The organism is Marinithermus hydrothermalis DSM 14884 (assembly GCF_000195335.1).
Taxonomy (GTDB): domain Bacteria; phylum Deinococcota; class Deinococci; order Deinococcales; family Marinithermaceae; genus Marinithermus; species Marinithermus hydrothermalis.
In genome coordinates, this window is sequence record NC_015387.1 from 1 (window position 1) to 108,851 (window position 108,851).

The following is a 108,851-nucleotide window of genomic DNA, read 5'->3' on the forward strand; positions in this document are numbered from 1 at the left end:
AGCCCCCCACACTTCCGCGAGGAAGGGGTGGGGAAGGCGGTAGAATGGAGGGTTGTAGGGGGGTGGGTACCTTGACGCAGGAAAGTATATGGCAGAATGTGCTGAGCTATATCCGCAACAACATCACCGAGGTCGAGTATCACACTTGGTTTGAGCGCATACGCCCGCTGGGCATCCAAGGAGGCGTCCTGGAGCTTGGCGTGCCCACCTCCTTCGCGGGAGAGTGGATCAAGAAGCATTACGCCGACCTGATCCAGGAGGCCCTGCTCCACCTGGGGGCCACCTCTCCCCGGTTCGAGCTCAAAGTGGTTCCAGGAACCCCCGTCCAGGAAGACATCTTCAGCGTATCCACGCAATCCCAGGCCCGAGAGAACCGGCACAAGCTCAACCCCAAGTACACCTTCGAGAACTTTGTGGTCGGGGCCAACAACAACATGGCGCACGCCGCCGCCCTCGCGGTCGCCGAATCCCCCGGCCGGGCGTACAACCCGCTCTTCATCTACGGCGGGGTCGGGCTGGGCAAGACCCACCTGATGCACGCCGTGGGCCATTACGTGGCCCAACGTTTTCCCCACCTCAAGATCGAGTACGTCTCCACCGAAACCTTCACCAACGAACTGATCAACGCGATCCGCGAGGACAAGATGAGCGAGTTCCGCGAGCGCTACCGCTCGGTGGACCTCCTGCTCGTGGACGATATCCAGTTCATCGCGGGGAAGGAGCGCACCCAGGAGGAGTTCTTCCACACCTTCAACGCCCTCTACGAAGCCCACAAACAGATCATCCTGTCCTCGGACCGCCCCCCCAAGGACATCCTCACGCTGGAATCCCGCCTGCGGAGCCGCTTCGAATGGGGCCTCATCACCGACATCCAGCCCCCCGAGCTCGAGACCCGTATCGCCATCCTGAAGATGAACGCGGAGTACCGGGGGATCAGCATTCCGGAGGAGGTGCTCGAGTACATCGCTCGACAGATCACCTCCAACATCCGCGAGCTGGAGGGGGCCTTGATGCGCCTGATCGCCTACGCCTCCTTGAACGGGGTTGAGATCACCAAGCAGGTGGCGGCCCGGGCGCTCTCGGACGTGTTCACCCCGAAGGAAGCTGAGTACAAGGCGGAGGACATCCTGCGGGTGGTGGCCGCACACTACGGTGTGCGCCCCGAGGAGCTGCGTGGGCGCGGGCGCAGTAAGGAGGTCGTCCTACCGCGTCAGGTGGCGATGTACCTGATCCGTGAGCTGACCGGGGCCTCACTTCCGGAAATCGGCCAGTTCTTCCAAGGTCGGGACCATACGACGGTCCTCTACGCCATCCAAAAGGTGCAGGAACTGCGCGAACAGGATCCGGCCATGCGCCAACTGTTGCGCGAGCTTCAGGAGCAGCTGGGGTGACTGTGGATAACCCTGTGGATAAGTCTGTGGATAACCCTGTGGATAAGTCTGTGGATAAGTGGACGAGGTATCCCCCTGTGGATAACCCCCTCAGTTATCCACAGGTTATCCACACGCATCCCCCCAGTTATCCACACGCTCATCCACAGGCAGTTTCCCGCTCCAGACGGCGTTTCTTGGGGTTTTCCACAGTATCCACAGGCCCTACTACGGTTACTACTGAATCTTTTAAAACTAGAAAGCAGTAGTCTTATCTCTTAGGAGGCAGCATGCGCGTACGCATCCCCAAACGAACCCTGGCCGAAGCGATCGGGATTCTTGAACGCATCATCCCAAACCGCAGCAGCAACCCCGTGATCACGCAGCTCTTCCTCCAAGGCCACTCGAGCGGCCTCACCCTCCGCGGAACCAACGGTGAGGTCGACTTGGAGCTCACTGTTACCGCAGAAACGGAAGGCGCGGACGCGTTTCTGGTCCCCGCCCACTTGTTCGGCCAGATCGTACGCGGCCTCCCCGGTGAGCTGGTCGAGCTCAGCGCGGACAATCAGGAGCTCGAGGTGGAAAGCGGCAGCTTCCGCACGCGGCTCGCGACCGCCACTCCGGAGGGCTATCCGGAACTGACCTTCGACGCTCCCATGGAGGCTCGGTTGGCGGCCCCTGAACTCGCGCGGGCGCTCGCGCACGTGCGGTACGCTGCCTCCACCGAGGAGTACCGCGCCATCTTCCGTGGGGTGCAGCTGGAGTTTCACCCCGGGGCGCTTCGCGCCGTGGCGTCGGACGGGTTTCGCCTCGCGCGCTATGACCTGGCCACCCGCACCGAGTTCGTAAAGAAGCTCGTGGTGCCGGCTCGGAGCGCGGACGAGATCATCCGGGTGCTTAAGGACACGGAGGGCGAGGTAGCGGTGGGCGTGACGGAAGGAAAGCTCGTCCTGGCTTCCGAAGCCTTCCGGATGAGCGTGGCGTTGATGGAGGGGGAGTTCCCAGACTACGAGCGGGTCATCCCGCAGCAGTTCGTGGGTGAGGCGGTACTGTCCGCGGAAGCGTTGCGCGAGAGCATCAAGCGCGTCAAAGTCCTTGCGGACAAGAACAACCATCGGATCGACCTCTTCTTTCAAGGGGACGCCCTCGAGGTCGTGGCGGAGGGGGATTACGGCCGGGGGAGTGAGCGGCTTTCGGTGCAGCGAGAGGGGGAGCCGCAGCTCGTTCTGGCGTACAACGCCGAGTACCTGGGGGACGCCCTGAGCCCCGTGGAGGGGCAGGTGCGGATCCGGCTCTCCGGGCCGACCAGCCCCACTGTGATCGAGGCGGTAGAGGACCCGGGGTACTTGGCGGTCGTGGTGCCCCTCCGAGTGTAAACTGAGGGATGGTGTAGAAGCGCTTCCGGCGCTTGGGGAGGATGCATGACGACGATCGTTGAAGTCAAGGCGCGAGAGGTACTCGACTCGCGAGGCAACCCGACGGTGGAGGCCGAGGTCGTGCTGGAAGGTGGCGCGCGCGGGCGGGCGATGGTGCCCTCCGGTGCTTCTACCGGGGCGCACGAGGCCATCGAGCTCCGGGACGGCGGCCCCCGCTACCTAGGAAAAGGCGTGGTGAAAGCCGTCGCCAACGTGAACGAGCGCATCGCCCCCGAGATCGTTGGGCTGGACGCGCTCGACCAGGAGGGAGTGGACTGCGCGATGCTCGAGCTAGACGGCACCCCCAACAAGGCTAACCTCGGCGCGAACGCGATCCTCGCGGTATCGCTGGCCACCGCGCGCGCCGCAGCGGACGCGGTGGGGCTTCCGCTGTACCGTTACCTGGGGGGCGCGCAAGGGACGGTGCTTCCCGTTCCCCTCATGAACGTGATCAACGGCGGCAAGCACGCCGACAACCGCGTGGACTTCCAGGAGTTCATGCTGGCCCCGGCGGGCGCCCCTACCTTCCGCGAAGCGCTCCGCTACGGAGTCGAGGTCTTCCACCACCTCAAAAGCGTGCTCAAAGCCAAAGGGTACAACACCAACGTCGGGGATGAAGGCGGATTCGCCCCCGACCTCAAGAGCAACGAGGAGGCCGTCGAGGTGCTCCTCGAGGCGATCGAAAAAGCCGGCTTCACCCCCGGCAAGGAGGTCTCCCTCGCCCTGGATCCCGCCACGACCGAACTGTACCGGGACGGCCGCTACCACCTCGAGGGGGAGGGGCGGGTCCTAACCTCCGAGGAGATGGTCGAGTTCTGGGCGGCGTGGGTGGAACGCTACCCCATCGTCTCGATCGAGGACGGTCTTGCGGAGGACGACTGGGCGGGGTGGAAACACCTCACCGAACGGGTAGGGGACCGCGTCCAGCTCGTGGGGGACGACTTGTTCGTTACCAACCCCGCGCGGCTCAAGGAAGGGATTGAGCAGGGCGTGGCCAACGCCATCCTGATCAAGGTGAACCAGATCGGAACGCTTTCCGAAACCCTCGAGGCGGTCCGCCTGGCCCAGCGCCACCGCTACCGTGCGGTGATCTCGCACCGCTCCGGCGAGACCGAAGACGCGTTCATCGCCGACCTCGCTGTGGCCGTCAACGCCGGCCAGATCAAGACCGGGTCCGCCTCGCGCTCGGACCGCTTGGCCAAGTACAACCAGCTCCTCCGCATCGAGGAGGCGCTGGGGGCCGCCGCGCGGTTTGTGGGGTACGATGCATTCTAAACGCACCAAGATCGTCGCCACCATCGGCCCGGCCTCGCGCAAGCCCGAGGTACTCGAGGCGATCCTCGAGGCCGGTGTGGACGTGGTGCGGCTGAACTTCAGCCACGGCACTCCCGAGGACCACCGCCGCACGGTCGAGGCGGTACGCGAGCTTTCTGAACGCCTCGGGAAGACCGTGGCGGTGCTGCAGGACCTGCAGGGGCCCAAGATCCGCGTGGGGCGCTTCAAGGACGGGGCGGTCGAACTCGAGGTCGGCCAGGCCTTCATCCTGACCACCGAGGAGGTCGAGGGGGACGAGAAGCGGGTCTCCGTCTCGTACAAGGGCCTTCCCGGGGACGTGGAGGAAGGCCAGGTCCTGCTCCTCGACGACGGTAACCTCCGCTTGCGCGTCACCCGCGTCGAGGCCGACGCGATCCACACGGTCGTCGAGGTCGGGGGGCGCCTGTCCAACAACAAAGGGATCAACATCCCCGGCCGGGACCTCTCCATCCCCGCCCTCACCGACAAGGACATCGAGGACCTCGCGCTCGGCGTGGAGCTCGGGGTTGACTGGGTAGCCATGAGTTTCGTGCGGAGCCGCGACGACCTGCTCCTCGCCCGGCACTACCTGACCCGGTACGGCTCGAGCGCCAAGCTCATGGCCAAGATCGAAAAACCCAGCGCGGTGGAGCGCTTCTCCGAGATCCTGGAGGAGGCCGACGGGATCATGGTGGCCCGCGGGGATCTGGGCGTGGAGATGCCGCCCGAGGAGGTGCCCATCGTGCAGAAGCGCCTGATCGAGCGGGCGCGCGCCGCGGGCAAGCCGGTGATCACCGCCACGCAGATGCTCGAGTCCATGATTCAGAACCCGCGCCCGACACGCGCAGAGGCCTCCGACGTAGCCAACGCGATCTTCGACGGGACGGACGCGGTGATGCTCTCGGCGGAGACCGCGGCGGGCAGCCACCCGGTCGCCGCGGTGGAGATGATGCGCCGGGTGGCCCGCGTGGTCGAAGGGGCGCCTGAGTTCATCGATCGGCTGGTCGGGATGCGCCCTGAACCGAACCACACCACGCAGGATGCGGTGGCCCTCGCGGCCTGCGAGGTGGCCGAGTCCCTGCCCGCCCGGTGCATCGTCGTCTTTACCGCGACCGGGTCGTCCGCATGGCGGGTGGTACGGAACCGGCCGCGGGTGCCGGTTCTGGGCTTGACACCGAACCCGCGGGTGCGGAACCAGATGGCCCTTGCTTTCGGGCTCACCCCGATGCTCGCGCCGGACGCGCACAACACCGACGAGATGGTGCGCATCGCGGTGGATCACGCTAAGGCCGCGGGGCTCGCGGACCCCGGGGACCGCATCGTGATCACCGCGGGCGTGCCCTTTGGCGGGCGGGGCACCACAAACATGGTCTGGGTGGAGCGGGTGCGCTGAACCGGGCGTTACTCGCCCAGCTTGCGTTTAAGGTACCGTTCGAGGCCCTCGAGCTGCTGCCGAAGGCGGGTCTGCTCCTCCAGAAGGGCCTCGAGCTTCGCTTCTAGGTAGTTCGTGGTGGGGGCGATGGGAAAGGCCTTGTGCAGCAAGGCCGTGGTGCCGCACCGCGGGCAGGAGAGGGTGGCTGGGGAGATGGACGGGCTGTACAGGATGCGCGTGCGGTCGGTGGGGCACAACAAGTACTTTTCCCCGGCGGTCTCGCCTTTGCGGATGCGTTCAGCGAGCGCCTGGGCCTCCTCGAGGGTGAACCCGGCGTAAAAATCCCCCCGGATTTCCTTCAGGCCGACCGGCACGGTCTCGCGGGTGGCGGTGAGATCGGACTTTAATCCCCCCCGCGGCGGCACCCAGGCGAGGCCGTTCCACTTCAGGTGCCGCAGGTGCCGCTTGCCGTTCTTGTCCTCGATCTCCACGATCAGCGTGACCTCGGGGTCCCGAGGGTAGTAAAAAAAACGCACCGCCCGAACCCCTTCCAGGCCGGGTTGCGGGGGCAGCGTGTACGCGAGCGGCCCTTCCCCCCGTTCAGGGTACCCTACGAGGCGCTCGAGGTCCTGGCGCGTGAGCCCCGGGTGCTCCACATCCCCCTCAAGGATGGCCCGCACCTTCTCGAAGGCTCGCTCCAGGCCTGTATCCCCCATGCCCTTAGTCTACCCTAAGCCTGCCGGCCGGGAGGGCCCGGCCGGCGGGAGTGCGGGGAAGGGTTACGGCTGCGTTTCGGCGGGTTCTTCCGAGCTCGGCGCGGGGGCGGTCTCGCCCTCGCCGTTGGACTCGTTCGCCTCCTCCGCAGGCGGGGCGAGCTCGGCCAGCACCTCGGTCAGGCGGTTTTCGATCTGGGCGTTCTCGCGGAGTTCGTCCAGCCACTCGTTGGCGATCCGGTTGCGTTTCTGCGCCAAGGCCAGGGCGCGTGCTTCGTCCTGGACCTCCTCGAAGGGGCGCAGTACCTCGGGCTTTTGGTCGTTCACCAGAGCGACCTGGAAGGTGCCGTCCTCGAGCTCGATCAGCTCCGACACCTTCCCTTCGGGGCTTTCCGCGAAGGTGGCCTCGCTGAAGAAGATCAGCTGGTCGAGGACCGGGGGGAGCTGCCGGGGGTTGACCGTGCCGTAGTCCACCACCTCCCCGCCGAGCTCCTGGGCGAGGTCCTCCAGGGCTTCCCCTTCGATGAGGCGCGCGCGGAAGGTCTCTGCGCTTTCCTTGTCCTGGAAGGTCACCGCCTTGACCTGGGCCGAGGCCGGGATGACGAAGCGCTGCGGGTTCTCGTTGTAGAAGGTGCGCACCTCCTCCTCGCTGACCGTGACGTCCAGCGTCTTCCAAAGGCGTACGTCCCGCGCGCGTTCCTCCTGGGTGCCCACGAAGGGCTGCCCGCTTTTTTCAGCTTCCTGGAGGAGAAGGGTGCGGGCGATGAGCTGGTCCAGCGAGGCGGGGAAGAAGAACTGCACCGCGAGCTGCCCGAGCCCCTGCTGGATCAGCTGGGGTACCTGCTGGTCGCTGAAGACGAGCTCGGCCACCTTGCGGAGCGGGATCTCCTCCCCGTTCACCGTGGCGACCACGGGGTTTACGTACTGGAAGAGGTTCAGGTCCGCGAACTTCACCGTAGCGCGGGCGCGCACCGCCTCGAGGTAGTCCTCCACCGCCTGGCGCTGTTTGGCGGCCAGCGCGTCGGCCCGCACCGCGTCGGCCACCTCCTCGAAGCTCGCGTCCCCGCCCGGCAGGAAGGCCTCCACCTGCACGAGGTGGTACCGCCCGCCCGCCTCGATCACGTCGGTCAGGCCGCCCTCCTTGAGGGCGAAGGCTGCGTCGGCCACCGGTTTGGGGAAGACGATCCGCGTGACCGGCTGCGGCTCGTCTGAGCCCGCTTCCGCCCCGACCGCGCCGCCCTGCTCCGCCGCGACCTTGGAGTACTCGCGGGCGAGCGCGGCGAACTCCTCGCCGGCCAGGGTCCGTTCGCGTAGCTCGCGGGCCAACGCCTCGTCGTCCACCACGATCTGCCGCGCCTTGATGCGGTCCTCCGTGCGGTAGGTGTCCTTGTGCAGCGTGAAGTAGAAGCGGGCCTCCTCCTCGCTCAGCTCGACCTGCTCGCGGATCTGTTCGAGCCGCTTGTTGATGCGTAGTTGCGTGCGGATCTCGTCGCGCAGGGTCGCGTCGGTGTACCCGATCTGCTGGAGGAAGTCGCTGTAGTCCTGGCGGGTCTCCAGGCCGAAGCGCTCCCGAATCTGGTCCACCTGTTGGCGGACCTTGCTGTTCGAAACGCGGACCCGCGCGGCGTCCTGCGCGAGGGCCTTGAGCAGGATGACCTGCTCGAGGAAGTAGGTATCGATCAGGGGTTTCAGCGCGCCTTCAGGGTTGAGCGCGAACAACGGCGTGGTTTGCTGCAGCCGGGCGAGCTCGAGCTCGCGCACGGGTTCGCCGTTCACCCAGAGCACGGTGCGCCCTTCTTGCTGGGGGTTGCCTTGCGGGGTGAAGAGGAAGATCGTGCCCAGCGCGAAGGCGACGGCAAGGATCCCGAAGATCACGGTAATCGCACGTTTGCTGACTCTCACTTGACGGCCTCCTTCAAGTAATGCTACATTAACGGGTGCTGAGTGCGCCCGTAGCTCAGCTGGATAGAGCGTTGGCCTCCGGAGCCAAAGGTCAGAGGTTCGAGTCCTCTCGGGCGCACCACATTCTTTTTATACGCGCTTAAGCTAAGCACCCGATGAATGGTTCGCACGAGGGGATTCTAGCACATGCTTCCGCTCTTTTTGGCCTGGTTGCACGCCACGAACGACATGTTCTCCGCTTTTCTCGCCCCGATGCTGCCGCGTTTGATGGAGGCCCTCGGGGTGGGGTTGGGCGTGGCCGCCACCCTCGTCTCCGCGTACGCGGTCTCCTCGAGCCTCCTCCAGCCCCTCGCGGGCCTGGTGGCGGACCGGACGGACCGGCGCTGGCTTGCCGCGCTCGGCCCGGTGCTCGTCGCGTTGGGACTGGGTGCGCTCGGGTGGTGGCCCGGGTACGGGGCGCTCATCGTCATGCTCGCCCTCGCGGGGCTGGGCTCGGCCTTGTTCCACGCCGCCGGCGCCGCGCTCGTCGCCCAGTACACCCCGCCCGAACGGCGGGGGTTTTGGATGAGCGCGTTCAGCTCGAGCGGGGTTGTGGGGATGGCGCTCGGGCCGCTGGTCTCGGTGGGGGCGGCCCAGGCGTTCGGGCTCAAGGGGTTGCTCTACCTGGTGCCCCTCGCGCTCGTGCCGGCCCTGGCCTTCCTGCGCGCCGCTCCTCCCGTGCGGCTTGAGGCGCGCCCGCCGGGGTTGGGGGCGCTCGCGCGGGTCTTTCGGGGGGATGTGGCGCGGCTTTGGGGGATGGGGGTGCTGCGCTCCCTGGTCTTCATGAGCTACGCCACCACCCTCCCCGTCTGGTTCGTGGCCCAGGGGTTGGGGGAGGCCCGTGCGGCGGTGGCGCTTTCGGTCTACAGCCTGGCCGCTGCGGTGGGCGGGGTGCTTGGGGGGAGCGCCTCGGACCGCTGGGGGCGCAAGCGGGTCCTGGTCGGCACCCTCGTCGCGAGCCTGCCGCTGTACTACCTCGTGCTCCTCCTGCCGCTCGGGACGCTTGAGCACCTCGTGGCCCTCGCCCTGGCCGGCGCGGTGATGAACGCCAACCTCCCGGTCGCGGTTGTGATGGCTCAGGAGCGCGAACCCGAGCAGATCGCGACGGTCTCCGGGCTGTTGATGGGGTTCACCTGGGGGTTCGCCGGTTTGGCGTACAGCTTGGTTGGCCCGCTGATCGAGGGGTTCGGGGTGCTCCCGGTCCTCGCAGGGCTGGGAGGGTTGTTGGTGCCCGCGGTGTATCTGGCCGGGCGCACGGCGGACCCCCGCGTAGAATGGGCGTAAGGAGGTCCGCATGATTCGCCGCATCCTACTCGCGACCGACGGCTCCGCGCCCGCCATGGCGGCCGAAGCCTTGGCGGAGTACCTTGCCTACACCCTGGAAGCGGAGCTGGTGGCGCTCTACGTCAAGGACGCGCGCCTGATCCGCTTCCCTGAACTCCTCGACCTCGGCGCGTTTTCCGTGCCCCTCACGGTACGCCACGAGGAGCTCGAGGAAGCCCTCGAGGCTCGAGCGCGGGCGGTGCTGGACCGGCTCGAAGCTTCCGCGAAGGCCGCGGGAGTGGCCTTTGTTCCGGCGTTGCGCACCGGGGTGCCGTACCGGGTGATCGCGGAGGAGTCCCGCGCGGCGGACCTCGTGGTCATGGGGCGGGCCGGGGAGGCGCACGGGCACGAGGTGACCGGGGTGGGCAGTACGGTGGAGCGGGTGGCCCGTGTGGCGGCGGTGCCGGTGCTCGTTACGGGGCTGGATTACGCCAAGCCCGAGCGCCTGCTCCTGGGGTATGACGGCTCCCCTTCGGCGACGCGAGCACTGCACGCGGTCGCGGACCTGGCGGAAGGCTTGGGGCTGCCGGTCTGGGTGGTGAGCGTTTCGGAAGAGCTGGAGCAGGCCGAGGCGCTGGTGCAGGAGGCCGCGGGATACCTCTCGGCGCGCGCCGTGCGGGGCCACACCCGAGCGGTCGGGGGGGATCCCGCCGAGCAACTGATCGAGCTGCAACAGCGTTCGGACCTCTTGGCGATCGGGGCCTTCGGGCGGGGGCGGGTGCGCGAGCTGCTTCTCGGTTCGACCACGGAGCTGGTGCTGCGCCGGGCGGTGGGACCGGTGCTGCTCGTGCGGTAGGGCGCTACTCGAACAGGGCGTTGAGGACGTAACTCACCAGGGAGAGGATCAACGCGCCCCAGAACGCGCCGGCAAACCCCACGACCTCGAGGGCGGTGGCTTGGGCCACGAGGAGGAGGATGAGGGCGTTCACCACCAGGGTGAAGAGCCCCAGGGTCAGCAGGTTGATCGGCAGGGTGAGGAGGAGCAACACGGGGCGCACCAGGGCGTTGGCCAGGCCGAAGATCAACCCGGCCACCAGGTAGTCGAGGAGGCCGCTGCCCGCCGCGAAGTTCACGCCGCTGTAGAGCTGGCTCGTGACCCAGAGGGCGATCGTGTTGAGGAGGAGCCGGGCGAGAAAGGCGCGCATCAGGCCTCCTCCGGGATGAGGATCCAGAAGACCAGGTACAGGAAGACGCCGGTCCCGTACAGGAGTGCGAGCAGGACGAACGCGACCCGGATCAAGAGGGGGTCCACCCTGAACCGGTATGCGAGCCCCCCCGCGATCCCCAGGAGGACGCGGTCCGTTTTGCTGCGGGTGAGGCCGGGGAGGGGCAGAGCAAAGGGGTGCTCCTCCTCCGGGGAGGCCTCGGGCGCGAGGGCCCAGAGCAGCAGGTAGCCAAGCGCCAGGGCGAAGCTCAGGTATGGGAGGATCAGAAGCAGCAAAAACCCCACGCGCAGCCAGGCTGGGTGCACCCCCAGGTAGTTGCCCAGGCCTCCCAGCACCCCGGCGAGGATCCGGTGCCGCCGCGACCGCCGATAACGTTTCATATGCTTAGTCTACCCTGGGGGAAGTTTGAGGCATGGAGGGAGCGGTGGGTGCGGCGGTCTTGACGGGGAAAGGGGACTGCGCATAGCATGAAAGTATGCACTTACATCCTCCTCGGCGTACGGCGGACACCCGGCTCCTGAGCGCCGCCCTCGAGCTCGTCGCCGAGCGCGGGTACCGCGGGGCCACCACCCGCCGGATCGCCGAGCGCGCCGGGGTCGCGGAGGTCACGCTCTTCCGTCGCTTCAAGACCAAAGCCCGACTGGTGGCCGAGGCGGTGCGCTGGGCGACCGCGGACCTGGGCAGCCTCGCGCAGGAGCCGACCGGGGACCTCCGGACCGACCTGGTGCGGCTCGCACGGGTGTACAACGATCTGATCCAGACCCGCCGGGGCCTCGTGCTGCGGATTTTACCCGAACTGGGGCGCGAGCCCGCGCTGCAAAAAGTCTTCCGCGAGGTCATGGAAACACGCCTTGGAGGGGTGTTCGCCCTCTTTCAGCACTACCAGGCTGCGGGCCGCCTCGAGGCCGAACCGGTCGCCGCCCAGGCCCTCGCCTTCCTCGGGCCCCTGTTCGCGCGAAACCTGCTCGGGGAGGCCCTCGGCCTCGAAGTGCCCTTCCAACCGGAGGCGTACGTCGAACGCTACCTTGTGGGGAGGGAACGACGTGATTAAGGCGGAAGGACTCACCCGGCGGTTCGGGGCGCGCCTCGCGGTGGAGAAGGTGAGCTTCGAGGTGCGCCCCGGGGAGGTGTTCGGCCTCGTGGGGCCGAACGGGGCGGGAAAGACCACCCTGGTGCGCCTGCTGACCGGGGTGCTCGCCCCGCACGCGGGCCGGGCCGAGGTCGCGGGGGAGGACGTGACGCGCCGGCCCGAGGCGGTCAAGGCCCGCATCGGGTACGCCACCCAGGACGCCTCGGTCTACCCGGACCTCACGGTGCGCGAGAACCTTGAGTTCCGCGCGGCCCTGTACCTCCCCCCCCAGGAGGTGCCTGCTCGGGTGGCCGAGGTCCTCGAGCGGTTCGGCCTCGAACCCTGGCAGCACCGGCTCGCGGGGGAGCTCTCGGGCGGGTGGCGCCAGCGCCTCTCCCTGGCGCAGGCCTTCGTGCATCGGCCGCGGGTGGCCTTTCTCGACGAACCCACCACCGGCCTCGACCCCCTCGCGCGCCGCGCGGTATGGGACCTGATCTACGCCGAGGCCGCACGCGGTGTGACCGTCCTCGTGACCACGCACTACATGGACGAGGCCGAGCGCTGCCACCGCCTCGGCCTGATCTACCGCGGCCGCCTCGTCGCCCTCGAGACGCCCCAGGCCCTGAAGGCTGCGGCCCAGGCGCGCTACCGCTTCTTCCAAGCTCCGGCCGGCACCGACCTCGAGGCCTTGAAGGCCCGACCGGGCATCTTGGACGCCTGGCCGAGCGGCGCGGGGGTACGGGGGGTGGCCCGAAGCGACGCCGCCCTGGAAGACCTCGAGGTCGTGCCCCCCACCCTGGAGGACGTGTTCAGCGTTCTGGTGATGGAGGAGGAAGCCCGTGCATAGGATGCTCGCCGTCGCGCGTAAAGAGGCCCGCCAGCTTCTGCGGGACCGGGTCCTCCTCCGGGTCATCGTGGGGATGCCCCTCGCGATGCTGCTCCTGTTCGGGTACGCCCTGAACTTCACGCTTAAAGAGGTGCCCCTCGCGGTGTGGGACCAGGCCCAGGACCGCATCAGCCAGAGCCTGCGCCGCGCCCTCGAGGCCGAGGACCGCTTTACGGTCGTTCTCGAGGTCTCTAGCCGCGAAGCCCTGGTGCGCGCGATCAACGCGGAGAAAGCACGGGTGGGCCTCGTGATCCCGGAGGGGGCCTTGGAAGCGGTGCGGGCGGGGGAGGTGCTCGAGCTCGAGGTCTTCGTGGACGGGGCCGACCCCAACTTCGCCTTCCAGGCCGTCGCGAACCTCCAGGAAGCCATCCAATCCTTTAACCAGCGCGTCCTGGCCGCGCGGGCCCTCGCGGGGGAAGCGGTGCGCCCCCCGGTGCGCCTCGAGCGGCACACGCTCTACAACCCGGACAACGAGACCCCGGTCTTCATGGTGCCGGGGATCATCGGGTTGATCCTGACGCAGGTCACGGTCCTCCTCACGGCGCTGGCCGTGGTGCGGGAGAAGGAAACCCGCATGATGGAGGCGTTGATCGCCACCCCCGTGCGCCCGCTGGAGGTCGTGCTGGGCAAGGTCCTGCCCTACCTGGTCCTGGCCTTCGTGGACGCGCTGCTGATCCTCGCGGTGGGGCACTACCTCTTCGGCGTGCCGATCCGCGGCAGCCTCGCCTTGCTGCTCGGGTTCACCCTGTTGTTCGTCCTGGGCTCGTTGGGGGTGGGGGTCGTGATCTCCACGATCGCCCGTACCCAGGTGCAGGCCGTGTTCGGCACCGTGGCCTACTTCTTCCCCTCGATCTTCCTCTCCGGGTTCGTCTTCCCCATCGAGGGGATGCCCCCCGTCTTCCAGGCCCTGACCTACGGGATTCCCCTGCGGTACTTCCTCGACGTGCTGCGCGGCGTGATGCTACGCGGGGTGGGCCTTGAGGCGCTCGGGCTTGAGGCCGGCGCCCTCCTCGCGTTTGGGGTGGGGATGGTGCTTCTGGCCGCGCGGCGGTTCTCGAAGCACCTCACGTAGGAGGCGGTATGCGGCTGGTGGTGCTGGGGTTCTTGCTAGGGTTGGCGTGGGCGCAGCCGGTAGAGGTGGGTCTCGAGGCCACCCCGAACGCCGTTGCTTTCACGGTCGCGGCGCAGGCGCGCCTCGCGGACTGGACCGTTTCCGGCTGGACGCGCCTGCCCTTTACGGAAGGCGCGAGCGTGGGGGTCGGCGCGGCGTACGCCCTCGAGTTCGGCCCCGCAGGGCGCGGCGAGGTGGCGGGACGGGGGTTCGTGGACCTCGCGGACGGCGGGTACTGGGTGGAGGGGCGGGCCGCTGGCGCATTGGGCGGCGTGGCCCTCGAGGGCACCTTCGGGTACAGCACGCGGCTCGCGCGGCGATTCTGGCCGGAGGCTCCGGAGACGCAAGGCGGGTACGCGGCCCTCGAGGCGCGCTACCGCCTGGTGCGCACGCGGACCCTCGAGGCGCGGCTGGGGTACGGGGAGGGACGGGTCTGGGGCGAGGCCCTCCTCGAGGCGCGCGCCCGGAGCGAGACGCAGGCCTGGGGGGTGGGCGTGCGGGAGGGACCGTACGCCGCGGCGCGCTGGAAAGGCCGCGTGGAGGAGGGGCTGGTGGAGGTGGCGGCCCGTGTAGGGAGCGTGAATGAGCTGGGGGTGAGCTTCTTCACGCGGGAGGTTAAGGTGACGCTCACGCTCGCCCTACCCCCGACGGCTACCGTTAGGGTAACGCGGGGCGGGTACTGGGTGTGGGCCCGGGCCGAGCCGGGCGCGTACGCCCTGTGGGGCGGGTACCGTTGGGAGTTGGGAGGACGCTGATGGGACGCATAGGGTTAGTGCTTGCGCTATGCCTAGGCCTGGGGCTCGCGCTCGCGCAGAGCGCGGAAGAGGTGCTGGACCGAGTACAGGCGACCCTCGAGGCCGGTCCGTGGACAGCGCGCGTCGCGGGTCGGATCCTTACGCCGGACGGGAGCCTGCAAGAGGCGGAGATGGTCCTGAAGGTGGTTCCGGAGGCGGAGGTCGCGCGGGTGGACTTCATCCAGCCTGACGCGCTCGCGGACAACTACGTGGTGATCACGCCGGAGGAGGTGTACAACTACCTGTTCCTCACCAACCAGGTCGTGGTCTACCCGCGAGAGCGCGCACGGGTGGAGGGGCTGGGTTTTGATTTCTCCCGGGCGAACCTGGACGAGCTCTTGGGGCGGGGGGACGTCGTGTGGCGGCTCGAGGGGGTGGAGCCGACCCCCGAGGGGGAGGCCTGGAAGTTGGTGGGCACGGCGGACGCGCTGGAGCTCGGGTTCGCCGAGGTAGGGTTTTGGGCGCTGAAGGCGGAGGCCCGGCCGTACCGGATGGTGCTGCGGAACGCGGAGGGCGAGGTGGTGGCCGAACTGGACTGGGTCGAGTGGCGCCGGGCGGACCTGACCGTGGAGGCCCTCAAGTCCTTCCCCCTGGACGCGGAGGTGATCCGGAAATAGGGAGGCGCACCCGGAAGACCGCCCCACCCTCGGGGCGGTTCATGGCCTCCACCCGGCCCCCGTGCGCCTCGACGAGCGCCTTTACGATCGCCAGGCCAATCCCCGAGCCTCCAAAGGCCCGGCTGCGTGCGGGGTCCGGCCGGTAGAACCGTTCGAACACGTGCGGCCGGTGCGCTTCGGGGATGCCGGGACCGGTGTCGGCCACCTCGAGCACCGCCGCCCCCTCGGCGTGCACCCCCACCGCGATGCACCCTCCGGCGGGCGTGTGGCGCAGGGCGTTGTCCAGGAGGTTCAAGAGCACCTGCCGCAGCCGGCCCGGGTCCGCGTGCACCGTGACGGGCGCGGCCGTCACCACAAGCCGCACCCCTTTGGCCGCGGCGCGCGGAGCAAAACCCTCCGCGACGCGCCGGACGAGGTCCCGAAGGGGAACGTCCTCCCGGGCGAGCTCGAGCCCCCCGGCCTCCGCGAGGGATAACAGGCGCAGGTCTCCCACGAGCCGGGCGAGGAGGTCCACCTCCTCCACCAACCGCTCGAGGGTCTCGGGGTCGGGGGAGAGCAGGCCGTCGGCCAGGGCTTCCAGTTCGCTTTTCAACACGGTAAGCGGGGTGCGTAGCTCATGGGCGATGTCCGCCACCAGCCGCCGCGTCTGCGCCTCCTCGGCGGCGAGCCGGTCCGCGAGGGCGTTGAAGGCCCGGGCGAGCTCGGCGAGCTCGCCAGGTCCGTCCGCCCGCACCCGCACCGCGCGCGCGCCCGCCGCGTACCTCCGGGTGGCGCGCGTGAGGGCCTCGATGGGGCGCGCGAACCGCCACGCCAGGTACCCCCCGGTGCCGAGGGCCACCGCGAGGGCGATCAGCGTGGCCTGCCAGGTAGCGGCCCGGAGCTCGAGGAGCAGCCGCTGCTGCGCGCGCAGCAGCGGCGGGGGCGGGGAGGGGGGCGCGCCGAGCGCCAGGCGCGGCACCTCCCGCTCGAGGAAGCGGTTGACGCGCGCCTGGAAGGAGCGGTGCAGGATGAAGCTGGAAAGACCCGCGGCGAACACCGCCACCAGCACGAAGGCCAGGACCAACCGCGCGGCGATCCTCATGGGCGCAACCGGTACCCCACCCCGCGTACCGTTTCGATCTGCGCGCCGCACGGCCCCAAGCGGCGGCGCAGGTTCTTCACGTGCGCGTCCACGGTGCGCGCGTCCGCGTCCCCGTCCCCGAGCTGGGCTAACAACTCCGCGCGGGGCACGGCCCGCCCGGCCTCCCGGGCGAGCGCGGCCAAAAGGCGCAGCTGGGCGGGGGAGAGAGGGAGAGGCTGACCGGCGCACCGCGCTTCGAAGGCTTCCAGGTCCACCTCGAGCCGCCCCACGGTGTAGCGCTCGGGTGCGCGTACGCGCCCCTTGGCGCGGCGTAGGACCGCCTTGACGCGCGCCACGACCTCGCGCGGGCTGAAGGGCTTCGTCACGTAATCATCCGCGCCCAGTTCGAGGCCCACCAGCCGGTCCGTTTCCTCAGCGCGGGCGGTCACCATGATGATGGGTACGTCGGAGGTCTTGCGGAGGGTGCGGGTGATTTCGAGGCCGTCCGGACCGGGGACCATGAGGTCGAGCAGGATCAGGTCCGGGCGGGTGGCACGCCAAAGCTCGAGCGCGCGCCGCCCGTCCGTGGCGCGCTCGGTGCGGAACCCTTCGCGGCGCAGGTACCGCTCCAGAACCTCCGCGAGGCGCGGTTCGTCCTCCACGATCAGGATCAGCGCCGGCTCCATCCTCCCCGCTATTCTACGCGCCGGGCTTCACCGCTCGGGCCGGCGGTGCGGGAACCGCGGCCGCGGGTGGGGGAAGCGCGGCTTGTCCCTCCCCTCAAGCCCCGGACGCAGCCCTAGGGGCCGCTTGAGCTGCGCCGCCACGCGCGCCTCGAGGTTGGCCTTCAAGCGTTCCGCTTGAGCCTCGGAGAGCACCCCGGCCACGCGTAACTCCTCGATTAGCGCGGTCTGGACGGCCACGAGCCGCGCGGTGAAGGCCTCGAGGTCCACCCCGGCCTCCTGGAGCAGCTCGGCCAGGCTGGGGGTGTCGAGGCGGATCTCCATGGCCTGGAGGCGGCGCTCTAGTAGCTCGGCTCGGACGGGTGCGATCCGGCCTTCCGCACGGGCCACCTCGAGGGCTTCGCGGGCGAGGGCGATCCGCCGGCGCTCGAGCTCGAGGGGGTCGAGGCCCAGCTCCCGCGCGATCTCCCGGGGGGTCTGGCCTTGACGGAGCCGCGCCCGGAGCGCTTCCGGCTCGAGGCCCAGCACCTCCGCGAGCCGCTCGAGCCGGGCGGCGTGCGGCCGTTCAGCCTTGGGAGGGGCGGCCAGCCCCACGCCGAGGGCGCTTACCGTTAGGGCTAAAAGCATCCAGGTGCGTTTACGCATCCCAACCTCCTTTCGCTTTTAGGGTAGGGGGCGTTGCATGAAATTATGGGGAAGGAACGGTGAACCTTCGGTGAAGGTTAGGCCTCGGGGCGTGTCGAGGTGGCGAGGGGTTCCGGGCGACCGGTGAGGTACCCTTGGACGAGGTCGCACCCCGCGGCGCGCAACCACTCGAGCTGGGCAGGGGTTTCCACGCCTTCGGCTAGGGCCCGCGCGCCCAGGTGATGCGCGAGAGTGATGAGCGCTCGGGAGAGGCTCGCGTCCTTGGGGTGGTGGGGCAGGCCCTGGATGAACTCCCGATCGATCTTGAGGAGGTCCACGGCCAGGCCCTGCAGGCCCTCGAGGGCGGCGCGCCCCTTGCCGAAATCGTCCAGGGCGAGCCGCACCCCGAGGCTTTGGAGGGCCTGGAGGGCGTCCCCCGCCTCGTGGAGCGCTTGGTCCTCGGTGACCTCCAGCAGCAGGCGCTGGGGGGGGAGGGCGTGCGTTTCGAGGAGGCCCTCGAGGTACCTCGGGAACTCCGGGTCGCAGAGCGAGGGGGTCGAGAGGTTGACCGCGACCCACTGGGAGGCGGGCCAGGCGCTGGACTGGCGCACGGCTTGTTGGAGGACCCAGCGGTCGAGCTCGCGGCCCAAGCCCGCCTGCTTTGCCAGGGGGAGGAAGTGCGCGGGACGGAGCTCGCCGTGCTGGGGGTGCCACCAGCGAAGGAGAGCTTCCCGCCCGACCAGGCGCTGGTCCTCCACTGCCCGCACAGGCTGGTAGTGCAGGACGAGTCCCCCCTCCTGGAGGGCTCGGCGCAGCTCGACCTCGAGTTCGGCGGGGGTTTGGGGGGGGTGGGCCGGATCGGGGGCGTAGAACTGAAACCCGCGGTGCTCGTTCTTCGCGCGGTACATGGCGGCGTCGGCGCGGCGCATCAAGGTTTCGAAGGTGCTGCCGTCCTGAGGGTAGAGGGCGATGCCGATGCTGACCTCGACGCTTACGGTATGCCCCCGAACGCTAAACGGCTGACGCAGCGCCTTGACAAGCCGTTCAGCGGACCGGCTGGCCTCTTCCTGGCCGGCCTCGGTGAGGAGGAGGACGAACTCGTCCCCGCCGAGGCGGGCGAGGGTGTCGCTTTCCCGCACGAAGCGGCGCAGCCGGGCGGCGACCTGGGCGAGCAGCTCGTCCCCGGCCTCGTGTCCTAGGGAGTCGTTCACCTGCTTGAAGCGGTCCAGGTCCAGGTACAGCAAGGCCAGGGACTCGCCGTACCGCCGGGCGTGGGTGATGGCCTGCTGCGCGCGCTCCTGGAGGAAGCGGCGGTTCGCGAGCTGGGTCAGGGGGTCGTAGTAGGCCAGCTGCTCGACCTGCGCCTCGTAACGCTTCCGCTGGGTTACGTCCCGCGCGTTGATCACGATGCCGCGCACGCTAGAGTCGTGCAGCAGGTTCTTGCCGCGAACCTCGAGCCAGCGGTACGTGCCGTCCCCGTGCCGTGCGCGGAACTCGTGGATGAGCAGCTTACCGGGGTGTTGGAGGACCCGCTCGAGGGCCTGGTCCGCTTCACCGCGGTCCGCTTCGTGGATCAGCTCGATGAAGGGCCGGCCGGTGAGTTTCCGCGGGGGGTGGCCCAGGAGCTCCTGGACCGAGGGGCTCACGTACCGCACCTGCCCGCGGGCGTCCAGCACGTAGGTGATGTCCGAGCTGTGCTGCACGAGAGCACGAAACCGCTGCTTGCTGCGGCGTAGGGCTTCTTCCAGGCGTTTTTGCCGGGTGACGTCGCGAAAGAACCAGACCCGCCCTCCCGCCGGGGTACCCCCGCCTTTGAGGGGGGCGCTGTGCACCTCGAGGATCCGCCCGTCGCGAAGCGTGAGCGTTGCCTGCACCACCGCCTGGGGGTGCTCGTGTAGGCGCAGCAGGCCGTGAAGCGTTCGGTCCGGGGCGACGGTTTTTTGCGCGAGGGTGCGCGGGAGGGTGGGGGGGGCAGCGTGGAGCACCGGTTCGTCGAGCTTCCACATCTCGAGGAAGCGCCGGTTGTAAAACAGCACCTCCCACGAGGGGGCCGCCGCAAGGATGCCCTCAGCGGTGGCCTCGTGAATGTGCGCCAGCAACGAACGCTGAAGGCGCAGCTCACGCTCGCGTTGATGGCGCTCGAGGGCCGCGCCGATACTGGCGGCAAGGGCGTGGAGCACGGAGCGTTCGCTTTCAGGCCAGGCGCGTTCCGTCTCGTGGTCCTCGAAGCCGATGAACCCCCAGAACCGCTCTTGCACGAAGATCGGCACCACGAGGAGGGAACGCACACCCTGGGCCTCGAGCGCAGCGCGTTCCGCCTCGGGAAGGGTGCGCACCGCGCTGCTGATGGCCTGGCCGGAGGCGAGGTGAGCGTACCAGCGCGCGAAGGGAGGATCGGCGTAACGGAGGGGGTTCCCGAGGGGATCGCTCGGCTGCGAGGCCGGCGCGCGCGCCCACTCGAGGCGCGGCACCGCTTCCAGTCCCGTCTCGGCACGGGAGCGGTTCTCGTAGAGGTAGACGCGGTGGACCTCCAGGGCGGTTCCGAGCGTGGCGAGCACCTTGTTGAGCGCCCAGTCCAGATCCCTTCCAGAGAGGAGGAGGTGCGCTGCGCCAGCCGCCTCCCGCAGGAGGCGGTCGTACTGACGGAGGACGGTCTCGACGCGCTTGTGGAAGGTGGTGTTGCGCCCGGTGACGCGCACGCCGCACACCGCGCGGTGGCGGTCCGTCAAGGGGCGCAGCGTGAGCTCGAGCCAGAGGGGGGTACCGTACCGGTCTTGGCAGAGGAGGTCGGACAGTTGCACCGTCTTGCCTTGAAGGGCGTGCTGGAAGGCTTCCCGGAGGAGGGCGGGGTTTTGGGGGGCGAGCAGCGCCTCGAGGGTGAGGTTTCGGGCGTTGGAGCGGCCGAGGAGGTGTTCGGCGGCGGCGTTGAGGTAGTCGACCCGTCCGTCGCGGTCGGTGTGGAGCACCAGGTCCTCAACCGCGTTGAGCGCGGCGTGTTCCCGGGCGGTTTCGCTGCGCTGCGCGTGCTCCAGGAGAAAGGTGCTCGCCGTGAGGGCGAGGGCGGCTGCGGTGCCCAGCAGAGCGAGGGGGCGGGGGGGCAGGCCGGAGTACAGGCCGCCCGCCTGGTACAAGGTTAAAAGGGCGATCGCGAGGGCCAGGAGGTACCAGCCGCCGCGCGCCTGGTGCTGCAGGGCGTACCGCAGGGCCAGCACCGCGGCCGCCAGTTGAAGCAGTGCGGGTAAGGCAAGAATCGGTTCCATAGTGTGGGCACGCAGCCGCGAAGGAACGGAGTGGGTTTATGAACGGGACCGCGTTTACTATACATCATATATCCGTGGAGCCTTGCGGGAGGTGCGTGTGCCCCTCGCAGGGTTCTGGTATAACCTGTAGGGGTTATGCTGATTCGCCTTTCGGCCGTAGATCTGCCCACACCGCCGGACCGCCTGTTCGGGCGGGAAGGCCCCTTGGTCCTCGAGGTGGGGTTCGGGGACGGGCGTTTTCTCGCGATGCTTGCCCGAGCGCATCCCGAGTGGAACCTGCTCGGGGTTGAGGTCTCCGCGGCCTCCGTGGCCCGCGCGCGCAAGCGGCTCCTCAAGGAGAGGGTCGCGCACGCCCGGCTGTACCTGGGGCACGCGCGGTTCGTGGTGCGGAACCTGATTCCGCCCAAGAGCCTCCACCGGGTGTACGTGAACTTCCCTGACCCCTGGCCCAAAAAACGCCACCAGCACAAGCGGCTCCTGCAAGCACCGTTTTTCCGGTTGCTCTCCACCCGCCTCGCGGACGGGGGGGCGCTGTTGTTTACCACCGACCACGAGGAATACTTCACGTTCGCCCTGGAGGAAGCAAAGCGCACGGGCCTCTACCGCGTGGAGGTAGGCCCCCCGCCCCCCGAGGCCCTAAAGACCAAGTACGCCCTGAAATGGCAGGAGCAGCAGAAACCGATCTTCCACGCCGCCTTCCACAAGGCGGGGGAGGACGCCGGAGCCTACCCCCCGATCGAGAGGTATACGGAGATGCCGCACGCGCTTTTAGAAGGAACCCTACCGGAGATCGAGCGCTTTGCGAAACAGGTGCACGCTTTCGAAGGCGGGCACGTGATCGTGCTCGAGGCCTACCGCGACCTGGAAGGTCCGGGCTTGATCTTCTTGGCCCGGGTGGAGGAGGCCGACCTGGTGCAGGAGGTTCTCGTCGAGGCCCGGCCGAGCGCCAAAGGGGTGTTCGTGGGGCTTAAGGGGTTCGGCGCACCGCTCGTCACCCGGGGGGTGAAGGAAGCCGTCCGCTGGGTGACGGCCTGGCTCGAGGCCCGGGGCTTGAGGGCGCGCCAGCGTTCGTACTGATCGCGTGAAAACCATACGGGCGGGGCCAAGCCCCGCCCGCGATGTGTAGGCTGGGGTTAGCTGCGCGGGTCCAGCGCGTCGCGCACCGCGTCGCCCAGGAGGTTCCACCCCAGGACGAAGAGCACGATTACCAGGCCCGGCCAGAAGGAGACGTACCAGTACGCGAAGGGCTGGCCGGGCGGGCCTTGGATCCACCCGCGGGCGAAGTTGATCATCTGGCCCCAGTCGGCGTACCCGACGTCCGCGCCGAGGCCGAGGAAGCTGAGGGCGGCCGCGGTGAGGACTACCGCGCCGATGTCCAGGCTGGCCACGATGATCAAGGGCCCGATCGAGTTGGGAAGGACGTGCTTGAAGAAGATGCGCATGGGGCCGGCGCCGAGCGCGTGGGCGGCGTCCACGAAGTCGAGGGCTTTGGTCTTGAGGATGTCGCCGCGCAGGATGCGGGCGTAGGTGGGCCAGCCCACGAGGGCGATCGCGATCATGATGTTGGTGAGGCTGCGGCCCATGACGGAGACGATGACCATCGCGAGGACCAGGTTGGGGAAGGCGAAGATCACGTCGGTGAAGCGCATGAGCAGGGTGTCCACGCGCCCGCCGAAGAAGCCTGCGAGCCCTCCGACGAGGATGCCGATCCCCAGGCTGATCGCGGTGACCAGCACCCCGATGTAGAACGCGGTGCGCGTCCCCCAGACCACGCCGTAAAGGATGTCGTACCCGCCGCCGGACACGCCGAGGGGGTACTTGGCGGAGGGGGGCTTGGGCACCGGGGAGTAGCCCGCCCGGGGGATGGTGTAGCACGACTCGGGCGGCGCGACGATCGCCTTCCAGAAGTGGCCGGACAGGGGGTTCCGGAGCTCGGTGACCGCCTCCTGTCGGCTCAAGCCTAGGTCGCGTAAGCAGGCGCGCCCCATCCGGTCCGCGGTGATCACGGGCGCGAAGATGGCGATGAGGACGTAGACGACCAGGATGCTCGCCCCCACGAGGGCCAAGGGGTTGCGCCGGAACCGCTTGAAGACCTTGGACTGGTACCAGCGTTCACGCTTTCCTTTAGTGGTTTGTGCTTGCTGCATGGAAACCCCCCGCGCTTAGTCGTAGCGGATCCGCGGGTCCACCACGGCGTACAGGATGTCCACCAGGATGTTCGCCAACACCACGATGACCGCCGTGAGCATCGCGAAGCCCAGCACGGCCGGGACGTCGAGCTGCACGGCGGCCTGGGCGGCCCACTGGCCGATCCCCGGGTAGTTGAAGATCGTCTCGGTGACGACCACCCCGTTGAGGAGGAAGGCGAACATCAGGCCGGCAAGGGTGATGACCGGGATGAGCGCGTTGCGCCGCGCGTGCTTGAGGTTCACCACCCGCTCCGAAAGCCCTTTGGCGCGCGCGGTGCGCACGTAGTCCTTGCCGAGCTCGTCCAGGAGGCTCGAGCGCATTACCCGCATGATCTGCGCGCCGGAGACCACGGTCAGGGTGAGGACCGGCATGACGAGGTGCATCAGGGCGTCCCAGAAGATGTCGAGCCGGCCGTTCAGGAGGGCATCGAGGGTCATGAGGCCGGTGTACTGGGTGAACCCGCCGGCGGCGAGTTCGATGAGGTACTCGTTGGAGAGACGCCCGATGCCGAACAGGCCCAGGCCGCCGTAGACCCAGGCGAGGAGCCAGATGCCGAACACGAAGGTGGGCAAGGACCAGCCCATGATGGCTAGGATGCGCACGAGCTGGTCAATCAGCTTGTCCCGGTTCACCGCGGCGAGCGTGCCGAGCCAGATGCCGAACCCCACGATGGGGAAGAAGGCGTACAGGGCCAGCTCGGCACTCACCGGGAGGCGTTTTTTGATGGTGGTGAGTACCGGCTCCTTGGAGGAGGTGGAGAAGCCCAGGTTGCCCTGGAGCACCTGCTTGAGCCAGGTCGTGTACTGGACGACGAAGTTTTCGTCTAGGTTGTACTGCTCGATTATCTGATCGATGTTTTGTAGCTGCTGTTCTGAACGCACAAACGCAGCGGCCCGCTGGGCAGGCGTGAGGAGCTGCAACAACCCCACGATGATCAAGGAGACCGCGAAGAGAACGAAGGGCAGTTGCAGCAACCGGCGAACCAGAAATCCTAGCACGGCCAGAACCTCCAAAACACAGGTTTCGGGGAGGTGCGCTCTTGGCGCACCCCCCCAGCATACATCAAGGGCTACTTCTTAACGATGTGCTTCCACAGGAAGCGGCCGCTGTACATCGGGTTGTAGTAGACGCCCTCGATGTTGTCCCGCGTCACGATGAACGGCGAGGGGACGGGGATGGTCACGTACGGCACGAGCTCGTAGCCCAGCTGCCCGATCCGGCTGTAGAGCTCGGCGCGTTTCTCGGGATCGATGGTGGTGCGGGCTTCTTCGACGAGCGCGTCCATCTCGGGGTTGGAGAAGCTGTTGCGGCTCGCGAAGAACCCGTTGGTGTGGAAGAAGGTGTAGATGAAGTTATCCGGGTCGGCGTAGTCCGCACCCCAGCCCAGGATCGCGATGGGCAGCTGCTTGTCGCGGCTCTTCGAGAGGAAGTCCGGCCACTGCAGGCCCACCACGTTCACCTTGAACTTGGGGTTCAGGGCCTCGATGTTGGCCTTGATCATCTCAGCCACGGTCTGGCGGATGGTGTTGCCGGTGTTGTAGGCGATGGTGAGCTCGAAGCCCTTCTCCCAGACCTGGCCGCCCCAGGCCTTGCGGAGGTGCTCCTCGGCCTTATCCAGATCGAGGTTGTAGATCGGGAGCTCCTCGTCGTACCCCAGGAAGGACGGCGGCAGGGGCATGGTGAGCTTCACGGCCTTGCCGAGGAAGAGCTCGTCCACCAGGGCGTCCTGGTCGATGGCGTAGGCGAATCCCTTACGCACGTCTGGGTCGGTGAAGAAGTCCGGGGGGATCCCCTTGCCGTCCAGCTTGCCGGAGCCGATCAAGGGGTTGTCCTGCCCCGAGATGTTGAAGTTGAACTGCACCGCGGTCGCCGCAGCCGGAGCCCAGGCGGGGTCCTCCCAGACCTTCACGCCGGGAATGCCGCGGATCTGGGTCTCGAGGACCGCCCGGTCGTTCACGGTGATGCGGTCCGCGTCCCCCTGGCGCAGGGCCTCGATGCGGGCGGACTCCTCGTCCACGACGCTGACGAGCACGTTCTTGATCTGGGGTTTCTCACCCCAGTAGTCCTCGAAGCGCTCGGCGACGACGTCCTTGCCGTCCCACTTCACGAGCCGGTACGCGCCGGTGCCGCTTGCGGCGGTGTGGAGGTCGAACTGACGGAGGTCCACGCCGATCCAGTCGCGCCAGTCGGCTTTCGTCCCGCTCCAAGCCCCGTGCTCGATGGCCCACTTGCTGTCCACGATGCTGGCCGCGGTGTACATCATCTTCGCGAAGAAGGCCGGGTCGGGCGCGACCAGGTTGAACTGGACGGTGTAGTCATCCAAGCACTCGACGGCGTTGTCGATCTTCTCCCAGAAGGCGTCGTACTCCGCGTCCGAGGCGTCCTCGCCCAGCACGTCCTTGGCGTTGCCCGAGACGCCCAGGAGGGACTCCGCGTAGAACCAGCCCGCCGAGTCCGCCGGGTTCGTCACGAGCAGGCGCTCGATCGAGTACTCCACGTCGCGGCAGGTGAACTCGTTGCCGCTGTGGAACTTGACCCCTTTGCGGAGTGTGTAGGTGTAGGTCTTCCCGTCCTCGGAGACCTCGTAAGAGGTCGCGAGGAGCGGCTCGTACTCGGTGAGGCTGCCCTTCTTGTAGGTGTACAGCGTCTCGTAGATGTTCTCCAGGATGTAGCCCGAGGCCGTGTCATAGGCCTGCGCGGGGTCTAGGGTGTCCACGTTCCCGAAGGTGAGGTGGACGAAGGTGTCCGAGTCGCTCGCGGCGAACGCCCCACCCAAGGCCAGCCCTGCGACGGCCAGGGGGGTGAGGAACCGCTTTACGCTGGCTTGTTTCAAGACACTCCCTCCTTTCAACGAAATGCTCCTACATTCTATAGGGCCGGACCCGCCTCGACTACCGAGGCAGTGTTCGTGCTTTTGGCCCAAGTAGAAAAATACGCTATGAAGGGGATTTTGTCACGTGGGTCCCCACACACACCGCTATGCACCGGATTGCATGGATTATGCGCCCCTGCCGGTACGCGCGCAAACGCGGATCACGAGCGCACGCGCCGCACCTCGAGGGCCCGCTTTCGGATCCAGTCGCGGCGCAGCGTCACCCCGATCCCCGGCCCTTCCGGCACGGGCATCCACCCTTCCCGCGCCTCCAGCGCCTCCTCCACGATGTCCTCCGCCCAGTACCGGCTTGCGGAGCTGGTGTCCCCGGGGTGGGTGAAGTTCGCGAGGGTCGCGAGGTGGATGTTGTGCGCCCGGCCCACGCCCGCCTCGAGCATCCCCCCGCACCAGACCGGGGCGCTCCAGGCCGCGGCCACGTCGTGCACCTTGCGGGCCTCCAGGTGCCCCCCCACGCGTCCTACCTTCAGGTTGATCACGCGCCCCGCCCCGAGCTCGAGGGCCTTGCGCGCTTCAGTGGCGGAGGTGATGGATTCGTCCAGGCAGAGGGGCGTGGTGAGGGCTTGCTGGAGCTTCGCGTGGTCCACCAGGTCGTCGTAGGCCAGGGGCTGCTCGATGTAGTCCAGGGCGTACCGGTCCAGCTCGCGGAAGACCGGGAGGTCCGCGAGGGTGTAGGCGGAGTTCGCGTCCACCGTGAGGCGCGCGGTGGGGAAGCGCTCGCGGACCGCGGCCACCACCTGCACGTCCCAGCCGGGCTTGATCTTGAGTTTGATCCGCTGGTACCCCTCCGCCAGGTGGCGTTCTACCAGGTCCAGGGTGGCCTCGAGGGAGGGCTGGATGCCGAGGGAGACCCCTACCGGCACCTCGCGGCGAACCCCGCCGAGGAGCTGGTAGAGGGGGAACCCCAGGCTCTTGGCCCACAGGTCCCAGAAAGCCATCTCCACCACGGCCTTGGCCATGCGGTTCCCGCGGAAGGGGGCAAGGGCTTGGACGAGCTGGTCCGGGTTTTCCCAGTCCTTGCCCAGCACCGCGGGGAGCAACGCCGTCTCCAGAAGGTGCAGCGCGCCCGCGAGGGTCTCCTCGCGGTAAGCGGGCAGGACCTCCATCACGCCCTCGCTGTACCCTTCCAGTCCTTCCCCTGAGAGTATGAGGAGGAGGAGGGTGCGTTCGGTCTGGGTGCCGAACGAGGTCTCGAAGCGGAACTTGAGGGGCAGGCGGACAAGGTAGAGCTCAGCGTGCTCGAGTTTCACGGGACACCTCCTTGGGGGCGCGTCGGCCCGGACCGGGTGGGCGCGTGGCGGTAGGCCCGGCGCGGGCCGCGCGGGGTTTCGAACTATTCTAGCCCCGCGGGGCTTTAGGGGGCTTTAGAATGACGGCATGGAGCTAAAGGATAAGGTGGCGCTGGTCACCGGGGCGGGCTCGGGCATTGGGCGGGCGATTGCGGAGGTGTTTGCGCGCGAGGGCGCATATGTGATCGTGCACGACCTCAAGCCCGAGGCCCGGGCGGTGGCCGAAGCCGTGGGGGGCGCGTTCGTGCGGGCGGACCTCGGGGAAATGGATGCGGTGCGGCGCCTTGCGGAGGAGGCGCTCGAGGTGCGGGGCCGGGTGGACGTCCTGGTGAACAACGCCGGCTTCCAGCACGTCGCGCCGGTGGAGGATTTTCCCGAGGAGGTCTGGGTACGGATGCTCCAGGTGATGCTGACCGCGCCGTTTCAGCTCACGAAGTACCTGCTACCCGGGATGAAGGCGCGGGGCTGGGGGCGGATCCTCAACATCGCCAGCGTACACGGCCTGGTCGCGAGCCCCTACAAGGCCGCGTACATTGCGGCCAAGCACGGGCTGGTGGGGTTCACGAAGACCGTGGCGCACGAGGTGGGGCGGTACGGCATCACGGTGAACGCGATCTGCCCCGCGTACGTGCGCACGCCGCTGGTGGAGGGGCAGATCGCCGAGCAGGCCCGGATCCACGGGATCGCGCCGGAGGAGGTGGTGGAGCGGGTCATGCTGGAGTTCGCGGCGATCAAGCGCCTGATCGAACCGGAGGAGGTCGCGGAGCTCGCGGTCTTTTTGGCCTCGGAGCGGGGGCGTTCGGTCACGGGGAGCGCCTTGACGTTGGACGTGGGCTGGACCGCGCGTTAAACGCGCGCCCCCGGCGGGATGCCCCGCCGGGGGTGGGGTGCGCGGAGGTTACTGGCTGACCTGGATCGGGACCCGTTTGGCCCGCGCTTCGGCTACCTTCGGCAGGGTGAGCTTCAGGATGCCGTTCTTGAACTCGGCCTTCGCCTCGTCGGCGTTGATCTCAACCGGCAGGGTGAAGGCCCGAGCGAAGGAGCCGTGCGCGAGCTCTTGCAGGTAGTACCGGCGGACGCTCGCGTCCGAGGCTGGGCCGGCCTCCCCGCGGATCATGAGCTTGTTGCCCTCGATGCTGACCTCGATGTCGTCCGGGTTGATGCCGGGCACCGCCATCTCCAGGATCAACGCCTCGTCGGTCTCGTAGAGGTCGGCCGGCGCGGCGTAGCCGGCCAGGGTGCCCGCCCGCATGGGTTCACCGAAGGCCTCGTCGAAGAGGCGGTTGACCTCGTCGATCAGGTTGAACGGGTCCCAGGTGCGGAAGGGCGTGAGTTCGGTCGGACGGCTCAGGTTCCGTTTGACCAGTGCCATCCGCATCACCTCCTCAGTTAGCACATATATCATATGAGTCTATCTTTGTCAAGTATCTTGCCTTATGGCGCCGCGATGGCGAATATAACGCGCTCCACGCCCGCCCCACCCCGCTTCCTGTACAATGCGGGGCATGATCACCCGCGAGCCGCCCGAGAACGCACGGTTCATCGACACGCGGCCCGAACCCGACTACCTGGCCGGCCACCTACCGGCGGCCCACCGCCTCGACCTGAGCGCCCCCCGCTTCCGGCTGCGCACCCCCGAAGAGCTCGCCTCCTTCGAGCAAGGCCTCGCCGAGCTCAACGGCGCGCTAGGCCTCGAGCCGGGCACGCCGGTCGTCTGTTACGACGAGGGGCTTACCGCCCGCCTGGCCCGCACCGCCTTCTTCCTAGCGCTGGCCGGGAACGAGGTCTACCTCTGGACCGAAGGCTGGCGCGACCAGGCCCGCGAGCTCGGAAAACTCGAGCCCACCCCCACCCGCCCCTGGGCCCGCTTCCGCCGTGAACTCCTCCTCACCGCGGACGAGGCCCTCGCCCACCCCAAACTCTTCGACGTGCGTTCCGCTGAGGAGTACCGGGGGTTCGTCCACCCCCCCTGCTGCCCCCGCGGCGGCCGCATCCCCGGCGCGCGGCACGCCCCCCTCGAGCACTTCTTCGAGCCCGAAGGGCTCCTCGAGCACCTCGAGGTACGGCCAGGGGAGGAGGTCGGCGTGTACTGCCACTCCGGGGCTCGCAGCGCCGTCGCCTTTTGGGTGCTGCGCGGCCTCGGGGTACAGGCCCGCAACTACCTCGGCAGCATGCACGAGTGGAGTCGGGAGGAGGACCTCCCGCTGGACGTGGGTTAGGAGGCGCGCATGCGCATCGAACGCGTGACCGTAGGCCCCCTCCAGGAGAACACCTACCTCCTCGCGGACCCCGAGGGGCGCGGGGTGATCATCGACCCCGGCGCCGAGCCCGAACGCATCCTCGAGGCCGTTCGGGCCGGACGCTTCCAGCCCGAGGCCATCCTCCTCACCCACGCGCACTTCGACCACGTGGGCGCGGTCGCTCCCCTCGTTGAGGCGTTGGACCTCCCCGTCTACCTGCACGAGGCCGACCTCCCCCTCTACCAGAACGCCCCGGCCATCGCGGCGCAATGGGGAATCGCCCTGCCCCCGCCCCCGCCCCCCACGGGCTTTCTCCAGGAGGGGCAGGTCCTCGAGCACGGCCCCCGCCTCGAGGTCCTCTACCTCCCCGGGCACAGCCCGGGCCACGTGGCCTTCTACCAGCCGGAGGCCGGCCTAGTGTTCTCGGGCGATGTGCTGTTCCGCGGCTCGATCGGCCGCTACGACCTGCCCGGGGCGAGCTACGAGGCCCTGATGCGCTCGCTCGCCGAGCTCCTCACCCTCCCGCCCCCCACCCGCGTGTACCCCGGGCACGGCCCCGAGACCACCCTCCTCCACGAGGCCCAAACGAACCCGTTCCTGCTCGAGCAGGGGCGCTAACCGTTCTCGTACCAGCGGCTGTTCAGGTAGTACTCGCTGAAGATCACCTTGAGGAAGGCCGCGAAGGGCACGGCCAGCACAGCGCCCCACAACCCGAAGAGGGTCGCCCCGGCGAGGATCGCCAGGATCACCGTGACCGGGTGGAGCTGCGTGGCGCGCGAGAGGATCAAGGGAGAGAAGAGGTGCGCCTCGAGCTGGTTCGCGAGGATGAAGACCACGAGGGTCCCCACGACCGCGACCCCGCCCTGGGGGAGGGCCAAAAGCAGCGCCGGGATGATGGAGACGATCACCCCGAGGTACGGGACCAGGTTGAACACCCCCGCGATGAACCCCAGCGCGGCGGCGAGCGGCACGCCCAGGAAGAACAGGCCCAACCCCACCACCGTACCCACGAGGGCCGCGATCAACAGCTGCCCCCGCACATACCCCCCCACCGCGTGGTCCAGCTTGGCGGCCAGGTCCTGGATGAGGGGCTGGTACGGCCTGGGAAACACCTGAATCAAGCTCTGCCCGATGCGGGGAAAATCCAAAAGCATGTACGCGGTAAGCACAAAAACGATAAAGAGCTGGAACAAGCCGCCCACGATCCCCGCCAACCCCTGGATGAGGCTGCCCCCTGTGCCCAAGAGGGTGCGCAGCCACTCCAACAGGGTGTTCGCGAACCCCTCCAACAGAGCTTGCAGGCTGGCCGAGGCGCCTTGAAGCACGCGCTCGAGCTCGGGCGGCACCTCGAACCGCGTGATGCGGTCCGGCAGCCCCTCGACCCACTGCACCAAAGGCGCGACCAGGGCCGGCAGGTCCCGCGCGAAGCGGGAGAGCTGCCCCACCACCTCCGCCACGAGCACCGAGGCGAACCCCAGGAAAAGGAAGAGCAGCGCGTACGCCACGACCACGCCCAGCACACGGCGCACGCGGAAGCGCTCGAGCCAGCACACCAGGGGGTTGGCGAGGTACGCGAGGACGTAGGCCACCACGAACGCCGTCCAGACGCTCTGAGCGCGCGCGAGGAGCTGGTAGAGGGCCCACACCCCAAGCAAGGCCGCGAGCACGCGCACGTACGGGTTGGCCCAGACCTGCTGGAAAGCGTCCCGCATGGGTTTAGGGTACCGCAAACAAGCGGGCGGCCTCCTCCAGGATCGCTTCGGGCTCGAGACCTTCGCCCAGATAGCTTCCGGTGTCCACCCCGCCCGTCCACACCTCGAAGAGCAGGCGTGCGCCGCTCGTGCGCCCCTCCACGGCCAGAGAGGTGCCGCTGTTGCCCACGTACCCGATCCACTGGCCCTTGTGCACCACCGTTCCCTCCCGGAGGTTCGGGGCGAGGCCCGCGAGGTGGCCGTACACGGTGATCCGCCCGTCCGGGTGCCGGATCCAGACCTCCCGGCCCCGCAGGGCGTCCATCTGCTCGGGGCTCGCGCCCTCCGCGACCGCTTGGAGCAGTTCGGCGAACGCCTCGGGGGAAAGCTCGGTGTAGGCTTGTTCGGCCTTGATCACGGTGCCGCCGGCCGCGGCCACCACGCCCGTCCCGTACGGAACGGGAACACACGCGTCCCCCTCGGTGAAGATGAACCCGTAGCTCACGCCGTTGCGGTACGGTCGCAGCGCGCCGGGCAGGTGGTCGGGGTTCTTGGGGAGGCACGCGCCGGGCAGGGGCAGGGTGTACCCTCCGGGGCCGCGCGCGCGGTCCGTCTCGAGGGCGACCAGTTCCCCGCGGAGCGCGTGCAACGTGCGGCGGTCCTGCTGCCAGGCCAGCGTGACCACCAGGGCGTAGAGCGCGGTCAGTAACAGTACGTACCAGCCGGGCTTGAGCCGCATCAACTCATTCTAAGCAAATCCACCTTTCGGGTACTCCGCCGGAGGCCTTGCCCGTCGCCGCCCGGCTCACCCAAGGTTCGGGGAGGGGGACGGTCGCACGTTCCGCTGCACACCCAAAAAGAGAACGCGCCCCGAAGGGCGCGCGGGTGGAAGGCCGAGGGCCTTCACTTCAGGAGCTGCAGGAGGCGGGCCTTGAGCTTCTTGTCGGAGAGGCCGCGGGTGTCCATGCCTTTGGCCCGCTCGGCGAGCTCGTACACCTTGTGGATGTGCGAGGCGCTCACGCGGAAGGTGAGGGTGCGGTCCCCGATCTTGACCCGGACCTTTTGCAGGTTGGGGAGCTGCCGGCGCTTGGAGATGCCGGTGATCTTCTTACCCACCCCGCCTTCGCGCTTGGCCTTACCGCGCCGGGTGATCTTGTTGGCCACGACCGGCCGCTTTCCGCTGATTTCACATACCTTCGACATCACGCCCTCCATGCAAGGCCAGGCGGCCCCAATAGGCCAGCCCCTGGCCGAAGCCAGCGTCCGCCAGTTTAACATATCCAAAGCAAGGAATGCTAGACTCGCTGCATGCCGGTAGTGCTGGTGCCCCTGTTGATCGTCCTCGACCAAACCCTGAAGCTATGGGCCCTGGAGCACCTCGACGCGATCCCTGACCCCTTCCTGCCGGGGCTGTACCTCACCCTGGTGCGCAACACGGGGATGGCTTTTGGCCTCCTGCCCGGCCAGGCCGGGGTGCTGGCCTGGGTGAGCCTCGCGGTCGGTGGGGGGCTCCTCGTGTACCTGGCCCGCGCCCGGCCGGGGGGGCTGCGCGAAACGGCCCTTTCCCTGCTCGCGGCCGGCGCGCTCGGCAACGCGATCGACCGGATCGGCCGGGGCTGGGTGGTGGATTACCTGGACATCGGCCCCGGCCTCTGGCCGGTCTTTAACCTAGCGGACGTCTGCGTGGTGCTGGGCGTCCTCCTCCTGCTCTTGCCTAGCCGCCGGCGGCCGCGGGCCTTCTAAGCACCCACCGCGGCGCGAGCGCTTTGGGGGCTTAGCCTAGGGCCTCGAGGCGCTCCAGGGCGGCCTGGATGTTCTCGGTGCTGGTCGCGTACGAGAAGCGCACGTGGCGAGGCGCGGCAAAATCGGTTCCTGGCACCACCGCGACCCGGGCCGCCTCCAGCAGGCGCTCGGCGGCCTTGACCTCGTCCAGGTCGATGCGGGACACGTCCGCCATCACGTAGAACGCCCCCTGGGGCTTGGGGGTGGGGAAGCCCAGGCGGTTCAGCCCCTCCACGATCAGCTCGCGCCGCGCGCGGAAGGTCTCGCGCGCCCTTTGGATGAAGGCTTGGGTTGCGGGGTTCGTGAGGGCCTCGAGGGTCGCCCACTGGGCGATGGAGGTGGCGTGCGTCGTGATTTGCCCCTGAACCTTGATCGCGGCCTGGATCACGGCCTTGGGGCCCGCGGCGTACCCCACGCGCCACCCGGTCATGGCGAAGGCCTTGGCCGCGCCGTTCACGGTGATGGTGTGCTCGGGCGCGAGCTGGCCGGGGGAGAAGTGCGTGCCCTCGTAGATCAGGTGCTCGTAGATCTCGTCCGAGATCAGGTAGAACCCGCGCTCCATGGCGAGGCGGGCCAGAGCCTCCAGCACCTCGCGCGGGTAGACCGCTCCGGTGGGGTTGTTGGGGGAGTTCACCACCAGGGCCTTGGTGCGCGGCGTGACCTTGGCCCGCACCGCGTCCGGGTCGGGGATGAACCCCGCCTCGGGCGCGGTAGGCACCACGACCGGCACCCCGCCCGCGAGCTCGATCTGGGCGGGGTAGGTCACCCAGTACGGCGCGATCAGGATCACCTCGTCCCCGGGGTCGATGAGGGCCTGGAAGATGTTGTAGAGCGCGGCCTTCCCCCCGACCGTGACCATGGTCTCCTCAGGGCTCACCTCGAGGCCGTTCTCGCGCCGGAACTTCTCCGCGAGCGCCTCGCGCAGCTCAGGGATACCCGCAGGGGGTGTGTACTTCGTTTTGCCTTCGGCTAAGGCCCTACGCGCGGCTTCCTTGATGTGCTCGGGGGTGTCGAAGTCCGGCTCGCCCGCGGTCATCGCGATGACATCCACCCCCCGGCGGCGCAGCTCGAGGGCTTTGGCGTTCACCGCTACCGTAGCCGACGGTTTGAGGCGCGTGACGCGTTCGGACAGACCCTTCATGAGGGGATTATACCCTGCAGAATTATGCACCCGTGCCGACAGGAGCGAGGAGGGCCGGCACCGCGAAGCGCTCGGGAAGAGGAAGCCGGCACAGCTGGTTTCGGTTCAGGTGCTTGGTCAGGTCGCGGTACAGCGTGGCCACGTACCGCTGCATCTCCGGGCTGTTCAGGTGCGCCGCGACCGCCTCGAGGTCCACGGGGTGCTTGGGCACCAGGTGGAGCTCCTCGCGCCACGGGTACCCCCGCGCGTCCACCGCCGCCACGATCGTGGCGCCGCGGGTCTTGGTGTGTCCCACGACGACGCGCGGCACGCGGTAGAAGGGCTTGAGCTCCCCCACCCGCTCCCGCTCCACCCACAACCCCGAGTGGTTCGTCTCGTAATCGATCCAGCTCCGCTTGAGGTTCCGCCCGGTCAGGACGGGCAGCCGACCGGGACCGGGATCGGGGTGCACGAACGGCCGGTCCCGAAACTCCGGGCTGCGCGCCGCGAAGCGCACCTCAAACACCGCGGCGAGCGGCACGGGGTTCGCTGCCTCGAAGGCCCGGGTCTCCGGGGTCTCGAACCGGATCCACTCCCCCCGGTAGTCCCGGCGCTCGAGCCAGAGCCGGCCCCCATCCCACAGGCGCAGCTCTCCCGGGCGGGCCTTGGTGAAGTGCAGCACCACCGCGGTCACGCGCACGCCGGGAAACGCGCGGCCCAGGTAGTGCACCTCGAGGGTGCCGTGCGCGGCGAGGAATTCCCGCAGGCGCTTGAACTCCTCGAGGATCATCCAGCTCGCGGGCACCACGTAGACGAGCTCCCCTTCGGGCTTGAGGAGGTTGACGGCGTGCTCGATGAACGCACCGTACACGTTGTACCGCCCGTACCAGGTCTGGAACTTCGCGCGGTAGGCGCGTTTCGCCTCGCGAAGCGCGTGCATCGCGTAATGGCCGGGTACCCCGATGATCCCGTAGGGGGGGTTTCCCAGGATGAGGTCGAAGCGCTCCGCTGGCTCCCAGAGCAGGAAATCCGCGTGCACGAGGCGCGCTCCTGGTACCGCAAACCCCCGGGCGCCTTCCGGGTCGAGCTCCACCCCCACGAGCTCCGCCACCGGACCGTACCGCTCCGCAAACGCCCTAAGGAACGGGGCGCTCGCGCAGGCTGGCTCGAGGACTCGCCAGTCGGGGGTGACGGGGCGGCGCACCAGGGAAAGCATGAACCGGACGAGCTCGTCCGGTGTGTAGACCGCGCCGAGGGAGCGTCTGCCCCGCATGGCCTCTAGTGTAGCGCAGCCTTCGGAGGGTGGGTGGGGGGGGCTATGGGGTGGCGTCCAGGTCCTCCTCCGTGCGCGCCTCGCGCGAGGTGCGCGCCACCTCGATCGTGCCAAGAAGAACGAACCCTGGAAGGCGCAGCACGGGCGCGTCGGGGTCGGTCGGGGGCGGGGCGCCCACTGGCTGCACCTGCCCCAGTATGACTGGAGCCGTCACCTCCACGCGCCAGCCTGCCGGGATCATGAGGCGCACGGAGCCGCACACCACCGACACGTTCAGCACCGCTCGCTGCTCGGCGAGCCGCGCCTCGCGCAGATCGAGCACCGCCTTGCCACACACCGCCTGTACGTTTCCCCCTTTGAAGGCCGAGGCATGGCTTTTCAGCGCGGTCTTGGCGAAGGTCGCCGCGTGGTAGAGGTAGGGCTCGGCGCTGGACTCGACCGCCACCGGCTGGGCTGCGGTGTTGCCTTGGCCGACGCCTTGCGCGGGGGGCTCGGGGGAGAGTGGGACCGGCTCGCGGCGTTGGAGGAGGTAGATCCCGAGGAGGATCAGGGCGATGGGGAAGAAGAAGCTGAAGTCGAGCCACCCCAGATTATCCAGCAACAGCGCCGCGCCGAGGATGATCAACGCCCAACCCCACCCGTACGTGCTGGATCTGCGCATGCTTCCTCCTTACCCTCATACAAGTATATGCCCGGTCGCTCCAAACGCGCACCGTCCGGGCCGCGGCCCGAACGGTGCGGGGGCGCTTGGGGCTATTCTTCCTCGTCCGTATCCGCCGCGACCGCCTCGCGCCGGCCGGCCTTCCACTCGAGCCCCGCCCAGATGAAATCCTCGATGTCCCCGTCCAGGACGTTCTGCGGGTCGTGCCGCATCAGGCCGGTGCGGTGGTCCTTGACGTACTGCTTGTCCAGGACGTAACTGCGGATCTGGCTGCCCCACTCGATCGGCTTCACCTCGCCGCGCAGCTTCGCGAGCTCCTCCTGCTTCTTCTTCCACTCGAGCTGGAACAACCGGGACTTGAGGACCTTTAGGGCGATCTCCTTGTTCTTGTGCTGGCTGCGCGTGTTCTGGCAGGTCACGATGATCCCGGTGGGCAGGTGCACGATCCGCACCGCGCTGTCCGTGGTGTTCACGCCCTGGCCGCCGTGCCCTTGGCTGCGGAACACGTCGATGCGCAGGTCCTCGGGCTTGATCTCGACCTCCACGGTGTCGTCCACCTCGGGCATGACCTCCACCCCGGCGAACGAGGTGTGCCGCCGGCCCGAAGCGTCAAAGGGCGAGGGGCGGACCAGGCGGTGCACGCCGTTCTCCACCGAGAGGAGGCCGTACGCGTTCTCCCCGCGCACGATGATCTGCGCGTAATCGATCCCGGCCTCCGCGCCGGGCGTGACATCCACCACCTCCACGCTAAAGCCCAGCCGGTCCGCGAGCCGCCGGTACATACGCAAGAGCATCTCCGCCCAGTCGCAGGCCTCCGTCCCTCCCGCACCCGGCTGGATCGTGAGGATCGCGTTCTTCTCCGCGTGGGGGAAGGTCAGGAGCGTCTCGTGGTAGAGCGCCTCGAGCTTCTTCTGGGCCTCCTCGGCCTCCCCCGCGAGCGCCTCGCGCTCCTCCGGATCGAGCTCGTTCCACAGCTCCACGAGGCCCTCGAGGTCGGCCTCGAGGGTGCGGTAGGTCTCGACCGTGCGGCGGATCCGGGCGGCCTCCTGGCTGATGCGTCGGGCGCGCTCGGCGTCGTTCCAGAGGTTCGGGTCGTTCAGTTCGGCCTCGAGCTCGGCCAGGCGGCGTTCCTTGGCGGGGATGTCAAAGATACCCCCTTAGGGCGTCGAGTCGCGCTTCGAGCGCCTTCACGTCCATAACGTTCCCGATTCTACCATCAGGCCGCGGCCGGGTCAGCCCCGCGCCTTGCGGCCCAGGGGGTAGCCGGCCAACAGGCCCAGCGCGAGGAGCGCGATCCCTAGGGGGAAGGGGCGCACCGCGAGGCCCAGTAGGGCCCCGGCCAGGACCAGCCCCCAAAACACCCGCCCCCGCCCGCTCCGCGCGGCGAGGTAGCCGAGGAGGAAGGGGAGGAGCCAGAGGACGAGGCGGAGCAGGGCGAGGGCGGCGGGCGTCATGCCTTCATTATGCGGGGGTTAGGCCTCGGCTTCCTCCCACCGCCAGTCCTTGAACCGCTCGCGCAGCGCGGCTTTCAGGAATTTTCCGGTCGAGGTGCGCGGGATCTCGTCCACGAAGACGAAGGCGTCCGGCAGCCACCACTTGGCGAACTGGGGGGCGAGGAACTCCCTGAGGGCCTCGGGGGTGGCGTGCTGGCCTTCCTTGAGGACCACCACCGCCAGGGGGCGCTCGCCCCACTTGGGGTGCGGCACCGCGATCACCGCGGCTTCCGCCACGGCGGAGTGGGCCATGAGGGCGTTCTCGAGGTCCACCGAGCTGATCCACTCCCCGCCCGACTTGACCAGGTCCTTGGTGCGGTCCGTGATCTTCACGTACCCTTCGGGGTCGATCGTGGCCACGTCCCCGGTGCGGAACCAGCCGTCCTCGCTCCAGCTGTCGGCGGCGTCGGGGCGGTTGTAGTAGCCCGCCGCGACCCACGGCCCGCGCACCTGCAGCTCCCCCATGGTGCGGCCGTCCCAGGGGGCCTCGCCCGCGTCGTTCACCACGCGCACCTCGACGAGCGGCGCGGGCAGGCCCTGCTTGGCCCGGTAGGCGTACTGCGCGTCCTCCGGGAGGTCTTTGAGGTAGGACTTCAGTTGGCTGACGGTGCCCAAGGGGCTCAGCTCGGTCATGCCCCAGGCGTGGATGACCCGGAGGTTGAACCGGTCGAACGTCCGGATCATGCCCTCCGGCGCGGCCGACCCCCCCACGATCATGCGCATCCCCGGGGTGAGGTTCCAGCGGCCGGGGTGTTTCTCGAGGGCTTGGAGGATGCCCAGCCAGATCGTGGGCACGCCCGCGGTGACCGTGACCTGCTCCTTCTCGTACAGCTCGAGCAGGCTCTCCGGGTCCAGGTGCGGTCCGGGAAAGACCTGCTTCGCGCCGACCAGGGTCGCGGTGAAGGGCAGCCCCCAGGCGTTCACGTGAAACATCGGCACCACGGGGAGCAGGGTGTCCTGCTGGCTCAGGCCGAGCGCGTCAGGCAAGGCGGAGGCCAGGGAGTGCAGCACGATCGCGCGGTGCGAGTACAGCACGCCCTTGGGCCGGCCGGTGGTGCCGGAGGTGTAGCAGAGGCCGAGGGCTTCCTCCTCGTCGAGCTCGGGGTAGGTGAACGGCCCCTGCCCGCTCTCGAGGAAGGCCTCGTAGTCCAGGGTGCCCTCGGGGACGGGTTGGCCCGTGAGGGGCACCACGATGACGCGCTCCACGCGGATCTGGTCCTTCACCGCGTTCAAAAGGGGGAGGAGGATGTCGTCCACGATGAGGAACCGGTCCTCGGCGTGGTTGATGATGTAGGCCAGGTCCTTGGGGTGGAGCCGCAGGTTCAGCGTGTGCAGCACGCCCCCGGCCACGGGGACGCCGAAGTAGGCCTCGAGGTGGGCGTAGTGGTTCCACATCAGGGTGCCCACGCGGTCGCCTTTTTGGAGGCCAGCCTGTTGCAGGGCCTTCGCAAGGGCCCGGGCGCGGCGGTAGAAGTCCTGGTAGGTGTAGCGGTGGAGGGACTTGTCCGGTAGGCGCGAGACGATCTCGACCTTGCCGAAAAGCTGCCCCGCCCGCTCCAGAATGTGCGTCAGGGTAAGGGGAAACCGCATCATGTTCCCGTTCATGGCGTACCTCCCGAGCTTGGGTTGGTCCCATCTTACCGGGTGGAGCGAACGCTCGGTCAAGCCTTGACCTTGAGCGAGCGCTTGGTTGATACTGGGAGCATGCACCCCACACCAAGGGGGCGCCGGGCCGGGATCCTGGCCGCCGCCGCTCGGTTGTTTCGCACGCAGGGGTTCGAGCGCACCACGGTGCGCCAGATCGCCGACGCGGTTGGTCTCCAGTCCGGCAGCCTCTTCCACCACTTCAAAAGCAAGGAAGCGATCCTCCTCGCGGTCATGGAGGACGGGGTGCGCCAGGCCATCGCGGCCGCCGACCGGGCCCTCGCGGCCGCCGACACGCCCCCGGAACGCCTCCGGGCCCTGGTGCGGGCGCACCTCGAGACCCTCCTCGGCCCGGCGAAGGACGCGCTCGCGGTCCTCCTCTACGAGTGGCGCGCCTTGAGCCCCGAGGCCCGGGAGCGCCTGATCGCGCTGCGCGACGCGTACGAGGCCCGCTGGCAACAGGTTCTGGACGAACTCGCGCGCGAAGGCCGCGCCCCTCAGGACACCCGGTTGTACCGCCGCTACCTCCTGGGGGCGCTGAACTGGGCGCACGAGTGGTACCGCCCCAAGGGCGAGCTCAGCGTGGCCGTGCTCGCCGAGCGCTTTGCGGCCTTCGCCTTGGGCGAGGCGCCGAAAGGAGGCCGTGATGGAGTTTAGCCTCACCCCCGAACAACGCGCGATCCAGACCCTCGCCCAGCGCTTCGCCCGCGAGGTGATCGCCCCCCAGGCGGCGGCCCACGACCAAAACGGCCGGTTTCCCGCGGCCATCGTGGAGGAAGGGCGGCGGCTTGGGCTCGTGAACCTCCGCGTGCCCGAGGCCCACGGCGGCGGCGGCCTCGGTGTCCTCGAGGTCGTCCTGGTGGCGGAAGCGCTCGCGTGGGGGTGCGTGGGGATTGCCGCCGCGATGCTCCTCAACAACCTCGCGGCGGACGCCCTGCGCCTCGCGGGCACCCCGGCCCAGCAGCGCCGCTACTACGCCCGGCTCGCCGAGGGGTTCGCGGCCTACGCCCTGACCGAGCCCCATGCGGGCTCCGACGCCGCCGCGATCCGCACACGGGCCCGCCCCACCCCGGACGGGTACGTCCTCACCGGCCGCAAAACCTGGATCTCCAACGCCCCGGTCGCGGACTTCTTCGTGGTCTTCGCCAAGACCGACCCCGAGGCCGGCCACGCCGGGATCAGCGCCTTCCTCGTGGACCGCGAGCAACCCGGCGTGCGGGTCGGCCCTCCCCTCGCGAAGCTAGGGCAGCGGGCCGCCCCGGCCGCGGAGGTCGTCTTCGACGAGGTCTCCCTCTCCCGGGAGGCCCTCTTGGGCCGGGAGGGCGAGGGGTTCAAGCTCGCGATGCGCGTCTTCGACCATAGCCGCCCCATGGTCGCGGCCTTCGCGGTCGGCCTCGCCCAGCGCGCCCTGGACGAAGCCCTGCGCTACGCTACGCAGCGCACCGCGTTCGGCCAGCCCATCGCGCGCTTCCAGGGGGTGGGGTTCAAGCTCGCGGAGATGGGGATGCACACCCAGGCCGCGCGGCTCCTCACCTACCACGCCGCCTGGAAGGCCGACCAAGGCCAGCCCAACACCCTCGAGGCCGCGTACGCCAAGGCCTTCGCCGCGGACCACGCGATGCAAGCCGCCCTCGAAGCGGTCCAGATCCACGGCGGGTACGGGTACAGCCCCGAGTACCCCGTCGAGAAACTCATGCGCGACGCGAAACTCCTGCAGATCTACGAGGGCACCTCGGAGATCCAGCGCGTCATCATGACGCGCGAACTCGTGGGGAGGTTGTGATGGGCGAACCCGTGATCCTGGAGGCGGTACGCACCCCGATCGGCAAGCGGAACGGCGCCCTGCGCGAGGTGCGGCCGGACGCGCTTTATGCCCACGCCCTGAACGCCCTCGTGCGCCGCGCGGGCCTCGAGCCGCACCGGGTGGAGGACGTGATCACCGGGTGCGTGACCCAAGCCGGCGAGCAAGGCGCGAACGTGGGGCGGCTTGCGGTCCTGCTGTCCGACCTGCCCGAGACCGTTCCCGCCGTCACCCTCAACCGCATGTGCGGCTCGAGCCAGCAGGCCATCCACTTCGCCGCGCAGGCCGTCGCGGCGGGGGACGCCCGCTACGTGATCGCGGGCGGGGTGGAGAGCATGACGCGTGCCCCCATGTTCAGCGACATCGGCGGGGGGTTCGAGCGGTTGAACCCGGACCTGTTCGCCCGGTACGAGCTCGTGCACCAGGGCGAGTCCGCCGAACGCATCGCCCTGCGCTACGGCCTCACGCGCGAAGCGCTCGACGCCTACGGGTACGAAAGCCACCGGCGCGCCGCGGCGGCCACCCGGGCCGGCCACTACGCCCCCCAGCTCGTTCCCGTGGAGGGACTGGACGCCGAGGGGCGGCCCTTTCTCCTCGAGCACGACGAAGGCATCCGCTTCGCGCCGGACCTCGAGAAGATGCGCGCCCTCCCCCCGGCCTTCCGTCCGGACGGGAGGGTGACCGCGGGGAACTCGAGCCAGATCTCGGACGGCGCGGCGGCCGTCCTCATCGGGGACCGCGCGGTCGCCGAGGCCGACGGGTTCCGGCCCCGCGCGCGGTTTCGGAGCCGGGTGGTCGTGGCGGGGGACCCCACCCTGCAGCTCCTCGAGGTGATCCCCGCCACGCGCCGGGCCCTCGAGCGCGCGGGGTTGACCCTTGCGGACATCGACGTGATCGAGATCAACGAGGCCTTCGCCAGCGTAGTGCTGGCCTGGGCGGAAGCGGTGGGGGCGGACCTGGAGCGCGTCAACCCCGCCGGCGGCGCGATCGCGCACGGGCACCCCCTGGGCGCCACGGGCGCGGTCCTTATGACCAAGCTCGTGCACGCCCTCGAGCAACGGGATGGGCGGTTCGGGCTTCAGGTGATGTGCATCGGGCACGGGATGGCCACGGCCACCGTGATCGAACGCCTTTAGGGAGGACGGGATGGAGCTGCAAGGGAGGAGCGTACTCGTGACCGGCGGGGCCTCCGGGCTCGGGGCGGCCACCGCCCGGCGGATGGCGGCGTTGGGAGCGTTTGTGGTGATCGCGGACCTGGACCTCGAGGGCGAGGCCCTGGCCGCGGCGCTTGGAGGGAACGCGGCCTTCGTGCCAACCGACGTGACCGACCCCGAGGCGGTCGCGGCCGCGCTGCACCAAGCCCAAGCGCGCGCCCCCCTCGCCGTGCTCGTGAACTGCGCCGGCATCGCCCTCGCCGAGAAGATCCTGGGCCGGGAGGGGCCCCACGACCTCGAGGCCTTCGCCCGCGTGGTGCAGGTCAACCTCGTCGGGACCTTTAACGCGCTGCGCCTCGCGGCCTGGGCCATGAAGGACAACCCTCCGAACGCGGACGGGGAGCGCGGCGTCATCATAAATACCGCGTCCGTCGCGGCCTTCGAAGGCCAGGTCGGCCAGGCCGCCTACAGCGCCGCTAAGGGCGGCGTGGCCGCCTTGACCCTCCCCGCGGCCCGCGAGCTCGCGCGGCACGGGATCCGCGTCGTGACGATCGCGCCCGGCATCTTCGACACCCCCATGCTCCACGGTCTTCCCGAGCCCGCCCGGGCCGCCCTCGCTCAGCAGGTGCCCTTCCCCGCGCGGCTCGGTCGGCCGGAGGAGTACGCGGCGCTTGTGGCGCACATCGTGGAGAACCCCATGCTCAACGGCGCGGTGATCCGACTGGACGGTGCGCTCCGCCTGCCCCCGAGGTGAGCATGACCGCCCCCCTCCTCCTGGACCTCACCCGGCTCCTGCCCGGCCCCCTCGCGGCCAAGATCCTCGGCGCGATGGGGTGGCGTGTCCACCGCCTCCTCCCCCCCCAGGGGGACCCCCTAGCGCGCCTCGCGCCCAAGACCCACGCCTGGCTGAACGCCGAAAAGACCGAGGAGATCTGCGACCTCAAGCACCCCGCGGGCCGCGCGCGCCTCGCCGAGCTCGTGCGCGAAGCTACCGCCCTCATCGAGAACAACCGCCCCGGCGTGATGGAACGCCTCGGCGTCGGACCGGACGCGCTGTTGTCCATAAACCCCCGCCTCGTGTACGTGCGCCTCGCCGGCCATCCCGACCCCGCCCTTCGAGACGCGCCCGGCCACGACCTCACCTACCTCGCGGCCGCCGGCCTCCTCGAGCGCCTCGAGGCGGCCTGGCCCCACGCCCAGCTCGCGGACGTGACCGGCGCCCTCTGGGCGGCCCTCGCCGTCCTCGAGGGCGTACGCCGCGGGGGCGGGTTCTACCCGGTGCACCTCGAGATCGCCCCCCGGGTGTTCGCCTACCCCCCGATCCCGTACCTGGACGGGAGCGTGGTGTGCTACGGAGTGTACCCCGCCGCCCAAGGGCGGGTGGCCCTCGCCGCGCTCGAGCCGCACCTGTGGGCGCGGTTCTGCCAAGCGGCCGGGAAGGCGGCGTGGCGGGACGCGGCCTTCACCCCCGCGCGGCCGGAGAACCCGGTGTGGCTCGAGGTCATAGCCTGGTTCCGGGAGCGCCCGGCCGAGGCGTGGGAGGTGTGGGCCCAAAGGCACGCGCTGCCCCTCCGCGCGGTGCGGACGGGCGGAGTTCCTGGGGGGATCCGGCCCTGGTGAGGGCCGGGTGCGTGCCTCACGTGAAACACCCTGGGCGCGGCGTTGGGCGGGAGGCTTTTGTGGGGCCCGCCGGCCCCGGGTAAGGGCCGTGGGGGCAGTGGTCCCCAGGCATCTTGGGGGGGTGGCCGATAAGGGCTTGCCAAAGCGGGGCACTCGTTGTACCATAATGCCTGCCTGGCGGGAGCCAGGACCCCTGGTGGGGCGTCGTCTAATGGCAGGACAGCGGACTCTGGATCCGCCGGTCGTGGTTCGAGTCCACGCGCCCCAGCCAAGTGGCCCCTTCGACTAGCGGTTAGGTCACCGCCCTTTCAAGGCGGCGGCACGGGTTCGAGTCCCGTAGGGGTCACCACCAAAGGCCCGAGCCGCATCACGGCCCCATCGTCTAGTGGCCTAGGACGCCGCCCTCTCACGGCGGTAACGGGGGTTCGAATCCCCCTGGGGTCACCAGAGCGGCTCGGGCCATTCCTTTTCTTTGATCCCCACCCCCTTCCAATGTAATGAGCCATACGTCAATACCCCACGGGGGGTATATACTGTGGGCGGTTGTGCCGGAAGGCACGGGAGGCGCATATGGAGTTCAAGATCGGCGAACACGGCGGAACCAAACCCCAGGACGACGCTTACGACGTGGTCATCATCGGCGGGGGGCCGGCGGGCCTCACGGCCGGCATCTACACGGGCCGTGCGGAACTCAAGACCGTCATCATCGAAAAAGGCCTTCCCGGCGGGCAGATCGCCCAGACCGAGGAGGTCGAGAACTACCCCGGCTTCCCCGAAGGTATCTCCGGCCCCGAGCTCGCCCAGCGCATGGCCGAGCAAGCCCAAAAGTTCGGGGCGGAGATCGTCATGGACGAGGTCCAGGGCCTCGAGCGCACGGAGGACGGCTTCCTCGTGCGGGGGTTTGAGCGCACCTACCGCGCGAAGGCCGTCATCGTAGCGAGTGGCGCGAACCCCCGGAGGCTGGGTGTGCCCGGCGAGGACAAGTTCTACGGGCGCGGCGTCTCCACCTGCGCTACCTGCGATGGTTTCTTCTACAAAGGCAAGCGCGTCGTCGTCGTGGGCGGCGGGGACGCGGCGGTTGAGGAGGGCCTCTTCCTCACCAAGTTCGCCGAGAAGGTCACGATCATCCACCGGCGCGACGAGCTCCGCGCCAACAAGGTCGCTCAGGCCCGCGCCTTCAACAACCCCAAGATCGACTTCCTCTGGAGCCACGTCGTCACCGAGATCCTCGGCGAGGACCAGGTAACCGGCGTCAAGGTCAAGAACCTCAAGACCGGGGAAGAGTACGTCTACGAGACGGACGGGGTCTTCATCTTCATCGGGCACGAGCCCAACACCGCTTACCTCAAGGGGGTGCTCGAGCTTCGCCCCGACGGGTACATCAAGGTCACGGACGAGGTCTACACCTCCGTGCCGGGCGTCTTCGCCGCGGGGGACGTGGCGGACCCCATCTACCGCCAGCTCACCACGAGCGTCGGCGCGGGAACCCGCGCAGCGATGGTCGCGGAGCGCTACATCGCCGAGCAAGAAGAAACCGCTCAGACGCGCGCGTAAACCTAATGGTGCGGAGCCCCCCGCCCAGGGCGGGGGTGTTCTATTGCAAAGCCCGGGGGCGTATCGTATCCTGGATAAGCGGGAGTCTCGAGGCGGTCTGTGCCGTCAGGGACGCAAAAACTCCGCTGAAGGGGCGGTTAGCTCAGCTGGCTAGAGCACCTGCCTTACAAGCAGGGGGTCGGCGGTTCGAGTCCGTCACCGCCCACCACGTTGGGAAGCACCCCAGGTCGATCGACCTGGGGCGTTTTAATTGCATGGGGGTAGGGCCGGCACTTAAAGAAAGCAAGCCCCTAATGGGGATCTGAGGACATCCACCCGGACTAACAAGCATTGATTGCGAAAGTATCGCGAAATGGAATATAAAGTGGTGTACGGAATGCACAAACAGGGCACCGATTGTCAGGAGGGGTGCATGGACAAAAATGAGGTTAACGAAGCCTTTGAAATCCTTCTAGAGGAGATCGAAATGGTGACGAATAGTTTAACTCAAAACTTGCACTTATGCACCCTGGGGATACCTATGCGCCAGGACCACTTGAAAGGGGCCGCTGGTTTCCCGTCTGATGACGGGTGCCATGACCCAAGCGGCCCTGTCCCTACTTTGGACCCTCCTGGCCCTTTTGCCAAGCCCCCACCTCCAGGAATCCCTCAAGGCCCTGCTCTTGCTCCTCCTCCACGGCCACGGCAAGGCCAGACCCCAGCACAGCCAGGTCAAGTCCCCCTCCGCCCTCTCTCGCTTCCTCAACCGCTACCCCTGGCCCACCCGCGCTCTCATCCGCCTGGCAAGAAAAGAGGCCGAGAAAGCCCTGGACCGGGCCAGAAAGAAAAAAGGCCCCAAGCCCCGTCTCCTGGTGGTCCTGGACCTAGTCACTCTGGAGAAGCGGGGCCGTTTCCAGGCCCTGCCCCTCTCCTTTTTTCACGGCAAGTGGGGACTCCATCTGGTGGTCCTCTACCTCGTCTACGGAGACCTCCGCATCCCTTGGGCCTACCGCCTCTGGCGGGGCAAGGGGGAGAAGGCCCTCTCCCGCCTGGCCCTAAGCCTCCTGGCCTCTCTGCCCCCCTGGATGCGCCGGGCCTTCCGGATACGGGTGGCCGCGGATGCGGCCTTTGGCACCACCTGGTTCCTTTTCGGGGTGAAGCGGTTGGGTTTTGAAGCGGTGGTGGGGATGCGGCGGGACCGGAGGCTGCGGGAAGGGGGGAGGCTTGGGGACCTCAGGCGGCAGGGGAGCCGGGTCTACCTTTGGGGGCTTTCCTTCCCGGTCTGGGTGGCCTGGTACCGCTACCCCCTGCCCCAAGGGGGCTGGGAGTGGCGGTACGTGGTGGCCACCTTTCCCGCCACGCCCCGGACGGCGCTCACTTGGGGAAAGAGGCGGTTTGCCATAGAGCACTTCTTCCGCGCCGCGAAAAGCGAGTTCTCCCTGGGGCAGTTTGGGCAGCGGACGGCTTTGGGGGTGCACCGTTTTCTGGTGCTTTCCCTTCTGGCCTACCTGTTGGCCCACTGGGTGGGCATGGAGGGGGAAGGAAGCTGGCGGGAGGCCAGGGAGCGGGCGGCGCGGGTTCTCTTGCCTGAGCTCGTGGTGCAGGTCGCCCTGCGGGAGCTCTATGCCCTGGGTCTCTGGCCGCCGGGGGGAGGGGGTGAAGGTTTATGCGGGATATGCGGGAGGTGCAAGTTTTGAGTTAAATGAGTCGGGTGCCGAAGCGTTTCGCCAGAAAGACGATGAAAAGGCGAGTAAAATCCTCGAGGAAGCAACTCAGCTGGAGGAGTTTCGGGAAAAAGTCCGTCGTCTTCAGGAGGTTCAAACAGTTGGAAAATAGCCGCTAACAGGCTACACTAACGCTCAAGTGAAGCCTCTTCTCAGGAGGTTTCATGCGGGGGAAAAGGAAGCCCTCCAATAAAGAGGCGTTCTACGTGGGCGTCCAGGCCAAGCTCGTCTTCCTTTCCCAAGAGGACAAGCGGGCGGTCCTGGACCTCATGCGTAGGTTTTCTTCCGCCGTGCGCTTCGCCTACAACCGGCTTCTGGAGGGGAAGCCCCGCGAGGAACTCAAGCGGCGGGATGGGCCCCTCTGCACCCTCTTCGGCCTCAACACCCGCTACGCTGACGACGCCGTCCTGAAGGCGCAAGGCGTCCTGGACTCCGCCCGGGAGCTTGGGGTGAACCCCAAGAAGGTGGTCTTCGGCGGGAGGCGGCTTTTTCTCTCCCTCTCCAACAGGCACAGCCTCAAGCTCCTCGGGCAGAGGAAACGGAAGTGGAGGGAGAAGCGGCAAGGGCTTCTGTACTCCCGGGGGACAAGACAAAGGGCGGAAACCTCAACCTGCGGCTCGTGGTCAGGGACGGGGCCCTGTGGCTCTGGATCAACCTCGGGAACGGCCCCCACGTCAAGGCCCTGGTGAAGACCTCCCACCCCGACCTGGGGAAGCTCCTTGAGAGGATCTATGCTTCCGAGGCCTACAACGTGGAGCTGAGGCTTAGGGACGGGGGAGTCTACGCTCACATCACCTGGGAAGAAGCCTTGCCACCTTTGGCGGCCACCAAGGAGAAGGGCGTACTCGCCCTGGACGTGAACGCCGATCCCTACCACCTCGCCCTGGCCCTGGTGCGTCCCGACGGAAACCTGAGGCACCGCTTTACGATCTCCCTGGAAGGGGTGGACCGGGCTCCCAACCGTGGGGCCAAGGAGATCCTCCTCTGGAGGGTGGCCCACGAGGTAGCGGATTTCGCCTTAGCTAACGGTGTCGCCATCGCCACGGAACGCCTCAAGTACCTGCGCAAGTCCCGGAGGGGCGACGGTTCTGGGCGTTTCTTCCGCGGGAAGCAGCACCGCTTCGCGTACGCTTCCCTCCTGCGGAAGATCCACGCTTTGGCGAAGAAAAAAGGCGTGGAGGCCATCCAGGTGAACCCCGCCGACACCTCCATCATCGGGATGCTGAAGTACGCCCCTTTGCTTTCCCTCTCCAAGGACGCGGCGGCCGCCTACGTGATCGGGCGGAGGGCTCTCGGTTTTAAGGAAGAACTCCCTAAGGCCTACGAGAAGCTTCTTCAGGACGAGGTTTTCCAAGAGCAGGCCAAGGCCTTTTACGAAAAGCTACGCCGAGACCTTCAAGCGCGGAGGAAGCATGAGAAGAATCCTTACCTGAGAAATCGCCTCACGAGGGAGATCGGAAAGGCAAAGCGAGCTTTGGAGCTTCTGTCAAGCCCGCGAGGCGAGCCGGGGAGCCGCAAGAAGTCAACCGAGGGAAGGAACTTCTACGGCGTTAATCCCTGGCGAGTCTTGCGGGTAGGCCTCTTTCTTCCCCTCCTTGGGCGAGAGGTGCCGGGAGATCTCTCGCCTCTCAAGCCCGTCCTTGCCCAAGGACCGTGGGAGAGGGGGAAGATCGGCCTAGGTCCTCATCCTGGTGGAGGGCCGGAGTGCGCTAATGTGCGCTCCGCTTGACCAGGAGTGGCAAGCCCTATTCTCACGTCAGGTTGGGGTGGGGAAGAAGCCCTCCAAGCGCAAGACGCGTGACCGGCTTTCTCGTGGGTTGCGTACGCCAGAGAACGCCTTCCGCCAACCGATCCTCGAGGCCCTCGTGGAATTGGGGGGGAGCGCACCTGTCAACGATGTGCTGGAGCGCGTGCAGCAAAAGATGGCGCATGTCCTCAATGAGTATGACTACCAGCCGCTGCCCTCGGATCCGCGGTCGGCGCGTTGGCGCAATACGGCCCAGTGGTGCCGGAATGCCTTGGTCCGGGAAGGCCTGATGAAGTCCGATTCTCCCTACGGGATCTGGGAGATCTCAGAACAGGGCAGGGAAGCCCTGCGTTTGGCTAAGAATGAGGCCCCGTAAAAGGGGTTTTCTAAAACTCGCGTGTGAGAGAGCCGAGGCCCGGCGAGAACCGCCGGGCCTCCTAGGAAGCGCCTACGGGCGGTGCGGGGCTGGCGGTTCCGGGGGCTCGGGGCGCGTAGGGTGGTCCTCCTCCGAGCCCGGGGTGTCCTCCTCCTCCGGTTCGGGGTGGCCGCGCCTGGCGACCGCTTCGGTCGCCTCAGCGTTCCCCCGGCTCGAGGCCTCGACCGCCCGCGCGAGGGCCTCCTGGGCTTCGGGAGGCACCCGGTTCAGGAGGGCCTCGAGGACCTCCAGGTGGCGGCGTGTGGCCTCGTCCACGATCGCGACCACCTCCTCGCTACGGGAACCGGCGGCCTCCAGGGCCTCGGCCGCCCGCGCGAGGGCCGCCTGGTAGGTCTCCAGGTCGGGGTGTGCCGCCTCCAGCTCGGCCAGGACCTCGCTCGCGTAGTACAGCCAGAGCAGCCCCCGCTGGAGGGGGTCCTGGACGTGCTCGATACGTTCGGGGGTGGGGGCTTCGAGGTACGCGGCCGGCAGGTACTGGGCGAGGGCCGCGCGCACCTCGGCGAGCGGGTCGTGCGCGGCCAGGCCGAACGAAACGGCCAGTACGGCTAGGGTAGCTGCGAGCCACTTGGGTTTCGGCATTGCGCTCACCTCCAGCTTCGAGGGTAGGACCTCGAGGTAAACGCGGAGTTAATCGAGGGGGGAACCGCGGATCATTCGAGGTGTGGTTGCCTCGTTCGGAGCATTGATATTAAATGGAAGTGCTCTAGAATCAAATCGATAAAATGATTGCGTCCCCGCGAAGAAGAGGGCAGGATGAGGCGGCCGCTTGCTTTGGGTTTTCCCCTGCAACCAACCGCTTCTTCGCTCTCAGAGAGGGGCGGCGTGGAGAGTGGCCTTGGCGCTCCTGTTGCTGTGCACGCGCTGGGGACGGGGAGCGTTACCCCTCGCGGAACACGTAGAGCGTCCCCGACAGGTCCGCCACGTAAAGGGCGTCCCGGTAGGGGAAGGGCGCGGCCTGGATGGGGCCCATCCCCTCGGCCTGCCAAACCACCTCGCCGGTAGCGGCGCGAAAGGCGATGAGGCGGCCGTCCTCCGTGGCGGCGTACAGGTGATTCTGCGCGAGGGAGAGGCTCGCGGTCAGGCGGCCGAGCTCCGCGCGCCACACCTCGTCCCCGGTGCGGAGGTCCAGGGCGTACAGGACGCCGCTCCACCCGCCGACGTAGACCCGGCCGTGCCCGACGGCGGGGCTGCCCCAGAGCTCGCCCTCCACGTCGTACGTCCAGAGCACCTCGCGCCGGAGGGGATCGAACCCGTGCACCTCACCGGCCCAGGTGGGGAGGATGAGCACCCCGTCCGCGGCGGGCAGGTGCGCGTGAATGGGGCCGGTTTCGACCTTGTAGCGCAACTGGCCCGTGGGGGGGTCCAGGGCGTACATCCAGCCGTTCTCGCTCGCTATGAAGAGCAAGCCGCGGTACAGGGTGGGGCCGGCGGTAAGGTGCCCGCCGGCCTCAAAGGCCCAGCGCACCGCACCCTGGAGGTCCAGGGCGTACAGGTGGCCGTCGCGGCTGGGCACGTAGGTGAGGCCCGCAGCCGAAAGGGGGCTGGCGGTGATCTCGGCGCGGGTCTCGTAAGCGTGGTGTTCCGCGCGGCGCTCGGGGTCCCACACGCGGAAAGCGCCGTCCCAAGAAGCGTACGCTACGCGATCCGGGGCGAGCAGGGCAGGGGCGGTGACCTCGTCCTTGGCGGGCAGGCGGGCCTCGAGGCGCAGGGGATGGGTGCGGATCAGGAGGAGTTCGTGGGCGCTGGTGCCGAGGGCTAGGATGCCTTCGTGCGCGACGGGTTCGGCAGGCCAGGCGACCTCACCGCCAAGCTTGAGGCTGCCCGCGAGTTGGAGCCGCTCGGGGTCCGGGGGGCCGTCGGGGTAGTGCCCGCTGCGGTTCGCGCCGGCGCGGGCCGTTCCGTAGAGTTCTTCCTTGAGGGTTTGGATGATCCGGGCGAGCTGAGCGTGCGCGAGGGCGGCGTTGGCGGGGCGTTCCGTGGGGGTTTTGGCGAGCAGCCGGGTCACGAAGCGCGCGAGGGCGTCGGGAATCGCGGGGTTCTGGGCTTGTGGGGGAGGGGGGGGTTCGTAGACGTGCTGGTAAAGGATCGCTTGGTCGTTTTCGCCCTCGAAGGGAGGGCGTCCGGTGAGGGTGCGGTAGAGGACCGCGCCGAAGCTGTACAGGTCGGCCTGGGGGGTGAGGGGTGCGCCTTTGGCTTGCTCCGGGGCCATGTACTGGGGGGTGCCGAGGGTGTAGCCGGTGCGGGTGAAGTGCCGCGTGGCGTCGGTCAGGTAGGCGAGGCCGAAGTCCATGACTTTGGGGTGGCCTTCCCGGGTGGTGAGGATGTTGCGGGGGGTGAGGTCGCGGTGGATGACCCCCTGGCCGTGCAGGTACTCGAGGGCCTCGAGGACGCGGAGGGCGGCCTCGAGGAGGCGGAGGCCTTCGGGGCCGTGCTCGTAGGGGCCGAGTCGGTCGAAGCTGCCGCCTTCGACGAGCTCCATCACGAAGAAGGTGCGGCCTTCCTCTTCGCCGAGGTCGTAGATGTGGACGACGCCGGGATGGTTGAGGCGGGAGAGGGCTTGGATTTCGCGGGCGAAGCGCTGGCGTTCGGCGGGGTGTACGTGGGGGTAGAGAAGCTTGACGGCGACGTCGCGGTCTACGCGGTCGTCGTGGGCCTTCCAGACCTCGGCCATTCCCCCTTCACCGAGGGGCTCGAGGAGACGGTACCGACCGGCAAGCCGCTTCACGGCCCAATTGTACCGGATGCAGCTTGGGCCGTTCGGCGGGGATTAGGCCTCTTGCTCCTCGTGCTCTTCTTCCGCGAGGGTCTTGAGGAGCTCGGCGAGGTCCGCTTTGCCTTCCTCGATCTCCCGGGCGATCTTCTGGATGGCGAGGCGCACGACTTCGGACTTCGAAACCAGGCGCTCGGGGCTGGAGAGCTCGTAGGCGGCTTTGGTGAGTAGCGCGTCCTGGTCCTCGCTGATGACCACCTGAAGTCGTTTTTTCTCTTTCTTGGGCATACCTCCCCCGCAGTACTCTTCATTGTAGCACCTCACGGTAATGATTGACAATGATGTAGTGGTAGGGACTCATGTAAAAAAGTCGGTTGACTCAAAACTTGCACTTATGCACCCTGGGGATACCTATGCGCCAGGACCACTTGAAAGGGGCCGCTGGTTTCCCGTCTGATGACGGGTGCCATGACCCAAGCGGCCCTGTCCCTACTTTGGACCCTCCTGGCCCTTTTGCCAAGCCCCCACCTCCAGGAATCCCTCAAGGCCCTGCTCTTGCTCCTCCTCCACGGCCACGGCAAGGCCAGACCCCAGCACAGCCAGGTCAAGTCCCCCTCCGCCCTCTCTCGCTTCCTCAACCGCTACCCCTGGCCCACCCGCGCTCTCATCCGCCTGGCAAGAAAAGAGGCCGAGAAAGCCCTGGACCGGGCCAGAAAGAAAAAAGGCCCCAAGCCCCGTCTCCTGGTGGTCCTGGACCTAGTCACTCTGGAGAAGCGGGGCCGTTTCCAGGCCCTGCCCCTCTCCTTTTTCACGGCAAGTGGGGACTCCATCTGGTGGTCCTCTACCTCGTCTACGGAGACCTCCGCATCCCTTGGGCCTACCGCCTCTGGCGGGGCAAGGGGGAGAAGGCCCTCTCCCGCCTGGCCCTAAGCCTCCTGGCCTCTCTGCCCCCCTGGATGCGCCGGGCCTTCCGGATACGGGTGGCCGCGGATGCGGCCTTTGGCACCACCCGGTTCCTTTTCGGGGTGAAGCGGTTGGGTTTTGAAGCGGTGGTGGGGATGCGGCGGGACCGGAGGCTGCGGGAAGGGGGGAGGCTTGGGGGACCTCAGGCGGCAGGGGGAGCCGGGTCTACCTTTGGGGGCTTTCCTTCCCGGTCTGGGTGGCCTGGTACCGCTACCCCCTGCCCCAAGGGGGCTGGGAGTGGCGGTACGTGGTGGCCACCTTTCCCGCCACGCCCCGGACGGCGCTCACTTGGGGAAAGAGGCGGTTTGCCATAGAGCACTTCTTCCGCGCCGCGAAAAGCGAGTTCTCCCTGGGGCAGTTTGGGCAGCGGACGGCTTTGGGGGTGCACCGTTTTCTGGTGCTTTCCCTTCTGGCCTACCTGTTGGCCCACTGGGTGGGCATGGAGGGGAAGGAAGCTGGCGGGAGGCCAGGGAGCGGGCGGCGCGGGTTCTCTTGCCTGAGCTCGTGGTGCAGGTCGCCCTGCGGGAGCTCTATGCCCTGGGTCTCTGGCCGCCGGGGGAGGGGGTGAAGGTTTATGCGGGATATGCGGGAGGTGCAAGTTTTGAGTTGACCCTTTTATCCTCCCCACCAGGGGCCTCCACCAGCACTCTGGGGAAAGAGTTCCCGTAAGCCTTTCCCAGGGGCTCTTTTCCCCAATCCGCCGATGCCGCATCCGGTAAAGCCCCACCATCAACCAGGATTCCCCCACCTCCAGGCTCCGCAACACCCTCCGCCTGCGCCGCCGCCACAATCGCCCATGCCCTACCTCCGCCACGTTGTTTGTCCAAGGAGGCGGTACCTCGGCCCCCCAAGCCTCCTGCAACCCCTCCCAAGCCCCGCACCCAGCCCTCCAAGGCCTTACCCCACCGGGGCAGAAGCTCCTTCCAAAAGAACGCCTCCCTCTCCCCAGGCCCAAGCCCCCGCAGCACCCTCAGACCCTCCCGTATCTCCCCCCACGCCTTCCGGTCCACCTTGGCCCGTACCTCCCGCATCAGGTGGAAAGCGCACCGGGCCCCAAAGCAGCCTCCGCCCCCAACCAGCCCAACGCCTCCCCTACCTCCTGCGCCCCGTCCGAAACCACCCCCAGCCTTGGAGGTAACCTCCAAAGGAGCTCCCGCACCCGCTCGTAACGCCGCCGATGGCCAAGGTCTCCCCACAGCGGGCAACCCGTCCAAGCCTCAAAGTAAAGGTACCCGTACCCCTTGGGGCCCCGGCCAAAGGCCCATTCATCCACACTCCCCCAGTACACCCGCCCTCGGAGAAGACGGTTCTCCCGCTGAAGGAGCCGTTTGGCCCTGGCCCCCGCGGACCTGAGCCAGCGGAGGCGGGTGGGACGGGTGAGGGGGAAGCCCAGGTTCTTGGCGAGATCGTTTTGGACGCTTTCAGGGGCGCGATGGCTTGCGAGGATGAGGAAGTGCTCCTGGATGGAGATCGCGTACCAGCGGCTTCTAGGGCAGTCCTCCGGGTAGAGAGCTCGTTTCTGGCGCTTGCATTGGGCGCAGCGGATCCGTTTGACTCTGACTTCCTGGATGCCCCGAAAGGTGCGCAGCTTGCGTCTGCGGTAGCCCCCGCTCTCCTCACGGGTGGCTCCGCAGTGGGGACAGGGTACGATGGAGCTCGGGGAGTCCTCAGTCGGCTTCATGGCAGAACCAGACTAAGGGCTCCCCTCTTACTCAACCGAGTTTTTTACATGACCCAGTGGTAGGGTAGACTACAGTTAAGCATGATGTGTATCATGCTCAAGCGTATATAGGAGGCGGGTACAGGTGCAGCAGCCGTTGGTCATTCAGGGGGGAACGCCGCTTAACGGAGAACTCCGCGTCAACCCGGCGAAAAACGCCGCGCTTCCCATCCTCGTCGCGAGCCTCTTAACCCCGCACCCCGTCACCCTGCGCGAGGTGCCGCGCCTGAGGGACATCGAGGTGCTCCTCGACCTCCTGGCTCACCTCGGCACCCGTTACGCGTGGGAGGGACGCACGCTGCACCTACACACCCCGGAAATCGTCACGACCGACGCACCCTACGAGCTGGTCAGCAAGATGCGGGCCAGCTTCATCGTGTTGGGCGCGCTGTTGGCCCGCACGGGTGAGGGGCGGGTCTCGATGCCCGGCGGGTGCGCCTTTGGTCCCCGGCCCGTAGACCTGCACGTCAAGGCCCTGCGCACGCTCGGGGCCGAGGTCGTTGAGGAGAACGGCACCTTCACGGCCACCCGCACCCGTCCCCTCGCCGGACGGGTGATCTTCGACGTGCCCACCGTGGGCGGCACCGAACAGGTCCTTTTGGCCGCGGCGCTCGGCGACACGGACGTCACGATCGTGAACGCCGCCCAGGAGCCGGAGATCGAGGACCTGGCCCGGTTCCTCGAGATGCTCGGCGTTACGATCGAAGGGGCGGGCACTTCCGTGATCCACGTGCGCGGCGCGCGAGCCCTTCGGGGCGGCGTGTACAACGTGATCCCCGACCGCATCGAGGCCGGTACCTTCCTCCTCGCTGCCGCCGCCACGCGCGGCCGCCTCACCCTCACCCACGCCTACCCCCACCACCTCGACGCCCTCCTCGCCAAGCTTGCCGAGAGCGGGCATCGGATCGAGGCTGGGCGCGACTGGGTGCGCCTCGAGGCCACCCCCAATCCCCGCCCCTTCAACATCGAGGCGCGCGAGTACCCCGGCTTCCCCACCGACCTGCAGCCGCCCGTCACCGCGTACCTCGCGACCGTCGAGGGGGTCTCCCTCGTGACGGACCGCGTCTACCCCGACCGGTTCACGCACGTGGGCGAGCTCGCCCGCATGGGAGCGGAGCTGACCCTCAAAGACCGGGTGCTCGCCGTGCACGGGGGGCCGTTGCACGGCGCTGAGGTGAAGGCGTTCGACATCCGCGCGGGGGGTGCGCTCGTCATCGCCGCACTCGCCGCCGAAGGGGAGACCCGGATCGACGGGATGCGGCACGTGGTGCGCGGGTACGAAAACCTCGAGGCCCGCCTCCGGGCGGTCGGGGCGCGCGCGTACACCGACCGCGCGCCGCTCGAGGCGGTCGCGGACTAAGCCCGGCGTCCGAGACGCCCAGGCACAGAAAAGAACCCGATCCCCGCGGTGGGATCGGGACGTTGCTTTTTAGGGCAGCTCGAAGTACCGCCGCACCAACTCGCGCACCTCAGGCGGCAAGGGCGCGTTCTGGATGTACCCCTCCGCCCGCCGCCGCACCGCCTCCGGAGGGCGACCGCCCGCCCAGGGGCTCGGTAAGGGCTCGAGGCCTTCCGTGCCCTCCCGCCCGCCGAAGGCGAGGGGGGCTTCGGGCGCCGTGGAGGGCGGGGACGCCAGCTCAGGCCCAACCCCTTCCGGTTCGGGTAGGTCGGCGCTGCCTTGGGAGGGACCCCCGCCCTCCGCAGCGCGGCTCGAGGGGGCGTCCGCGGGCGGCGTGCCTTCCGAGGGTGTTGGGGCGGGGCGGGCCTCTCCGGCCTCCGGGGCCGGCGAGGCCTGGGCTCCTGGATCTTGAGGAGCGGGAGCGGCGGGGGGTTCCGAGGGGGGTTCGGACGCCGCGGGGGCCTCTGGAGCGCTGTCGGGGCGCTCCGCTTGGGGCGGGGCCTCCGCCGAGCTCGGGGCGGGCGCTTCGGGGGTGTTCTCGGGCCGGGCGGCCTGGGAGGCTTCGCCTTCGACCTCAGGGCGGGTGCGCGTCTCCGGCGGGGCCTCCTCCCCCCCTTCCGCCGCTTGGGGGGACGGAGCGTCTTGCGGCGCGGCCGCGGCTTCCGGGGAGGCTTCGGTAACTGCTTCCGCGGCCTCGGCGCCCTCCTCGGTCGGGGGGGTACCGCTTGCCTCGGCCTGGGCGGAGGGGCCTTCCTCGGATGGCGCGTCGGGGGGTTGGGCGGACGCGGGTTTCTCTTGGGCCTCTTGGGTCTCGGGGCGGGCTTCCTCGAGCGCCGGGGGGGCCTCCGCCTCGCTCTGCGTCTGGGGGGATGGGGTGGTCGGGAGGGGCTCGGGCTCGAGAGCGGCTGGGGGCGCGGGGGGTTCGGCCTCGGCGGTCGCGGCGGCCTCGGTCGGGGGCGCGGCGGGCGGGGCGGGCCAGGAGAGCGGCGCCACGTAGGCCGCGCCGAGGGCCAGCGCGAACGCCGCGAGCCACGGCCAGGGGAATCGGGGCGGCTGCGCGGCCCGCTCGGTTTGGCGGGCGGCCTCGAGCACCCGGGGGTACGCGGGGTGGTCCGGTGGGGTCTCGAGGGCCGTGCGGTAGGCCAGGCCGTGCCTCCGGTCGATCTCCGCGAGGGCCTGGGCTTCGAGCCGCCGCGTGGGGTAGGGGAGGGCGAGGAGGGCGAGGAGGAGCCAGCCCTTCCCGAACCACGCGGCGAGGGGCAGGCTCAAGGCGAGAAGGCCAAGCCCCAACACGAACCGCCGGCGCCACGCGAGGCGCGAGGCCCACACCCGGTGCAGCCGCATGCCTTTATGCTAGCCCGGGCGCGGGCCCCGCGAGGGAAGCTGGGTTACTGGCCGCGCTTGTAGCGCTCGTGACAGGCCTGGATCTCGGCGAGGGCGTCGGCGCGGCCCTTCCAGCCGGTGACCTTGACCCACTTGCCCTTGTGGCGCTCGAGGTCCTTGTAGGTCTCGAAGAAGTGCGCGATCTCGGTACGGGTGGCTTGGGGGACCTGCTCGAGGTCCTGGATCTCGTTGAAGCGCGGGTCCTCGGCGACCACGGCGAGCACCTTGCTGTCCGGACCCTTCTCGTCCTCCATCTCGATCAGGCCCACCACGCGCACCTCCACCAGCACCCCGGGCAGGAGGGGGTAGGTGGAGAGCACGATCCCGTCGAGGGGGTCCCCGTCCTCGGCGAGGGTTTGGGGAATGAACCCGTAGTCCCCCGGGTAGAACTGCGCGGAGGGCAGGACCCGGTCGAGCTTGACCATGCCGGTGGCCTCGTCGAACTCGTACTTGTTCGCCGAACCTTTCGGCACCTCGATCACCATGTGCACCACGTCGGGCGCCTGGTCTCCAATGGGTAGATCGTGCAGCTTCGCCATAGCCCCTTCAGTTTACCGCCCCGCTGGGGATCTAGGCCTCGCGCTCCACCAGGGCCTCGAGAAGCTCCAGCACGGTCCGGCCGGCCTCGGGGTCGGGGAGGGCGGTGAGGACAGGGGTGAGCGCCTCCAGGCCTTCCCGGGCGAGCCGGTGGGCCACCTCGCGGGCGTAGGCGACGGCGCCCGTGTGGCGGAGGCGCGCGTGGAGCCAGGCCAGTTCCGCGGGATCTTTTTCTGCAGGCGGGGTTTTGAGGAGAGCCTCGGCGCGCGCGCGTTCGGCGGGCGGGGCTGCGGCGAGGAAGCGCAGGAGGATCAGGGTGCGTTTGCCTTCCCGCAGGTCCCCCGCGATCTCCTTGCCGTACTTGTCGGGGTTGCCCTCGAGGTTCAGGACGTCGTCGATGATCTGGAAGGCCACGCCGAGTTGAAGCCCGGCGGGTTCGAAGGCGGGGTGTGGGGTGTGCCCCGCGACGAGCGCGCCGAGCTTGAGGGGGGCGACCGCCGTGTAGTACGCGGCTTTTTGGCGCACCATCTCCAGGTAGTCCTCCGGGCTGAGGTCAAACCGCTCCGCCTCGATCCAGGCGAGGTCCAGGTGCTGGCCGCGCGCGGTAGTCTCCACGAGGCGGGCGAACTCCTGAAGGACCGGGGTGGGGTAGGCGGCCTCGAGGAGGACCCGCCACATCACGGCGTGCAGCGCGTCCCCCGCGTTGAGGGCGAGGGGCACGCTATAGAGGCGGTGCAGGGTGGGGCGGCCGCGGCGCATCTCGGAGGCGTCCTCGATGTCGTCGTGGATCAAGACCCAGTTTTGGAAGAGCTCGAGGGCCGCCGCGGCGGGCAGGGCGCGTTCCGGGGGCGCGCCGTGGGCCTGGGCCGTGGCGAGGAGGAGCTGGCCGCGGAGGAGCTTGCCGCCCCGCTCGGGGTAGTCGCGGAGGAGCTGGGCGTACTGGGCGAGCTCGGGGCGGGGGGCGGCTTTGGGATCGGGCAGGCGCTCGAGGAGGTAGCGTCGGATGGCTTCACGCATCGCTTTGGATTGTATGCGATCGGGGGGCGGGGCGGTCCGGGAAGGGGTGGTATATTAAAGGGTGGCGCTTTGTGCTACGGCTGCGGGTGGCCCATGGGCGTAGCGACGACCTAGCGGGTTTGGCGAGGCGATACAAGGGTGTGGCCGTGGGCCTCCAAACGCCGGCACAAGTGCGCAGGCTTTTGTGCTGGTGTGATGCGGTTGGACTCCGTCTCGCCAAGGAGCCCGCTTGGTGAGGGAGGTTTTTGCATGAAGCGTGTACAGCTAGGTTTGATCGCGCTCGCGCTCACCCTGGGCGTGGCGTTCGCCCAGGTGCCTGAGTGCGAGCTGGACCGGCCCGTCGTGTTCGCTGGCCTGGACTGGGACAGCGCCCGGATCCACAACGCGATCGCCGCGTATATTCTGGAGCACGGCTACGGGTGCCAGACGGACAGCATCCCGGGCTCCACGATCCCTCTGGTACAGGGCCTGATCCGCGGGGACCTGGACGTGATGATGGAGGTCTGGGTGGATAATATTAAGGAGACCTGGGACAAGGCCCTGGCGACGGGCCGGGTGGTGGACCTCGGCGTGAACTTCCCGGATGCGATCCAGGGGTGGTTCGTGCCCCGCTATGTGATCGAGGGAGACCCGGAGCGCGGCATCGCGCCCATGGCGCCGGACCTGCGCTCGGTGCAGGACCTGCCCCGGTACAAGACGCTCTTCACCGACCCGGAAAGCCCGGATAAGGGGCGGTTCTATAACTGCATCCTGGGCTGGGCCTGCGAGGTGATCAACACCAAGAAGCTCGAGGCCTACGGCCTAAGCGACGACTACACCAACTTCCGCCCGGGGACCGGCGCGGCGCTTGCCGCGGCGATCGCGTCGGCGTACGAGCGGGGTAAGCCCATCCTGGCTTACTACTGGGGGCCGACCTGGGTGCTCGGCAAGTACGACCTCGTGATGCTGGAGGAACCGCCGTTCACCCAGGAGTGCTGGGACGAGCTGAACTCGGAGCGCCGGCCCCAGACGGCCTGCGCCTACCCGGTGATCAAGGTGACGGTCGGGGTGTCTAAGGACTTCGCCGACCAGGCGCCTACGCTGGTGGAGTTCCTCAAGCGCTACGAGACCTCGAACCAGCTGGTCAGCGAGCTCCTCGCCTTCATGCAGGACAACGACGCGGAGGTCGAGGAGGCCGCGATCCACTTCCTGAAGAACTACACCGACGTCTGGACGCAATGGGTTCCGGCCGAGGTAGCGGCGCGCGTGCAGGCGTCGCTGCCGTAGCGGTTCGAGCCTTCGGCATTGGGGGCTGGCTCGGGCGTGGCCAGGCCAGCCCCTTTGGGTTTCAAGGAGGTACGCATGGAGTTTCCGGAGTCGCTGCACCTACCCTTGGGTGACTGGGTGGATGCGTTCGTGAATTGGTTGGTCATCCAGTATGGGGACGCCTTCGAAGCGCTTTCCAACAGCCTGTTGTTCGTCCTGGTGCGCCTCGAGCGGTTTTTAGGGACGCTGCCCTGGTGGAGCGTAGTGCTCGTCGTGGCTCTGTTGGCGTGGCACGCGAGCCGGCGCTGGGTGCTGGCCGTGGGGCTTGCGGCCACCATGTTCCTGATCGGGGCGCTGGGGCTTTGGGACCTCGCGATTCAAACGCTCGCTTTGATGATCGTGGCCACCACGATCTCGGTCCTTATCGGGGTGCCTACCGGCATCCTGATGAGCCGCAGCGACCGGTTGCGCGCGTTTTTGCTGCCGCTTTTGGATGCGATGCAAACCATGCCGAGCTTCGTGTACCTGATCCCGGCCCTCATGCTGTTCGGGCTGGGGAAGGTCCCCGCGGTGTTCGCCACGGTGATCTACGCGGTGCCCCCGGCGATCCGCCTCACCGACCTGGGGATCCGGCTGGTGGACAAGGAGGTCCTCGAGGCTTCGGAGGCCTTCGGCGCGACCGCCCGGCAGAAGCTGTTAGGAGTGCAGCTGCCGCTCGCCTTGCCGAACATCATGGCGGGCATCAACCAAACCACGATGATGGCCCTTTCGATGGTGGTGATCGCTTCGATGATCGGGGCGCGGGGCTTGGGTGAGCAGGTCCTGCTCGGCATTCAGCGCCTGGACGTGGGGCAGGGTACCGAGGCCGGGGTCGCGATCGTGGCCTTGGCGATCGTGATGGACCGCATCACCCAGGCCTACGGGAAACGCACCGAGGTGTACCGGAAGGCGGGGGAGTGAGATGGCGAAGATCGAGGTGAGGCACCTGTACAAGATCTTCGGCCCGCGGCCCAAGGAGGTGCTCGCTCTGCTGAAAAAAGGGGTTGGGAAGGAGGAGGTCTACCGGAAGACCGGGCACACGGTGGGCCTGCACGACGTGAGCTTCTCCGTCGAGGCGGGGGAGACCTTCGTGGTGATGGGCCTATCCGGCTCGGGGAAGTCCACGCTGATCCGCTGCATCAACCGCCTGATCGAACCGACCGCAGGCGAGATCTTCATCGATGGGGTGGATGTGCTGGGGCTGCCCCAAAGTGAGCTGCTCGAGCTCAGGCGCAAGAAGGTCGCCATGGTCTTCCAGCGGTTCGCGCTCTTCCCGCACCGCACGGTGCTGCAAAACGCGGCGTACGGCCTGGAGGTGCAGGGGGTGCCGAAACGGGAGCGCGAGGAGCGCGCCGCGCACTGGCTCGAGGTGGTGGGGCTCGCGGGCTGGGAGCGCGCCTACCCGGCGCAGCTGTCCGGGGGGATGCAGCAGCGCGTGGGGCTGGCGCGGGCCTTGGCCACGGACCCGGAGATCCTGTTGATGGACGAGGCGTTTAGCGCGCTGGACCCCTTGATCCGCCGGGAGATGCAGGACGAGCTGATCCGGCTGCAAAGCCAGCTGAACAAGACGATCGTCTTTATTACGCACGACCTGGACGAGGCCTTGCGGCTTGGGGATCGCGTGGCCATCCTGAAGGACGGACGGGTGGTGCAGATCGGGGACCCGGAGGAGATCCTGACCGAGCCGGCGGACGCGTACGTGGAGGCGTTTGTACAGGACGTGAACCGCGCCCGGGTCTTGACCGCGCGTTCGGTAATGGTGCGCCCGCGCGTGGCGGTGGTGGAGCGGGACGGGCCTCGGGTAGCCCTCGAGATGATGCAGAAGGAGCAGGTCTCGAGCCTCTTCGTGATCGATAAGAACCGCCGGTACCTGGGGATCGTGACGGCGGATGACGTGGTCGCGGCGGTACGGCGGAAGGAGAAGTCCCTCAGGGGGTTGCTGCGGGATGCGCCGCCGCGGACCGATCCGGATACGGTCCTCGAGGAACTACTCCCGGTCGCAGCCCAAAGCCAGTGGCCGATCGCGGTGGTGGACGCGGAGGGGGTGTTCCTTGGGTGCGTGCCGCGCGTCGCGATCCTCGCGGCGCTGGCCGGGGAGGAGACGGACGCGCAAGCGCCCAACGCGTTGGCTTCAAAGGAATAGATTTGATATGGAAAGTTCCATGGCGGGGGTCCAAAAACCGGTTTGCGGGGAAGCGATTCCACCATGTACATTGGAAGCGTGGAAGCCTCTCCTCGCCTCGCGGTGGACGTCGTCGCTTTCAGCCTGATCAAAGGCGAGCTCTCCGTTCTGCTCGTCGAGCGTCGCCGCGCGCCTTACCTCGGGTACTGGGCCTTGCCCGGCCGGTTCGTCGGGCTTAAGGACGGCCTGGAGGCCGCCGCCCACCAGGCCCTCGAGGAAAAGGCCGGGGCTAGGGGGCTGCACCTCGAGCAGCTCCACGCCTTCGACCAGCCCGAACGCGACCCGCGAGGCCGGGTGATCACGATTGCCTTTTACGCCCTGCTGCCGCCGGGTGGCACGCCGGTCTCCCGGGGGGCGGGGTGGTTCAGCGTGAACGAGCTGCCGCCCTTGGCCTTCGACCACGGGGAGATCATCGCCTACGCCCACGCGCGGCTGAGGGACCAGCTGTTTGAAGCGCCGGTGGTGCGCTACCTGCTGCCGCGCACCTTCACCCTCTCCGAGCTGCAGGACGCCTACGAGGTCATCCTGGGGCGGCCGCTCGACCGGCGCAACTTCCGCAAGCGGGTCTTAAAGGACAAGACGCTCGAGCCGGTGGGCGAACGCCGTGGGGGGCCTGGCCGCCCCGCGGTGGTCTACCGCTTTTCCCGGGCAGGGTAGCGCGCTAGGCGCCCGCATGTGATAAGATTAGACCGCTATGAAAAAACTGCTTCTAGGGTTTCTAGCCGTGGCCGCCATGGGCCTTGCCGTCGCCCAGGCGCCCCTCAAGGTCCGGATCGGGTTTAACCCCACGCAGAACTCCGAACAGCTCCTCCCCGCGGCGCAGGCCATCGCGGACTACATCGAGGAGCAGTTCAAAGGCACGATCGAGGTCGAGGTCTTCGTGCCCACCGATTACCGCGGTCTGATCGAGGCCATGCGCGGCGGGAACCTGGAGTTCGCCTTCTTCCCGCCGGATGGGTACGTGATCGCGAGCCGGGAGGTGGGGGCCAAGGTCCTCCTGAAGTCGGTGCGCTTCGGCAACCCCTTCTACTGGGCGGCCATCGTGGTGCGCAAGGACTCGGGGATCACCTCCATCCAGGACCTCGAGGGCAAGACGATCGCCTGGGTGGACCCGAACTCGGCCTCCGGGTACGTCTTCCCCCGCGCGGCGCTGATGGCGCAAGGCATCGATCCGGACACCTTCTTCGACAAGCAGGTCTTTGCCGGGCGGCACGACGCCGCGGTGCGCGCGGTGCTGAACGGATCGGTGGACGCCGCGGCGGTCTTCGCGAACGACGACCAGAACAAGTCCGGGGCGTGGACGCAGTTCTTGAATGAGGAGGAAGCGAAGCAGCTTCACGCCATCTTCTACACCCGGCCGATCCCGGGGGATACCTTCAGCGTTGCGCCGCAGTTCGCCGAGAAGTACCCGAACCTGACCAAGGGCATCGCTGCGGCGATCCAGCGCTGCCGCGTGCCGGACTGCACCCTCTTGAAGGACCTGTACCGCATCGACTACATGGTGCCCGCGAGCGACGCGGACTACGACGTGGTGCGGGAGGCGCGCCGGCTGCTCGGCCTTGACCGGGAGTAACCCCACGCGCCCTGAGGCCCCCGGGGCTCCCGGGGGCTTTTAAGCTGAGGTCAGCATGATCGAGGTCAACCGCCTCACCAAGATCTTTCCCGACGGGACCCGCGCCCTCTCCGACGTAAGCGTCACCATCCCCGACGGGGATTTCGTTGCGATCATCGGGCTGAGCGGGGCTGGTAAGTCCACCTTCCTGCGTTGCCTGAACCGCCTTGTGGACCCCACGGAGGGCGAGGTTTGGGTCAACGGCGTGAACGTCGCTGCCCTGAAGGGGGCCGAGCTCCGGGCGTACCGGCGCACGGTCGGGTTCATCTTCCAGCAGTTCAACCTGGTCACGCGCCTGACCGTTCTGGACAACGTCCTGACCGGCCGGCTCGGGTACCACCCCACCTGGCGGGGGGTGCTCGGCCTGTACCGCGAACAGGACTACGCGATCGCCCGCACCTACATTCGCCGCGTGGGCCTGGCCGACAAGGAGAACACCCGCGTGGACCAGCTCTCCGGCGGGCAGCAGCAGCGCGTCGCGATCGCCCGGGCCATGGCTCAGGAACCCCAGCTCATCCTGGCCGACGAGCCCATGGCCAGCCTGGACCCCCGCCTCTCCGACGTCATTCTCGGCCTTTTGAAGGAGTACAACGAGGAGAAGGGCGTGACGGTCCTGGTCAATATTCACGTGCTCGAGCTTGCTCGGCGGTACGCGCGCCGCATCCTGGCCTTTAACAAGGGCCGGCTGGTCTTCGACGGGTCGGTAGAGGAGCTCACGCCCGAGCGGGCGAAGGAGATCTACGCGGGCAGTTTGGAGGCGTTGTGATGCTTTGGGTGTACGCGCTGTTCGGTGCCTTGATCGGAGGGGTGAGCGGTCTCGCGCACGGTTCGATGCGCCGCTTGATCGTCGGGGCGAGCGCGGCGGTGCTGCTCGTGTTTGCAGCCTTCCCGTTTAGCGAGGCGGTGGGGTTCCTCAGCCGGGACGCGGTGAAGCCCACCCCGCTCGGGCTGGTGCCGGTCTTTCCCGCGTTCCTGCTCCTCCCGGTGCTGGCGGGGCTTGTGCTCCTGCTCGCGCCCCGGGGCGGCCGGGTAGCGGGCTGGGGCGCGGTGGGGAGCGGCCTGGCCCTCCTCGCCGTCGGCGGAGCCTGGCACGCGCAGGGACCGCTCCTCGCTGAGCTGCGGCCCATCTACGGCCTGATGGAGGCCGTGGTGGGCGGCGCGGTGCTCGGGGTGGGGGTGCTCCTAGGCCTCCTGGTCCCAGCGTACCGCAAGGCCTTCCTCGCGGGCGGCCTGGTGTTAGGTGGGGCGGTGTTCTTCTGGTTCGCCTCCCCCCAGGGGCACACCTACTTCCCGCAGACCGCGGGGTACTACAAGCTCCTCCGGCCGGTTCCTCCCGAGACGGAGGCTGTGCTCATCGAAACGTACAATGCGGAGCTCGACCAGGTGAACGCGATCCGCGCGGAGCTGGGCCTGCCCTTGCTCGAGCCCATCACCTCGCTGACCGCGATCGCCGAGGGGCGCATCCCCAAGGAGGTGGCCGAACAGGGGTTCCGCTTGGTGCAGCCGGGCACGGCCCGTTACGGCAGCGTGCTGTTCTTCCTGATGGCGGGCTTGATGCTGAGCGCGGGCGCGATGCTCGTGTGGAACCCGCGCCTTCAAGAGCCGGAGGATTTGCAGGGGGGGTTGATCCTCGCGGGGGCGGTGGGGGCGTTGACCCCCGCGTTTAGCGCGACGGAGTTCAGCTTCAAGAAGCTCGTAGAGGGCTGGCCGTTTTTGGTGAACTTCCTCGACCTGGCCTGGCCGCCCCTGTTGGCGCGGGTGGACTCCGAGCCCAAGATCTACCCCCTGCAGGAGGTCGCGAGCCAGATGGCGATCACGCTGGAGATCGCGCTGGTGGGCACCTTCCTCGCAGCGGTCGTGGCCCTCCCCACCTCGTTTTTAGCGGCGCGCAACCTGACCCAAGGCAACCCCTTCATGCGCGTCATCTTCTTCCTGATGCGGGCCTTCTACAACATTGACCGCGGCGTGGACACCCTGATCCTCGCGCTCGTCTTCGTGGCGGCGGTGGGGCTTGGGCCCGCGGCGGGGGTGCTCGCGATGGCCATCCACTCCATCGCGGACCTGGGGAAGCTGTACTCGGAGGCGATCGAGAACGTGGACCGCGGGCCGATCGAGGCTCTGGAGTCGGTCGGGGCTTCAGGGGCGAGCGTGGTGCGCTGGGCGATCCTGCCGCAGGTGATGCCGCTGTTCGTGGCCTACACCCTGTACCGCTTCGAGATCAACTTCCGCGTCTCGATCGTGCTGGGCCTCGTGGGGGCGGGCGGCATCGGGTTTTTCATCCAGGAGAAGATGGCGAGCGGCCAGTACAACCAGCTGATCATCGCGATCATCGCGATCGTGATCGTGGTGAACGTGATCGACTTCGCCTCCTCCTGGCTGCGCAGCCGGCTCGTGTAGCGGTAGAGTGAGGACAAGATGGCCATCCGCGTAGGGATCCTGACCGTTTCCGACCGCAGCGCCCGCGGCGAGCGCGAGGACCGGACCCACCTGGCCCTGAGGGAACTCCTCGGGGCTGGGCCTTACGAGGTCGTCGCGTACGAGGTCGTTCCGGACGAACCCGCCCAGATCCGGCGGGTGCTTCGCCTCTGGGCCGACCGCGACGGTCTCGAGCTCATCCTCACCAACGGCGGGACCGGCCTCGGTCCCCGGGACCACACCCCCGAGGCGACCCGGGAGGTGATCGAGAAGGAGGTGCCGGGCCTGGCCGAACTCATGCGCCTCGTGGGGTTGCGCTCGACGCCCATGGCGGCCCTGTCCCGCGCCGTCGCGGGCGTGCGGGGGCGGAGCCTGATCGTGAACCTGCCCGGCAGCCCCAAGGGCGCGCGCGAGTCGCTCGCCGCGGTGCTGCCCGCGATCCCCCACGCGATCGAGGTCCTCACGGGCCGCCGCATCGAGGGAGGCGCCGCGCATGAATAGGTGGACCTCCCGACGCGCGCGGGCGTTGCCGGAGTCCGTGTTCTTGCGGATGGACCGCGCCAAGCGGGAGGCGCGGCAGGCGGGACGCGCGATCATCGACCTCTCGATCGGCTCCTCGGACCTTTCCCCGCCCCCGGAGGCTCTAGCGGCCCTCAAGGCGGCGGTGGACGACCCCGAGACCTACGGGTACTGCCTGCGTTCGGGGACCCGGCCCTTCCTCGAGGCCGCCACCCGCTGGTACGCCCGCCGTTTTGGGCGCGCGCTGGACCCCGAGACCCAGGCCCTGGCCTTGATCGGCAGCCAGGAGGGGCTCGCGCACCTCCTCCTCGCGGTGGCGGACCCGGGGGACGTGCTGCTCGTGCCAGAGGTTGCCTACCCCAGTTACTGGGGCGCGGCGGCCTTGGCGGGCCTCGAGGTCTGGCCCATCCCCTTGCGGGCGGACTACCTCGCGGATCTCGAGGCCGTGCCGGGGGAGGTGGCGCGGCGGGCGCGGGTCTTGCTGCTCAACTACCCCAACAACCCCACCGCGGCCCTCGCGGACCGCGCGTACTGGGAGGCGGCCCTCGAGTTCGCGGCGCGGTACGACCTGCTCTTGGTGCACGACAACCCCTACGTGGACCTGGTCTTCGAGGGGGAGGCGTTGAGCCCCCTCACGCTGGACGGGGCGCTCGAGCGGACCGTGGAGCTGTTTAGCTTCTCGAAGTCCTATCATCTCGCGGGGTTCCGCTTGGGGTTTGCCCTGGGGAACCGGGAGGCGCTCGCGGCGCTGGAGGCGGTGAAGGCCCCGATCGACTTCAACCAGTACCTGGGGATTCAGCGGATGGGGATCGCGGCGCTCGAGCTGCCCGAAGCGCGGGTGCGGCGGGACGTGGAGGTGTTTCGCGCGCGGCGGGACGCGTTGGTGGAGGCCTTAGCCGCGGCTGGGTGGACGGTGCCCCGGCCGCGAGCCGGGATGTACCTCTGGGCGCGGCTGCCGCACACCGAGGACGACCTGGGGTTTTGCGTGGAGCTCGTGCGGCAAACGGGTGTGGCCCTCGCGCCGGGGCGGGCATTCGGGCCTGGGGGGCGGGGGCACGTGCGGTTCGCGCTGGTGCAGCCGCCCGAGGTGCTTCGGGAGGCGGCGGCGCGCGTGGCCGCGGCGGTGGTGGGCGGGTAGGCCCTTCGGGACGCGGGCGCAGGGGGGTCGTGTCGCCTCCCCCTCGGCCAACGCCGGGGGGGCACGCGCTTGAGGTGACGCCCCAGGACAAGGTCCGGCGGGGCCTTGCAGTCCGCTCCTTAGGCCCGTTGGGATGCCCGAGGGCCGGGCCCGCTTCGCGTTCGAGGCCTAGCGCCTGGCTGGGCTTTCCTGCCCTTTCCCGCTGGGTCCGGGGGGGGCGCAGGCTTACGGGCGGCGTGGCTTGGCGGGAGCGGTGCAACTGAGAACGATAACGGATACTAAAATAATATAATCCGATCAGATTGCTTGACTTTTTGGGGGGCTCCCGGTAACCTCATCCTTGGATGGAGGTGCGTAGGTGATGAAGCGCTGGTTTTCGGTTCTGCTAACGGGTATCCTCGCGGCCTCGGCCTTCTCGTACGCGGCCGAGGAGCTGGTCGTGTACTCGGGGCGTTCCGAGGTTCTCGTCGAGCCCCTGGTGGAGCGCTTTGAGGCCCAGACCGGCATCCGCGTCAAGGTCCGGTACGGACGGGACGCCGAGCTGCTCGCCACGCTCGCTGAGGAGGGCGCGCGCAGCCCCGCGGACCTGTTCTGGGCCAACACCGCCGGGGCGCTTGGCGCGGCCGTGAACGAAGGGCTTTTGGCCCCCCTGCCCGAGGAGCTGCTGGCGTTGCCCGAGGCCTTCACCCCCTCGAGCGGCCGGTGGGTGCCCCTCACCGCCCGGTTCCGCGTGCTGGCCTACAACCCCGAGGTCCTCTCGGCCGAGGCGCTGCCCGAGTCCGTGATGGACCTGCCCAAGCGCACGGAGCTCGCCGGTCGGATCGGGTGGACGCCGAACTACTCGAGCTTCCAGGACTTCATCACCGCGATGCGCCACCTCTACGGTCCGGAAGCAACCCTCAAGTGGCTCGAGGGCATGAAGGCGCTTCGCCCCAAGGCCTACGCCTCGAACAGCGCCATGCTCGAGGACCTGGTCGCGGGGGAGATCGACGTGGCCCTCACGAACCACTACTACATCCTGCGCCTCAAGCACGGGGTTGAGGAGGGCGAGTTCGAGGGGCCTGAGGAAGAGGAAGAAGAGGAGAAGCGTGAGGAGGAAGGCGCGGGCGAACCGGGTCTGCCCCTGGCCACCCATTACTTCGCGTCGGGCGACGTGGGCAACCTGGCCCTGGTCACCGGAATCGGGGTGTTGAAGACCGCGAAGCACGAGGCGGCCGCCCTGGAGTTCATCCGCTTCCTCCTCTCCGAGGAGGCCCAGGCGTACGCCGCGGAGGAGGTCGGGGAGTACCCGGTGGTCGCTAGCGTGAGCCTGCCCGGCTTCATGCTGCCCCAGGACAAGGCCCTCGAGCTCTCCCCGGCGTTCGACTTCGAGCAGCTCCGCGACCTGGAGGAGACGCTGGACCTGTTGCGGGAAGCGGACCTGCTGTAACCGCGGGCCCTCCCTTTGCCCCGCCCGAGCTTGGGCGGGGTGTTTGTTATCCGCCGATGCCCAGCATCGTGCGCTCGCGCATGGTAGGGAGGGTGTTTCCGAACGCGGGCTTTTTCCCCGCAGCCATCAGGATCGCGTCCACCAGCGCCTCAACCGGCTGTTCGGCCTCGAAGGCCCAAGCGATGTCCAGCTCGAGGTCCGTGAGGAGGCAGGGACGGAGCTTGCGGTCCGCGGTGAGGCGCAGCCGCGAGCAGTTCGCGCAGAAGGGTTCGGTGACCGGGTTGATAAACCCCACCGTCCCCACGGCCCCAGGAATCCGGTAGACCCGGGCTGGGGCGGTGGGGTCGGTCGGGACGGGCTCGAGGGGCCCGAAGGCCGCCTCGATCCGCGCGCGGGTTTCTTTTCCGGGGACGAACTGGGCGCGGTAGGTCTCGAAGGGCGCGTTGGAGAGGTGCATGTACTCGATGAACCGGACGTGGAGGGGGCGCTCGAGGGAAAGGGCGGCGAGGGGCAGGATCTCGCCGTCGTTCAAGCTGCGGATGACCACGGCGTTGAGTTTAACGGGGTGCAGCTCGAGCTCGAGGGCGAGCTCGACCGCATCCCAGGTGCGTTTGAAGTCGCCACCGCGGGTGATGCGGCGGAAGACCTCGGGGGTGACGGCGTCGAGGGAGATGTTAAGGCGGCCGAGGCCCGCGGCGAGGAGCTCCTTGTGCCGCCGGCGGAAGAGGGTGCCGTTCGTGGTGACGGCGACGTCCGTGATGCCGGGGGTGTTGCGGGCGGCCTCGATCATCTGGGGAAGCTCCTTGCGTACGAGCGGCTCCCCGCCCGTGAAGCGCACGGCCTCGAGGCCGAGGAGGGCGGCAGCCTTGAGGAAGTGCCGCACGTCCTCGGTGGTGACGGTGCCGGGGGGGTCGCTCACCTCCAGGCCCTGGGGGTGGCAGTAGAGGCAGTGCAGGTTGCAGCGGGGGGTGACCGAGATCCGCAGGTCCTTGAGTAGGCGGCCGTGGGTGTCGCGTAGTTTCATGCGAGAACCCCTCGAGTGGGTATGGATGATCTTACGCTAAGCCGTTCGTCCCAATCGCAGACTACCCTACAGACACGAGAGGAATGTCCCTACGAACCAAAAGCCGGCCCCTTGGGGCCGGCCTCGGGTGTAGGGAGGAGGGATTAGCGGAACCGCGCCAGGAGGTTCCGGCTGATCACGATCTTGAGGATCTCGCTGGTGCCCTCGCCGATCCGCATCAGGCGGGCGTCGCGCCAGTAGCGCTCCACAGGGTATTCCTTGATGTACCCGTACCCCCCCAGGATCTGAATGGCCTCGTCGCAGGCCTTGACCGCGACCTCGGAAGCGAAGAGCTTGGCCTGCGCGGCCTCCATGGTGAAGGGCTTGCCCGCGTCCTTGAGCTCGGCGGCCTTGAGGTAGAGGAGGCGGGCGGCCTCGAGGGCGGTGGCCATCTCAGCGAGCTTGAAACTCACGCCTTGGAACTCGGCAATGGGCTTGCCGAACTGCTCGCGTTCCAGGGCGTACTTCGCGGCGAACTCGAGGGCGGCCCGGCCCAGCCCGACGCTGAGGGCGGCGATGCCGATACGGCCGCCGTCGAGGACCCGGAGCACGTCGTAGAAGCCTTTGCCCCGCTCGCCCACGAGGGCGTCCTTGGGAAGCTTGAGGTCCTCGAAGACGAGTTGGGCGGTGTCGGAGCTCGTGAGTCCGAGCTTCTCCTCCTTACGCCCGATCTTGAGGCCGGGGGTGCCGGCGGGGAAGACGAAGGCGGAGATCCCCAGGTGCTTCTTGCCTTCGGGGGCGGGGTCGGTGCGCGCGTTGATCACGTATACGCCGGCCACGGACCCTTGGGTGATGAACTGCTTCGTTCCGTTGAGAACCCAGCCGTCCGCGGTCTCCTCGGCCCGGGTGCGCATCCCGGCGGCGTCCGATCCGGAGCCGGGCTCGGTAAGACCCCAGGCGCCCAAGGCTTCGCCGGAGGCGAGCTTGGGCAGGTACGCCTGCTTCTGCTGTTCGTTGGCCGCGAGGAGGAGGTGACCGATGCACAGGGAGTTGTGGCTCGCGACGGTCAGGCCGAGGGAGCCGTCCACCGCGCCGATCTCCTCCACGATGCGGGCGAAGACGCGGGTGGATAGGCCGGCCCCGCCGTACTGTTCGGGTACCTGGGCGCCCATGACGCCGAGCTGGCCCAACTCGCGCACGATCTCGTGGGGGAAGGTGCCGGTACGGTCGCGTTCGGCCGCGCCGGGTTCGACCCGGTCCTTGAGGTACTCGCGTACGGCCCCAATGATCTGGCGTTCTTCGGGGTTCAGTTCGAACCAAAGCTCACGGCTGCGTTCGGTCAACATCGCGGTGCCTCCTCACCTAAATATATCACTTTTGCTGCGACGAGAGGTGAAAGCGTTATATATTGGGGTGCGCCGCGCGGGCCGGACGGGTGTGCTATAGTAAAACCATCGTGAGCGCTACAACTCCGAACCCCACGCCACGCTTTGGTTTCGCGAGGGCGCGCTCGCTGTGGAGGAAACGCTGAATGAAGGTTGAAGCTGGCAGCATTGTAGAGGGCCGCGTTACGCGGATCATGGACTTTGGTGCGTTCGTCGAGCTCCCCAACGGGGAGTCCGGCCTCGTGCACATCTCGGAGATCGCGCACGAGTTCGTCAAGAACGTGCACGACTACCTGACCGAGGGCCAGACGGTCCAGGTCTTCGTGCTGGGCCGGGATCACAAGGGGCGGCTGGACCTCTCCATAAAAGAGCTCCTCCCCAAGCCCGTGGAGCCCCCCAAGCCCCGCCGCCTGCCCCGCCAAGCACCGGAGTTTGAGAACAAGCTCAAAAGCTTCATGCGCGGAAGCGGCGGCGACTTCGGCGGCAAGCGCAAGGGCCGAGGACGCAAAAAACGCTAAGCATCCCCGCGCCGCTCGGCGCGGGGACCCCTGGTGCATAGCGCCCAAAGCCTACGGGAGGCGTTCGGCAACCCGCCACTCGGCGTCGGCGAGCTTCAGGACGTCCTTCACCCGACGCAAGTACGTCTGCCAGGCGCGTGCTACGTCCCGCTCGCGTTCTGCCAGGCTTCGCTTCGCGCGCAGGAAATCGCGCTCCGCCAGGGTGCCCCCCTCGAAGCGCGTCTGGGCTTCCGCCACGCTCAGCCGCGTGATCTCCAGGTTCTCCAGCGCGAGCTCGAGGCCCCGCCAGGCGAGCTCTGCGCCCGCGCGGGCCTGCTCGAGCGCGCGGGCGGTGGCCTCTTGCGTGCGTTCCAGCTCGATCCGGGCGAGCTCCACCCCCACCGCGGCCCGTTCCGGGGCGAGATAGGCTCCGCGCGAGAGGGGGATCTCCAGGCTGAGCGACACCGACCAGCCGGTCGCGTCCGGACGGTGCTCCGGATCCCGAAGCGTGACGCCCACTCCCAGCGAGGGGCGCCCATCCCGGATCTGAGCAGACGCCCCCAACTCCACCGCGTCTTCCAGCGCCACGCCCACTCCGAGCCTAGGGTTCGGTGCGAGGCCTAACCGCGCCTTCAAAAGCCCGGCCTCTGCCTCCTTCAACCGGTGCTTCGCCTCCACTACGCCGGGCGGCGCGGGGGCGTCCGCGGGCAGCTCGAAGCGCAACACCCGCGCCTCCGCGGGGCCGGTGAGGCCCAGGCGCTCCGCGGCCGCACGGGCATCCGCCAGCGCCTGCTCGGCCTGCGCCACCTCGAGCTCGGTGATCTTCACCTCGAGCCGCGCCGCGCGCAGGTTGAGTTCCGGCGTGCCCTCACGCCGCTCGAGCTCCGCGAGGCGCAACCGGGCCTCCTCCAGCCGAACCCGGGCGCGCTCGAGCTCGGTCTGGGTGCGCCACAGGTTCGCGTGGGCCTCGAGCGCCGCCGCGATGCCCTCGCGTAGGGCGGTCCGCCACGTGCGCTGGGCGCGTGCGAGGTCGCGCTCGGCGCGGCTTAGCCGAATGGGGTCGAGTTCCCATCCCGCTTCGAGGTCCAGCCGGTACTCGGGGGGTAGGCCGCTTTGGGCGAGGTCCTGGTTCAGGTTGGTGCTGGCTTTGAGCTTTCCGCTCAGGCCCAGCCGGGTCTCCATGAGGTCGCCTTCCAACAGGCGGATCTGTTGCTCGAGGAGGTCCAGGTTGGGGGGGCGGTACTCGAGGGCTTCTTCCGGGCCGAACGCGAACGCGGCGCTCCAGAGGAGGAGGCTGCCCATGCCTAGGGCGCGCGCGAGCGTTTGCTGACTCCAGTGGCGGCGGTGCATGTTCATGGGGTACCTCCAATATTATAGTGCTTCCACCTTAATATAAGTATTTGCCGTGACCTGCGCGTTATTCGCTCGAGGGGCGCGGCACGCGAACGCGCTTTAAGGGTGTTACCCGTACTCCAAGGAGGGGGAACACCAGCAACGAGGCGTTAACGCGAGCGGTAACAAACGCAGGTTTCGGCAGGGGGGTAGGGGAAAACCGTAGGAGAGGGCCGGACTGCTGCCGTCAGGCCTCCTCTTCCGGTTCCGGTCCGCGCGCGAGCGAACGGATCTCCTCGATGAACCGCTCGACCGAGTCGAACTCCCGATACACGGAAGCGAAACGGATGTAGGCCACCTCGTCCAGCTCGCGCAGGAACGCCATCGCCCGTAGACCGATCTCCTCCGCGGTGATCGTCGGGCCTTCCACCGTGTCCTCGAAACTGTACGCGAACCGCTTCAACCGCTCCGGGTCCACCGGTCGTTTTTCGCACGCGAGCAACAGCCCCCGCAGCAGCTTGTCCGGATTGAAGGCCTCCCGGCGGCCCGAGCGCTTGATCACCATGAGGGGCTCGAGCTGCGGGCGCTCGTAGGTGGTGAAGCGCCGCCCGCAGGCGCCGCACTCGCGCCGCCTACGGATCGCGAGTCCCTCGTCCGAAGGACGGGAATCCACCACCCGGGTGTCGTTCGCACTGCAGTACGGGCACTTCATGGCAGGTCGCTCAACAGGTCAAACAACTCCGGCGGCTGGGGCGGTTCGGACAGCTTGACCGGCACCACCTCGCCGCGCACCCCTTCGGAGACCATCGAGCCCAGCCCCAGCACCGCACGCACCAACGCTTGGTCGTGCTCGTCCCCCGCTGGGTCGCGGTTCGGGAGAACGGCGTTCACGCGCACCGTGTCGGGGAAAACCGCTGTCGCGCCGTCGATCAGCCCCCGGACCGCGCCGCGGATCGAGGCCACGTGCGGCTCCATTCGTTCTGCCGGTGGGAGGACCATCACGACGAATCCCCCGCCCGCCAGGTATTTCAGACCGTGCTGCAGCATGTACAGGCTGGACTTGACGTCCGCATTGAGGAGCTCGTACCACTCGCTCTCCTGCAGCTCGAGGAACGGGGTCTTGCTTTCGGCGGCGGTCACGTGAACGATCCCGTCCAGCATGCCGAAGAGCTCCTCCACCTTCTCGAACGTTCCCGCGACATCCAGCGCGACCGACATGTCTCCACGAATGGGAATGGCCGTGGTGCCGAGCGTTTCCACCTCGGAGGCGACCGCGGTGGCGAGCTCCACGTCCGGGTCCACCGCGATGACCGTCGCACCGTTCCGGCCGTACGCCTTGGCGATCGAGCGACCGTACCCCCGGCCCGCTCCGGTGACCATAACGATACGTCCTGATAGGCCCAACAGGTCCCGTGACATCACGATCATTGTACGGGATAAAGCCGGCGGGGCTTCGCCCCCGGCGGAGGCAGGGTATCCTGGGGGCGGTGGAAGTATACCTGGGCACCGGCGGATACGCGAACGACGACTGGATCGGGCCGTTGTACCCGCCCGGCACGAAACCCGCGGCGTACCTCTCGATCTACGCGCGGCACTTCAACGCGGTCGAGTTGAACGCGAGCTTCTACGCGATCCCCGGCGTGAAGGCCTTCGAGGGCATGCTGCGCCGCAGCGAGGGGCGCGTGCGCTTCGCGGTGAAGCTCCACCGCTCCATGACGCACGAACGCACCGCGACCGACGAAACGTACCGGCGCTTGTTTGAGTCCGTTCGCCCCCTCGCCGAAGCGGGCGTGCTGGGGCCGTTTCTCGCCCAGTTCCCGTACGCCTTCCACCGCACTCCGGAGAACCGGCGGTACCTCCTGGACCTGGTGGAACGCTTCGAGGGGTACCGGCTCGCGGTGGAGTTCCGGCACGCCTCCTGGGACCGAGAAGCGGTACGGGCCGCGTTCCGGGAACGCGGCCTCATCTGGGTGGCGAACGACTACCCGCCCTTAAAAGGCCTGCCCAAGCCCGTGCTTTACGTGACCGCGGAGGCGGCGTACCTTCGGTTTCACGGGCGCAACACCCGCACGTGGTGGGAGGGGAAGACCCAGGCCGAGCGGCATGACTACCTCTACACCCCGGACGAGCTCGCCCCCTGGGTCCGCGCCCTCACCGAACAGCAAGAAACGATACGCGAGGCTTGGCTCATCTTCAACAACACCACGAACGGCCACGCCCTCCGGAACCTCGCCATGATGAAGGCGCTCCTGGAGGCCGCGGGCCTCGAGGCCCCCATCGATCCCCCGCGGCCGTAAGTGTTCCTCCACACCGAATTCAAGGGGTGGAGGCGTGCTACGCTGGAGGTACCTGGCCAAAGGGGGATGAGCATGCAAGGGTTATTCGCTCGGTCCATTTGGTTGTTCGCATTCTTGGGCGTGCTGGGGTTTTTCCTGGGTATTGCCGACGGTGAGGTGGACCTCCTCGACCTCGCCTCGCTTATGTCCACCGCCCTTGGCAAGTACGGTCGTTTGGGTGCGTAACTCCCCCCGGCACGCGCCCCGGGCTTCGCGGTTAAAGGCTGCGGGGGGCGTGTGCCAACCGTTGAAGCGCCCCCGCCACGCGGCGGGGGCTTTCGGGTTAGGGAACCTTGGGGCGGGTCAGGATGCGGACCGTGAGGATCCGGTCCCACCGCGCGCGCGGCGTGCGGTCCGTGGGCTGGAGCCGCTCGAGGACCTCCATGCCCTCCACGACCCGGCCGAAGATCGTGTACTGCCCCGTGAGGTGAGGGGCGGGGCCGTAGGTGATGAAGAACTGGCTGCCGTTCGAGTTCGGATCCGCGGTGCGCGCCATGCCTACCACGCCCGCTCGGTCGAAGGCCAAGTCCGGCGCGATCTCCAAGCCAAAACTGTACCCCGGACCGCCCGTCCCGGTCCCGGTCGGGTCCCCCGTCTGCGCCACGAACCCCGGGATTACCCGGTGCCACACGACCCCTTCGAAGTACCGGTGGAGCGCGAGGAAGACGAACGAGTTCACCGTGTTCGGAGCGGCGTCCTCCAGGAGGTCGATCCGCACCGTGCCTTGGGTGGTCTCGAGCTCCGCGTAGTAGTCCCACCGCGTCCGGTCGATCACCGCTTCGGGCGCCGTAAAGGCGCGCACGGGCTCCGGGGACAGGTACTCCAAGGGTTGCATATCGTCTCCTTTGCAGGCCACCAGGGCCAGGGCGAGCCACACAAGCCGGGCCTTCATAGAAAACGGGCGCAGGAGACCGTCGGCTTTAGCCGACGGAGGAATGCGCCCTCACCTCCTTTTGCATGATACGCTATAGTGGTTTCGTGCAGACCCTCACGGTGCGTTGCACCCTGAAGCCCGCCCTTGAACAGGCCGAGGCCCTGGAGGCCACAGTCCAGCTCTTCATGGAGGGGTGCAATTACGCCCTGAGGGTGGCCAAGGAGCGAGGGGAGTTCCGCCGTTTCCGACTCCACCACCTGGTCTACAAGGACCTCCGGGCGATGGGGCTCAGCGCGAACCTCGCCGTGCAGGCCATCGCCCGGGTCGGCAGGAAAAAGGGCAGCCGGGCCAAGTTCTACCAGCCCACCTCCGTGGCCTACGACCAGCGCACCCTGTCCCTGCGCATGGCTGACGAGACCGTCTCCCTGACCACGGTCAAAGGCCGGCTTCGCATCCCCCTTAAGCTCGGCAACTACCAGCGCCACCTCCTGCGCAAAGCCAAGAGCGTCCAGGGGGGCGTCCTTACGAAGGGCCCCAAGGGGAAGTGGTACATCCACCTCACCCTGCGGGTGGAAACCCCCGAGCCTCCTGGCGGAGGGGGCCGGGTGGTGGGCGTGGACCTGGGGCAGAAGGCCCTCGCCACCCTCTCCGCGGGGCACCGGTTTTCGGGCGGGCGCCTGAAGAGCGTGAGGCTGCGCTACCTCCAGAAGCGGGCCGAGGTCCGGAGTAAACTGGACCGCCCTTCCGAACGCACCAGGGGCCTGAAGCGCCTTTGGGCACGGCTTTCCGGTCGGGAGGCCCGCTTCGTAAATAGCGCCCTGCACGCCCTCACCCGGCGCATCGTAGACCTGCTGGAACCCGGCGACATCCTCGCCCTGGAGCACCTCACGGGGCTCAGGGGGAGGACCTCCAAGCGAGGGAGGAAGGGGCGTCACCTGCACAACCTCTGGCCCTACGGGAGACTTCGCTTCCTCCTTGAGTACAAGGCCCGGCTTAAGGGGGTGCGAGTGGTCTACGTGGACCCCAGGCACACCAGCCGGGAATGCCCGCGCTGCGGTCACGTTTCCAAGGTAAACCGCCGAAGCCAAGCCCTTTTCCGCTGCGAGGCTTGCGGGTTCCAGCACAACGCGGACTGGGTGGCGAGCGTGAACATCGCCCGGAGGGCGTTGGCCCAAGGAGCGGGCTCCGCGGGCCCGGGCCACGGTCAGCTGGCCCTGGTGCTGGGGCATCGCCTTAAGCATCTTCACCTCCCGGCAAGCTGACGGCTTTAGCCGTCAGTAGCTGACCCTAGATCCGGGGGAGGGTCACGCCGGTCTGGCCCTGGTACTTGCCCTTGCGGTCCCGGTAGGTGACCTCTGGGCGCTCCCCCTCGAAGAACAGAATCTGCACGATGCCCTCCCCGGCGTAGACCTTGGCGGGCAGGGGGGTGGTGTTGGAGATTTCGAGGGTCACGTGCCCCTCCCAGCCGGGCTCGAGGGGGGTGACGTTCGCGACCAGCCCGACGCGGGCGTACGTGCTCTTGCCCACGGCGATGCCGATGACGTTCTCGGGCATGCGGATGTACTCGATGGAGCGGGTGAGGACGAAGGAGTTCGGCGGGATGATGACCTCGTCCCCCTCGTGCTCCACGAAGCTCTTGGGGTCGAAGCGCTTGGGGTCGAGCACGGGCCCCCAGACGTTGGTGAAGATTTTCCACTCGGGCGCGGCGCGGAGGTCGTACCCGAAGGAGGAGAGGCCGTAACTCACCACGCCTTCGCGCACCAGGCGTTCCTCGAACGGCTCGATCATGCCGTGCTCCAACGCCATCTTGCGGATCCACGAGTCGGGCTTGATGCTCATGAACCCCACTATATTCGAGGCGGGCGCTCGAGGAGGAGGGGTCACTTGGGGTAGAGGGCGAGGCCGTTCACCACCGGCCGCGCCTTCTCGGGAAAGACCAGACGGCCCTGAACGTACAGTTGCGCCGACCCCCCCGCGTCCATGCGGATCGCGCTCCACGCGCCAAGCTCGAGCAACGCCTGGGCGAACACCCGGGGCGTCGTGGGGTCCGACACCACCAGCCACAGCGTGCCGTCCCGCCTCCAGGCCACTCCGGCCTGGTAGGTGACTTTTGCGACCTGCGGCGCGCCCGGCCGGAACCCCTCGGCCTCTGGCGTGTACGCGAGCCGCCCGGCCTGCACGAGGAGTGGTCCGGCCTCGAGGGCGTACCGTACGGGCGGCTCGAGGCGGCCGTAGAGCTTGAGGGGGTCGCCGGGGCGAAGGCGCCGCCAGGGCTCGGCGTCCGGCGGGAAGGCAAGGGCCCAGTGCCCAGCCGGCAGCGGGTACGGCGCGTCGTGCAACCCCACCACCCGGTCGTTCTTCACGAGGGCGACGCGCTCCCCGGCGCGCCCCGCGGGGCCGGGCAGGGTGTACGCGGTGAGCCGGGCGGGCCAGCGGTTCACGCCGGTGGGGTGCGCCTTTCCGTCGGGCCCCACGACGAAGGCCTGGAACTTGGGGACGCCGGCGAACAACGCCCCGTCGTTCCAGAGGAGGGCGCTGCGGCCGAACGGGTAGCCGAGCGGTACCCCGTCCGCGACCCAGAGCCCGATGGGGGTGCCGGAGGGAGGGTCGAAATACCCGCCGTTGAGGAGGGCGAGCGCGTCCGGGGCGAACTCGTGGAGGGGCCGGCGCTCCCCGGGCTGGCCCACCGGGAGCAGCCGCCAGCTTCCCGGAGCGGCCTCGACAAGGCGGAGCTTGAGGGGGGCGGGGGACCAGTAGTACACCTCGCGGTAACGGATCCCCGGAGCGAGGGGTTTAGGGGGTGGGGGCGGCTCGAGGAAGTACAGGTCCAGCACGTACCGGGGCGGGGCCGCAAGGGGAAAGGCGCGCCAGCGGTAGAGGCGGTCTTTAGGCGCGGTGAAGTAAAGCGTGACGCCGTCCGGGCGGTACTCGAGGCGCAGCCCCTCGAGGTCCGGGGGGTTGGGGATGAAGTAGGGGAGGTCGAAGCGGTACTGGCCGTTCGAAGGGCCGTCTGTGCGGGGGCCTTCCCAGTACACCGCCAGGTCCAGGACGAGCCGCAACCGGTCCTCCCGCAGGGCGTAGCGCAGGTGGGCGCTGGGGGTTTGAGGGGCGACGAGACCCGCCGCGCGGATCACCCTCTCGTCCAGGCGGTGATCCGGGCCTTTTGGGGGGGGCAGGGCCGGGGGGAGGGGCGGGGCCCACCCCACCCCCGGGACGTACGTGAAGCGCTGCGTGCCGTTGCTAAAGGTAAGGGTGCCGTCGGGAGCGGCCTGGACCTCGAGGCCCAGCCACGCCGCGGGCACCTGGGCGAAGGCTACGCCCAACAGAAGCACGAACCCGGCGAGCCGCTTCATACATTACTGACGATTCCCGACACCCTCCTGAGGTTCGTGAGGGCGGCGGGAGCGCCGGAAGGCGAGGAAGAGCGCGAGACCCCCCAGGGCCCAAAGCCCGAGGGCGGCCCCCCGCCACAAGGAGAAGCGCAGCCCGGCCCGGGCGGGGGGGAGGACGCCGCTCGCGTACACCGCCGCTTGGTTCCGAGCGAGCACGTCCACCGCACGCGGCGCCGCCTCGGGGCCCTCCAGCCGCCAGGGGCCGCCGCCAGGACGCACCGCGCGGAACCCCCAGGGCTCGAACGGGTCGTACAGGCCGACCGCGACGTAGTACCCGTACGGGCCGGGGGGGAGGTCGGTGTGGATGCGGATCCATTCCCCGTCCCGTTCGGCGCGCACGGGGCGGGGCAGGACGCCCGGCGCGCGGGCTTCGGCGCCCCAGCCGGTGAGGAGGTAGGCGCGCTCCCACCCCTGGCCCTTGGGGGTGCGGAGGCCCGCGCCGGGCAGGACCTCCTCCCCTCCGGGGCCGGTATCCACGTAGATGGCGATCACGGGCAGCGAGAAGCCAAGCGGCGCCTCCGCGGGGTTCGGGTACCGATCGAGCCGCACGGAGAGCACGAGGTTCGCGTCCTGGACCGTGACCTCGAACCCCGTGAGGTCCGCGAACCCCACCTCCTGGTACACGGGCGCGGTGGGGTAGGCGTACCCCGGGCCGCGGTCGTCGCCGGCGGGGTCGAGGAGGGCTAGAGCGAGGAGCAGCCAGATCATCGCGCTAATCCTATCAAGGCGCGCACCACCTTCTCGGGGTCGTGCTGCGCGAGGGGGCCGGCCTCCAGGAAGTCGCCCGCGATGACCCGCACCCCATCGGCCTCGAAGGGACGGGGGTCGAACGCCACGGGCTCCTGGCCTTCGGCGCGGTACCGGGCGAGCACGGGATCGGGGATCGGGGCGGTGTTGACCAGCACCACGTCCGGGCGGCGGCCCAGGTGCTCGGCGACCGCCTTGTAGTGCGCGTAGGCGTCCATCCCGTCCGTCTCGCCGCACTCGGTCATGATGTTCACCAGGTACACCAGGCGGCCTTTGGCCTCCCGAACCGTGCGGCTGACTTCGGGGGTGAGGAAGCTGGGGATCACGCTGGTGTAGAGGCTGCCCGGCCCCAGCACGATCAGGCGCGCTTGGCGTAGGGCTGCCACCACCTCGGGCATGGCCGGCACCTCCGCCGGCTCGAGGCCCACCCGCCGTACCGGCCGGCCCACCTCTCTCAGCCGGGTCTCGCCGGTCTCGACGCGGCCGTCCATGAACTCCGCCACGAGCCGGGCCGGCTCGGGGGTGGAGGGGTAGACCGCGCCGCGCAGGGCAAGGGCGCGGTTGGCCTCCCGGAGGGCTTCGGCAAAGTCCCCGGTGAGCTCGTAGAGGCTCACGAGGAACAGGTTCCCGAAGGTATGCCCCGCGAGCTCACCGCCGCGGCGGAAGCGGTACTGCATCAGGGTGGGGAGCCGCTCGGCGTCGGAGAGGGCGGCCAGGCAGTCCACCAGGTCCCCTACCGCGGGCACGCCGAACGAGCGGCGGAGCCGCCCGGTCGAGCCACCGTCATCGGTCACGGCGACCACTGCGGTGAGGTGCGTGGTGTGCTGCTTCAAGCCCTTCAGCACGCGGCTGAGCCCCGTGCCCCCGCCGAGCGCGACGATGTGCGGGCCGGCCTCGAGCTTGCGGCGGACGTACACCACCTCGGGCACCTGGTCGGGGTCGGTGAGGGCGGAGAGCATGCTGCGGTTCATCGTGCGGATACCGATCACGAACACCCCAAACCCCAGGGTGAAGAGGAGGAGGCCCGAGGCCCAAAGGGGGAGGTTCAAGAGGACGGCCCAGCGGGCGAGCTCGATCATCCAGTCCAGTACGGGACCCTGCCAGGAGAGCTGCGCCACCCCCAAGAACATGAGGAGCATGCCGAGAAAGGCGACGAAGGCGTAGCGCTTGACGCGCATGCCCGGAAGCAGCCACCGGGTACTGGGCAGGGAAGGGCGTTTATTCCTTGTCCACATCGCGGTGCTCCACCTCGAGCGTGAACCGGCTGGCGAGGTCCTCCCCGAGCCGAATGGCGGTCGCGACGCTGCGGTGCCGGCCCCCGGTACAACCGATCGCGACGGTGTAGAGGCCTCGCCCGGCCTGGCGCGCGGCGTCGGCGGCCAGGCCGGTGGTGGTGAGGAGGGCGCGGTAGTACGCCTCGAACTCCGGCCGGAAGATGTACGCGGCCACCTCGGGGTCCGCGCCGGTGCGGGGCTTGAGCTTGGGGGCGTAGTGCGGGTTGGGCAAGGCCCGGACGTCCAGGACCAGGTCGGCCTCCCGCGGGGGACCCCACTTGAAGCCGAAGGAGACCAAGCGCAGCACGAAGGCTTCCGCTTCGCCCAGGTAGGTGCTGAGGAAGGCCTTAAGGTCACGCGGGGTTTTCTGGCTGGTGTCCACGACCACGTCGGCCAACGCCCGTACGGGCGCGAGGGCGCGGCGTTCCTGGGCGATCTCCGCGAGGAGGTTGCCCGTGCCCAAGGGGTGGACCCGTCGCGTGAGGTTGTAGCGCTTGAGCAGAACCTCGGAGCTCGCCTCGAGGTACACCACCTGTACCCGCACCCCGGCCTGGCGCAGCGTGGCGAGGGCGGCCTCGAGGTCGGGCAGGAAGGCTTCGGCGCGGATGTCCACCACCGCGGCGGCCCGCTTTAGCCCTTGGGCCTCGAGGGTCTCGACAAGGGCGGGCCAGAGGGGCGGGGGGAGGTTGTCCACCGCGAAGTACCCCAGGTCCTCCAGCGCGAACCGGGCGGTGGTCTTGCCGGCCCCGGACATTCCGCTGATCACCACGAACCGCATCCCTGTTAGTCTACCGTGGCGCGTTTGCGTCGAGGAGGGCCTCGATCGCGCGCCGCCACCCCACAGGACCCACCCCCCGCACCCGCTGGAGGCCCGCGAGCGGCATCGCTTCCCAGCCGCCCGTGGGTTTCTCAACCAGGATGGGGCGGTCGACCGCCTCGAGCATCGGGCGGTCGTTCGGGCCGTCCCCGAGGGCTACGGTGTACACCGGGCCGAACGCTTTGCGGAAGAGGGCGGTGAGGATGCGGACCGCGCGGCCCTTGTCGCTGGGGCCCGTCGCGTGGTAAAAGCGCCCCCCGTGCGTCCAGCGCAGTCCCGCGGCCTGGATGGCCTCGAGGATTCGCCGGACCTCGTCCGGGCTGCCCTCGAGCACGAGGGTTTCGTCGTACTCGCGGGCTTGAGCGCGCCGGGCAGCCTCGAGGCTCAGGCCGGTGCGCGCCGCGACCTCCTGGGGGGTGAGGTCCCCGAACCCCCGAACGGGCAGGCCGAGCCGAGCCTCGATCGCTTTGAGGCGGCGGCGGATCTCGGGGTAAGGGAGGCCCAGCTCCAGGACCTGGTACCCGTCCCGGGCCGCGGCGCCTTCGAGGGGGAAGGGGAAGTACCCCTCAGGGATGAAGATCGCCCCGCCGTTTTCGGCGATGAAGGGGTCGGTGACGCCGAGGGCCTGGCGGTGCACTTCGAGCTCCGCGCGGGTCTTGGCGGAGCAGAAGACGACCGGGATGCCGCGGGCTTGGAGCGCGGCGAGCGCGGGGCGGGCCGCGTCCGCGCGGTAGGTGGTGGGGTCGAGCAGCGTGCCGTCCAGGTCGGTAAAGACGACGAGGTGGGGGGTCATGGTTGGGGGACGCTGAAGCGGGCGCGGTGCGGGCGCAGGGCCTCGGCGAAGGCGTCGAGGTCCGCCGTCATGGGGGGGGCGATCAGACGCGGGGCGGGCGGGGCCGTCTGCCCTTCCTCCAGGGCCTTGTGCCGCTCGAGGTCCTCGAGGATCAGGGTGCGGGTCACCTCCTCGGCGAGGGCGGAGTGGTAGACCGTGCCGGTGCAGGCCCGCAGCATGGCCGCGATGTGCGCATTCCCTTTTTCTTCGTGTAGGTGCGGGTTGCGGGTCTCGATCTGGAAGACCTCCACCCCGTGCTCCGCCACCTCGGGCGGGTCGATGGGGTGGAGGCCGCCGAACCGCTCGAAGATCGAGACGAGCTCCTGGGGCTCGATCGCGTACCCGGAGGCGTAGGGGAGGAGCCGGGCGAGCGTCCAGGTCATGGCGTGCTCGCCGGCGCAGGCCGTCTTGATCACGTCGGTCTCGAACCCGGTGTGCATCGAGAGGAGGGAGTTCATGGCCCGGTTGGTTTTCTCGGAGACCCGGCCCCATTTGCGGAAGAAGAGCCCTTCCTCCTCGTTGGGTTTGGGTTTGTACCGCCAGAGGATCCGCACCATGGCGTAGGGGGTCTGGGCCAGGGCGAACCCCGCGGCGTAGCAGCGCACGTACTCCCAGACCGCGCCGGGGAAGTAGTTGTCCGCGTCGATGAACCCCACGTACTCCCGGCCCGCGAGGCGCGCGAAGAGCATGGCGAGGATCATGCCCTCGGCCTTGCCGCTGCGCACGAGCCCGTCCTCGTCCAAGAGGTCGGCGTACCCGGAGGCGCGCGCCGCCTCGGCCAGGAGGGGGTCTTTCTGGTGGAAGATCAGGGCGCGGCGGCGGGTGAAGTGGCAGAACTCCTCCAGGGTATCCCGCTCCATCTTGAAGCGGTCCGGCGTGCTGTTGGAGGCCACGATGATCAGGCAGTCGTGCGGCACGCCGGAGAGAACGCCTTCGAAGAGCTTGAGCTTCTCGTTGCGGGTGGGGATGACGATGGCCATGCGCTCGAGGACCTGCCGTAGGGTGTCTTCCTCGAGCTTTTTGACCGCGACGTACTCGTGCGTGTCTCGGGTGTGCCCGGAGTCGAGCTCCAAAACCTTTTGGACCTCGTGGATCTTGACGGAACCGAAGCGTTCCGTGTGCCGGGGCAACTCGATGCGCACGCCTCTAGTTTACCAAGGGGCGGCTAGACGAACTTCTTGAGGACGGTAGCGATCTCGTCCGGTTTGGCGGCGTTGCCCTCGGCGACCTCGGCGGCGCAGAGCACGAGGAACTCCTTGAGGATCACGTTCGCTGCGGACTCCATGGCTTTCTTGGTCGCGGTCATCTGGGTGAGGACCTCGTCGCAAGGCCGCCCTTCCTGGACCATTTTTTGCAGGCCGCGGACCTGGCCTTCGATGCGGCGGAGGCGCTTGAGGATGCTTTCGACGACTTCGGGGCCTAGGTCGGTCGTATTCATAGCGCCCCCATTATATACCGGTACCCCCTATCTACATAAGGCTAAACTCAGGAAGCGTGTTCAGATCTCGTCCTTGGCCAGGTCGTTAAAGCGCACGTGCGCCGCGTGGAACTGCAGCTCCACCGTGCCTGTGGGGCCGTTGCGCTGCTTCCCGATGATGATCTCCGCGATCCCCGCCTTCTCCGAGTGGGGGTTGTAGTAGTCGTCCCGGTAGATGAAGACCACCAGGTCTGCGTCCTGCTCGATCGAGCCGGACTCCCGGAGGTCCGAGAGCATGGGGCGTTTGTTGGGGCGCTGCTCGACCGCGCGGGAGAGCTGGCTGAGCGCGATGACCGGCACGTTCAACTCACGCGCGAGCCCCTTAAGCCCCCGGGAGATCGCCGCGATCTCCTGCTGGCGGTTCTCCCCGTTCCGGCCTGTCTGCCCGCCGGACATGAGCTGCAGGTAGTCGATCACGATCAGGCCTAGCTTGTGCTGGCTCATGAGCCGGCGCGCGCGGGCCCGGAGCTCCATCAGGGTCATGTCCGGCGTGTCGTCGATATAGATCGGGGCTTCCGCCAGGCGGCCCGCGACGTCCACGAGCCGCGCGAAATCCCGGTCGGAGAGCTGCCCTTGGCGCAAGCGGTTCATGTCGATGCGCGCCTCGCTGCACAGCATGCGCGTCACGAGCTGGATCGCGGGCATCTCCAGCGAGAAGATCGCGACCGGCTGCTCCCCTCGGAGCGCGACGTTCTGCGCGATGGTCAGCGCGAACGCGGTCTTTCCCATCGAGGGGCGCGCCGCGATGATGTTGAGGGAGCCCGGGGTCAACCCCCCGATCATCTCGTCCAGGTCGCGAAACCCCGTCGCAACCCCGCTCGGCAAGCCCTGGTGCTCGTAGAGCAGGTTGATGTGCTCAAAGGTCTCGTGCACGAGCTCCTTCATCGTCTGGAACTCGTGCTGCGGCCCCTGCACCGAGACCTCGAGGATCTTCTTCCCTGCCGCGTCTAGGATCTCGTCCAGGCTGCCGGCCTCGTCGTAGGCCAGGCGCATCACCTCGCCCGCCGCGGCGATCAAACGGCGCAGGGTGGCCTTCTCCGCCACGATGCGGGCGTAGTGCTCCGCGTACGCCGCGGTCGGCGTGCTCTCCGAGAGCCCCACCAGGTAAGTGACGCCGCCCACCGCCTCGAGCTCCCCCCGGCTGCGGAGCTCCTCGGTGAGCGTGACCAGGTCCACCGGTTCGTTGCGCGCGGCGAGGGCCTCGATGGCCGTCCAGATCTTGCGGTGGGCCTCCTTATAGAAGGAGTTCGCGGTGATCACGCCCTCGAGGCGGTTGAGGATCTCGTTATCGAGCAGCACCGCGCCGAGCACGCTGGTCTCGGCCTCCAGGTTGTGGGGGGGTACCCGTCCCTCCATACGCGCCGTCCCCTACGCCCGCTGTACCGCCGCGGGAGAAGAGTAACCCAGGGCCCAGGACCAGTCTATCCCCTCCAGCGTCCCAAGCCCTGGGGTCCTAGCGGTCGGGTTAGGCCTCTTCCTCCAGCGCCTCCACCACCACCTTGAGGGTCATGGGCACCTCAGGGTGCGGCTTGTACGCGATCGCGTACTCGCCCAGCTCCTTGATGGGTCGGGTGAGGTCCAGCCGCTTCGGGTCGATCTCGATCCCGTGCTGGGCCTTCAAGGCCTCGGCGATGTCGCGGCCGGTGACCGAACCGTAGATCTTGGTCTCGCCCGCCCGCACCCGGATCACGAGCGTCAGGTCCTCCAGGATCTCCTTCAGGCGTTCGGCCTCGGCCTTCCGCTCCGCGGCGCGCTTGGCCTGCGCCCGGATCTTGGCCTCGAGGGCCTTCAGGTTCGATTCCGTCGCGGGGACCGCGTACCCGCGGGGGAACAGGTAGTTGCGGGCGTACCCGGGGCGGACCCGCACCACCTGCCCCACGTCGCCCAGGTTCTCCAGGGGCTCGAGCAGGATTACCTTCATCGCCTTCATCCCGCTGCCTCCTATTTGCGCACCAGCTTCTCGGTGAACGGAACGATCGCCAGGATGCGGGCGCGCTTGATCATCTGGGCGAGGCGGCGCTGGTGTTTCGCGCACACGCCCGTACGGCGGCGCGGCAGAATCTTGCCCGTCTCGGACAAGAACCGCATCAACATCTCCCGGTTCCGGTAGTCGGTGATCTCGAGTTCACCCGTGCAGAACTGGCAAACCTTGGGTTTGCGGAACCTTCTTGGACGCGAGGCTCGTTTCGTGCTCAAAACGGCAAATCCTCCTCCGGCGGGAAATCCTCTAGGCCTTCGTCAATGTCCACCCCACCCGTCTGGGCCATCTGGGAACCGGTCCCGCCACCTCCGGGGCCACGGGTGAGGCGTTCCAGCCGCTGCGCTTCCACCCGCGTGATGAAGCGCCGTTCTCCCGTCTGCGTGGTCCAGGAGTCGTTGACCAGGCGGCCGATCACGAGCACGCCGTCGCCTTTCTTGAGGCTGGCGGCCCACTCGGCCAGGTCCCTCCAGGCTTGAACCTCGACGAAGTGCGTCTTCTCCTGCTCCCCCGCGCGCGTGGAGAACCGTTCGTTCACCGCGAGGCCCATGCGGGTGACCGCGGTGCCTTGCGGCGTGTAGCGCAGCTCGGGGTCGCGCGTGAGGTTGCCGATCAGCGTGACCTGGTTCAACCCCGCACGCAGCCGCTCCTGCCCCCGGGCGTCGGTCACGGTCAGGTCCGCGCCCTTGCCCTCGGGGTTCAGGGGTTCGATCCGGTCCACGCGCACGTCCAGCGCGCTGCGACGACCGCCCTCGGCCTCCCAGCTGCGGTAGTCGAGCCGCCCCTCCACGAACACCGGCGTGCCCGCCGCGAGCTGGTCCGCGAAAAGCTCCGCGTACCGCCCGAACATCTTGACGCGGTGGTACCAGGCGAGCTCCCGGGGCGTGCCGGCCTCGTCCACGATCTGGTCGTTGCCGGCCACGGTCACCTCGAGGACCGCAAGCCCCCCGGGGGTGTAGCGGAGCTCAGGGGTTTGGGTCACGCTTCCAATTAGATAGACGCGGTTCAAGCCTTTCGCCATGGGACCATTCTACGCCTTCTTGGTCCGCCACTCCGGACGATCACGCACGATGAGGACCCGGCGCACGTTATCGCGGACGCGCAGTTCGTTCTCCAGGGGTTTCGCCTTGGCCGGCTCGAGCTCCACGGTGTAGAAGAGGTAGTACCCCTGGGTGTCCTTCTGGATGGGGTACGCCAGCCGGCGGTTGCCCCACTCCTCCACGCCCTTCACCTCGGCGCCGAACCGCTCGAGGGCCTGCTGGATCATGTCCTTCTCGAACTGAAGCTGGTTCGGCTCGAGGTTGGGGTTGAGGATGATGTTCACGTCGTACTGCGGCATGTTCACCTCCTTTCCCTTTGGGATTGGGCCGCTACGGGCCACGGCTAGCCATTATAGCAGGGAAAGGGGGGGCAAGCCACCGTTACTCGAGCTCGGCGAGCATCCGCCGGGCCCGCTCCTGGTCGAACCGGTCCCGCGCGCTTTGGGCGGGCAGCGAAAGGGCCGCCTCCAGCTGGGCGCGTGCCTGCTCGGTGCGATTCATGCGCGAGAGGGCTTCGGCGTACTCCACCCGGTGGATGATCACCTCGGGCTCGAGGGCGATCGCCTCCTCGAAGAGGGGAATGACCCGGTCCATCCGCGCACCGTACAAGAACCCCACGCCGCGCTGCGCGAGCTCCAGGTTCCACAACGCCAGCGCGGTGCGCGCCCCGGCGTGCTGGGGGTCGAGCTCCAGGGTTTTGTTGAGGACGTTCCGCACCTCGCTCGCCAGGAAGAGGCTTTGCAGGATCCCGCGGTACTGCGCGAGCCGCCCCAGGGCCCGGCCCAGCTCGAAGTACCCCTCCGCGTAGTTCGGGTCGAGCTCGATCGCACGCCGCGCCGCCTGCTCGGCGCGGCTGAACCACATCTCGCGCTCGGCGTCGTTCTCCGCGAGGTAGATCGCCTGGAAGCTCGCGGCCTGCGCGGCGAGGGCCAGGCTCTTGGCCGTGTTCGCTTCGAGGGCCTGCGCGTAGGCCTCCTGGAACCGTCCCTCGGCGATAAGGGCTTTTGGTTGGGCCCAGACCAGGCCGCACAGGATCCCTAGGATAAAGACAACCTTCCGCATACGGACCTCCTTAAACGGTTTCGTGTCAGCCCCATCTTAATCAATCCGCTGAACGGAAACATGCTAGAGTTGGGGTATGCGGTTCCTGTGGGGCGTGCTCCTGCTCCTCGGGGGGGCGGTGGCCCAGCTCAACCCCGGACCGGCCGGGCACTACGCTCGCTGCCAAGCCTTGTACCAGGAGGGCGACCTGGAAAGCGCCGCGGCGACCTGCGAGCTGGCGTTGACCGCGGACGAGCGGTTCGTGCCCGCCTTGAAGCTGCTCGCGCGCATCCATCTGGACCGCGGCCAGCCGAAGGAAGCCGAAGCCTACCTCGAGCGCCTAACGGCACTCACCCCCACGGACCCGGAGGTGGGGGTGTTGGTGGCCCGCCACCGCCTGGCGGTAGGCCGGCCGGCCGAAGCCCTGACCCTGTTAGCGGACCGCCGGGAGGCCGAAGCCTTATGGCTCAAGGGGCAGGCCCTGGCCGCGCTGGGGCGGTACCCGGAGGCGCTCGAGGCTCTGCAGGCGGCCTGGGAGGCGGGAGAGGTGCGCGCTCGGCTGGACGCGGCCCGGGTGTACGAGCGGCTCGGGCGTCCGACCGAGGCCCTCGCGGTCCTGCCGGAGGCGGGGCCGGAGGTGGCGGTGCTGCGCGGCCGCCTCCTGTTGGCGGCGGGGGAGCTGGACGCGGCGGCCCGAGTGCTGGAGGACACCCTGCCCCAACTCAACCCCTTGGGGGCAGCGTACCTCGAGGCGTTGACCGCTTTGGCCCTTGCCTACTACGGTCAGGGGGAGTTCTACCGCGGCGGGACCGTACTGCGGCAGCTCGGGACGCGCGTGAACCTCGCGGGCCTCGTGTGGCGGAAGGCGTGGCTGTGGGGGGTGGGGGTCATCCTCCTCTTGGCCCTGCACCTCTACGCGGAGAGCCGGATCGAGCCCGTGAGCGCGGTGGAGATCGGCGGCGCGCCCAGCTGGGGCGTGGGCTCGGTCTACGCCGTCTTCCTGATGGGCTGGGGGGTCGCGGCCGCGGTTGCTCTTCTGGTGGGCTGGGGGGTGTACGGTAACCTCCTCGCGGTCTTCACCCCGGTGCAGCGGGAGGTGGTACGTCCGGCCTTCTACCTGAGCCTCGGCGCGGCGCTGCTGCTCTTCTCCGCGTGGCGGGTGCGCCGCAGCGGCCTCGAGGCGCGGGCCCTTTTAGGGCACCCGGCCGTCTGGCCGGTGGGGCTGGGGGTTGGGGTCTTCCTCGCCGCGGCGCTCGTGCTGTACGCTTGGCTGGCCCGCGCGGTTGGGGGGCTCGAGGCCTTCCCGGTGGCGCTCGTGCCGTGGGGGGCGCTGGCCTTTATAGGGTTTGCGTTGGCGGAGGTGGCGTTTCGCGGGTTCGCCTTCGCTGCGTTCCGGGAGCGGTACGGGCCGGACCTGGCCCCGTACTTTACGGTGCTGGCCCCGGCGCTCGTGCTGATGAGCCCGCTGCTCCTTTGGGTGGGGGTGGGGGCGGGGCTGTACTGGGTGCGCCACCGTTGGGACAGCGTCCTGCCGGGCGCGGTGGGGTTCGCGCTCGTGGGTGGGGCGATCGCCTTGTTGGGGCAGGCGCCGTGGGTGCGGGCCCTGTTCTAGACGATAAAGGGCGGCCGGAAGGCCGCCGGTCAAGGAAGGGGGATGGGCTGCCAGCCCAAGGTCCAGTTTGCGCGGGGGGCGGGCAGGGGGGCGTGATATTGCGCACACCCTTTAATTGGACTCGATACAGGAAACTGGGGTTCCGGAGACGGGCAAACGCCGGCGTGTAGGCTGAGGAAGCCATGGCGATGCAAGGCACACCGCGCACCGTCTTCTTCCTCTCGGACTTCGGGGTGGAGGACGCCTACGTCGGGATCGTCAAGGCCGTCATGGAGGGCATTGCGCCTGGAGTGCGGATCGTGGACCTGGCGCACGCCCTGCCCCCCCAGGACCTGCGCCGCGCCGCTTACCAGCTCTACGAGGCGGTGCCCTACCTGCCCCAAGGTGCGGTGGTGCTCGCGGTGGTGGACCCCGGGGTGGGCTCGAGCCGCCGCGGGCTGGTGGTCGTGGGGGAGCGGCTCGTGTACGTGGCCCCGGACAACGGGCTGCTCACGCTCGCGTGGTTGCGGGACCCGCCCCGGCGGGCCTACGCCTTGGAGAACCCCGCCTACCGGCTGCCGGGGGTGTCGGCCACCTTCCACGGGCGGGACGTGTTCGGCCCCGCCGCGGCTCACCTGGCGCGCGGGGTGCCGCCCGAGGCCTTCGGCGCCGAGGTTCCGGTGGCGGCGTTGCAGCGGCTGCCGGTGCGGCTGGGGCGGGGGCCTGGGGGGGAGGTCCTGACCTTCGACCGGTTCGGGAACGCGATCACCACGATCCAAGCCCCCCTGCCGCCGGGGGTGCGGGCGGTGGAGGTTGCGGGGCGGCCGGTTCCCCTCGCGCGTTACTACGCCGAGGTCGCGCCTGGGGCCCCCCTCGCGTTGGTGGGCTCGAGCGGCCTGGTGGAGGTCAGCGTACGGGAGGGCAGCGCGCGGGAGGCGCTGGGGCTAAGGGAGGGGGACCCGGTGCGGTTGGTGGGGCTTTAGTGGGGGTCCTGGACGGGCCAGCGATCCTGAAGGCGTTCCTTTAGGGCGTAGTCGGTGTAGTCCAGGCTGACCGGGGTGATGGAGACGTACCCGTTCTTGACCGCCCACAGGTCCGAGCCGGGCTCCTCCTCCCCGGTGGGCTCCCCCGCGATCCAGTAGTACGGCACGCCGTTCGGGTCGAGGCGCTCGATCACCGAGTCCTCGTACCGGTGCGTGGAGAGGTGCGTGACCTTAAACCCCTTGGGGCGGCCGGTGGGGAAGTTCACGTTCAAGAGGGTCTTGGGGGGCAGGCCGTGCTCCAGAACCCAGCGGGCGATGCGGGCCGCTTCGCGCGCCGCGTGAGAGAAGTCCAGCTCCTCCTGCCCGCTCACGTCCATGCTGAACGCGATCGAGGGGATGCCCATCGAGGTGCCCTCGAGGGCCCCCGCGACCGTGCCGGAGTGTGTGAGATCGAGGCCTAGGTTCACCCCGATGTTGATCCCGGAGGCGATCAAGTCGGGCCGGCCCAACAGGTGCACGCCCAGCACCACACAGTCCGCCGGAGTGCCGTCCACCCGGTAGGCGGGGATGGGCTCGAGGCCGGCGGAAGCCGTGTGCTTGAAGCGCAGGGGGCGGCGCACGGTGATGCCGTGTCCGACCGCGGACTGCTCCACGTCCGGCGCGACCACATAGACCTCGCCCACTTCCGCTAGGGCTTGGGCGAGGGCTTTGATGCCGGGGGAGAAGATGCCGTCGTCGTTCGTGACCAGGATGCGCATCACGCTTAGTCTACTGCGCGGCGCTGTTGGGTCCGGGTCGGTGGGGCCTTGGGGGCCTTGAGGGTCTCCTCTAGGCCGAACCCGAGCGTACCGAAGACCCGGTTCGTGCTGAGCTCGATCAGGTTGCGTTCGTCGCGGTAAAGGCGGGGGGTCTTCCACAGGTAGTAGAGGGCCTTCCAGTGGGGCAGCTCGTTGTACCGCTCGGGCCACATCTCCTTGAGGAGGGCCGCGACCCGCGGGGCGTGGATGGGGTTCATCGCGGGGAAGACGTGGTGCTCGGTGTGGTACCCGAAGTTCAGGTGCAGCCACTCGAGCCACCGGGGGTTGCGCACGGTCAGGCTGTTGAGGAGCGGGTCGTTCGTGTGCGTGAGGGGGTTGAGGAGGTGGTTGGTGGCGATGTAGCTCATGACGGTGAAGTTCGTGAGGAGGAGGGGCAGGAGGTAGACGAACGCCCAGTCTGCGGGGCCGATCCAGAGGAGAAGGCCACCCCAGACGAGGAGGGGAAGGACGGCCTGGGCGAGCACAACCCGCCGCTCGCGTCCCTTGAACTCGGGGAGGAAGCGCCGGAGCATCATGAGGGCGTGGAAGCTGAACCAGAAGCTAAAGGAGAGGAAGGTCAACAGGCTCCGAAGGCCGGGAGCGAGGCGGTAAAAGCGCTGGAGGAAGGGGCGTTCGCGCATGGCCTCGAGGGTACCCATCGCGTCCGGGTCGTCCTCGGGGTGCTGGGTGTGCCCGTGGTGTTCGACGTTGTGCCACTTGCGCCACAGCCGGGCCCCCACCCCGAGGGGGAGGAAGGCGAGCGTGCCGGCGATGGAGCGGATGAGGGGGTTTTTGGTGACCTGGCCGTGCAGGATCTCGTGGGCCAGGAAGCCAAGCGCGGTGAAGGCCTGAGCGATCACGAGGGAGAGGAGGAGCTTGAGGGGGATGAGGTCGGTCTGGGTGACGCCCCAAGCCGCCAGGATGAAGGTGCCCAGGTAAACGGGAAGCCAGAGGAGCCGGCGCGGGACCGGCTGGAAGGCGTCGCGGGGGAGGTGGGGTTTGAGCGCTCGGGTGTACTCGCGTAAATGCTGTTCTTCGGTCATTCGGGGTCTCCGTCTTCGTAAGGGTCACACTTCAGCGTACGCTGCGCATCCGAACCACAACGCAGGATGAAGTGCCTAACATTACTGTACCATAATACATAGGGACTTGCCCTATGAATAGTAGGGCAGAAGACCTCGGTCCGCGCCCCTACCCCGAAGCGGCGGAATCGGTAAGCTAAAGGCATGTTCCCTCTGGCCGATATCAACCGGCCTTCGCGGCCCCCGGTGGTGGTCAAGCTGCTGGTCGGCCTGAACGCGCTGGCCTTCGTCCTCGAGCTGCTCCTGCCCACCGAGGCGGTGATCCGCGCCTTCGGGTTCGTGCCCCGGGCCTTCTGGGCGGACCCGGTGGGGGAGGCCTACACGATCCTGACCAGCATGTTCCTCCACGGGGGGGTTGCGCACATCCTGGGCAACATGTGGTTTCTCTGGGTCTTTGGGGATAACGTCGAGGACCGCATGGGGCCCGGACGGTTTCTCCTCTTCTACCTCGCGGGGGGAGCCGTGGCCGCGGTCGCCCAGGCCCTCGTCACGCCCCTGAGCCCCGTCCCGATGATCGGCGCGTCGGGCGCGGTCTCCGCGGTGCTCGGGGCGTACTACGTCCTCTTTCCCCGCGCGCAGATCGTGACGCTGGTCTGGTTCGTCCTGCCCTTTACCTTCCTCCTACCCGCGGGGTTCTACCTGGGGTACTGGGCCTTTCTTCAGCTCATCGAGGGCCTCTTGGGTGTGCCCGGCATCGCCTTCTGGGCGCACCTCGGCGGGTTCTTGTGGGGCGTGTTCTTAGCGCGGCGTTTTGTGCCGCGCTGGCCGCGCTGGCGGCGGTGGTAGGGCAGCCCCCACCGTGGACAGGCCACGGTGGGGCCCTAAAGGAAGCGCGTTCAAGACGCCGCGCGGGAAACACTTAGAAGCGCGGGGCGCGCTTCTCGAAGAAGGCGCGGATCCCTTCCTTGAGGTCCCCAGTCTCCCGCACCCAGGCGTTCGCCAGGACGGCCAGGCGGAACCCGTCCTCGAGCCCCATCCCGGGTAGGGCCACGAGGAGCTCCTTGGTGAGGGCGAGGGAGGTGGGGGCGTTTTGGGTGACCTCCCGGCCGAGCTCGAGGGCCCGCTCCAGGGCCTTCCCCTGGGGGACGACCTCGTTCACTAGGCCCATGCGGTGCGCCTCGTGGGCGGGGACGAGCCGGCCGGTGAGGAGGAGTTCCTTGGCGTGTTTCTCGCCTACGGTGCGGGTCAGGATCACCCCGACCAGCGCGGCGACGAACCCGATCCTGACCTCGGTGTACCCGATCTTCGCGGTCTCGTCCATCACCACCAGGTCGCACGCGGTGGCCAGGCCCGCGCCGCCCGCGACCGCGGGGCCGTTCACCGCGGCGATCGTGGGTTTGGGGTAGGTGTACACGCGATGGAACAAGCGCATCAGCTCGCGGGAGTGCTCGAGGTTCCGTTCCGCGCCGAGCTCGGTCACCGCCTCGAGGAACTTCAGGTCCGCCCCGGCTGAGAAGGCCTTGCCCGCGCCGGTGAGGACGACGGCGCGCACGTTGGGGTCGCGCTCCGCCGCGTCCAGGGCCTCCATGAGGCCTTGAACCACCTCGGGGGAGAGGGGATTGCGCGCCTCGGGCCGGTTCAGGGTCAGGACCCTGAGGGTGTCGTGATCGGTTACATTGACCATAGCACCTCGTAGTTTATCCTGGGGGAGGAAGCTTATGCGTTGGGGAGGCGTGGGATTGCCGATTCTTGCGCCTTCTCCGGGGGGTTTTGTAGACTCGAGTCGGTTAACCGAGCGGACGTGGGTTAACCGCGTCGCTTGTTGTGGAGGTGGTTTGGATAAGGGGAGAGCATCGGGTAAATGAAGAGATCCGGGTGCGTCAGGTCCGGCTGATCGACGAGAACGGCGAGCAGCTGGGGATTCTGGACACCCGGGAAGCGTTGGCGATCGCGCGGGAGCGCGATCTGGACCTTGTGCTTGTGGGGCCGAACGCGAGCCCGCCGGTGGCCCGACTGCTGGACTACGGCAAGTGGCGCTACGAGCAGCAGCAGGCCCTGAAGGAAGCCCGGAAGAAGGCCAAGCGCCAGGAGATGAAGGCCATCAAGTTCCGGGTGAAGATCAACGAGCACGACTACCAGACCAAGCTGGGCCACGTGCGCCGCTTCTTGCAGCAGGGGCACAAGGTCAAGGTGACGATCATGTTCCGGGGGCGGGAGATGGCCCACCCGGAGCTTGGGAAACGGATTCTGGACCGCGTGGCCGAGGACCTGAAGGACCTGGCCACGGTGGAGATGAAGCCGGTGCTGGCCGGCCGCGATATGAACATGGTCCTGGCTCCTGTGGCCAAGCCCACCTCGTAATGCTATAGTGTGTCGGGTTCGGGGAGCCGACAAGACCCCCGCGGGGGCGCTTCCCGAAACGAAGGAGGATTGCGATGGCGAAGATGAAGACCCACAAGGGCGCCAAAGGGCGCGTCAAGGTGACCGCCCGCGGCAAGGTCGTGGCGATGAAGCCCGGCAAGCGGCACCTCAACTGGCACAAGTCCGGCAAGTCCATCCGCAACAAAGGGAAGAAGTTCACCCTCTTCGAAGGGGACGCGCGCCGGGTGCGCGAGCTGCTCCCCTACGCGTAAGGAGGTGCTGAATGCCGCGCGCTAAGACCGGTGTCGTTCGCCGCCGCCGCCACAAGAAGATCCTGAAGCAGGCGAAAGGGTACTGGGGGCTCCGCTCCAAGTCGTTCCGCAAGGCGATGGAGACCTTGCTGAACGCGGCGGAGCGTTCCTACGCGGACCGCAAGAAGAAAAAGCGGGATTTCCGCCGCCTCTGGATCGCGCGCATCAACGCCGCCGCCCGCCAGCACGGCATGACCTACTCCACCTTCATCCACGGGCTGAAAAAGGCCGGCGTGGAGATCGACCGCAAGATCCTGGCGGACCTCGCGGTGCGCGAGCCCGAAGCCTTCGCCAAGCTGGTGGAGCAGGCCAAGAGCGCCTAACCCCTGGGGCAAGCACCTAAGGTCTTCCCGGGGCGGCCCTAACGGCCGCCCCAAGCGCTCGGGAACGGATGGAGATGCTCTGGGTGATCCTCACGGCCATGGCGCCGGTCCTCGAGCTGCGCGGCGCGATCCCCCTGGGCGTGGCGCTCGGCCTCGAGCCCTGGCCCACCTTCGCGCTCGCGGTGCTGGGCAACCTCACGATCGTCCCGCCGTTGCTCTGGGGGCTGCCGTGGCTCGTGCGCCGGCTCGAGGACTGGCCGCCGTTCGCGCGGGCGTGGGGGTGGCTCGAGGCGCGCGTGCGGCTTAAGGGGGAGGCGCGCGTGCAGCGGTACGGGGCGCTGGGGCTATTGTTGTTTGTGGGGATTCCGTTGCCCGGCACCGGGGCCTGGACCGGGGCGGTGCTCGCGGTGGTGCTGGGGGTCGCTCCCCGGTACGCCTTCCCGGCGATCGCTTTGGGCGTGGTGCTCGCGGGTGTGCTGGTCACGCTGGCGACCACCGGGGTCCTGGTGGGGCTGCGGTATTGGGTGGGAGGATAAGTAAGGTGTTTGGGGTGTTTGTGCTGGCGGTAGTGGCGTACCTGATCGGCGCGTTGCCGCTCGGGTATTGGGCCGTACGGGCGTTGTCGGGGAAGGACCCCCGGTACGCCTCGGCCTACAACCTCGGCTTGGAGAACAGCCTCCGCCTTTTGGGGGCCAAGGCGGTGCTGGGGGCCTTCCTGGCGGATGTGGTGAAGGGGTACACCGCGGTCTACCTCGCGCGGCCGTTTGGGGTGGAGGTCGCCCTGCTCTACGCGGTTCTCGCGTACCTAGGGCACCTCTTCCCCCCGCCGCGCCTGGGCCCCAAGCGCCCCCTGAGGGCCCGCGGGGCGGGAATCCTGTTGGGGATCCTCTCCGGCCTATCCGTGGCCGGCCTGGCGTACGTGCACGCCTTCATCCCGGTCGTGGTGGGGCTCGTGGTGTACGCCGCCACCGGGTACGCCTCCCTCGCGGCGCTCTCGCTTCCGGTAACCCTCGCGGGGGTGACGAGCCTCCTGGCGCTGCCGCTGGGGGCCAAGGCTGCGGCGTGGACGCTCGCGGGACTGGCGGTGTGGCGCTACAAGGAGAACCTAGGGCGGATCCTGGACGGCATCGAGCCCCGGCTGGGCGAACCCCTGCCCCTCCCGACGGAGGACCAGGCGGTCTGCGCCTTCATGATCCACCCTATGACGATCGAGGACTTCTGGCAAAGCCCGCGCTTTGCCTGGCTGCGTCCCTTGGTGCGGCGCGGGTGGGTGAAGGCGGCCTGGGTGGAGCGGCTCGCGGAATGGATCCGCCCCATGAAGGTGGGCGAGCTGCGCGGGGTTAAGACCAAGGACGGGCGGGAGGTGCGCTGCTACCTGATCTCGGCTCCCTTGTTGCCGCACCAGATCGTGAACAAGCCCGAACTCGCCACGCGCCGCGCCATCCAAGCCGCACGCTTGGCGCGCGAGCTGGGCGCGACCGCCTTCGGGCTGGGCGCGTTCTGGAGCGTGGTGGGCGAGAAGGGCGTGAAGGTGCAGGAAGCCGTGCCGGAGATCCACATCACGAACGGCGGTGCGTACACCGCGGGCACGATCAAAGCCTCGATCCCCAAGATCCTCGAGCGCTACGCGCGGGAGGGTCGGGACCTTAAGGAGGTCACGGCCGCGGTGGTGGGCGCGAACGGCGTGGTGGCCTTCGGCATCGCGCGGCAGATCGCTCCCTTGGTGGGGCGCTTGATCCTGGTGGGGCGGAACGCCGAACGGCTCGCGCGCAGCGCGAACATCCTGCGCCGCATGCTCGAGCGCCAAGGCGCGCGGACCGAGGTCCTCGAAACCACCGAGATCGCGCGGGTCAAGGAGGCCGAACTGATCTTCACCGCCACCTCCGACCCGAACCCCGTGATCTACCCCGAGCACGTGCGGGAAGGCGCTTGGATCTACGACGAGGGCCGGCCCGCGGACGTGCACCCCGACGTGGCCAAGGTGCCGGGCGTGCGCGTGATCCCGGGCGGGGTGGTGCGTCCGCCCGGCGGCATGCGGGGCACCCTCAACCTGCACTTCGGGGAAGGCCAGGTGCCCGCCTGCCTCGCGGAGACCATGATCATGGCGGTGGAGGAGGCTTGGGACCGCGCGAGCCTAGGGCCCCAGACCAAGACCGAGAACATTCAGTTCTACATCGAAAAAGCCGCGGAGCTGGGGTTCGAGGTGGTGGACTAGATGCTCCTCCTCTCCGCCACCCCCCGCGAAGCGGCCTTCCTCGAGGCCTGGGCCGAGGAGGCCTTCACCTACCGGGGCCGCAAGGGCCTAAAGGGCGCGGGGTGGGTGTGGCTCGAGACCGGGATCGGCAAGGTGAACGCCGCGATGACCCTCGCGGCCTACGCCCAGGCACACCCCGTGGACCGCGTCCTCATGATCGGGATCGGCGGGGCCTACCCGGGCTCGGGCCTCGAGCCCGGGGCCCTCGCGTTGGCTTCGGAGGAGGTCCAGGCCGACCTGGGCCTCGTCGAGGGGGGGATGGCGGCCTTGGGGTTCCCCACCCTCGTGGTCGCGGGGGAGGCGTACCATAACCGCTTCCCCACGGACCCGGACTGGACGCGGGAGCTGGCCGAGGCTCTGGGCCTCACCCCGGTCTCCTTCCTGACGCGGGACCTGGTTTCGGAAACCCTCGAGGAAGCGCGGGCCTGGGCCGAGCGCTGGGGGGCGGCGGTGGAGAACATGGAGGGGGCGGGGGCCGCCCAGGCGTGCCGTTGGCTGGGCCTGCCCTTCGCGGAGCTCCGGGCCATCTCCAACCCCGCTGGGGTGCGTGACCGCCGGGCCTGGCGCCTGTCCCAGGCGCTCGGTGCGCTCGAGGCGGCGCTGGCCGCGCTGCTGCGGTAGCCGGGGTTACGGCCGGGAGGGGGCGGGGGGGATACAATCGGGCGTATGGAGCTCGGCTATAGTTTTTGTCCCAACGACACCTTCATCTTCTACGCGCTGACGCACGGCAAGGTCCCGAGTCCCGTGCCGGTGCGCGAGGTGCTCGAGGACGTCGAGACCCTGAACCGGTGGGCGTTCGCGGGGCGGCTGCCCCTTACCAAGATCAGTTACGCGGCGTTCGCGCACCTGCGCGAGACCTACGTGGCCCTCCGCTCGGGAGGGGCGCTGGGGCGCGGGGTGGGGCCGCTGCTCGTTGCGCGGGAGGCGTTTGAGGACCTTACCGGGAAGCGCATCGCGCACCCGGGCCGGTATACCACCGCGTACCTCCTGCTCCGGATGTTCGCGCAGGGGCAGCCGTTTGAGGCGGTGGAGTTCCGCTACGACCGGATCCTGCCCGCCCTCCAGCGCGGGGAGGTGGACGCGGGTCTCCTCATTCACGAGTCCCGCTTCGTCTACCCCCGTTACGGCCTCGTGCCGATTGTGGACCTGGGCGCGTGGTGGGAGGCCGAGACCGGGCTGCCCCTGCCGCTCGGGGCGATCCTCGCCCGGCGGGATCTGGGAGAGGAACGAATCCGCGCCCTGGACCAGGCGGTGCGCGCGAGCCTGGAGTACGCGCGGGCGCACCCGGACGAGCCGTGGGCCTACATCAAGCGGCACGCGCAGGAGTTGGAGGACGCGGTGATCCATAAGCACATCGCGACCTACGTCAACGCCTTCTCTCTGGACGTGGGGGCGGAGGGGGAGGCGGCCGTGCGGGAGTTGTTCCGCCGCGCGGAGGCGTTAGAGCTTGTCCCGCGCCACGAGGCCTCGCCCTTCCTGCCCCGCTCGGCGGGGAAACCGGTATAAAGTGGGGGTATGATCCCGGAGCTTGAGCAGGTCCTTCCCGAAGAGGCGCGGGGCGAGGCGGCGCAGATCTTCCGCCCCTTCTCCGTGAATCGGGGAAGCTACCTCTTTTACCCTGAGGACGAGGCGCGCGCCCTGTACTACGTACGCGAAGGGTGGGTGCGGTTGTTCCAGCTGGGCCAGCGGGAGGAGGAGATCACCCTGACCGTGCTGAGTCCGGGGGAGATCTTCGGGGAGGCCGCGCTGATTCCCGGGGAGAAGTACGGGCTGTTCGCCGAGGCGATGTCGGACGTGGAGCTGATCACGGCGCCGCGTGAGGATCTGCTGCGCCTGATGACCCGGTTTCCCGAGGCTCACCGCGCCCTCCTCATCCTCCTTGCCCGCCGGCTCAAGCGGGCGGAGGAACGCCTCCGGGACCTCCGCTTCAAGGAGGTCCTGCCCCGGTTGGCCAAAGCGTTGTTGATGGCCATGCGTCCCGGGAGCGAAGGGTACGAGGTCAGCCTGTCCCACCAGGACCTCGCGCACCTGGCGGGATCCACCCGCGAGACCGTCACCAAGGTCCTGGGGGAATTGGCGATGCAGGAGATCATCGAGCTGGGTTACCGTCGCATCCTGATCCTGAACCCCGAGGAACTGAAACGTGTCGTCGGTTAGGACTGCTTTTCTACAAGGAAAACTGCGCAACTTCCTGCCCTACGGGCCGGAGGACCTCCCCGCCCTGCTCCAGCAGCCCCGTGCAGCGCCGCGGGAAGCGCTCTCTAGGGCCTTACTCGCCTACCTTCGTCGGATCGGCGCTCCTGAGGAGAGCCTCCGCCAGGCCGAACGGCTCGCTCACCCCAACAGCCGCGTGGTCGTGACCGGGCAGCAGGCCGGCCTCCTCACCGGCCCGAGCTACACCTTCTACAAGGCGCACACCGCGCTCTGCCTCGCGCGCACCCACGACCGCGAGGACCGGCCGGTGATCGGCGTCTTCTGGGTGGCCTCCCAGGATCACGACACCGAGGAGGTGGCGAGCGCCTACCTCCTCGGGTTCGATGAACGGCTCGCCACGCTCACCCTCGAGCTGCCCCCAGGGCGCCCGGTCGGCCGGATTCCTTTTGCGCCCTTCCTGCCCCGGGTCCGATCCTTCCTGGAGGGGTTCGGGGGGGCGGGTTCGGTGCGGCGCGCGGTGCTGGAGGCCCTCGAGGGCGAGTGGACCTACGCCGAGGCCTTCGCGCGGGTCCTGCTGCGCTTCTTGGGGCCGCGCGGCCTGGTGGTTCTCGACCCCATGAGCCCTGAGATCGCCCCTTTGTTCCGTGCCGTGTACGAGCGCGAGCTCGACGACCCCTTGGCTTCCTCCCTCGCGATCAACGCCGCGGGCGAGGCCCTCAGGGCACAGGGGTTCGAGCCCGCGCTGGGCCGTGGGCGGGGCTCTACCAACCTCTTCATCGAGACCGATTCGGGCGAGCGCCGGTTATTGCGGTACGAGGACGGGGTGTTCGCGGACGGGGAGCGCACCTACACCAAGGCCGAGCTGCGCGAGCTGGTGCGCGACGCGCCCGGGCGGATCACGCCCGCGGCGGGCCTACGCCCCGTCGCGCAGGACGCGGTTCTGCCCACCGCGGGATTCGTGGTGGGGCCGGGGGAGATGGGGTACGTGGCCCAGCTGGGGGGTGTGTACCGCCTGCACGGCCTCGAGATGCCCGCGGTGATCGACCGCATGCACGGCGTGGTCCTCGAGCCGCCCACCCGCCGCCTTCTCGAGAAGTACGACCTTTCCCCGTGGGAGTTCATCGAGGACCCGGAGGGCGTGCTGCTGCGGGCGCTTGCGGAGCACAACGAGGCCGCGCGGCGCGTTGAGGCGGGCCTGAGGCGCATCGACGAGGAGTTCTCCCGCACCCTCGCGGCACTACCGCGGCTGGACCCCACGCTCGAGGGGGCGCTCCGGCGGGGACGCGAGCGGCTCGAGCACGAGCTGGAACGCATGCGTCAGAAGGTGCTCCAGGCCGAGCTGCGCAAGGGGCGCGTGTTGCGCGCGCAGTTCGACCGGTTGCTCGTGCACCTCAGGCCGCTGGGGCAGCCTCAGGAGCGGGTGTTGCCGTTCCTGAACTACATGCTCAAGCACGGCACGGGCGTGCTGGACCGGTTGTTGTGCAGCCCGGCGCGCGGGCGGGTGGTGCTGGAGGTGTAGCGGCCCGGGCTGGAACCGAACGGGCTTGCCTTCAGTGTGCCAAGGCGGTGAGAATAAGGACGCGTCGCGATGCGTGTATTAAGCCGCCTTGAAGCACGATCCACCTGGCCGCGCGCCCTGCTCCTGTGCGCGTGGCTGCTCCTCTTGAGTGGGGGGCACGCCCAGGAGCTCACGGTGCGGGTCCTGCTCGCCGAGGTGGATGCGGCCGAGGTCACGCTCGAGGGGCCGCACGCCGTGTGGACCCTGGCTGGCCGCTTGGAAAAACGCGCGGAAGGGGCGCGTTGGACGGTGCGCACCGCGCCGCAAGGGATCTACCTAGGCGAGCGGTACGTGGGGCCCCTCGTGACCTTCGTGCCCGAGGAGGGCGCGGTGCGCGTGGGGGGGCGGCGGTACCGGGGGATGCTCCGCGTGGTGTGGCACGAAGGCCGGCTGCTCCTCATCAACCGCCTCGAGCTCGAGGACTACCTCAAGGGCGTGCTGCCCGGCGAGGTGCCGGCCTCGTTCCCGTTCGAGGCGCTCAAGGCGCAGGCAATTTTGGCGCGCACCTACACCCTCTCGCGCCTGGGCTCCTCGCCGTACTACGACGTGTGCGCCTGGGAGGCCTGCCAGGTGTATAAGGGCCTGGACGCGGAGACCCCGCGGCACACCCAGGCGGTGGAGGCTACGCGCGGCCAGATCCTGGCCTATGGGGGACGGCCGATCTCCGCGGTGTACCACGCCGACTCGGGAGGAAAGACCGCGTCGGCGTACGAGGTGTGGGGGAACGCCCTGCCCTACCTGGTGGTGCGGGAGGATCCCTACGCGCGCGCCGAGCCGTGGCGGGTGCGGGTGGAGGCCCGCGCGGTTCAGGAGGCCCTCGAGGCCTTCGGGCTGGGGGTGGGGGCGGTAAAGGCGCTGGAGGTGCTCGGGTACAGCCAGAGCGGGCGGATCAAGCGCCTGCGCGTCGTGGGTACGGCGGAGGTGCGGGTGCTGGGCATTCCGGAGGTGACGCGGGTGCTGCGTGCGCTGGGCCTGCCCTCGACGAAGGCCCGGTTGGAGGGCACGGGGCCTTGGGTGTTCACGGGCAGCGGCAAGGGGCACGGGGTGGGGATGAGCCAGTGGGGGGCGCGGGGGTTCGCGGCGGCGGGCTGGGATTACCGCGAGATCCTGGCGTACTACTACCCGGGCACGGTGCTGACCACCTACGAGGTGGTGGCCCGGCGGGAACCGTGATCCTGGGGGCACGTGATCTGCCCACCTTTTACGCCCCCGATTCATGCGAGAATCAACAGCCGGGCTATGGAGCGGGTCAATATCGTCCACCTACGTATGGACCACCTGCGCGCGGCGAGCGCGGAACGCAAGGGCATGTACCACGTGGCCGTCTCCTGCTACCTGGCGTGCTTGGAGCAAGTGGAAGCGCTGGGGGACCACCGCGCCCGGCGGTACTTCGCCGGGCGGCTCGCGCACTGCTACCGGGTGATGGGGTTTGAGGAGAAGGCCCGGCGCTACGAGGCGATCGCGCTGGGGGCTTACTGATCCCGGGCGCGGTACCGGCCGTCCGGAAGCCGCTCGAGGAGCCCGCGGCGGTTGAGGCGTACGAGGCTCGCGAGCACCGAGGGTAACGTAAGGCCCGGCCAGCGGCGGCGCAGCCGCTTGAGCAGCGCCTTGGGCTCGAGCGGTTCTTGGCGTAGCGCGGCAAGAGCGGCGGCGTCGAGGTGCCTTGCGGCCGGCACGCTACCTAGCGTAGTACGCCGAGGCGGGAAAGGGTAGGGGAGGCGTACCCCCCGGTTTGGGGGGTTGCGCCCCGGGAGGGGCCTTGATAGCATGAGCGGCGAAGGTTTCTGTATAAGGTCCCCACCGTTGGGCCGGTTACGGCAGCGGTGGGGTATCATGCGTTAACCTGGGAATTAAGTATGGATCGAATCGCCATTTTTATGGACGGGAGCAACCTATACAAAGGCCTGGTATCCACGCTGGGCCCGGACTACCGGCTTGATTTCGTGCGGTTTATCGAGTCGCTGGTGGCCGGGCGTAAGCTGCTGCGTGCCTACTATTACAACGCCCCCCTCCCCTCCGAGGACCCTGCCTCCAAAGCCCACCAGAGCTTCCTCAACTACCTCAAGCGGGTACCGTACGTCGCGGTGCGGTTGGGACGGCTCGAGCGCCGCGGGGACACCTTCGTGGAGAAGGGAGTGGACATCCAGATCGCGGTGGACATGCTGCGCCTCGCGTACGCGCGCGCCTACGACGTGGCGGTCCTGGTCTCGGGCGACGGGGATTTCGCCGAGGTGGTGCGGGTCGTGCAGGACATGGGGATGCAGGTGGAGAACACCACCTTCCAGGCGCTCTCCTCGTACCGGCTTGCGCAGCAGGCCGACCGGTTCTACCCCCTGGATGACTTCTCCTGGGAGGACCTGCGCGCCAAGACCTCGGAGTAAGGGGTTACACCGTCCAGGCGGCGATCACCGCCTCCTCGATCGGTACCAGCACGTGCGGCGCGGGCACCTGGGCGGCCTCCCCGGGCTTGAGGTGCAGGTACGACCCGTCGGGCAGGTCGATGACGAGCTCCCCCTCGAGGAGGATGTACAGGCGTTTCTCGTCCACCGCGGCGCGCTGTACCAGGTGCACCGCGCGGAACGCGGGGGCCGCGGGGAGGGTGACCTCGCCCTGCGCGCGCGCGAGCCGCGCCAGGTGCAGCTTCACGTGACCTCCTCCGGAACCGACCCTTCCCCGGCTTTGCGCGCGCGGCCGTAGGCCATGCGCAGCTTGAAGATCGCCCGCTTATACAGCGCGGCCGCGGCCTCCTCCGTGAGCCCCAGGGCCTGAGCGGCGTCCTTTAAGCTCCGACCCTCCCCTTCCACCAGCCGCGCGAGCCGCGCCTCGTCCTCCGCGAGGCGCGAAAGGAACGGCTCGAGGTCCGTCCAGGTGGCTTTTGGGGCGGGGGCCGGTTTGGGCTTGGCGGCGCGGCGCGTGGCGCGGGATTTGCGGGAGGGACGGGGTTTGGAGAGGTCGGGGCCGCCGTAGCGCGGGCAGGCGGGGTTGGAGCAGACGCGCGTCTTGGCCCGGCCCTTCTCCATCAGGTTCCAGCCGCAGGTGTCGCACCGCTCCTCAACCAGAGGGTAGAAGCTGAGGAAGTCGCACGCCTTGCGGTTGCAGCGGTAGTAGGGCTTGCCCTTGCGGCTGGTCTTGACGACGACCTCGCCCTCGCGGCACTTGGGGCAGGTCAGCCCCGTGGAGGGAGCCTCGTCGCGGGTGTAGGTGCACTCCGGGTACCCGCTGCAAGCGATGAAGGTGCCGTACCGGCCGTGCTTGCGCACGAGCTCGCGCCCGCACTCGGGGCAGGGCTCGCCCAAGGGTTCGGCTTCGCGTTTCTCGAGGGGCTCCGTGTAGCGGCACTCCGGGTAGCCGGTGCACCCCAGGAACTGCCCGTACCGGCTGACCTTGAGCTCGAGGGGCCGGCCGCAGAGGGGGCAGGTTTTTCGGGGAACCTTCTCCAGTTCCTTGGTGAAGGGCTCGAAGAACTCCCGCACCACCTTGGGCCAGGGGACCTTGCCCTCCTCGACCGCGTCCAGCCGGTTCTCCATCTCCGCGGTGAACTCGTACGCCACCACCCGCGGGAAGTGGGCTTTTAGGAAGGCCACCACCTCCCGGCCCAGCGGGGTGGGGCGCAGGGCGCGCCCCTGGCGCTCGATGTAGCGGCGGCGCTCGAGGGTCTCGATGGTGGGGGCGTAGGTGGAGGGCCGGCCGATCCCGAGTTCCTCCATGGTCTTGACCAGGGAGGCGTCGTTGTAGCGCGGGGGGGGTTGGGTGAAGTGTTGCGCGGGCGTGAGGTCCGTGAGTTGGGCGGGCGCGCCTTCCGGGATCTCGGGCAGGAGCTGTTCGGCTTCGTCCTCCTCGCGCCCCCAGGCCCGGAGGTACCCGTCGAAGCGCAGCACCGAGCCGGTCGCGCGGAACCGGTACGCGCCGCCCTCGACCGTGACGACGGTCTGGTCGTACACCGCGGGGCTCATCTGGCTGGCGACGAACCGCTGCCAGATGAGCGTGTAGAGCCGGTACTCCTCCTCGGAGAGGTGGGGCTTGACCCGCTCGGGCGTGCGCTCCACCGCGGTGGGCCGGATCGCTTCGTGGGCGTCCTGCACCCCGCTTTTTTTGCTCTTGAACCGGTTCGGGGTCTGGGGGAGGTAGGCGGGACCGAAGGCCTCGGGGATGAAGCGCCGCACCGCTTCCAGCGCCTCGGGCGCGACGCGCACCGAGTCGGTGCGCATGTAGGTGATGAGCCCCACGGTGCCCTCGGGGAGGTCCACCCCCTCGTACAAGCGCTGCGCGACGCGCATCGTGCGGCTCGCGGTCCAGCCGAGCCGGCTGCTCGCGGCCTGCTGGAGGGTGGAGGTGGTGAAGGGCGGCGGGGGGGATTTGCGGCGGGTCTTGCGCGCCACCTCGGCCACGCGCCACTCGGGCACCCGCCGGATCGCCTCGAGGATTCGGGCGGTCTCGGCCTCGCTCGTGAGGAGGAATCGGCTGCGGTTTTTATCCACGACGCGCTGCCCGTCGATGCTGTAGAGCTCCGCGGTGAAGGGCGCGCCCGCGGTGAACGCCCCGGAGACCGTCCAGTACTCCTGGGGCTCGAAGGCCTCGATCTCCTCCTCGCGCTCCACGATGAGCCGCAGCGCCACGGACTGCACCCGCCCCGCGGAGAGCGCCCGCTGGCGGAACTTCTCCGAGAGCAGGGGGGAGAGGTTGTACCCCACCAGCCGGTCCAGAACCCGCCGGGCCTGCTGGGCGTCCACCAGGTTCTGGTTGATGGGCGCGGGGTGAGCGATGGCTTCCCGCACCACGCGGGGCGTGATCTCGTGGAAGTGCACCCGCACCGGCGCGCTGGGGTCGAGGTCCAACAGGCGCGCCACGTGCCAACTGATCGCCTCGCCTTCACGGTCCGGGTCGGTCGCGAGGATCACGCGCTCGGCTCCGCGGGCCGCCTTGCGCAGAGCTTCCACGACCGGGCGCTTGTCCTTCTTGATCTCGTAGGTGGGGGCGAAGTCCGCCTCGAGGTCCACCCCCAGCGTGCGTTCGGGTAGGTCTGCGACGTGCCCCTTGCTGGCCTTGACCTCGTACCCGTCGCCCAGGATCCGGGCGATGGTCTTGGCCTTGGCGGGGGACTCGACGACGACGAGCGTCTTGCCCGGCATGCGTTTCAGTATACAGACTAGCCGCGGGGCGTGCCGTTTTGCAGCTCGCGGGCCTTGTCCTCGGGCAGAAGGAAGCCCACCGAGACCACGAAGCGGATGGCCTCCTCCACCCGGATGTCGAGCGGGATCAGGTCCTGAGTGGGCACGATGAGCACGAACCCTGAGGCGGGCACGGGGCTCGTGGGCACGACCACCACCGTGTACCCCTCGGGCAGGGGGGGCAGGCGGTCCTCCACGGGCTGCACCACGAAGCACAGGGCGTACGTGCCCTTGCGGGGGTATTCGATCAGCGCGGCGCGGGAGAACTGCAGCTCGGTGTGCCCCAGCAGGCTGTGCGCGATCTGCTTCACCGCGTTGTACACGTCCCGCACGAGCGGCACCAGGTTCACCAGCTGATCCACCATCAAGATCAGCCGCCGCCCCACCAGGTTGGTGGCGAGCATGCCTACCAGCACCACCAGCGCCACCGCTGAGGCCAGGCCCACAAGGGGCAGCCACGGCAGGGCCCAGGCGGGGACCGAGAGCCCCACGAGGCGCAACAGCCCCGTGAAGAACGCCGCGGAGGAGTTGTACACCAGCACGCCCAGGTACGCCGTGACGGCCAGGGGAAGAATCACCAGCAGTCCCGTCAGGAAGTACCGCTCGAGCCTCACGCGCGCACCTCCAGGCTGTACACGCCCCCTTCGAGGCGCAGCGTGACCTCGACGACCTCGCTGCCCCGAATTACCTTGAAGGTGGCCGTGTACCGCGTGGGCGGTTGCTCCTGGGTGGTGGCCTCGAGGAGCCGCCACCCGCCCGCCTCGAGGGCGCGCAGGACGTGGCGGCGCACGGCTTCGAAGGCCGCGGGGGTTTGGAAGCGGCTTTGGCTGTTTTTGCCTTGGTAGGTCTGCGCGAGCAGCCGGCTGCCCGGGTAGGCGGGTAGGGGAAGGAAGCTGTTGAGGAGCGGGACGCCTTGCGCGTCGCGCACCACGAGGACCCCGGCGGCTACCCGGACCGGTTCGGGGGCGGGGGTGAACGGCGCGGTGAGTTCGGGAGCACACGCCGTGAGCA

General features: G+C 68.6%; 110 protein-coding genes, 5 tRNA genes and 2 pseudogenes (1 of these 117 running past the window's edge). 61 read left to right on the top strand and 56 right to left on the bottom strand.

Annotated elements, in window-relative coordinates; genetic code table 11:
- Positions 1-44: 44 nt before the first annotated feature.
- From dnaA to pyk, 4 genes are all read left to right on the top strand, one after another.
- A complete protein-coding gene (dnaA, locus tag MARKY_RS00005; RefSeq protein WP_013702821.1) occupies positions 45-1,391 on the top strand; it encodes a chromosomal replication initiator protein DnaA in 1,347 nt (448 codons plus the stop codon).
- Between the two features lie 269 nt (positions 1,392-1,660).
- Positions 1,661-2,746 (top strand): DNA polymerase III subunit beta, encoded by a 1,086-nt coding sequence (gene dnaN, locus MARKY_RS00010; protein ID WP_013702822.1) that lies wholly within the window; start codon positions 1,661-1,663, stop codon positions 2,744-2,746.
- Between the two features lie 45 nt (positions 2,747-2,791).
- On the top strand, positions 2,792-4,060 hold the full coding sequence (eno, locus tag MARKY_RS00015) for a phosphopyruvate hydratase (protein ID WP_013702823.1): 1,269 nt from the start codon (positions 2,792-2,794) through the stop codon (positions 4,058-4,060).
- Complete coding sequence (gene pyk / locus MARKY_RS00020; RefSeq protein WP_013702824.1) at positions 4,050-5,471, top strand: pyruvate kinase; 1,422 nt, start codon at positions 4,050-4,052, stop codon at positions 5,469-5,471. The genes eno and pyk overlap by 11 nt, the downstream gene beginning before the upstream one ends.
- 8 nt (positions 5,472-5,479) lie before the next feature.
- Here the strand turns inward: pyk and MARKY_RS00025 are convergent, their stop codons facing one another.
- Both MARKY_RS00025 and MARKY_RS00030 read right to left on the bottom strand, forming a co-directional pair.
- On the bottom strand, positions 5,480-6,166 hold the full coding sequence (locus MARKY_RS00025; RefSeq protein WP_013702825.1) for a hypothetical protein: 687 nt from the start codon (positions 6,164-6,166) through the stop codon (positions 5,480-5,482).
- Positions 6,167-6,229: 63 nt separating this feature from the next.
- A complete protein-coding gene (locus MARKY_RS00030; protein ID WP_013702826.1) occupies positions 6,230-8,065 on the bottom strand; it encodes a peptidylprolyl isomerase in 1,836 nt (611 codons plus the stop codon).
- A gap of 44 nt (positions 8,066-8,109) precedes the next feature.
- Here MARKY_RS00030 and MARKY_RS00035 point away from each other — a divergent pair.
- From MARKY_RS00035 to MARKY_RS00045, 3 genes are all read left to right on the top strand, one after another.
- Positions 8,110-8,186: transfer RNA gene (locus MARKY_RS00035), tRNA-Arg, on the top strand.
- Between the two features lie 65 nt (positions 8,187-8,251).
- Positions 8,252-9,388, top strand: a complete 1,137-nt coding sequence (locus tag MARKY_RS00040) for an MFS transporter (protein WP_013702827.1) — start codon at positions 8,252-8,254, stop codon at positions 9,386-9,388.
- 10 nt (positions 9,389-9,398) lie between these two features.
- The gene (locus MARKY_RS00045; RefSeq protein ID WP_013702828.1) at positions 9,399-10,223 is read left to right on the top strand and encodes a universal stress protein; all 825 of its coding nucleotides are present in this window, start codon (positions 9,399-9,401) and stop codon (positions 10,221-10,223) included.
- Positions 10,224-10,227: 4 nt separating this feature from the next.
- Here the strand turns inward: MARKY_RS00045 and MARKY_RS00050 are convergent, their stop codons facing one another.
- Positions 10,228-10,572 carry a phage holin family protein gene (locus MARKY_RS00050; protein ID WP_013702829.1) on the bottom strand — a complete coding sequence of 115 codons (345 nt, stop codon included), beginning with the start codon at positions 10,570-10,572 and terminating at the stop codon, positions 10,228-10,230.
- Entirely contained in the window at positions 10,572-10,973 is a 402-nt protein-coding gene (locus MARKY_RS00055) for a PspC domain-containing protein (RefSeq protein WP_013702830.1), read from the bottom strand. Before MARKY_RS00055 ends, MARKY_RS00050 begins: the two co-directional genes overlap by 1 nt.
- 95 nt (positions 10,974-11,068) lie before the next feature.
- On the opposite strand from MARKY_RS00055, the gene MARKY_RS00060 reads away from it, so the two are divergent.
- From MARKY_RS00060 to MARKY_RS12155, 5 genes are read left to right on the top strand one after another with little or no spacing between them, the layout of a single operon-like run.
- The gene (locus MARKY_RS00060; RefSeq protein WP_013702831.1) at positions 11,069-11,644 is read left to right on the top strand and encodes a TetR/AcrR family transcriptional regulator; all 576 of its coding nucleotides are present in this window, start codon (positions 11,069-11,071) and stop codon (positions 11,642-11,644) included.
- A complete protein-coding gene (gene ccmA, locus MARKY_RS00065; RefSeq protein ID WP_013702832.1) occupies positions 11,637-12,509 on the top strand; it encodes a heme ABC exporter ATP-binding protein CcmA in 873 nt (290 codons plus the stop codon). Before MARKY_RS00060 ends, ccmA begins: the two co-directional genes overlap by 8 nt.
- On the top strand, positions 12,502-13,620 hold the full coding sequence (locus MARKY_RS00070; RefSeq protein WP_013702833.1) for an ABC transporter permease: 1,119 nt from the start codon (positions 12,502-12,504) through the stop codon (positions 13,618-13,620). Before ccmA ends, MARKY_RS00070 begins: the two co-directional genes overlap by 8 nt.
- Positions 13,621-13,628: 8 nt before the next feature.
- The gene (locus MARKY_RS00075; protein WP_013702834.1) at positions 13,629-14,414 is read left to right on the top strand and encodes a hypothetical protein; all 786 of its coding nucleotides are present in this window, start codon (positions 13,629-13,631) and stop codon (positions 14,412-14,414) included.
- 17 nt (positions 14,415-14,431) lie between these two features.
- Positions 14,432-15,070 carry an outer membrane lipoprotein carrier protein LolA gene (locus tag MARKY_RS12155; protein ID WP_148230380.1) on the top strand — a complete coding sequence of 213 codons (639 nt, stop codon included), beginning with the start codon at positions 14,432-14,434 and terminating at the stop codon, positions 15,068-15,070.
- On the opposite strand, the gene MARKY_RS00085 is transcribed toward MARKY_RS12155, so the two are convergent.
- The 4 genes from MARKY_RS00085 to MARKY_RS11335 all read right to left on the bottom strand — a co-directional run bounded on the left by MARKY_RS00085 (position 15,030) and on the right by MARKY_RS11335 (position 20,697).
- Positions 15,030-16,151 carry a sensor histidine kinase gene (locus MARKY_RS00085; RefSeq protein ID WP_013702836.1) on the bottom strand — a complete coding sequence of 374 codons (1,122 nt, stop codon included), beginning with the start codon at positions 16,149-16,151 and terminating at the stop codon, positions 15,030-15,032. The genes MARKY_RS12155 and MARKY_RS00085 overlap by 41 nt on opposite strands.
- Positions 16,148-16,816, bottom strand: a complete 669-nt coding sequence (locus MARKY_RS00090; protein ID WP_013702837.1) for a response regulator transcription factor — start codon at positions 16,814-16,816, stop codon at positions 16,148-16,150. Before MARKY_RS00090 ends, MARKY_RS00085 begins: the two co-directional genes overlap by 4 nt.
- A 27-nt stretch (positions 16,817-16,843) precedes the next feature.
- A complete protein-coding gene (locus MARKY_RS00095) occupies positions 16,844-17,458 on the bottom strand; it encodes a hypothetical protein (protein WP_013702838.1) in 615 nt (204 codons plus the stop codon).
- 77 nt (positions 17,459-17,535) lie between these two features.
- Positions 17,536-20,697: a bifunctional diguanylate cyclase/phosphodiesterase gene (locus tag MARKY_RS11335; RefSeq protein ID WP_013702839.1), complete on the bottom strand. Its 3,162-nt coding sequence runs from the start codon at positions 20,695-20,697 to the stop codon at positions 17,536-17,538.
- Between the two features lie 135 nt (positions 20,698-20,832).
- On the opposite strand from MARKY_RS11335, the gene trmB reads away from it, so the two are divergent.
- On the top strand, positions 20,833-21,774 hold the full coding sequence (trmB, locus tag MARKY_RS00105; RefSeq protein WP_013702840.1) for a tRNA (guanosine(46)-N7)-methyltransferase TrmB: 942 nt from the start codon (positions 20,833-20,835) through the stop codon (positions 21,772-21,774).
- A gap of 56 nt (positions 21,775-21,830) precedes the next feature.
- Here the strand turns inward: trmB and MARKY_RS00110 are convergent, their stop codons facing one another.
- The 4 genes from MARKY_RS00110 to menC all read right to left on the bottom strand — a co-directional run bounded on the left by MARKY_RS00110 (position 21,831) and on the right by menC (position 27,027).
- On the bottom strand, positions 21,831-22,844 hold the full coding sequence (locus MARKY_RS00110; RefSeq protein ID WP_013702841.1) for an ABC transporter permease: 1,014 nt from the start codon (positions 22,842-22,844) through the stop codon (positions 21,831-21,833).
- A gap of 15 nt (positions 22,845-22,859) precedes the next feature.
- Entirely contained in the window at positions 22,860-23,885 is a 1,026-nt protein-coding gene (locus tag MARKY_RS00115; RefSeq protein ID WP_013702842.1) for an ABC transporter permease, read from the bottom strand.
- 71 nt (positions 23,886-23,956) lie between these two features.
- Positions 23,957-25,720: an ABC transporter substrate-binding protein gene (locus MARKY_RS00120; RefSeq protein WP_013702843.1), complete on the bottom strand. Its 1,764-nt coding sequence runs from the start codon at positions 25,718-25,720 to the stop codon at positions 23,957-23,959.
- A 200-nt stretch (positions 25,721-25,920) separates the two neighbouring features.
- Positions 25,921-27,027 carry an o-succinylbenzoate synthase gene (menC, locus tag MARKY_RS00125; RefSeq protein WP_013702844.1) on the bottom strand — a complete coding sequence of 369 codons (1,107 nt, stop codon included), beginning with the start codon at positions 27,025-27,027 and terminating at the stop codon, positions 25,921-25,923.
- Positions 27,028-27,154: 127 nt separating this feature from the next.
- Here menC and MARKY_RS00130 point away from each other — a divergent pair, with 127 nt between their 5' ends.
- Positions 27,155-27,916, top strand: coding sequence for a 3-hydroxybutyrate dehydrogenase (locus MARKY_RS00130; protein WP_013702845.1), 762 nt, complete (start codon positions 27,155-27,157; stop codon positions 27,914-27,916).
- Between the two features lie 48 nt (positions 27,917-27,964).
- On the opposite strand, the gene MARKY_RS00135 is transcribed toward MARKY_RS00130, so the two are convergent.
- Positions 27,965-28,438 carry an Hsp20/alpha crystallin family protein gene (locus MARKY_RS00135; RefSeq protein WP_013702846.1) on the bottom strand — a complete coding sequence of 158 codons (474 nt, stop codon included), beginning with the start codon at positions 28,436-28,438 and terminating at the stop codon, positions 27,965-27,967.
- Positions 28,439-28,562: 124 nt separating this feature from the next.
- On the opposite strand from MARKY_RS00135, the gene MARKY_RS00140 reads away from it, so the two are divergent.
- Complete coding sequence (locus MARKY_RS00140; protein ID WP_013702847.1) at positions 28,563-29,285, top strand: sulfurtransferase; 723 nt, start codon at positions 28,563-28,565, stop codon at positions 29,283-29,285.
- Positions 29,286-29,294: 9 nt separating this feature from the next.
- Complete coding sequence (locus MARKY_RS00145; protein ID WP_013702848.1) at positions 29,295-29,924, top strand: MBL fold metallo-hydrolase; 630 nt, start codon at positions 29,295-29,297, stop codon at positions 29,922-29,924.
- Here the strand turns inward: MARKY_RS00145 and MARKY_RS00150 are convergent.
- The 3 genes from MARKY_RS00150 to rpmB form a co-directional block, all read right to left on the bottom strand.
- Positions 29,921-31,018, bottom strand: coding sequence for an AI-2E family transporter (locus tag MARKY_RS00150; RefSeq protein ID WP_041657727.1), 1,098 nt, complete (start codon positions 31,016-31,018; stop codon positions 29,921-29,923). The genes MARKY_RS00145 and MARKY_RS00150 overlap by 4 nt on opposite strands.
- Positions 31,019-31,022: 4 nt before the next feature.
- Positions 31,023-31,736: a M23 family metallopeptidase gene (locus MARKY_RS00155; protein WP_013702850.1), complete on the bottom strand. Its 714-nt coding sequence runs from the start codon at positions 31,734-31,736 to the stop codon at positions 31,023-31,025.
- A gap of 164 nt (positions 31,737-31,900) precedes the next feature.
- A complete protein-coding gene (gene rpmB / locus MARKY_RS00160) occupies positions 31,901-32,200 on the bottom strand; it encodes a 50S ribosomal protein L28 (RefSeq protein WP_013702851.1) in 300 nt (99 codons plus the stop codon).
- A gap of 105 nt (positions 32,201-32,305) precedes the next feature.
- Between rpmB and lspA the strand changes: the two genes are divergently transcribed.
- The gene (gene lspA, locus MARKY_RS00165) at positions 32,306-32,740 is read left to right on the top strand and encodes a signal peptidase II (RefSeq protein ID WP_013702852.1); all 435 of its coding nucleotides are present in this window, start codon (positions 32,306-32,308) and stop codon (positions 32,738-32,740) included.
- Between the two features lie 31 nt (positions 32,741-32,771).
- Here lspA and MARKY_RS00170 read toward each other — a convergent pair whose 3' ends face one another.
- The 6 genes from MARKY_RS00170 to MARKY_RS00195 form a co-directional block, all read right to left on the bottom strand.
- Positions 32,772-33,920: a pyridoxal phosphate-dependent aminotransferase gene (locus MARKY_RS00170; protein ID WP_013702853.1), complete on the bottom strand. Its 1,149-nt coding sequence runs from the start codon at positions 33,918-33,920 to the stop codon at positions 32,772-32,774.
- Positions 33,921-33,942: 22 nt separating this feature from the next.
- Positions 33,943-35,172: an N-6 DNA methylase family protein gene (locus MARKY_RS00175; protein ID WP_013702854.1), complete on the bottom strand. Its 1,230-nt coding sequence runs from the start codon at positions 35,170-35,172 to the stop codon at positions 33,943-33,945.
- Positions 35,173-35,215: 43 nt separating this feature from the next.
- Positions 35,216-35,833 carry a LiaF domain-containing protein gene (locus MARKY_RS11340; RefSeq protein ID WP_013702855.1) on the bottom strand — a complete coding sequence of 206 codons (618 nt, stop codon included), beginning with the start codon at positions 35,831-35,833 and terminating at the stop codon, positions 35,216-35,218.
- A gap of 92 nt (positions 35,834-35,925) precedes the next feature.
- Positions 35,926-37,030, bottom strand: a protein-coding gene (prfB, locus tag MARKY_RS00185; protein ID WP_013702856.1) for a peptide chain release factor 2 whose coding sequence is annotated in 2 segments (ribosomal slippage) — positions 35,926-36,978 and positions 36,980-37,030 — 1,104 coding nt in all. Because the reading frame shifts where the segments join, the coding sequence is not laid out codon by codon here.
- A gap of 35 nt (positions 37,031-37,065) precedes the next feature.
- Positions 37,066-37,287 carry a hypothetical protein gene (locus MARKY_RS00190; RefSeq protein ID WP_013702857.1) on the bottom strand — a complete coding sequence of 74 codons (222 nt, stop codon included), beginning with the start codon at positions 37,285-37,287 and terminating at the stop codon, positions 37,066-37,068.
- An 18-nt stretch (positions 37,288-37,305) separates the two neighbouring features.
- The gene (locus tag MARKY_RS00195; RefSeq protein WP_013702858.1) at positions 37,306-38,931 is read right to left on the bottom strand and encodes a long-chain fatty acid--CoA ligase; all 1,626 of its coding nucleotides are present in this window, start codon (positions 38,929-38,931) and stop codon (positions 37,306-37,308) included.
- 99 nt (positions 38,932-39,030) lie between these two features.
- Between MARKY_RS00195 and MARKY_RS12160 the strand changes: the two genes are divergently transcribed.
- The 13 genes and pseudogenes from MARKY_RS12160 (at position 39,031) to MARKY_RS00260 (ending at position 48,925) form a co-directional block, all read left to right on the top strand.
- Positions 39,031-39,627, top strand: coding sequence for a TetR/AcrR family transcriptional regulator (locus tag MARKY_RS12160; RefSeq protein ID WP_013702859.1), 597 nt, complete (start codon positions 39,031-39,033; stop codon positions 39,625-39,627).
- Positions 39,617-40,753 carry an acyl-CoA dehydrogenase family protein gene (locus MARKY_RS00205; RefSeq protein ID WP_013702860.1) on the top strand — a complete coding sequence of 379 codons (1,137 nt, stop codon included), beginning with the start codon at positions 39,617-39,619 and terminating at the stop codon, positions 40,751-40,753. Before MARKY_RS12160 ends, MARKY_RS00205 begins: the two co-directional genes overlap by 11 nt.
- Entirely contained in the window at positions 40,753-41,907 is a 1,155-nt protein-coding gene (locus MARKY_RS00210) for a thiolase family protein (protein WP_013702861.1), read from the top strand. The genes MARKY_RS00205 and MARKY_RS00210 overlap by 1 nt, the downstream gene beginning before the upstream one ends.
- Positions 41,908-41,917: 10 nt before the next feature.
- Entirely contained in the window at positions 41,918-42,679 is a 762-nt protein-coding gene (locus tag MARKY_RS00215) for a 3-hydroxyacyl-CoA dehydrogenase (RefSeq protein WP_013702862.1), read from the top strand.
- Positions 42,680-42,681: 2 nt separating this feature from the next.
- The gene (locus MARKY_RS00220; protein ID WP_013702863.1) at positions 42,682-43,545 is read left to right on the top strand and encodes a CoA transferase; all 864 of its coding nucleotides are present in this window, start codon (positions 42,682-42,684) and stop codon (positions 43,543-43,545) included.
- A gap of 197 nt (positions 43,546-43,742) precedes the next feature.
- A tRNA-Gln gene (locus MARKY_RS00225) sits at positions 43,743-43,816 on the top strand.
- Positions 43,817-43,819: 3 nt separating this feature from the next.
- Positions 43,820-43,894, top strand: a tRNA-Glu gene (locus MARKY_RS00230).
- Positions 43,895-43,916: 22 nt separating this feature from the next.
- Positions 43,917-43,992 (top strand) — tRNA-Glu (locus MARKY_RS00235).
- 123 nt (positions 43,993-44,115) lie between these two features.
- Positions 44,116-45,099 carry a thioredoxin-disulfide reductase gene (gene trxB, locus MARKY_RS00240; protein ID WP_013702864.1) on the top strand — a complete coding sequence of 328 codons (984 nt, stop codon included), beginning with the start codon at positions 44,116-44,118 and terminating at the stop codon, positions 45,097-45,099.
- A gap of 131 nt (positions 45,100-45,230) precedes the next feature.
- Positions 45,231-45,307: transfer RNA gene (locus MARKY_RS00245), tRNA-Val, on the top strand.
- Between the two features lie 367 nt (positions 45,308-45,674).
- Complete coding sequence (locus MARKY_RS00250; protein ID WP_013702865.1) at positions 45,675-46,775, top strand: transposase; 1,101 nt, start codon at positions 45,675-45,677, stop codon at positions 46,773-46,775.
- 191 nt (positions 46,776-46,966) lie between these two features.
- A pseudogene (locus MARKY_RS00255) lies at positions 46,967-48,531 on the top strand (IS200/IS605 family accessory protein TnpB-related protein).
- A gap of 37 nt (positions 48,532-48,568) precedes the next feature.
- The gene (locus tag MARKY_RS00260; protein ID WP_052297133.1) at positions 48,569-48,925 is read left to right on the top strand and encodes a winged helix-turn-helix domain-containing protein; all 357 of its coding nucleotides are present in this window, start codon (positions 48,569-48,571) and stop codon (positions 48,923-48,925) included.
- A 72-nt stretch (positions 48,926-48,997) separates the two neighbouring features.
- Here the strand turns inward: MARKY_RS00260 and MARKY_RS00265 are convergent, their stop codons facing one another.
- The 3 genes from MARKY_RS00265 to MARKY_RS00275 all read right to left on the bottom strand — a co-directional run bounded on the left by MARKY_RS00265 (position 48,998) and on the right by MARKY_RS00275 (position 51,983).
- Positions 48,998-49,564, bottom strand: coding sequence for a hypothetical protein (locus MARKY_RS00265; RefSeq protein WP_013702867.1), 567 nt, complete (start codon positions 49,562-49,564; stop codon positions 48,998-49,000).
- Positions 49,565-49,862: 298 nt separating this feature from the next.
- Positions 49,863-51,710: a serine/threonine-protein kinase gene (locus MARKY_RS00270; protein WP_013702868.1), complete on the bottom strand. Its 1,848-nt coding sequence runs from the start codon at positions 51,708-51,710 to the stop codon at positions 49,863-49,865.
- A gap of 42 nt (positions 51,711-51,752) precedes the next feature.
- Positions 51,753-51,983: a hypothetical protein gene (locus MARKY_RS00275; protein WP_013702869.1), complete on the bottom strand. Its 231-nt coding sequence runs from the start codon at positions 51,981-51,983 to the stop codon at positions 51,753-51,755.
- Between the two features lie 168 nt (positions 51,984-52,151).
- Between MARKY_RS00275 and MARKY_RS00280 the strand changes: the two are divergent.
- Together MARKY_RS00280 and murA are read left to right on the top strand one after the other, a co-directional pair.
- A pseudogene (locus MARKY_RS00280) lies at positions 52,152-53,263 on the top strand (transposase).
- Between the two features lie 1,200 nt (positions 53,264-54,463).
- Positions 54,464-55,738: a UDP-N-acetylglucosamine 1-carboxyvinyltransferase gene (murA, locus tag MARKY_RS00290; protein ID WP_013702870.1), complete on the top strand. Its 1,275-nt coding sequence runs from the start codon at positions 54,464-54,466 to the stop codon at positions 55,736-55,738.
- Positions 55,739-55,807: 69 nt separating this feature from the next.
- Here murA and MARKY_RS12165 read toward each other — a convergent pair whose 3' ends face one another.
- The 3 genes from MARKY_RS12165 to MARKY_RS00305 are packed head-to-tail and all read right to left on the bottom strand — an operon-like array spanning position 55,808 to position 58,714.
- Complete coding sequence (locus tag MARKY_RS12165; RefSeq protein ID WP_013702871.1) at positions 55,808-57,121, bottom strand: hypothetical protein; 1,314 nt, start codon at positions 57,119-57,121, stop codon at positions 55,808-55,810.
- Between the two features lie 44 nt (positions 57,122-57,165).
- Complete coding sequence (locus MARKY_RS00300; protein ID WP_013702872.1) at positions 57,166-57,699, bottom strand: inorganic diphosphatase; 534 nt, start codon at positions 57,697-57,699, stop codon at positions 57,166-57,168.
- Positions 57,700-57,730: 31 nt separating this feature from the next.
- The gene (locus tag MARKY_RS00305) at positions 57,731-58,714 is read right to left on the bottom strand and encodes a polyprenyl synthetase family protein (protein WP_013702873.1); all 984 of its coding nucleotides are present in this window, start codon (positions 58,712-58,714) and stop codon (positions 57,731-57,733) included.
- Between the two features lie 249 nt (positions 58,715-58,963).
- Between MARKY_RS00305 and MARKY_RS00310 the strand changes: the two genes are divergently transcribed.
- From MARKY_RS00310 to MARKY_RS00355, 10 genes are all read left to right on the top strand, one after another.
- Positions 58,964-59,980 (top strand): ABC transporter substrate-binding protein, encoded by a 1,017-nt coding sequence (locus MARKY_RS00310; RefSeq protein ID WP_013702874.1) that lies wholly within the window; start codon positions 58,964-58,966, stop codon positions 59,978-59,980.
- Positions 59,981-60,055: 75 nt separating this feature from the next.
- Entirely contained in the window at positions 60,056-60,919 is an 864-nt protein-coding gene (locus MARKY_RS00315) for an ABC transporter permease (protein WP_013702875.1), read from the top strand.
- Between the two features lies 1 nt (position 60,920).
- A complete protein-coding gene (locus MARKY_RS00320; RefSeq protein ID WP_013702876.1) occupies positions 60,921-62,141 on the top strand; it encodes a quaternary amine ABC transporter ATP-binding protein in 1,221 nt (406 codons plus the stop codon).
- Positions 62,142-62,204: 63 nt separating this feature from the next.
- Entirely contained in the window at positions 62,205-62,837 is a 633-nt protein-coding gene (locus MARKY_RS00325; RefSeq protein ID WP_013702877.1) for an NUDIX hydrolase, read from the top strand.
- Between the two features lie 37 nt (positions 62,838-62,874).
- Positions 62,875-63,753, top strand: coding sequence for a phosphate/phosphite/phosphonate ABC transporter substrate-binding protein (locus tag MARKY_RS00330; protein WP_013702878.1), 879 nt, complete (start codon positions 62,875-62,877; stop codon positions 63,751-63,753).
- 55 nt (positions 63,754-63,808) lie between these two features.
- Entirely contained in the window at positions 63,809-64,558 is a 750-nt protein-coding gene (gene phnC / locus MARKY_RS00335) for a phosphonate ABC transporter ATP-binding protein (RefSeq protein ID WP_013702879.1), read from the top strand.
- Complete coding sequence (gene phnE, locus MARKY_RS00340) at positions 64,558-66,189, top strand: phosphonate ABC transporter, permease protein PhnE (protein WP_013702880.1); 1,632 nt, start codon at positions 64,558-64,560, stop codon at positions 66,187-66,189. Before phnC ends, phnE begins: the two co-directional genes overlap by 1 nt.
- An 18-nt stretch (positions 66,190-66,207) precedes the next feature.
- Entirely contained in the window at positions 66,208-66,708 is a 501-nt protein-coding gene (locus tag MARKY_RS00345) for a MogA/MoaB family molybdenum cofactor biosynthesis protein (RefSeq protein WP_013702881.1), read from the top strand.
- Complete coding sequence (locus MARKY_RS00350) at positions 66,701-67,864, top strand: aminotransferase class I/II-fold pyridoxal phosphate-dependent enzyme (RefSeq protein ID WP_013702882.1); 1,164 nt, start codon at positions 66,701-66,703, stop codon at positions 67,862-67,864. Before MARKY_RS00345 ends, MARKY_RS00350 begins: the two co-directional genes overlap by 8 nt.
- Before the next feature lie 361 nt (positions 67,865-68,225).
- A complete protein-coding gene (locus MARKY_RS00355; protein WP_013702883.1) occupies positions 68,226-69,293 on the top strand; it encodes an extracellular solute-binding protein in 1,068 nt (355 codons plus the stop codon).
- Between the two features lie 46 nt (positions 69,294-69,339).
- On the opposite strand, the gene moaA is transcribed toward MARKY_RS00355, so the two are convergent.
- Positions 69,340-70,317, bottom strand: a complete 978-nt coding sequence (moaA, locus tag MARKY_RS00360; protein ID WP_013702884.1) for a GTP 3',8-cyclase MoaA — start codon at positions 70,315-70,317, stop codon at positions 69,340-69,342.
- A gap of 143 nt (positions 70,318-70,460) precedes the next feature.
- Positions 70,461-71,642, bottom strand: coding sequence for an acyl-CoA dehydrogenase family protein (locus tag MARKY_RS00365; protein ID WP_013702885.1), 1,182 nt, complete (start codon positions 71,640-71,642; stop codon positions 70,461-70,463).
- 185 nt (positions 71,643-71,827) lie between these two features.
- Here MARKY_RS00365 and MARKY_RS00370 point away from each other — a divergent pair, with 185 nt between their 5' ends.
- Complete coding sequence (locus MARKY_RS00370; RefSeq protein ID WP_013702886.1) at positions 71,828-72,199, top strand: S1 RNA-binding domain-containing protein; 372 nt, start codon at positions 71,828-71,830, stop codon at positions 72,197-72,199.
- A 51-nt stretch (positions 72,200-72,250) separates the two neighbouring features.
- On the opposite strand, the gene MARKY_RS00375 is transcribed toward MARKY_RS00370, so the two are convergent.
- The 3 genes from MARKY_RS00375 to MARKY_RS00385 form a co-directional block, all read right to left on the bottom strand.
- On the bottom strand, positions 72,251-73,534 hold the full coding sequence (locus MARKY_RS00375) for a TolC family protein (protein ID WP_013702887.1): 1,284 nt from the start codon (positions 73,532-73,534) through the stop codon (positions 72,251-72,253).
- A gap of 223 nt (positions 73,535-73,757) precedes the next feature.
- Positions 73,758-74,222, bottom strand: a complete 465-nt coding sequence (gene nrdR, locus MARKY_RS00380) for a transcriptional regulator NrdR (protein ID WP_013702888.1) — start codon at positions 74,220-74,222, stop codon at positions 73,758-73,760.
- Positions 74,219-74,929, bottom strand: a complete 711-nt coding sequence (locus MARKY_RS00385) for an SDR family NAD(P)-dependent oxidoreductase (protein ID WP_148230381.1) — start codon at positions 74,927-74,929, stop codon at positions 74,219-74,221. Before MARKY_RS00385 ends, nrdR begins: the two co-directional genes overlap by 4 nt.
- Positions 74,930-74,997: 68 nt before the next feature.
- On the opposite strand from MARKY_RS00385, the gene MARKY_RS00390 reads away from it, so the two are divergent.
- Both MARKY_RS00390 and MARKY_RS11845 read left to right on the top strand, forming a co-directional pair.
- On the top strand, positions 74,998-75,807 hold the full coding sequence (locus MARKY_RS00390) for a DUF72 domain-containing protein (RefSeq protein ID WP_013702890.1): 810 nt from the start codon (positions 74,998-75,000) through the stop codon (positions 75,805-75,807).
- Positions 75,808-75,879: 72 nt separating this feature from the next.
- A complete protein-coding gene (locus MARKY_RS11845; RefSeq protein WP_013702891.1) occupies positions 75,880-76,032 on the top strand; it encodes a hypothetical protein in 153 nt (50 codons plus the stop codon).
- Between the two features lie 97 nt (positions 76,033-76,129).
- On the opposite strand, the gene MARKY_RS00395 is transcribed toward MARKY_RS11845, so the two are convergent.
- A complete protein-coding gene (locus tag MARKY_RS00395; protein WP_013702892.1) occupies positions 76,130-76,738 on the bottom strand; it encodes a peptidylprolyl isomerase in 609 nt (202 codons plus the stop codon).
- A gap of 65 nt (positions 76,739-76,803) precedes the next feature.
- On the opposite strand from MARKY_RS00395, the gene MARKY_RS00400 reads away from it, so the two are divergent.
- Positions 76,804-77,982, top strand: coding sequence for an RNA-guided endonuclease InsQ/TnpB family protein (locus MARKY_RS00400; RefSeq protein ID WP_013702893.1), 1,179 nt, complete (start codon positions 76,804-76,806; stop codon positions 77,980-77,982).
- Between the two features lie 25 nt (positions 77,983-78,007).
- On the opposite strand, the gene dcd is transcribed toward MARKY_RS00400, so the two are convergent.
- From dcd to MARKY_RS00470, 14 genes are all read right to left on the bottom strand, one after another.
- Positions 78,008-78,559 carry a dCTP deaminase gene (dcd, locus tag MARKY_RS00405; protein ID WP_013702894.1) on the bottom strand — a complete coding sequence of 184 codons (552 nt, stop codon included), beginning with the start codon at positions 78,557-78,559 and terminating at the stop codon, positions 78,008-78,010.
- A 41-nt stretch (positions 78,560-78,600) separates the two neighbouring features.
- Positions 78,601-80,073: a phosphodiester glycosidase family protein gene (locus MARKY_RS00410; protein ID WP_013702895.1), complete on the bottom strand. Its 1,473-nt coding sequence runs from the start codon at positions 80,071-80,073 to the stop codon at positions 78,601-78,603.
- 3 nt (positions 80,074-80,076) lie between these two features.
- Positions 80,077-80,820 (bottom strand): glucodextranase DOMON-like domain-containing protein, encoded by a 744-nt coding sequence (locus MARKY_RS00415; RefSeq protein ID WP_013702896.1) that lies wholly within the window; start codon positions 80,818-80,820, stop codon positions 80,077-80,079.
- Entirely contained in the window at positions 80,817-82,037 is a 1,221-nt protein-coding gene (locus tag MARKY_RS00420) for a gluconeogenesis factor YvcK family protein (RefSeq protein ID WP_013702897.1), read from the bottom strand. The genes MARKY_RS00415 and MARKY_RS00420 overlap by 4 nt, the downstream gene beginning before the upstream one ends.
- 40 nt (positions 82,038-82,077) lie before the next feature.
- Entirely contained in the window at positions 82,078-82,911 is an 834-nt protein-coding gene (gene rapZ, locus MARKY_RS00425) for an RNase adapter RapZ (protein WP_013702898.1), read from the bottom strand.
- A 10-nt stretch (positions 82,912-82,921) separates the two neighbouring features.
- The gene (gene mpgP / locus MARKY_RS00430) at positions 82,922-83,743 is read right to left on the bottom strand and encodes a mannosyl-3-phosphoglycerate phosphatase (RefSeq protein WP_013702899.1); all 822 of its coding nucleotides are present in this window, start codon (positions 83,741-83,743) and stop codon (positions 82,922-82,924) included.
- The gene (gene mpgS, locus MARKY_RS00435; protein WP_013702900.1) at positions 83,740-84,924 is read right to left on the bottom strand and encodes a mannosyl-3-phosphoglycerate synthase; all 1,185 of its coding nucleotides are present in this window, start codon (positions 84,922-84,924) and stop codon (positions 83,740-83,742) included. The genes mpgP and mpgS overlap by 4 nt, the downstream gene beginning before the upstream one ends.
- A 23-nt stretch (positions 84,925-84,947) precedes the next feature.
- Positions 84,948-85,220, bottom strand: coding sequence for a metal-sensitive transcriptional regulator (locus tag MARKY_RS00440; protein ID WP_013702901.1), 273 nt, complete (start codon positions 85,218-85,220; stop codon positions 84,948-84,950).
- 60 nt (positions 85,221-85,280) lie between these two features.
- Positions 85,281-86,615, bottom strand: coding sequence for a replicative DNA helicase (gene dnaB, locus MARKY_RS00445; protein WP_013702902.1), 1,335 nt, complete (start codon positions 86,613-86,615; stop codon positions 85,281-85,283).
- A 109-nt stretch (positions 86,616-86,724) separates the two neighbouring features.
- Complete coding sequence (gene rplI, locus MARKY_RS00450; protein WP_041658120.1) at positions 86,725-87,180, bottom strand: 50S ribosomal protein L9; 456 nt, start codon at positions 87,178-87,180, stop codon at positions 86,725-86,727.
- A 20-nt stretch (positions 87,181-87,200) separates the two neighbouring features.
- The gene (gene rpsR, locus MARKY_RS00455; protein ID WP_013702904.1) at positions 87,201-87,455 is read right to left on the bottom strand and encodes a 30S ribosomal protein S18; all 255 of its coding nucleotides are present in this window, start codon (positions 87,453-87,455) and stop codon (positions 87,201-87,203) included.
- Positions 87,452-88,258 carry a single-stranded DNA-binding protein gene (locus tag MARKY_RS00460; protein WP_013702905.1) on the bottom strand — a complete coding sequence of 269 codons (807 nt, stop codon included), beginning with the start codon at positions 88,256-88,258 and terminating at the stop codon, positions 87,452-87,454. The genes rpsR and MARKY_RS00460 overlap by 4 nt, the downstream gene beginning before the upstream one ends.
- A gap of 9 nt (positions 88,259-88,267) precedes the next feature.
- Positions 88,268-88,576 (bottom strand): 30S ribosomal protein S6, encoded by a 309-nt coding sequence (gene rpsF / locus MARKY_RS00465; RefSeq protein WP_013702906.1) that lies wholly within the window; start codon positions 88,574-88,576, stop codon positions 88,268-88,270.
- A gap of 82 nt (positions 88,577-88,658) precedes the next feature.
- On the bottom strand, positions 88,659-89,339 hold the full coding sequence (locus tag MARKY_RS00470; protein WP_013702907.1) for a tetratricopeptide repeat protein: 681 nt from the start codon (positions 89,337-89,339) through the stop codon (positions 88,659-88,661).
- 76 nt (positions 89,340-89,415) lie between these two features.
- On the opposite strand from MARKY_RS00470, the gene MARKY_RS12170 reads away from it, so the two are divergent.
- Together MARKY_RS12170 and MARKY_RS00480 are read left to right on the top strand one after the other, a co-directional pair.
- On the top strand, positions 89,416-90,930 hold the full coding sequence (locus MARKY_RS12170; RefSeq protein ID WP_013702908.1) for a tetratricopeptide repeat protein: 1,515 nt from the start codon (positions 89,416-89,418) through the stop codon (positions 90,928-90,930).
- A gap of 188 nt (positions 90,931-91,118) precedes the next feature.
- The gene (locus MARKY_RS00480) at positions 91,119-91,892 is read left to right on the top strand and encodes an SAM hydrolase/SAM-dependent halogenase family protein (protein ID WP_013702909.1); all 774 of its coding nucleotides are present in this window, start codon (positions 91,119-91,121) and stop codon (positions 91,890-91,892) included.
- On the opposite strand, the gene surE is transcribed toward MARKY_RS00480, so the two are convergent.
- Positions 91,889-92,650: a 5'/3'-nucleotidase SurE gene (surE, locus tag MARKY_RS00485; RefSeq protein WP_013702910.1), complete on the bottom strand. Its 762-nt coding sequence runs from the start codon at positions 92,648-92,650 to the stop codon at positions 91,889-91,891. The genes MARKY_RS00480 and surE overlap by 4 nt on opposite strands.
- A 5-nt stretch (positions 92,651-92,655) precedes the next feature.
- Complete coding sequence (locus MARKY_RS00490; protein ID WP_013702911.1) at positions 92,656-93,732, bottom strand: fatty acid desaturase family protein; 1,077 nt, start codon at positions 93,730-93,732, stop codon at positions 92,656-92,658.
- A 183-nt stretch (positions 93,733-93,915) separates the two neighbouring features.
- On the opposite strand from MARKY_RS00490, the gene MARKY_RS00495 reads away from it, so the two are divergent.
- Positions 93,916-94,557, top strand: a complete 642-nt coding sequence (locus MARKY_RS00495) for a rhomboid family intramembrane serine protease (RefSeq protein ID WP_013702912.1) — start codon at positions 93,916-93,918, stop codon at positions 94,555-94,557.
- Between the two features lie 73 nt (positions 94,558-94,630).
- On the opposite strand, the gene MARKY_RS00500 is transcribed toward MARKY_RS00495, so the two are convergent.
- Positions 94,631-95,395 (bottom strand): enoyl-CoA hydratase/isomerase family protein, encoded by a 765-nt coding sequence (locus MARKY_RS00500; RefSeq protein ID WP_013702913.1) that lies wholly within the window; start codon positions 95,393-95,395, stop codon positions 94,631-94,633.
- Between the two features lie 140 nt (positions 95,396-95,535).
- Between MARKY_RS00500 and infC the strand changes: the two genes are divergently transcribed.
- From infC to MARKY_RS00555, 11 genes are all read left to right on the top strand, one after another.
- Positions 95,536-96,072: a translation initiation factor IF-3 gene (gene infC, locus MARKY_RS00505; RefSeq protein WP_013702914.1), complete on the top strand. Its 537-nt coding sequence runs from the start codon at positions 95,536-95,538 to the stop codon at positions 96,070-96,072.
- 74 nt (positions 96,073-96,146) lie between these two features.
- The gene (gene rpmI / locus MARKY_RS00510; RefSeq protein ID WP_013702915.1) at positions 96,147-96,344 is read left to right on the top strand and encodes a 50S ribosomal protein L35; all 198 of its coding nucleotides are present in this window, start codon (positions 96,147-96,149) and stop codon (positions 96,342-96,344) included.
- Between the two features lie 11 nt (positions 96,345-96,355).
- Positions 96,356-96,706, top strand: a complete 351-nt coding sequence (rplT, locus tag MARKY_RS00515) for a 50S ribosomal protein L20 (RefSeq protein ID WP_013702916.1) — start codon at positions 96,356-96,358, stop codon at positions 96,704-96,706.
- Between the two features lie 68 nt (positions 96,707-96,774).
- Complete coding sequence (locus MARKY_RS00520; protein ID WP_013702917.1) at positions 96,775-97,242, top strand: COG2426 family protein; 468 nt, start codon at positions 96,775-96,777, stop codon at positions 97,240-97,242.
- A 5-nt stretch (positions 97,243-97,247) separates the two neighbouring features.
- A complete protein-coding gene (locus MARKY_RS00525; RefSeq protein WP_013702918.1) occupies positions 97,248-98,921 on the top strand; it encodes a glycerol-3-phosphate acyltransferase in 1,674 nt (557 codons plus the stop codon).
- Positions 98,922-99,581: a futalosine hydrolase gene (mqnB, locus tag MARKY_RS00530; protein ID WP_013702919.1), complete on the top strand. Its 660-nt coding sequence runs from the start codon at positions 98,922-98,924 to the stop codon at positions 99,579-99,581. It abuts the gene before it with no gap.
- A gap of 45 nt (positions 99,582-99,626) precedes the next feature.
- The gene (locus MARKY_RS00535) at positions 99,627-100,466 is read left to right on the top strand and encodes a 1,4-dihydroxy-6-naphtoate synthase (RefSeq protein ID WP_013702920.1); all 840 of its coding nucleotides are present in this window, start codon (positions 99,627-99,629) and stop codon (positions 100,464-100,466) included.
- 9 nt (positions 100,467-100,475) lie between these two features.
- Positions 100,476-101,117 (top strand): Crp/Fnr family transcriptional regulator, encoded by a 642-nt coding sequence (locus MARKY_RS00540; protein ID WP_013702921.1) that lies wholly within the window; start codon positions 100,476-100,478, stop codon positions 101,115-101,117.
- Positions 101,104-102,633 carry a bacillithiol biosynthesis cysteine-adding enzyme BshC gene (gene bshC / locus MARKY_RS00545; protein WP_013702922.1) on the top strand — a complete coding sequence of 510 codons (1,530 nt, stop codon included), beginning with the start codon at positions 101,104-101,106 and terminating at the stop codon, positions 102,631-102,633. The genes MARKY_RS00540 and bshC overlap by 14 nt, the downstream gene beginning before the upstream one ends.
- A gap of 69 nt (positions 102,634-102,702) precedes the next feature.
- Complete coding sequence (locus tag MARKY_RS00550) at positions 102,703-103,845, top strand: SpoIID/LytB domain-containing protein (protein ID WP_013702923.1); 1,143 nt, start codon at positions 102,703-102,705, stop codon at positions 103,843-103,845.
- Between the two features lie 96 nt (positions 103,846-103,941).
- Positions 103,942-104,151, top strand: coding sequence for a hypothetical protein (locus MARKY_RS00555; protein ID WP_218916176.1), 210 nt, complete (start codon positions 103,942-103,944; stop codon positions 104,149-104,151).
- On the opposite strand, the gene MARKY_RS00560 is transcribed toward MARKY_RS00555, so the two are convergent.
- Positions 104,145-104,348, bottom strand: a complete 204-nt coding sequence (locus tag MARKY_RS00560; RefSeq protein ID WP_013702925.1) for a hypothetical protein — start codon at positions 104,346-104,348, stop codon at positions 104,145-104,147. The genes MARKY_RS00555 and MARKY_RS00560 overlap by 7 nt on opposite strands.
- Before the next feature lie 180 nt (positions 104,349-104,528).
- Between MARKY_RS00560 and MARKY_RS00565 the strand changes: the two genes are divergently transcribed.
- Complete coding sequence (locus MARKY_RS00565; RefSeq protein ID WP_013702926.1) at positions 104,529-105,053, top strand: LabA-like NYN domain-containing protein; 525 nt, start codon at positions 104,529-104,531, stop codon at positions 105,051-105,053.
- A 4-nt stretch (positions 105,054-105,057) separates the two neighbouring features.
- On the opposite strand, the gene MARKY_RS00570 is transcribed toward MARKY_RS00565, so the two are convergent.
- The 4 genes in view from MARKY_RS00570 to MARKY_RS00585 are tightly spaced (at most 17 nt apart) and all read right to left on the bottom strand, a layout consistent with a single transcriptional unit that may run on beyond the window.
- Positions 105,058-105,318, bottom strand: a complete 261-nt coding sequence (locus tag MARKY_RS00570) for a cupin domain-containing protein (protein ID WP_013702927.1) — start codon at positions 105,316-105,318, stop codon at positions 105,058-105,060.
- Entirely contained in the window at positions 105,315-107,801 is a 2,487-nt protein-coding gene (topA, locus tag MARKY_RS00575) for a type I DNA topoisomerase (RefSeq protein WP_013702928.1), read from the bottom strand. The genes MARKY_RS00570 and topA overlap by 4 nt, the downstream gene beginning before the upstream one ends.
- A gap of 17 nt (positions 107,802-107,818) precedes the next feature.
- Positions 107,819-108,454 (bottom strand): DUF502 domain-containing protein, encoded by a 636-nt coding sequence (locus MARKY_RS00580; protein WP_013702929.1) that lies wholly within the window; start codon positions 108,452-108,454, stop codon positions 107,819-107,821.
- Positions 108,451-108,851: the 3' portion of a hypothetical protein gene (locus tag MARKY_RS00585; protein WP_013702930.1), read on the bottom strand. Its footprint extends 31 nt past the window's final position; the window shows 401 of its 432 coding nt (coding positions 32-432); its start codon lies beyond the right edge, outside the window — the gene reads right to left on this strand; it ends in the stop codon at positions 108,451-108,453. Before MARKY_RS00585 ends, MARKY_RS00580 begins: the two co-directional genes overlap by 4 nt.

Bases quoted from the DNA above. Each gene is read 5' to 3' on its own strand.
- MARKY_RS00150 (WP_041657727.1), bottom strand. From the start codon at position 31,018: ATGCGGGACGCTTTCCAGCAGGTCTGGGCCAACCCGTACGTGCGCGTG.
- MARKY_RS00215 (WP_013702862.1), top strand. From the start codon at position 41,918: ATGGAGCTGCAAGGGAGGAGCGTACTCGTGACCGGCGGGGCCTCCGGG.
- eno (WP_013702823.1), top strand. From the start codon at position 2,792: ATGACGACGATCGTTGAAGTCAAGGCGCGAGAGGTACTCGACTCGCGA.
- MARKY_RS00500 (WP_013702913.1), bottom strand. From the start codon at position 95,395: ATGGTCAATGTAACCGATCACGACACCCTCAGGGTCCTGACCCTGAAC.
- MARKY_RS00315 (WP_013702875.1), top strand. From the start codon at position 60,056: ATGGAGTTTCCGGAGTCGCTGCACCTACCCTTGGGTGACTGGGTGGAT.
- trxB (WP_013702864.1), top strand. From the start codon at position 44,116: ATGGAGTTCAAGATCGGCGAACACGGCGGAACCAAACCCCAGGACGAC.
- MARKY_RS00420 (WP_013702897.1), bottom strand. From the start codon at position 82,037: ATGCGCGTCAAGCGCTACGCCTTCGTCGCCTTTCTCGGCATGCTCCTC.
- dcd (WP_013702894.1), bottom strand. From the start codon at position 78,559: ATGAGCATCAAGCCCGACTCGTGGATCCGCAAGATGGCGTTGGAGCAC.
- MARKY_RS00140 (WP_013702847.1), top strand. From the start codon at position 28,563: ATGCGGGGCATGATCACCCGCGAGCCGCCCGAGAACGCACGGTTCATC.
- lspA (WP_013702852.1), top strand. From the start codon at position 32,306: ATGCCGGTAGTGCTGGTGCCCCTGTTGATCGTCCTCGACCAAACCCTG.
- nrdR (WP_013702888.1), bottom strand. From the start codon at position 74,222: ATGAAGTGCCCGTACTGCAGTGCGAACGACACCCGGGTGGTGGATTCC.
- MARKY_RS00060 (WP_013702831.1), top strand. From the start codon at position 11,069: ATGCACTTACATCCTCCTCGGCGTACGGCGGACACCCGGCTCCTGAGC.
- MARKY_RS00050 (WP_013702829.1), bottom strand. From the start codon at position 10,572: ATGCGCGCCTTTCTCGCCCGGCTCCTCCTCAACACGATCGCCCTCTGG.
- MARKY_RS00145 (WP_013702848.1), top strand. From the start codon at position 29,295: ATGCGCATCGAACGCGTGACCGTAGGCCCCCTCCAGGAGAACACCTAC.
- MARKY_RS00045 (WP_013702828.1), top strand. From the start codon at position 9,399: ATGATTCGCCGCATCCTACTCGCGACCGACGGCTCCGCGCCCGCCATG.
- MARKY_RS00195 (WP_013702858.1), bottom strand. From the start codon at position 38,931: ATGAACGGGAACATGATGCGGTTTCCCCTTACCCTGACGCACATTCTG.
- MARKY_RS00370 (WP_013702886.1), top strand. From the start codon at position 71,828: ATGAAGGTTGAAGCTGGCAGCATTGTAGAGGGCCGCGTTACGCGGATC.
- rapZ (WP_013702898.1), bottom strand. From the start codon at position 82,911: ATGCGGTTCGTGGTGATCAGCGGAATGTCCGGGGCCGGCAAGACCACC.
- MARKY_RS00330 (WP_013702878.1), top strand. From the start codon at position 62,875: ATGAAAAAACTGCTTCTAGGGTTTCTAGCCGTGGCCGCCATGGGCCTT.
- MARKY_RS00320 (WP_013702876.1), top strand. From the start codon at position 60,921: ATGGCGAAGATCGAGGTGAGGCACCTGTACAAGATCTTCGGCCCGCGG.
- topA (WP_013702928.1), bottom strand. From the start codon at position 107,801: ATGCCGGGCAAGACGCTCGTCGTCGTCGAGTCCCCCGCCAAGGCCAAG.
- MARKY_RS00250 (WP_013702865.1), top strand. From the start codon at position 45,675: ATGACCCAAGCGGCCCTGTCCCTACTTTGGACCCTCCTGGCCCTTTTG.
- MARKY_RS00090 (WP_013702837.1), bottom strand. From the start codon at position 16,816: ATGGAGCCGGCGCTGATCCTGATCGTGGAGGACGAACCGCGCCTCGCG.
- phnC (WP_013702879.1), top strand. From the start codon at position 63,809: ATGATCGAGGTCAACCGCCTCACCAAGATCTTTCCCGACGGGACCCGC.
- trmB (WP_013702840.1), top strand. From the start codon at position 20,833: ATGCTGATTCGCCTTTCGGCCGTAGATCTGCCCACACCGCCGGACCGC.
- MARKY_RS00300 (WP_013702872.1), bottom strand. From the start codon at position 57,699: ATGGCGAAGCTGCACGATCTACCCATTGGAGACCAGGCGCCCGACGTG.
- MARKY_RS00415 (WP_013702896.1), bottom strand. From the start codon at position 80,820: ATGATCTGGCTGCTCCTCGCTCTAGCCCTCCTCGACCCCGCCGGCGAC.
- rplI (WP_041658120.1), bottom strand. From the start codon at position 87,180: ATGAAGGTAATCCTGCTCGAGCCCCTGGAGAACCTGGGCGACGTGGGG.
- MARKY_RS00540 (WP_013702921.1), top strand. From the start codon at position 100,476: ATGATCCCGGAGCTTGAGCAGGTCCTTCCCGAAGAGGCGCGGGGCGAG.
- MARKY_RS12170 (WP_013702908.1), top strand. From the start codon at position 89,416: ATGCGGTTCCTGTGGGGCGTGCTCCTGCTCCTCGGGGGGGCGGTGGCC.
- MARKY_RS00135 (WP_013702846.1), bottom strand. From the start codon at position 28,438: ATGGCACTGGTCAAACGGAACCTGAGCCGTCCGACCGAACTCACGCCC.
- dnaN (WP_013702822.1), top strand. From the start codon at position 1,661: ATGCGCGTACGCATCCCCAAACGAACCCTGGCCGAAGCGATCGGGATT.
- rpmB (WP_013702851.1), bottom strand. From the start codon at position 32,200: ATGTCGAAGGTATGTGAAATCAGCGGAAAGCGGCCGGTCGTGGCCAAC.
- MARKY_RS00265 (WP_013702867.1), bottom strand. From the start codon at position 49,564: ATGCCGAAACCCAAGTGGCTCGCAGCTACCCTAGCCGTACTGGCCGTT.
- MARKY_RS00085 (WP_013702836.1), bottom strand. From the start codon at position 16,151: ATGAGGATCGCCGCGCGGTTGGTCCTGGCCTTCGTGCTGGTGGCGGTG.
- MARKY_RS00535 (WP_013702920.1), top strand. From the start codon at position 99,627: ATGGAGCTCGGCTATAGTTTTTGTCCCAACGACACCTTCATCTTCTAC.
- MARKY_RS00325 (WP_013702877.1), top strand. From the start codon at position 62,205: ATGTACATTGGAAGCGTGGAAGCCTCTCCTCGCCTCGCGGTGGACGTC.
- moaA (WP_013702884.1), bottom strand. From the start codon at position 70,317: ATGAAACTACGCGACACCCACGGCCGCCTACTCAAGGACCTGCGGATC.
- MARKY_RS00130 (WP_013702845.1), top strand. From the start codon at position 27,155: ATGGAGCTAAAGGATAAGGTGGCGCTGGTCACCGGGGCGGGCTCGGGC.
- MARKY_RS11335 (WP_013702839.1), bottom strand. From the start codon at position 20,697: ATGGAACCGATTCTTGCCTTACCCGCACTGCTTCAACTGGCGGCCGCG.
- MARKY_RS00110 (WP_013702841.1), bottom strand. From the start codon at position 22,844: ATGCAGCAAGCACAAACCACTAAAGGAAAGCGTGAACGCTGGTACCAG.
- MARKY_RS00190 (WP_013702857.1), bottom strand. From the start codon at position 37,287: ATGACGCCCGCCGCCCTCGCCCTGCTCCGCCTCGTCCTCTGGCTCCTC.
- MARKY_RS00395 (WP_013702892.1), bottom strand. From the start codon at position 76,738: ATGAAGGCCCGGCTTGTGTGGCTCGCCCTGGCCCTGGTGGCCTGCAAA.
- MARKY_RS00555 (WP_218916176.1), top strand. From the start codon at position 103,942: ATGGACCACCTGCGCGCGGCGAGCGCGGAACGCAAGGGCATGTACCAC.
- mqnB (WP_013702919.1), top strand. From the start codon at position 98,922: ATGCTCCTCCTCTCCGCCACCCCCCGCGAAGCGGCCTTCCTCGAGGCC.
- MARKY_RS00440 (WP_013702901.1), bottom strand. From the start codon at position 85,220: ATGAATACGACCGACCTAGGCCCCGAAGTCGTCGAAAGCATCCTCAAG.
- rpsF (WP_013702906.1), bottom strand. From the start codon at position 88,576: ATGCCGCAGTACGACGTGAACATCATCCTCAACCCCAACCTCGAGCCG.
- MARKY_RS00095 (WP_013702838.1), bottom strand. From the start codon at position 17,458: ATGCGTAAACGCACCTGGATGCTTTTAGCCCTAACGGTAAGCGCCCTC.
- MARKY_RS00175 (WP_013702854.1), bottom strand. From the start codon at position 35,172: ATGCGGGGCAGACGCTCCCTCGGCGCGGTCTACACACCGGACGAGCTC.
- MARKY_RS00210 (WP_013702861.1), top strand. From the start codon at position 40,753: ATGGGCGAACCCGTGATCCTGGAGGCGGTACGCACCCCGATCGGCAAG.
- MARKY_RS11845 (WP_013702891.1), top strand. From the start codon at position 75,880: ATGCAAGGGTTATTCGCTCGGTCCATTTGGTTGTTCGCATTCTTGGGC.
- MARKY_RS00355 (WP_013702883.1), top strand. From the start codon at position 68,226: ATGAAGCGCTGGTTTTCGGTTCTGCTAACGGGTATCCTCGCGGCCTCG.
- MARKY_RS11340 (WP_013702855.1), bottom strand. From the start codon at position 35,833: ATGCGCAGATCCAGCACGTACGGGTGGGGTTGGGCGTTGATCATCCTC.
- MARKY_RS12165 (WP_013702871.1), bottom strand. From the start codon at position 57,121: ATGCGGCTGCACCGGGTGTGGGCCTCGCGCCTCGCGTGGCGCCGGCGG.
- MARKY_RS00155 (WP_013702850.1), bottom strand. From the start codon at position 31,736: ATGCGGCTCAAGCCCGGCTGGTACGTACTGTTACTGACCGCGCTCTAC.
- MARKY_RS00025 (WP_013702825.1), bottom strand. From the start codon at position 6,166: ATGGGGGATACAGGCCTGGAGCGAGCCTTCGAGAAGGTGCGGGCCATC.
- MARKY_RS00075 (WP_013702834.1), top strand. From the start codon at position 13,629: ATGCGGCTGGTGGTGCTGGGGTTCTTGCTAGGGTTGGCGTGGGCGCAG.
- MARKY_RS00550 (WP_013702923.1), top strand. From the start codon at position 102,703: ATGCGTGTATTAAGCCGCCTTGAAGCACGATCCACCTGGCCGCGCGCC.
- dnaA (WP_013702821.1), top strand. From the start codon at position 45: ATGGAGGGTTGTAGGGGGGTGGGTACCTTGACGCAGGAAAGTATATGG.
- MARKY_RS00480 (WP_013702909.1), top strand. From the start codon at position 91,119: ATGCAAGGCACACCGCGCACCGTCTTCTTCCTCTCGGACTTCGGGGTG.
- MARKY_RS00495 (WP_013702912.1), top strand. From the start codon at position 93,916: ATGTTCCCTCTGGCCGATATCAACCGGCCTTCGCGGCCCCCGGTGGTG.
- MARKY_RS00305 (WP_013702873.1), bottom strand. From the start codon at position 58,714: ATGCGTGAAGCCATCCGACGCTACCTCCTCGAGCGCCTGCCCGATCCC.
- MARKY_RS00365 (WP_013702885.1), bottom strand. From the start codon at position 71,642: ATGTTGACCGAACGCAGCCGTGAGCTTTGGTTCGAACTGAACCCCGAA.
- MARKY_RS00460 (WP_013702905.1), bottom strand. From the start codon at position 88,258: ATGGCGAAAGGCTTGAACCGCGTCTATCTAATTGGAAGCGTGACCCAA.
- MARKY_RS00220 (WP_013702863.1), top strand. From the start codon at position 42,682: ATGACCGCCCCCCTCCTCCTGGACCTCACCCGGCTCCTGCCCGGCCCC.
- MARKY_RS00375 (WP_013702887.1), bottom strand. From the start codon at position 73,534: ATGAACATGCACCGCCGCCACTGGAGTCAGCAAACGCTCGCGCGCGCC.
- MARKY_RS00040 (WP_013702827.1), top strand. From the start codon at position 8,252: ATGCTTCCGCTCTTTTTGGCCTGGTTGCACGCCACGAACGACATGTTC.
- MARKY_RS00275 (WP_013702869.1), bottom strand. From the start codon at position 51,983: ATGCCCAAGAAAGAGAAAAAACGACTTCAGGTGGTCATCAGCGAGGAC.
- MARKY_RS00385 (WP_148230381.1), bottom strand. From the start codon at position 74,929: ATGTCACGGGACCTGTTGGGCCTATCAGGACGTATCGTTATGGTCACC.
- MARKY_RS00490 (WP_013702911.1), bottom strand. From the start codon at position 93,732: ATGACCGAAGAACAGCATTTACGCGAGTACACCCGAGCGCTCAAACCC.
- MARKY_RS00565 (WP_013702926.1), top strand. From the start codon at position 104,529: ATGGATCGAATCGCCATTTTTATGGACGGGAGCAACCTATACAAAGGC.
- MARKY_RS00170 (WP_013702853.1), bottom strand. From the start codon at position 33,920: ATGAAGGGTCTGTCCGAACGCGTCACGCGCCTCAAACCGTCGGCTACG.
- MARKY_RS00205 (WP_013702860.1), top strand. From the start codon at position 39,617: ATGGAGTTTAGCCTCACCCCCGAACAACGCGCGATCCAGACCCTCGCC.
- MARKY_RS00310 (WP_013702874.1), top strand. From the start codon at position 58,964: ATGAAGCGTGTACAGCTAGGTTTGATCGCGCTCGCGCTCACCCTGGGC.
- MARKY_RS00410 (WP_013702895.1), bottom strand. From the start codon at position 80,073: ATGAAGCGGCTCGCCGGGTTCGTGCTTCTGTTGGGCGTAGCCTTCGCC.
- MARKY_RS00055 (WP_013702830.1), bottom strand. From the start codon at position 10,973: ATGAAACGTTATCGGCGGTCGCGGCGGCACCGGATCCTCGCCGGGGTG.
- MARKY_RS00350 (WP_013702882.1), top strand. From the start codon at position 66,701: ATGAATAGGTGGACCTCCCGACGCGCGCGGGCGTTGCCGGAGTCCGTG.
- MARKY_RS00520 (WP_013702917.1), top strand. From the start codon at position 96,775: ATGGAGATGCTCTGGGTGATCCTCACGGCCATGGCGCCGGTCCTCGAG.
- rpmI (WP_013702915.1), top strand. From the start codon at position 96,147: ATGGCGAAGATGAAGACCCACAAGGGCGCCAAAGGGCGCGTCAAGGTG.
- phnE (WP_013702880.1), top strand. From the start codon at position 64,558: ATGCTTTGGGTGTACGCGCTGTTCGGTGCCTTGATCGGAGGGGTGAGC.
- MARKY_RS00345 (WP_013702881.1), top strand. From the start codon at position 66,208: ATGGCCATCCGCGTAGGGATCCTGACCGTTTCCGACCGCAGCGCCCGC.
- pyk (WP_013702824.1), top strand. From the start codon at position 4,050: ATGCATTCTAAACGCACCAAGATCGTCGCCACCATCGGCCCGGCCTCG.
- dnaB (WP_013702902.1), bottom strand. From the start codon at position 86,615: ATGGAGGGACGGGTACCCCCCCACAACCTGGAGGCCGAGACCAGCGTG.
- mpgP (WP_013702899.1), bottom strand. From the start codon at position 83,743: ATGACCCCCCACCTCGTCGTCTTTACCGACCTGGACGGCACGCTGCTC.
- MARKY_RS00470 (WP_013702907.1), bottom strand. From the start codon at position 89,339: ATGCGGAAGGTTGTCTTTATCCTAGGGATCCTGTGCGGCCTGGTCTGG.
- MARKY_RS00400 (WP_013702893.1), top strand. From the start codon at position 76,804: ATGATACGCTATAGTGGTTTCGTGCAGACCCTCACGGTGCGTTGCACC.
- surE (WP_013702910.1), bottom strand. From the start codon at position 92,650: ATGCGCATCCTGGTCACGAACGACGACGGCATCTTCTCCCCCGGCATC.
- rplT (WP_013702916.1), top strand. From the start codon at position 96,356: ATGCCGCGCGCTAAGACCGGTGTCGTTCGCCGCCGCCGCCACAAGAAG.
- MARKY_RS12160 (WP_013702859.1), top strand. From the start codon at position 39,031: ATGCACCCCACACCAAGGGGGCGCCGGGCCGGGATCCTGGCCGCCGCC.